This window comes from Streptomyces sp. NPDC031274, assembly GCF_055570235.1.
Genome location: NZ_JBVIHP010000037.1, coordinates 1 through 84,376, shown reverse-complemented (window position 1 = coordinate 84,376; position 84,376 = coordinate 1). Strand labels below are relative to the sequence as shown.

The 84,376-nt window shown below is 69.1% G+C and carries 81 protein-coding genes and 5 pseudogenes; 43 read left to right on the top strand and 43 right to left on the bottom strand.

Annotation, left to right across the window (positions count from 1 at the left end; translation table 11 throughout):
• From ACZ5CR_RS39865 to ACZ5CR_RS39850, 4 genes are all read left to right on the top strand, one after another.
• The coding region (locus ACZ5CR_RS39865; RefSeq protein ID WP_468867077.1) for a DNA-directed RNA polymerase subunit alpha C-terminal domain-containing protein at positions 1 to 486 on the top strand (486 nt) is incomplete at its 5' end.
• Positions 487 to 814: 328 nt separating this feature from the next.
• The gene (locus ACZ5CR_RS39860) at positions 815 to 1,618 is read left to right on the top strand and encodes an alpha/beta fold hydrolase (RefSeq protein ID WP_468867075.1); all 804 of its coding nucleotides are present in this window, start codon (positions 815 to 817) and stop codon (positions 1,616 to 1,618) included.
• Positions 1,618 to 2,910, top strand: coding sequence for a PP2C family protein-serine/threonine phosphatase (locus tag ACZ5CR_RS39855; protein WP_468867074.1), 1,293 nt, complete (start codon positions 1,618 to 1,620; stop codon positions 2,908 to 2,910). The genes ACZ5CR_RS39860 and ACZ5CR_RS39855 overlap by 1 nt, the downstream gene beginning before the upstream one ends.
• Positions 2,907 to 3,245, top strand: a complete 339-nt coding sequence (locus tag ACZ5CR_RS39850) for an STAS domain-containing protein (RefSeq protein WP_468867073.1) — start codon at positions 2,907 to 2,909, stop codon at positions 3,243 to 3,245. The genes ACZ5CR_RS39855 and ACZ5CR_RS39850 overlap by 4 nt, the downstream gene beginning before the upstream one ends.
• Before the next feature lie 195 nt (positions 3,246 to 3,440).
• Here the strand turns inward: ACZ5CR_RS39850 and ACZ5CR_RS39845 are convergent, their stop codons facing one another.
• A complete protein-coding gene (locus ACZ5CR_RS39845) occupies positions 3,441 to 4,298 on the bottom strand; it encodes an RNA polymerase sigma factor SigF (protein WP_468867071.1) in 858 nt (285 codons plus the stop codon).
• A gap of 330 nt (positions 4,299 to 4,628) precedes the next feature.
• Here ACZ5CR_RS39845 and ACZ5CR_RS39840 point away from each other — a divergent pair.
• Positions 4,629 to 4,748: pseudogene (locus ACZ5CR_RS39840) on the top strand (DNA-binding response regulator); the annotation flags it as partial.
• 214 nt (positions 4,749 to 4,962) lie between these two features.
• Here the strand turns inward: ACZ5CR_RS39840 and ACZ5CR_RS39835 are convergent.
• Together ACZ5CR_RS39835 and ACZ5CR_RS39830 are read right to left on the bottom strand one after the other, a co-directional pair.
• Positions 4,963 to 5,397 (bottom strand): DUF2267 domain-containing protein, encoded by a 435-nt coding sequence (locus tag ACZ5CR_RS39835; RefSeq protein WP_468867069.1) that lies wholly within the window; start codon positions 5,395 to 5,397, stop codon positions 4,963 to 4,965.
• A gap of 255 nt (positions 5,398 to 5,652) precedes the next feature.
• Positions 5,653 to 6,087 carry an Hsp20/alpha crystallin family protein gene (locus ACZ5CR_RS39830; RefSeq protein ID WP_468867067.1) on the bottom strand — a complete coding sequence of 145 codons (435 nt, stop codon included), beginning with the start codon at positions 6,085 to 6,087 and terminating at the stop codon, positions 5,653 to 5,655.
• Between the two features lie 129 nt (positions 6,088 to 6,216).
• Here ACZ5CR_RS39830 and ACZ5CR_RS39825 point away from each other — a divergent pair, with 129 nt between their 5' ends.
• Positions 6,217 to 6,867, top strand: coding sequence for a type III effector protein (locus ACZ5CR_RS39825; RefSeq protein WP_468867065.1), 651 nt, complete (start codon positions 6,217 to 6,219; stop codon positions 6,865 to 6,867).
• Positions 6,868 to 7,012: 145 nt separating this feature from the next.
• Complete coding sequence (locus ACZ5CR_RS39820; protein WP_468867063.1) at positions 7,013 to 8,254, top strand: aromatic acid exporter family protein; 1,242 nt, start codon at positions 7,013 to 7,015, stop codon at positions 8,252 to 8,254.
• 146 nt (positions 8,255 to 8,400) lie between these two features.
• On the opposite strand, the gene ACZ5CR_RS39815 is transcribed toward ACZ5CR_RS39820, so the two are convergent.
• Entirely contained in the window at positions 8,401 to 10,251 is a 1,851-nt protein-coding gene (locus tag ACZ5CR_RS39815) for a serine hydrolase domain-containing protein (RefSeq protein ID WP_468867062.1), read from the bottom strand.
• Between the two features lie 207 nt (positions 10,252 to 10,458).
• A complete protein-coding gene (locus ACZ5CR_RS39810; protein WP_468867060.1) occupies positions 10,459 to 11,355 on the bottom strand; it encodes a LysR family transcriptional regulator in 897 nt (298 codons plus the stop codon).
• Positions 11,356 to 11,549: 194 nt separating this feature from the next.
• On the opposite strand from ACZ5CR_RS39810, the gene ACZ5CR_RS39805 reads away from it, so the two are divergent.
• From ACZ5CR_RS39805 to ACZ5CR_RS39790, 4 genes are all read left to right on the top strand, one after another.
• Positions 11,550 to 12,428 carry a carbon-nitrogen hydrolase family protein gene (locus tag ACZ5CR_RS39805; RefSeq protein ID WP_468867057.1) on the top strand — a complete coding sequence of 293 codons (879 nt, stop codon included), beginning with the start codon at positions 11,550 to 11,552 and terminating at the stop codon, positions 12,426 to 12,428.
• A complete protein-coding gene (locus ACZ5CR_RS39800; protein WP_468867055.1) occupies positions 12,425 to 13,795 on the top strand; it encodes an APC family permease in 1,371 nt (456 codons plus the stop codon). Before ACZ5CR_RS39805 ends, ACZ5CR_RS39800 begins: the two co-directional genes overlap by 4 nt.
• Before the next feature lie 77 nt (positions 13,796 to 13,872).
• Positions 13,873 to 14,082 (top strand): hypothetical protein, encoded by a 210-nt coding sequence (locus tag ACZ5CR_RS39795; RefSeq protein WP_468867053.1) that lies wholly within the window; start codon positions 13,873 to 13,875, stop codon positions 14,080 to 14,082.
• A gap of 414 nt (positions 14,083 to 14,496) precedes the next feature.
• The gene (locus tag ACZ5CR_RS39790) at positions 14,497 to 15,765 is read left to right on the top strand and encodes an APC family permease (RefSeq protein WP_468867051.1); all 1,269 of its coding nucleotides are present in this window, start codon (positions 14,497 to 14,499) and stop codon (positions 15,763 to 15,765) included.
• A 10-nt stretch (positions 15,766 to 15,775) separates the two neighbouring features.
• Here ACZ5CR_RS39790 and ACZ5CR_RS39785 read toward each other — a convergent pair whose 3' ends face one another.
• Both ACZ5CR_RS39785 and ACZ5CR_RS39780 read right to left on the bottom strand, forming a co-directional pair.
• Positions 15,776 to 16,438: a response regulator gene (locus ACZ5CR_RS39785; RefSeq protein ID WP_468867049.1), complete on the bottom strand. Its 663-nt coding sequence runs from the start codon at positions 16,436 to 16,438 to the stop codon at positions 15,776 to 15,778.
• Positions 16,435 to 17,559: a sensor histidine kinase gene (locus ACZ5CR_RS39780; RefSeq protein ID WP_468867048.1), complete on the bottom strand. Its 1,125-nt coding sequence runs from the start codon at positions 17,557 to 17,559 to the stop codon at positions 16,435 to 16,437. Before ACZ5CR_RS39780 ends, ACZ5CR_RS39785 begins: the two co-directional genes overlap by 4 nt.
• A gap of 231 nt (positions 17,560 to 17,790) precedes the next feature.
• Here ACZ5CR_RS39780 and ACZ5CR_RS39775 point away from each other — a divergent pair, with 231 nt between their 5' ends.
• Positions 17,791 to 18,255 (top strand): DUF6223 family protein, encoded by a 465-nt coding sequence (locus ACZ5CR_RS39775; protein ID WP_468867046.1) that lies wholly within the window; start codon positions 17,791 to 17,793, stop codon positions 18,253 to 18,255.
• 834 nt (positions 18,256 to 19,089) lie between these two features.
• Here ACZ5CR_RS39775 and ACZ5CR_RS39770 read toward each other — a convergent pair.
• Positions 19,090 to 19,650, bottom strand: a complete 561-nt coding sequence (locus ACZ5CR_RS39770) for a TetR/AcrR family transcriptional regulator (RefSeq protein ID WP_468867044.1) — start codon at positions 19,648 to 19,650, stop codon at positions 19,090 to 19,092.
• A 115-nt stretch (positions 19,651 to 19,765) separates the two neighbouring features.
• On the opposite strand from ACZ5CR_RS39770, the gene ACZ5CR_RS39765 reads away from it, so the two are divergent.
• The 4 genes from ACZ5CR_RS39765 (at position 19,766) to ACZ5CR_RS39750 (ending at position 22,869) form a co-directional block, all read left to right on the top strand.
• On the top strand, positions 19,766 to 20,458 hold the full coding sequence (locus tag ACZ5CR_RS39765; RefSeq protein WP_468867041.1) for an SDR family oxidoreductase: 693 nt from the start codon (positions 19,766 to 19,768) through the stop codon (positions 20,456 to 20,458).
• Positions 20,459 to 20,482: 24 nt separating this feature from the next.
• The gene (locus ACZ5CR_RS39760; RefSeq protein ID WP_468867039.1) at positions 20,483 to 20,836 is read left to right on the top strand and encodes an aldo/keto reductase; all 354 of its coding nucleotides are present in this window, start codon (positions 20,483 to 20,485) and stop codon (positions 20,834 to 20,836) included.
• Between the two features lie 142 nt (positions 20,837 to 20,978).
• Positions 20,979 to 22,004 carry an NADP-dependent oxidoreductase gene (locus ACZ5CR_RS39755; protein WP_468867036.1) on the top strand — a complete coding sequence of 342 codons (1,026 nt, stop codon included), beginning with the start codon at positions 20,979 to 20,981 and terminating at the stop codon, positions 22,002 to 22,004.
• Positions 21,997 to 22,869 carry an alpha/beta fold hydrolase gene (locus tag ACZ5CR_RS39750; RefSeq protein ID WP_468867034.1) on the top strand — a complete coding sequence of 291 codons (873 nt, stop codon included), beginning with the start codon at positions 21,997 to 21,999 and terminating at the stop codon, positions 22,867 to 22,869. Before ACZ5CR_RS39755 ends, ACZ5CR_RS39750 begins: the two co-directional genes overlap by 8 nt.
• A 311-nt stretch (positions 22,870 to 23,180) precedes the next feature.
• Here ACZ5CR_RS39750 and ACZ5CR_RS39745 read toward each other — a convergent pair whose 3' ends face one another.
• Positions 23,181 to 23,783, bottom strand: coding sequence for a TetR/AcrR family transcriptional regulator (locus ACZ5CR_RS39745; protein ID WP_468867032.1), 603 nt, complete (start codon positions 23,781 to 23,783; stop codon positions 23,181 to 23,183).
• A gap of 123 nt (positions 23,784 to 23,906) precedes the next feature.
• Between ACZ5CR_RS39745 and ACZ5CR_RS39740 the strand changes: the two genes are divergently transcribed.
• The 3 genes from ACZ5CR_RS39740 (at position 23,907) to ACZ5CR_RS39730 (ending at position 25,545) form a co-directional block, all read left to right on the top strand.
• Positions 23,907 to 24,311: a Dabb family protein gene (locus ACZ5CR_RS39740; protein ID WP_468867029.1), complete on the top strand. Its 405-nt coding sequence runs from the start codon at positions 23,907 to 23,909 to the stop codon at positions 24,309 to 24,311.
• 79 nt (positions 24,312 to 24,390) lie between these two features.
• Positions 24,391 to 25,305 (top strand): NAD-dependent epimerase/dehydratase family protein, encoded by a 915-nt coding sequence (locus ACZ5CR_RS39735; protein ID WP_468867026.1) that lies wholly within the window; start codon positions 24,391 to 24,393, stop codon positions 25,303 to 25,305.
• Positions 25,306 to 25,362: 57 nt separating this feature from the next.
• On the top strand, positions 25,363 to 25,545 hold the full coding sequence (locus ACZ5CR_RS39730; RefSeq protein ID WP_468867084.1) for a hypothetical protein: 183 nt from the start codon (positions 25,363 to 25,365) through the stop codon (positions 25,543 to 25,545).
• Between the two features lie 145 nt (positions 25,546 to 25,690).
• Here ACZ5CR_RS39730 and ACZ5CR_RS39725 read toward each other — a convergent pair whose 3' ends face one another.
• Complete coding sequence (locus ACZ5CR_RS39725) at positions 25,691 to 26,539, bottom strand: helix-turn-helix transcriptional regulator (protein WP_468867023.1); 849 nt, start codon at positions 26,537 to 26,539, stop codon at positions 25,691 to 25,693.
• 139 nt (positions 26,540 to 26,678) lie between these two features.
• Between ACZ5CR_RS39725 and ACZ5CR_RS39720 the strand changes: the two genes are divergently transcribed.
• The 3 genes from ACZ5CR_RS39720 to ACZ5CR_RS39710 all read left to right on the top strand — a co-directional run bounded on the left by ACZ5CR_RS39720 (position 26,679) and on the right by ACZ5CR_RS39710 (position 28,759).
• Entirely contained in the window at positions 26,679 to 26,945 is a 267-nt protein-coding gene (locus ACZ5CR_RS39720; protein WP_468867022.1) for an Atu4866 domain-containing protein, read from the top strand.
• A gap of 125 nt (positions 26,946 to 27,070) precedes the next feature.
• Positions 27,071 to 27,829: an SDR family NAD(P)-dependent oxidoreductase gene (locus ACZ5CR_RS39715; RefSeq protein WP_468867020.1), complete on the top strand. Its 759-nt coding sequence runs from the start codon at positions 27,071 to 27,073 to the stop codon at positions 27,827 to 27,829.
• A 147-nt stretch (positions 27,830 to 27,976) separates the two neighbouring features.
• Positions 27,977 to 28,759: an SDR family NAD(P)-dependent oxidoreductase gene (locus ACZ5CR_RS39710; protein WP_468867018.1), complete on the top strand. Its 783-nt coding sequence runs from the start codon at positions 27,977 to 27,979 to the stop codon at positions 28,757 to 28,759.
• Here ACZ5CR_RS39710 and ACZ5CR_RS39705 read toward each other — a convergent pair.
• The 3 genes from ACZ5CR_RS39705 to ACZ5CR_RS39695 all read right to left on the bottom strand — a co-directional run bounded on the left by ACZ5CR_RS39705 (position 28,756) and on the right by ACZ5CR_RS39695 (position 31,103).
• Positions 28,756 to 29,322: a Tn3 family transposase gene (locus ACZ5CR_RS39705; RefSeq protein ID WP_468867082.1), complete on the bottom strand. Its 567-nt coding sequence runs from the start codon at positions 29,320 to 29,322 to the stop codon at positions 28,756 to 28,758. The two genes, ACZ5CR_RS39710 and ACZ5CR_RS39705, sit on opposite strands and share 4 nt — an antisense overlap.
• A gap of 150 nt (positions 29,323 to 29,472) precedes the next feature.
• A complete protein-coding gene (locus ACZ5CR_RS39700) occupies positions 29,473 to 30,462 on the bottom strand; it encodes an aldo/keto reductase (RefSeq protein WP_468867016.1) in 990 nt (329 codons plus the stop codon).
• 53 nt (positions 30,463 to 30,515) lie between these two features.
• Positions 30,516 to 31,103 carry a flavodoxin family protein gene (locus tag ACZ5CR_RS39695; protein ID WP_468867014.1) on the bottom strand — a complete coding sequence of 196 codons (588 nt, stop codon included), beginning with the start codon at positions 31,101 to 31,103 and terminating at the stop codon, positions 30,516 to 30,518.
• Positions 31,104 to 31,374: 271 nt separating this feature from the next.
• Between ACZ5CR_RS39695 and ACZ5CR_RS39690 the strand changes: the two genes are divergently transcribed.
• Positions 31,375 to 32,103, top strand: coding sequence for a TetR family transcriptional regulator (locus ACZ5CR_RS39690; protein ID WP_468867012.1), 729 nt, complete (start codon positions 31,375 to 31,377; stop codon positions 32,101 to 32,103).
• 753 nt (positions 32,104 to 32,856) lie between these two features.
• Here ACZ5CR_RS39690 and ACZ5CR_RS39685 read toward each other — a convergent pair.
• The 4 genes from ACZ5CR_RS39685 to ACZ5CR_RS39670 form a co-directional block, all read right to left on the bottom strand.
• Positions 32,857 to 33,960, bottom strand: coding sequence for a Gfo/Idh/MocA family protein (locus ACZ5CR_RS39685; RefSeq protein WP_468867009.1), 1,104 nt, complete (start codon positions 33,958 to 33,960; stop codon positions 32,857 to 32,859).
• 141 nt (positions 33,961 to 34,101) lie between these two features.
• Positions 34,102 to 34,983 carry an aldo/keto reductase gene (locus ACZ5CR_RS39680; protein ID WP_468867008.1) on the bottom strand — a complete coding sequence of 294 codons (882 nt, stop codon included), beginning with the start codon at positions 34,981 to 34,983 and terminating at the stop codon, positions 34,102 to 34,104.
• A gap of 123 nt (positions 34,984 to 35,106) precedes the next feature.
• Positions 35,107 to 35,559 carry a MerR family transcriptional regulator gene (locus ACZ5CR_RS39675; RefSeq protein ID WP_468867006.1) on the bottom strand — a complete coding sequence of 151 codons (453 nt, stop codon included), beginning with the start codon at positions 35,557 to 35,559 and terminating at the stop codon, positions 35,107 to 35,109.
• Between the two features lie 69 nt (positions 35,560 to 35,628).
• Positions 35,629 to 36,519, bottom strand: coding sequence for an MBL fold metallo-hydrolase (locus ACZ5CR_RS39670; RefSeq protein ID WP_468867004.1), 891 nt, complete (start codon positions 36,517 to 36,519; stop codon positions 35,629 to 35,631).
• Between the two features lie 262 nt (positions 36,520 to 36,781).
• Here ACZ5CR_RS39670 and ACZ5CR_RS39665 point away from each other — a divergent pair, with 262 nt between their 5' ends.
• Positions 36,782 to 37,177 (top strand): MerR family transcriptional regulator, encoded by a 396-nt coding sequence (locus ACZ5CR_RS39665; protein ID WP_468867002.1) that lies wholly within the window; start codon positions 36,782 to 36,784, stop codon positions 37,175 to 37,177.
• Positions 37,178 to 37,443: 266 nt separating this feature from the next.
• On the opposite strand, the gene ACZ5CR_RS39660 is transcribed toward ACZ5CR_RS39665, so the two are convergent.
• Together ACZ5CR_RS39660 and ACZ5CR_RS39655 are read right to left on the bottom strand one after the other, a co-directional pair.
• A complete protein-coding gene (locus tag ACZ5CR_RS39660; protein ID WP_468867000.1) occupies positions 37,444 to 38,265 on the bottom strand; it encodes an enoyl-CoA hydratase/isomerase family protein in 822 nt (273 codons plus the stop codon).
• Positions 38,266 to 38,782: 517 nt separating this feature from the next.
• Positions 38,783 to 39,673, bottom strand: a complete 891-nt coding sequence (locus ACZ5CR_RS39655; RefSeq protein WP_468866999.1) for a helix-turn-helix transcriptional regulator — start codon at positions 39,671 to 39,673, stop codon at positions 38,783 to 38,785.
• Between the two features lie 259 nt (positions 39,674 to 39,932).
• Here ACZ5CR_RS39655 and ACZ5CR_RS39650 point away from each other — a divergent pair, with 259 nt between their 5' ends.
• From ACZ5CR_RS39650 to ACZ5CR_RS39625, 6 genes and pseudogenes are all read left to right on the top strand, one after another.
• Positions 39,933 to 40,949, top strand: coding sequence for a zinc-dependent alcohol dehydrogenase family protein (locus ACZ5CR_RS39650; RefSeq protein WP_468866997.1), 1,017 nt, complete (start codon positions 39,933 to 39,935; stop codon positions 40,947 to 40,949).
• A 41-nt stretch (positions 40,950 to 40,990) separates the two neighbouring features.
• Positions 40,991 to 41,656, top strand: coding sequence for an SDR family oxidoreductase (locus tag ACZ5CR_RS39645; protein ID WP_468866995.1), 666 nt, complete (start codon positions 40,991 to 40,993; stop codon positions 41,654 to 41,656).
• Between the two features lie 17 nt (positions 41,657 to 41,673).
• Entirely contained in the window at positions 41,674 to 42,201 is a 528-nt protein-coding gene (locus ACZ5CR_RS39640; protein ID WP_468866993.1) for a cyclophilin-like fold protein, read from the top strand.
• 35 nt (positions 42,202 to 42,236) lie between these two features.
• Positions 42,237 to 43,493 carry an MFS transporter gene (locus ACZ5CR_RS39635; RefSeq protein ID WP_468866991.1) on the top strand — a complete coding sequence of 419 codons (1,257 nt, stop codon included), beginning with the start codon at positions 42,237 to 42,239 and terminating at the stop codon, positions 43,491 to 43,493.
• Between the two features lie 47 nt (positions 43,494 to 43,540).
• On the top strand, positions 43,541 to 44,308 hold the full coding sequence (locus ACZ5CR_RS39630; protein ID WP_468866989.1) for an SDR family oxidoreductase: 768 nt from the start codon (positions 43,541 to 43,543) through the stop codon (positions 44,306 to 44,308).
• A gap of 33 nt (positions 44,309 to 44,341) precedes the next feature.
• A pseudogene (locus tag ACZ5CR_RS39625) lies at positions 44,342 to 44,440 on the top strand (oxidoreductase); the annotation flags it as partial.
• A gap of 244 nt (positions 44,441 to 44,684) precedes the next feature.
• On the opposite strand, the gene ACZ5CR_RS39620 reads toward ACZ5CR_RS39625, so the two are convergent.
• The 3 genes from ACZ5CR_RS39620 to ACZ5CR_RS39610 form a co-directional block, all read right to left on the bottom strand.
• Entirely contained in the window at positions 44,685 to 44,996 is a 312-nt protein-coding gene (locus ACZ5CR_RS39620) for a WHG domain-containing protein (protein ID WP_468866987.1), read from the bottom strand.
• Between the two features lie 109 nt (positions 44,997 to 45,105).
• On the bottom strand, positions 45,106 to 47,793 hold the full coding sequence (gene ppdK, locus ACZ5CR_RS39615; protein ID WP_468866986.1) for a pyruvate, phosphate dikinase: 2,688 nt from the start codon (positions 47,791 to 47,793) through the stop codon (positions 45,106 to 45,108).
• Positions 47,794 to 47,805: 12 nt separating this feature from the next.
• A complete protein-coding gene (locus ACZ5CR_RS39610; protein WP_468866984.1) occupies positions 47,806 to 48,714 on the bottom strand; it encodes a universal stress protein in 909 nt (302 codons plus the stop codon).
• A gap of 179 nt (positions 48,715 to 48,893) precedes the next feature.
• On the opposite strand from ACZ5CR_RS39610, the gene ACZ5CR_RS39605 reads away from it, so the two are divergent.
• Entirely contained in the window at positions 48,894 to 49,745 is an 852-nt protein-coding gene (locus tag ACZ5CR_RS39605; RefSeq protein ID WP_468866982.1) for a universal stress protein, read from the top strand.
• A 124-nt stretch (positions 49,746 to 49,869) separates the two neighbouring features.
• On the opposite strand, the gene ACZ5CR_RS39600 is transcribed toward ACZ5CR_RS39605, so the two are convergent.
• The 8 genes from ACZ5CR_RS39600 to ACZ5CR_RS39565 all read right to left on the bottom strand — a co-directional run bounded on the left by ACZ5CR_RS39600 (position 49,870) and on the right by ACZ5CR_RS39565 (position 61,673).
• A complete protein-coding gene (locus ACZ5CR_RS39600; RefSeq protein WP_468866980.1) occupies positions 49,870 to 50,910 on the bottom strand; it encodes a zinc-dependent alcohol dehydrogenase family protein in 1,041 nt (346 codons plus the stop codon).
• Positions 50,911 to 51,002: 92 nt separating this feature from the next.
• On the bottom strand, positions 51,003 to 51,512 hold the full coding sequence (locus ACZ5CR_RS39595) for a flavodoxin domain-containing protein (protein WP_468866978.1): 510 nt from the start codon (positions 51,510 to 51,512) through the stop codon (positions 51,003 to 51,005).
• 16 nt (positions 51,513 to 51,528) lie between these two features.
• Positions 51,529 to 52,260: a CBS domain-containing protein gene (locus ACZ5CR_RS39590; RefSeq protein WP_468866976.1), complete on the bottom strand. Its 732-nt coding sequence runs from the start codon at positions 52,258 to 52,260 to the stop codon at positions 51,529 to 51,531.
• Between the two features lie 13 nt (positions 52,261 to 52,273).
• Positions 52,274 to 54,967 (bottom strand): bifunctional acetate--CoA ligase family protein/GNAT family N-acetyltransferase, encoded by a 2,694-nt coding sequence (locus ACZ5CR_RS39585; protein ID WP_468866974.1) that lies wholly within the window; start codon positions 54,965 to 54,967, stop codon positions 52,274 to 52,276.
• A 158-nt stretch (positions 54,968 to 55,125) separates the two neighbouring features.
• On the bottom strand, positions 55,126 to 57,501 hold the full coding sequence (locus ACZ5CR_RS39580; RefSeq protein ID WP_468866971.1) for a glycoside hydrolase family 65 protein: 2,376 nt from the start codon (positions 57,499 to 57,501) through the stop codon (positions 55,126 to 55,128).
• A gap of 2 nt (positions 57,502 to 57,503) precedes the next feature.
• Positions 57,504 to 58,244, bottom strand: a complete 741-nt coding sequence (locus ACZ5CR_RS39575) for an HAD family hydrolase (RefSeq protein ID WP_468866969.1) — start codon at positions 58,242 to 58,244, stop codon at positions 57,504 to 57,506.
• Positions 58,244 to 59,257 (bottom strand): type I glyceraldehyde-3-phosphate dehydrogenase, encoded by a 1,014-nt coding sequence (gap, locus tag ACZ5CR_RS39570; protein WP_468866966.1) that lies wholly within the window; start codon positions 59,255 to 59,257, stop codon positions 58,244 to 58,246. The genes ACZ5CR_RS39575 and gap overlap by 1 nt, the downstream gene beginning before the upstream one ends.
• A gap of 31 nt (positions 59,258 to 59,288) precedes the next feature.
• Positions 59,289 to 61,673: a phosphoketolase family protein gene (locus ACZ5CR_RS39565; protein ID WP_468866964.1), complete on the bottom strand. Its 2,385-nt coding sequence runs from the start codon at positions 61,671 to 61,673 to the stop codon at positions 59,289 to 59,291.
• A 48-nt stretch (positions 61,674 to 61,721) separates the two neighbouring features.
• Between ACZ5CR_RS39565 and ppk2 the strand changes: the two genes are divergently transcribed.
• Positions 61,722 to 62,525 (top strand): polyphosphate kinase 2, encoded by an 804-nt coding sequence (gene ppk2 / locus ACZ5CR_RS39560; RefSeq protein WP_468866961.1) that lies wholly within the window; start codon positions 61,722 to 61,724, stop codon positions 62,523 to 62,525.
• A gap of 14 nt (positions 62,526 to 62,539) precedes the next feature.
• Here ppk2 and ACZ5CR_RS39555 read toward each other — a convergent pair whose 3' ends face one another.
• The 3 genes from ACZ5CR_RS39555 to ACZ5CR_RS39545 form a co-directional block, all read right to left on the bottom strand.
• Complete coding sequence (locus tag ACZ5CR_RS39555) at positions 62,540 to 63,424, bottom strand: universal stress protein (RefSeq protein ID WP_468866960.1); 885 nt, start codon at positions 63,422 to 63,424, stop codon at positions 62,540 to 62,542.
• Positions 63,425 to 63,446: 22 nt separating this feature from the next.
• Positions 63,447 to 64,352, bottom strand: coding sequence for a universal stress protein (locus tag ACZ5CR_RS39550; RefSeq protein ID WP_468866958.1), 906 nt, complete (start codon positions 64,350 to 64,352; stop codon positions 63,447 to 63,449).
• 160 nt (positions 64,353 to 64,512) lie between these two features.
• The gene (locus tag ACZ5CR_RS39545) at positions 64,513 to 65,142 is read right to left on the bottom strand and encodes a hypothetical protein (protein ID WP_468866956.1); all 630 of its coding nucleotides are present in this window, start codon (positions 65,140 to 65,142) and stop codon (positions 64,513 to 64,515) included.
• A 262-nt stretch (positions 65,143 to 65,404) separates the two neighbouring features.
• On the opposite strand from ACZ5CR_RS39545, the gene ACZ5CR_RS39540 reads away from it, so the two are divergent.
• Entirely contained in the window at positions 65,405 to 67,117 is a 1,713-nt protein-coding gene (locus tag ACZ5CR_RS39540; protein WP_468866954.1) for a SulP family inorganic anion transporter, read from the top strand.
• A gap of 181 nt (positions 67,118 to 67,298) precedes the next feature.
• Here ACZ5CR_RS39540 and ACZ5CR_RS39535 read toward each other — a convergent pair whose 3' ends face one another.
• Together ACZ5CR_RS39535 and ACZ5CR_RS39530 are read right to left on the bottom strand one after the other, a co-directional pair.
• A complete protein-coding gene (locus tag ACZ5CR_RS39535) occupies positions 67,299 to 67,526 on the bottom strand; it encodes a hypothetical protein (protein ID WP_468866952.1) in 228 nt (75 codons plus the stop codon).
• Positions 67,523 to 67,831, bottom strand: coding sequence for an SHOCT domain-containing protein (locus ACZ5CR_RS39530; RefSeq protein WP_468866950.1), 309 nt, complete (start codon positions 67,829 to 67,831; stop codon positions 67,523 to 67,525). The genes ACZ5CR_RS39535 and ACZ5CR_RS39530 overlap by 4 nt, the downstream gene beginning before the upstream one ends.
• Before the next feature lie 293 nt (positions 67,832 to 68,124).
• Here ACZ5CR_RS39530 and ACZ5CR_RS39525 point away from each other — a divergent pair, with 293 nt between their 5' ends.
• From ACZ5CR_RS39525 to ACZ5CR_RS39510, 4 genes are all read left to right on the top strand, one after another.
• Positions 68,125 to 68,589, top strand: coding sequence for a cyclic nucleotide-binding domain-containing protein (locus ACZ5CR_RS39525; protein ID WP_468866948.1), 465 nt, complete (start codon positions 68,125 to 68,127; stop codon positions 68,587 to 68,589).
• 35 nt (positions 68,590 to 68,624) lie between these two features.
• On the top strand, positions 68,625 to 69,299 hold the full coding sequence (locus ACZ5CR_RS39520) for a CBS domain-containing protein (protein WP_468866946.1): 675 nt from the start codon (positions 68,625 to 68,627) through the stop codon (positions 69,297 to 69,299).
• Between the two features lie 283 nt (positions 69,300 to 69,582).
• Positions 69,583 to 70,287, top strand: a complete 705-nt coding sequence (locus ACZ5CR_RS39515; RefSeq protein WP_468866944.1) for a response regulator — start codon at positions 69,583 to 69,585, stop codon at positions 70,285 to 70,287.
• Positions 70,288 to 70,418: 131 nt separating this feature from the next.
• Complete coding sequence (locus tag ACZ5CR_RS39510) at positions 70,419 to 71,411, top strand: Acg family FMN-binding oxidoreductase (protein WP_468866941.1); 993 nt, start codon at positions 70,419 to 70,421, stop codon at positions 71,409 to 71,411.
• Here ACZ5CR_RS39510 and ACZ5CR_RS39505 read toward each other — a convergent pair.
• The 3 genes from ACZ5CR_RS39505 to ACZ5CR_RS39495 form a co-directional block, all read right to left on the bottom strand.
• On the bottom strand, positions 71,400 to 73,130 hold the full coding sequence (locus ACZ5CR_RS39505; protein ID WP_468866938.1) for a sensor histidine kinase: 1,731 nt from the start codon (positions 73,128 to 73,130) through the stop codon (positions 71,400 to 71,402). The two genes, ACZ5CR_RS39510 and ACZ5CR_RS39505, sit on opposite strands and share 12 nt — an antisense overlap.
• A 210-nt stretch (positions 73,131 to 73,340) precedes the next feature.
• Positions 73,341 to 74,711, bottom strand: a complete 1,371-nt coding sequence (locus ACZ5CR_RS39500; protein WP_468867080.1) for a sensor histidine kinase — start codon at positions 74,709 to 74,711, stop codon at positions 73,341 to 73,343.
• Entirely contained in the window at positions 74,648 to 75,055 is a 408-nt protein-coding gene (locus ACZ5CR_RS39495) for a hydrogenase maturation protease (RefSeq protein WP_468866936.1), read from the bottom strand. Before ACZ5CR_RS39495 ends, ACZ5CR_RS39500 begins: the two co-directional genes overlap by 64 nt.
• 173 nt (positions 75,056 to 75,228) lie before the next feature.
• On the opposite strand from ACZ5CR_RS39495, the gene ACZ5CR_RS39490 reads away from it, so the two are divergent.
• From ACZ5CR_RS39490 to ACZ5CR_RS39470, 5 genes and pseudogenes are all read left to right on the top strand, one after another.
• Entirely contained in the window at positions 75,229 to 76,092 is an 864-nt protein-coding gene (locus ACZ5CR_RS39490) for a universal stress protein (RefSeq protein ID WP_468866934.1), read from the top strand.
• A 245-nt stretch (positions 76,093 to 76,337) separates the two neighbouring features.
• A complete protein-coding gene (locus tag ACZ5CR_RS39485; protein WP_468866931.1) occupies positions 76,338 to 77,360 on the top strand; it encodes a universal stress protein in 1,023 nt (340 codons plus the stop codon).
• Between the two features lie 242 nt (positions 77,361 to 77,602).
• A complete protein-coding gene (locus ACZ5CR_RS39480; protein WP_468866930.1) occupies positions 77,603 to 78,121 on the top strand; it encodes a hypothetical protein in 519 nt (172 codons plus the stop codon).
• A 606-nt stretch (positions 78,122 to 78,727) separates the two neighbouring features.
• A pseudogene (locus ACZ5CR_RS39475) lies at positions 78,728 to 78,775 on the top strand (hypothetical protein); the annotation flags it as partial.
• Between the two features lie 167 nt (positions 78,776 to 78,942).
• Positions 78,943 to 79,008: pseudogene (locus ACZ5CR_RS39470) on the top strand (hypothetical protein); the annotation flags it as partial.
• 276 nt (positions 79,009 to 79,284) lie between these two features.
• On the opposite strand, the gene ACZ5CR_RS39465 reads toward ACZ5CR_RS39470, so the two are convergent.
• Both ACZ5CR_RS39465 and ACZ5CR_RS39460 read right to left on the bottom strand, forming a co-directional pair.
• Positions 79,285 to 79,491 carry a DUF2180 family protein gene (locus ACZ5CR_RS39465; protein WP_468866928.1) on the bottom strand — a complete coding sequence of 69 codons (207 nt, stop codon included), beginning with the start codon at positions 79,489 to 79,491 and terminating at the stop codon, positions 79,285 to 79,287.
• Between the two features lie 270 nt (positions 79,492 to 79,761).
• Positions 79,762 to 80,724: a helix-turn-helix domain-containing protein gene (locus ACZ5CR_RS39460; protein WP_468866925.1), complete on the bottom strand. Its 963-nt coding sequence runs from the start codon at positions 80,722 to 80,724 to the stop codon at positions 79,762 to 79,764.
• A 72-nt stretch (positions 80,725 to 80,796) separates the two neighbouring features.
• Here ACZ5CR_RS39460 and ACZ5CR_RS39455 point away from each other — a divergent pair, with 72 nt between their 5' ends.
• On the top strand, positions 80,797 to 81,213 hold the full coding sequence (locus ACZ5CR_RS39455; protein WP_468866923.1) for a nuclear transport factor 2 family protein: 417 nt from the start codon (positions 80,797 to 80,799) through the stop codon (positions 81,211 to 81,213).
• A gap of 400 nt (positions 81,214 to 81,613) precedes the next feature.
• On the opposite strand, the gene ACZ5CR_RS39450 is transcribed toward ACZ5CR_RS39455, so the two are convergent.
• From ACZ5CR_RS39450 to ACZ5CR_RS39440, 3 genes and pseudogenes are all read right to left on the bottom strand, one after another.
• Complete coding sequence (locus ACZ5CR_RS39450; RefSeq protein WP_468866921.1) at positions 81,614 to 82,867, bottom strand: ISL3 family transposase; 1,254 nt, start codon at positions 82,865 to 82,867, stop codon at positions 81,614 to 81,616.
• A 196-nt stretch (positions 82,868 to 83,063) separates the two neighbouring features.
• Positions 83,064 to 83,255: pseudogene (locus ACZ5CR_RS39445) on the bottom strand (MFS transporter); the annotation flags it as partial.
• Positions 83,256 to 83,285: 30 nt separating this feature from the next.
• Positions 83,286 to 83,678 carry an ATP-binding protein gene (locus ACZ5CR_RS39440; protein ID WP_468866919.1) on the bottom strand — a complete coding sequence of 131 codons (393 nt, stop codon included), beginning with the start codon at positions 83,676 to 83,678 and terminating at the stop codon, positions 83,286 to 83,288.
• Positions 83,679 to 84,376 lie beyond the last annotated feature (698 nt).

Here is an 84,376-nt window from a genome sequence, read left to right as displayed (position 1 = left end):
ACGCGTGTCGAGCAGCGCACCGACTTCGACAAGCTGATCGTCGACGTCGAGACCAAGCAGGCCATGCGCCCGCGTGACGCCATGGCGTCCGCCGGCAAGACCCTGGTCGAGCTGTTCGGTCTGGCCCGCGAGCTCAACATCGAAGCCGAGGGCATCGACATGGGCCCCTCCCCCACCGATGCCGCACTCGCCGCCGACCTGGTGCTGCCGATCGAGGACCTGGACCTCACTGTCCGCTCGTACAACTGCCTCAAGCGCGAGGGCATCCACTCCGTGGGTGAGCTCGTGGCCCGCTCCGAGGCCGACCTCCTCGACATCCGCAACTTCGGTGCGAAGTCGATCGACGAGATCAAGGCGAAGCTGACCGGCATGGGCCTCGCGCTGAAGGACTCGCCTCCCGGCTTCGACCCCATCGCCGCTGTCGACACCTTCTCCCCCGCCGCAGACGACGCGGACGCCGGCTTCGTCGAGACCGAACAGTACTAAAACCGTCATTCTGCGGGCCGGGCGCGGCCGGCCCGCAGAATGCGCCTGCCGCGGCGTATGCCGGACAGGTGACCCTGGCAGCGGTGAACCCGCCGCGCCGCGCGTGGCGGATCTGCAACCGCCCGAACCGCATGCCGTGGTTCCGGAGATCCGGGTCTTGGTCCCGCCGGGACAAAAGCGCCGCGCCGCCGGTCCCCACAGGGCGAGTCCTTCCCTCCGGTGCGCCCTCCCGGTGCCGAGCTGCAACTCGGCGTCGAGCGTCGAATGCTCGATGACCGCGCCACGGCCGGTTCCAGGTGGGCGATGGGCCAGTGGAAGGATGAGCGGCATGGATATCGTGCGCAGGAACAACGTGGTGGTCACCGGTCGCGCCGATGGGCCGGTGGTGCTGCTGGCGCACGGGTTCGGCTGTGACCAGAACATGTGGCGACTGGTCGTGCCGATGCTGGCGAAGGAGTACCGGGTGGTGCTCTTCGACTATGTCGGGTCAGGCCGCGCGGACGCGTTGGCGTGGGACGAGCAGCGCTACAACGTGCTTGACGGGTACGCCCAGGATGTCGTGGAGGTCTGTGAGGCGCTGGACCTGCGGGACGTTGCGATGGTGGGGCACTCGGTCAGTGCCATGGTCGGGGTGCTCGCGGCGGCGGCCGCCCCGGAGCGGATCTCCCGTCTGGTGATGGTCGCCCCCTCCCCCCGCTACATCGACGATGAGGGGTATCGGGGCGGGTTCAGCGCCGAGGACATCGATGAGCTCCTGGAGTCCCTGGAGTCGAACTATCTGGGCTGGTCTGCGGCGATGGCTCCGGTGATCATGGGGAACGCGGACCGGCCGGAGCTCGGTGAGGAACTGACCGCGTCGTTCTGCGCGACCGACCCGGACATGGCCCGGGTCTTCGCCCGCACCACGTTCCTGTCCGACAGCCGCGAGGATCTGCAGGACGTTGCGGTGCCGACGCTTGTCCTGGAGTGTGTGCAGGATGTGATCGCTCCCCGTGAGGTGGGCGCCTACGTTCACGCCGCGATCCCCGGCAGTCGGCTGATTACGCTGGAGGCGACCGGGCACTGCCCGCAGCTGAGTGCACCGCAGGCCACGGCAGAGGCGATCGTCACCTTCCTGGGAGCGCGCCGGTGATGAGCCGCACCGGCGAGCTGCCCCATGAGCCGGATGGTGAGGAGGGCGCGGACACCACCGACGCGGTCTTCTCCGCCCTGCTGGAGGACAGCGCCGAGGAGCTGTACGAGCAGGCGCCCTGCGGGTATCTGTCGACACTCATGGATGGCACCATCGCCAAGATCAACACCACTCTGCTGGAGTGGCTGGGGCTGACTCGGCGCGAGGTGGTGGGCCGGATGCGCTTCCCTGACCTGCTCACCGTGGGCGGCAAGCTCTACCACGAGACACACTTCGCGCCGCTGCTGCAGATGCAGGGTGAGATCAGCGGCATCGCCCTGGACATCAAAGCAGCCAAGGGGCAGAGGCTTCCCGTGCTGGTCACCTCCAAGGTGAAGACCAGTGACGACGGCGAACCGATACTGATCCGCACCACCGTCTTCGACGCCCGGGACCGGCGCGCCTACGAAGCCGAACTGCTGCGCGGTCGTCAGGCTGCCGAGAAGGCGCACCGCCAGGCCGAGGCCGACCGCGCACGGCTCCAGGAAGCCCTGCAGGTACTGCAACAGAGCCTGCTTCCTTCCGTGCTGCCCGCGGTACCGGGTCTGGAGGCCGCCTCGTACTACCACACCGCCTCCCCGGACCTGCTGGGCGGCGACTTCTACGATCTGTTCCCTTTGGACGGCAACGGCACCCGGTGGGGGTTCTTCCTCGGCGATGTGTGCGGCAAGGGCCCCAAAGCGGCTGCGGTGACCTCGCTGGCCCGCTACACCCTGCGCGCCGCCGCCCTGCACGACCCGGACCCTGTCAGCGTGCTGACCACACTCAATGCCGTGCTGAACGAGCGATACAGCAGCGGTGACGCCCGTTACTGCACCGCCGTACTCGGCATCCTGGAACCAGGCGAGGCCAGTTGCACGGTGCACCTGGCCTCGGGTGGTCACCCATCGGCCCTGATCCAGCGCGCCAACGGCACCGCCGACTACCTCGCCACCCCGGGTGGGATGCTCGTCGGTGCCCTGCCACAGGCGCAGTTCACAGCCGCCCGCACCGTGCTCCTTCCTGGCGACACCCTGCTCCTCTACACGGACGGTCTGACCGAAGCACGGGTCGGCCCGACACGTGCCCTGTACGGCGAGGAGGCGCTGCACGCCTTCGTGACCGCGAGAGTCCCGACCGGACCCCGTTCCCTGGTCACTGCCCTGACCGAGCTGCTCGCAGGCTTCGGTGAAGGCCTGGACGACGACACCGCCCTGCTCGCCCTCGGCATACCCGTTCCCCCGACCAACGATGGGAGTAGAACCTCGACATGAGGCCGCTGACGATCACCACCCGAGACGCTGCCACCGGTCCCGTACTGGAGATCACCGGCGAACTCGACCACGTATCCGCCCCTGAACTCCGTCAGGCGCTCGGCAACCTCACCCTCACCAGCGGCCAGTTGCTGGTTCTGGACATGGCCCGGCTGGACTTCTGCGACTCCAGCGGCATCAGCGCCCTGCTGGCTGCCCGCGACATCGCAGGCCGACATGGTGCCGCTGTCGCCCTGGCCGCGGTTCCCGCCAACACCGCCCGCATTCTGCGCATCATCGGCTTGGACCAGATCTTCACGACCTACCCCGATGCCCTCACCACCACCCCGCAGTAGCCCTCCCGGGACAGGCGGGTGTGGCTCCGCACGGGCGGGCGGGCGGATCGGGCAGTGTCACGACTGACCGGTCCGCCCCTGTACGCCGGTCGCCGGCGCGGTGCGCGCGTGGCCAGGGCGACTCGGGTGCTCAGTCGCCAACGCCACGCCCGGGGGCCATGCGGGCCCCCGGGCGTCGGAAATTTCCGGGGGTGGCTAGTCGGTGGCCAGCAGGCTGGCGCGAAGCTTGGTCACGACACGGCTGATCAAGCGGGAGACGTGCATCTGCGAGCAGCCCAACTCTTCACCGATCTGGGTCTGCGTCATCTCCTGGACGAAGCGGAGGTGGATGAGGGTGCGTTCCCGCTCGTCGAGTTCTGCGACCAGTGGCGCCAGGGAGTGAAAGTTGTCGATGAGCTCGTAGGAGTTCTCTTCGAAGCCGATGAAATCGGCGAGCGCGGTGTCGGACCCGTCGTCCTGGCTCGTCACGGCAGCGTCCAGCGAGGCGGCGTTGTAGCCGTTGGAGGCCATCTGCGCCTGAGCCACCTCGGAGGGCTCCAGCTGCATCAGCTCCGCGAGCTCCGCCGTCGAGGGGGAACGTCCCAGACGGGTACGCAACTCCTCAGTCGCCTTGGACAGTTCCAGACGCGCCTCTTGCAGACGGCGCGGCACATGCACCGCCCAGGAGGTGTCACGGAAGAACCTCTTGATCTCACCCGTGATGTAGGGAACAGCGAAGGAGGCGAACTCCACCTCACGGGACAGGTCGAACCGGTCGATCGCCTTGATCAGGCCGATCGTGCCAACCTGGACGATGTCCTCCATCTCCTGCGCGCCACGGTGCTTGAACCGCGAGGCGGCGTACTGCACGAGGGAAAGGTTCATCTCGATCAGGCAGTTGCGCACGTACTGATACTCGTGCGTCCCCTCCTCGAACTCGCCGAGCCGGTCGAAGAAAGGCTTGGAGATCGCCCGCGCGTCCTGCGGTGTCACCGACGACGGATCCGCGTACACAAGCTCTGCGAGTTCTTCCTCCACCTGCGTTCGCGTCTGCTCACCGGCCACCACGGTCATGATGCTTCCCGCTCCTTGTCGTCAGTTGATTGGCGCCCCTCCGCGCCAGTGTGTGCCCCGCGATCGCGATCCATGCGCTCGCGCCTCTGAGGTGCGCACCAAAGGGTCTTGGTACTTGAGCCGACTCGGCCACGGCAGGGGCGGAGGCAGACGTGGCCCCTCCCGTTGGCCCCCATCGGGGAGCTCACCCACTTTCCTCCGTAACCGATCGATGCCGATTACCTCTCCGCCAGACGCACAGAAATCTAACACGGCCGATGTAGACATTGGGTGGCGGTGTGGTTATCCACTCGGCCCACTCGGCGCCCAGAGTGAGGATCCGCTGGAGGTAGGTCGCGGCGGCGTACCAGCACCGTCAGAGCCCACGTCAGCCGCATCCTCGCCACACTCGACGTCACCAACCGCGTCCAAGCCGCCCTCCTGGCCCGCGACGCCGGCCTCTCCCCCTGACCAGCCGAAGACCGTCCAGCACAGCGAGCTTCGCGAGGGAACCCACCCGCGCACGGCCGAGCCCCGACGGAACGCAAAGGTGACCGCTCTCGGGAGATCACTGCGCGCCAACGAGGCCACGACCGTGCCGGGGTCGCGCTTGCTCACCACTCACTACCTGTTGCCGGTCGCGGCCCACGTCCATCCTGGTCCGTCGACGGCCCGGGGCAGCCAGTTACGCGGCCTGGATCAGTTCGGCGCGGCCGAAGAGTAGCGCCCACCCGGTAGGAAGCTGGGCGAGGATGCGGTCCATGAGGCCGGGGCCCGCGAGGTGGCTGACTGCGGCGAGGACGGCTCCGGTGTCCCAGCGGGTGGTCGCGGGGCTGGCGCCGGTGCGGGCGGCCAGTTCCTTGACGAAGCCCCAGCCCGTGGACGGTCGGCGGTCGGGGACCTCACTGGTGAAAACGAGGGCGGCTTCGAGGGGAAGACGGGCGGCGAGATCGACGCGTTCCTCGCCGGTCAGCTGCCGGCCCAGGGCCGCCAGCACGGCACGCGTGACCTCCGCGGCCCTCTCCCGGGTGGGGTAAGCGCCTTCGTACCGGATTTTCTCCAGCATCTCGTCGTACGCCATGCGGGGCGGGTGGGCGGACGATGCACGCAGCGTAGACATCGTGGGCAGTTGCCTTTCTCGTCCCACGGCGTGGTCGCCGGCAGGGACGGTCGGCCGGTTCGGGTACCGGCAATCCTGCTGAAGTGGGGTGAGCGGGTCGCTTGCTGGTGGAACGTGATGCCCCGGGCCGGCCGGAGAGTTCCGGCCCGGGAAAGGCGGGCAGGGGGCGGCGGGTCGATGCTCGCCCGCCGCAACCCTGCCGACGCGCGCGGGATGACGCCGGCCCGAGAGCGGCTGGTATGCAGGCGGCCTTCCTCAGCTGCTGATCTGCTGGGGTTCGGACTGGCTGCCGATCGCGATCTTGCGAGGCTTGGCGCGCTCGGCGATCGGGATGCGCAGGGTCAGTACACCTGCGTCGTAGTCGGCCGTGATGCGCTCGGTGTCCAGTGTGTCGGCCAGCACCAGCTGGCGGGAGAAGACGCCCAGCGGCCGCTCGGAGAGCTCCATCTGCACGTCGTCCGCACTCACCGCCGGGCGGCGCTCGGCCTTGACGGTGAGCATGTTCCGCTCGACATCAATGTCGATCGCGTCCTTGGTGACACCGGGCAGGTCCAGGGCGATCACATACGCCTCGCCCTGCCGGTAGGCATCCATCGGCATCGCCGAGGGCCTGGACCAAGTACCGCTCGCGCCCGTCCACTGCTGGGCGATCCGGTCGAGCTCGCGGAAGGGGTCAGTGCGCATCAACATCGCGAATACACCTCCAAAGGTCTGGCAGAAACTGCCAATGCGCTTCGTCTGGCACTGTTGTAACATGTCATCCAGACGATGACAAGTTGCAGAGTCATCGGAACAGTGACACCGGAGAAAGAGTTGGCCGTGAACGCATCCCCTACCGTCGGCGACCCCACCTCGGTCCGCGCCGCCGCCATAGCGCTGGACGCCATCGGCGCAGCCGTCCGCACCGCGCAGAGCACCCCGCCACCACACGAGCCGAGCAACCGCCCGGCAACGTCCGAAGAGGTCATGGCCGTCCTGCTGGCGCTGCGCGAACTGCGTGAACAGCTCGCCGGATGGGAGCCCGGACTGATCGAGGCAGCCCGCGCAGCGGGCACCAGCTGGGCCGATCTGGCCCAGCCCCTGGGCGTCGCCAGCCGCCAGGCCGCGGAACGGCGCTACCTGCGCGTACGCCCCGGAGCCCCCGGCAGCACCGGCGAACAACGCGTGACGGCCACCCGCAACCGCCGGGCCGGTGACCGCACCCTCACCACCTGGGCCCGGGCCAACGCCGCCGACCTGCGACAGCTCGCAGGCCAGATCACAGCCCTCTCGGACCTTCCCGCTCCGGCCCGCACGTCTCAGGCGAACCTCGTCGCCGCTCTCGCCGACAACGACGCCGCCAACCTCATCACCGCCCTCGCCGACACCCACACCCACCTCACGGCCGACCACCCCGATCTCGCGGACCGCGTCGACACCCTCACCCACCACGCCGACCGACTCCGCCACGGCGGCAGCGCCGACCGCTAAAAACACAGGACGCCAGAAGTCCTCGCCCCGTCATCCGGAGGGACGGCCCCGTGGGGCTGTTGGGTGGTTGTTCACGTGTGGCTGGGAGAGAAGAGCGGGGCAGTCGCAGAACAGCACCGAAAGCAGCACTGGTCAGGAGATGGGCATGGCACAGTCAGCGGCACCGTCGGCAAGGTGCCGGGCGGCGGCACAGGGCCGGTACGCCCGGATGAGGCAGTGGCTGCGGCGGGCAGCCGGTTCGGACGGACACGAGCGGCACACCCTGGAACTGATCGGGAAAAGCACCCTCGCGGCCACCCTCTCCTGGGTGGTCGCCTACAACCTGATGCAGGCGACCTCCCCGGCCTTCGCCCCGTTCTCCGCAGTTCTGATCATGCAGGTCACCGTCTACCAGTCCGTGACACAGGCACTGCGCTACGTCGGTGCGGTCTCGGCCGGGGTGGCCCTGCAGGCGGCGCTCGGCCTGCTGGCCGGTCCCGACCTGCTGACCTTCGTTCTGGTGGCGCTGGTCGCCCTCAGCATCGGCCGATGGCGCCCGCTGGGCTCCCAGGGCTCCCAGGTGGCCACAGCAGCCCTCTTCGCCTTCTCCACCTACGTGTCCGCGACCAGCTCAGCACAGGCGCTCACCCAGCTCGGCCAGATCATCCTGCTCGTCTTCATCGGCTGCGGCGTGGGCGTGCTGGTCAACCTCCTCGTACTGCCGCCGCTGCGCTACCGCAGCGCCGAATACGGCATCCGCACCCTCGCCCAGTCACTGTGCGACCTGATCAGCGACATCTACCCCTCCCTGCGGGAGGAGGAGCAGCTGCACAAGGAACGCACCGCACACTGGCGCCAGCGCGCCGCCTCCCTGGGATCCATCGTCACCCAGGCCCAGTCCTCCATGAGCACCGCGCGCGAAAGCATCTACTACAACCCCCGCCACCTGCTCCGGCGCAGACACGGCCACCCCGTCACCTTCGCCGGCTACCAGGCCGTCCTCGACGCACTGGAACGGGTCTCCCACCAGACCGCGTCGATGACCCGCAGCCTGGACCAGGAACAGGACCACGACGAGCGCACCGATCACGAACAACGCCGCTTCTTCCACGCCTACGGAGACTTCCTGGCCTCCCTCGCCCAGATCACCGGCCTGTTCAGCGAGATCGACCAAGACCGCCTCAAAGACCAGGCCCAGCAGCTGTGCCAGGCGGCCAGCGACGCCCAAGACGTCCACCACCAGCTCACCAACGACGCACAGAACAGCCCCCTGCGCATCAGCGACCCGTCCTACCCCTACGGAATCCTGCTGGCTGAGGCAGCCCGGCTGATGGACGAATTCCAGCACACCTGCGACATCCTGCAGCACGGCGTCGACCACGCCACACAACAGCAACCCTCACCCTGAGAGGGCGTTTGATCGATTCGGCTGGGACGTGACAGCCCTCTGCGTCAGCGGGATGCCGCCTGTGTGCGACGACGTGTTGAAACTGTTGCCGCAGCTCAACGCTGTGGATGTCGGTTCAGTCGAGGAGTTCGGGGATGTGGTGGGGTCTATCTCGCAGTAGCCGCCGCGCCGGGCATGGGCGCCAGCTTGCTGGCTTCGGCGACGGCGGCGTTCCAGCTGAACTCGTTGTTGTCGCTGAAGTAGTAGTAGGTGGCGCCGTTCGGCATCATCGCGACGGTGATGCCACCGTATCCCGACATGAATGGTACGTAGAAGGGGCTGGTGTAGGCGGGGTTGTCGGCGGAGGTGAACTTACGGCCCCAGACGCCGTTCTGGTACTTCATGGGCTTGGCGCCGGTGGTGGTCATGCCCCGGTCCTCCGGTGTGCGTTGCATGGTGGCCGCGAGCAGTGCCGGGTCGAGTATCTGCTTGCCGTTGACGGTGCCGTGGTCGTTGTTGAGGAACTTCGCGAACTTGGCGATGGAGTCCTGCGTCCAGAACATGCCGTAGCCGCCGAAGGGTGCTCCGCCGGGGCTGTTGTCGGTGCGGGAGGAGACGAGGGAGTCGGGCCCGATGCCGATGGGTTCGAGCACGTCGTCGCGGAGCATGGCGAAGATGTCGGCGTCCGAACCGCCTTTCTCCTGCAGGTAGTTGTTCATCGTTTGGGTGGCGAGGAAAGTGTCGGAGGTGTGGTAAACCCACTTGCTGCCGGGACTGGCCCGACGCGGGAAGGACAGAGCGAGTCGCATCTTGTCTGCGTAGGGCTCGGCTGCGAAGAAGTCCGCCATGGTGCTGCCCGCTTCGTCTCTCTCGTAGCCGGGCGAGGTGTAGTTCCCGGTGGCCATGTCGAGGGTGTGGTCGAGGGTGACGCCGCTCCAGGCAGTGTTGCCGGCGGTCTCGGGGATTCGGTCGGAGAGCTTCTCCTGGGCCACGGCCGGACCGTAGCGCTGCGCCAGACGCAGCATGGCTGTTCCCGCGAACGCCGACTTCGCGGTCGAGTACGAAGGCAGAAGCATCTGGCCGCAGAACGGGTACTCCCCTTGCCGGGTACGGCAGTTGCCCACGTAGTGGACTCCGTGGAAGTTGACGCCGAAGGTGCTCAGCGCGGACGGCGTGATGCCGGAGCTGAACTTCGTCACGTCCACGCCACTGTCCGGGTAGTCGGTGGCCAGCGCCGAGACGGGCTTGGTCGGGAGCCGGTCCTTGACCTCGGAGGCGTATGCGTCGCGCAGGTTCTCGGCGCCGTCGACGGGGCCGGGCCGGTAGTCGGCCGGTACCTGGCCCCACATGTCGAACTGGAAGTACTCGCAGGTCTCCGTGGTGATCTGGTAGCGGACTTCGGAGACCGATGTGTCGTCGAAGAGGAATGTCAGGGTGCCGTTGTGCACGCAGTTGGCGTTGCGCTCGACGAGCGCGAACGGCAGGGAGGCGCGGGTGCGTTGGCCGTCGCCGTCCTCGTTCCACGCGCGGCCGGGTCCCACTGACAGGTTCCACGCCTGGTTCCCCGTGTACTGCAACCCGCGCTTCGCCGGGACGAGGTGGCTGCCGTTCTGCACGAGCGCGATGTCGATCGGTGGCAGGTGCCGGGTCGCTGCTGTGTCCGCGTATCCGTTCGGGTCTTTCAGTGCGCGGAATCCGCCCGCGGTGGAGAGGCCGTTGAGGGTGAGGGTGCCTTCGAAGCTGTGGGTGGGTGGCGCCGCCCCCGTCGGTAGGGCGAAGGCGCTGTCGGGCACGGTGTCCTCGGCGCTGCTCCCGGTGAGTTGGCCGGCGGTGAGTTCGGTCCGGTTCACCGCGCCGCTTCCGGTGAGCGGATCACCCGGTACGGGTGCGGTTGCGGCGGTGGTGGCGTTCGCGGCGGGTGCCGCCGTCGTCGGTGGCGGGACGGCGAACAGCCCCGCGAGCACGGCGGCGACGGCAGCGGCACGGCGTAGCCGTCGGGTGTGGAACGGTCTCGGCATGGTCCGATGTCCTCTCGGGCTGGCAGCTGATGGCGGGATATCGCTGCATGGTGGGGCGCACCGGGGCCGCCGTCCAATGCCTGCCCGGTCTGCTCGGGCTGCCTGCCAGGCATACCTCCAGCTCTCCTTGGCTGTCGGCCGTCGGGGCGGCGTGCACTCACGCCTCGCGTCGCGGCCAGGGCCGTGGTCTGTAGTCGTCGCTGTAGTTCACAGGCGGGCGGAGACCTGTGGCCCGTACCGCTCGACACAAAAACGTGACAACCCGGCCGCGAATGCCTCGATGCTGCGCAGCGCATAGTGGTCGGCGCCCCACGCCGCGTGCAGGTGGATCTGCAGCGGTTCGCCCGTGCTGTCGAGGATCAGCAGCGGGTGCAGGTCGAAGCGGGGATCGTCGGAGACCACCGCGACGCCGTGGCCCGAAGCCGCCATGGCCTGCGCGACGTGCGGGGTGTCGCATTCGAGCACGATGTCGCACGAGGCGTCCGCATCCTGCACGGCGTGATCCAGGATGCGGCGGGTGCCGTGCGCCGGGGTGAGGACGATGAGGGGCTGCGTGGCAAGTTCCCTGATGGTGACGCGGTCCCGGTCCGCCCAGGCGTGGTCGGTAGGGACGTAGGCCCACAGCGGCAGGTGGGCCACCGGGAGCCCGGCGAAACGGCGCCTCGAAGGTGCCGAGGAGATGGCCACATCGGCGCCCCTCGCAAGGGCCTGGTACGCATGTGCCGGACTCTCCGCCTGCACGGTGACGAGCGGATCCTCCGGCCCCCAGGTGGCCAGGAACGGCGCGATCACGTCGGTGATGGTCGTGGGCGGGGCCGCCACGGTGATCCGCATGGCACGACCGGCAGCCAGCGCACCGACTGCGGCCTCGGCGGTGTCCGCGCGGGCGACCAGGTCGCGGGCCAGGGGAAGGAAGCGCCGGCCGGCCGCCGTCAGGACCATCCGCTTGCCGCCGCGGTCGAAGAGCGTCATCCCCAAGGTCCCTTCCAGGCCGCGCAGTTGGCGCGACAGCGAGGGCTGGGCGACGCGGACCACCTCGGCAGCCTTGGTGACCGAACCGGTCTCCACGATGGTCAGGAAGTAGCGCAGCACTCGGAGCTCCATGGCGGTAGCCCTTCGGGAGACGGAGGAGGCAGGACACCTTCATGCCTCAAAGGCATGCTAATCAACCCTCACAAGTATTTGAAGCTATGACTGACTGGCTGCATTCTTGCCCCACCGGAATTTTCGGTTATCGGCTCCCGAATCTCCGTCGACTTCTCCAAGTACAACAACCCTTTCGATTGGCTGGTTTCCGCATGGCCCGCCCCCTGCCCCTGATCCTCGCCCAGGCGCCCGGCCGCCCGGCCGACGACCTCACAGGCTTTGCCGCCGACGTGGAGCGGCGCGTGAAACTGCGCGCACCCGGCGCCCTCGTCGTCTACCCCGAACTGCACCTCGGCGAGAGCGCCCCCGGCGTCCCGGCCACCCCGGAGAAGGCCGCCGAGCCGCTCGACGGCAAACGCGATGCGGCCTTCGCCGAGCTCGCGGGGGATCTGGGCATCTGGCTGGTACCCGGCAGCGTCTACGAGCGAGGCACCGGCGACCGTGTCCACAACACGACACCGGTCTATTCACCACGGGGTGAGCGCCTCGCCGCGTACCGCAAGATCTGCCCGTGGCGTCCGTACGAGACGACCACACCCGGCAACCGGTTCGAGGTCGTCGACCTCGCCGGGGTCGGCCGCATCGGACTGTCCATCTGCTACGACACCTGGTTCCCGGAGATCTCCCGCCATCTGGCCTGGATGGGCGCCGAGCTGATCGTCAACGTGGTTCGCACATCGACGAGCGATCGCGCGCAGGAAGTCGTTCTCAGCCGCGCCAACGCCATCACCAATCAGGTCTTCGTCGCCAGCGTCAATTCCGCTGCCCCCTCCGGGATCGGCCGCAGTCTCGTCATCGATCCGCAGGGCACGGTGCGCGCCGAAACCGTCGATGCCGGCGACTCCACCCTCACCGACGTGATCGACCTCGACGAGGTCAGCAACGTCCGCCGCTACGGCACCGCCGGCCTCAACCGAATCTGGAGCCAGTTCCGCCCCGGCGACCCGGCCCTCGAACTCCCGCTGTACGGGGGCCGCATCGACCCCGCCACCTGGAACCCCGCCCACACCACCGAGGAGCCACCACGATGAACAGCGAGACCACTGGGAGCACCATGAGGCTGAAGGGCGACCTGAGCCTCCTCTCCGTCGTCCTGTTCGGCCTGGCCTACATCTCCCCTGGCATCGTCGTCACGGTCTTCGGCGTGGTCGCCGCCACCAGCGGCGGCGTTGCCCCGACCGCGTTCGCCATCGCCACCCTCGCGATGCTGCTCACCGGGCTGAGTTACGCGAAGATGGCGCGCGCCGTGCCCGGCGCGGGGTCGGTCTACACCTACGCCCGCAAGATGCTCGACAGCCGCATCGGTTTCCTGTCCGGCTGGGCGATGCTGCTCGACTACTTCTTCATCCCGATGGTCGGCTGGCTGATCACGGCGATCTACTTCAACGCCCAGTTCCCTGAGGTACCCAAGTGGGTCTGGCTGATCGTCTCGGTGGGCCTCACCACCGCCATCAACGTCTTCGGCATGAAGCTCGCGGACCGCGTCAACAAGGTCCTGATGTTCATCGCTCTGGGGTCGCTGGTCCTCTTCGCCACCCTGTGTGTCGTCTTCCTCGGCAAGCACGGCTCCTCTGCCCCCGCCACGGACGCCCTGTGGAACTCCGGCACTTCGATCGGTGCGGTCACGGCGGCCGCCGCCATCGCCGCGTACTCCTTCCTCGGCTTCGACGCCGTCTCCACGCTGGGCGAGGAGGCCAGGGACGGGGCGAGGACGATCGGCCGCGGCATCATCGGCTGCGTCATCGCCGCCGGAGCGATCTTCATCGTGCTGTCCTTCGTGATGCAACTGGTCCACCCCGGCGCGAAGTTCGCTGACGTCGACGCGGCGGCATACCACCTGAAGGTCCAGGTCGGCGGCGAGACGTACGCCGAGATCATCAACTTCGTCACCATCGCCGGATCCATAGCCTCCTGCATCGCCCTGCAAGCCTCCGCCGCCCGCCTTATGTACGTCATGGGACGCGACGGCGCACTGCCCAAGGCAGTCTTCGGCAACCTGTCGAAGAAGACCGGCACGCCTGTGCCGAACCTGCTGCTGACCGCGGCCGCCGGTGTCATCGCCATGAGACTCGACCTCACCACAGCCACCTCATTCATCAACTTCGGCGCCTTCCTCGGCTTCACCCTGGTGAACGTCTGCGTGATCGCCCACCTGGTCCGCGAACGCGGAAACGGCCGCACCCCCAGCCTCTTCTCGTACCTGGTGATGCCGGCCATCGGCGCCGCCGTTTCTGTCTACCTGCTCACGAGGCTCGGTGACGTCGCACTCCAGATCGGCGGCTTCTGGCTGGCGATCGGCGTCGTCTACCTGGCCGTCCTGACCAAGGGCTTCCGCCGGCCCGCACCGGAGATGACCTTCGACGACGACACCGCGGCCACGGACAGGGTCGCCGCGTAGCTCCCCTCCCGACGCGAGGAGACGAGGGTGCCCCCGACAACTGCTGAACTGGTGCTGACCGTAGCCTCGGGGACCTGTTGATCCACGGTGATGTGGTGCTCGACGGACTCGATGCTCCGCAGCGCGCCGTACGCACCGCCCTGGCCGACGTCCTGGACGGCAAGGCGCAGGATCAGCTCTTCGACGCCATGCTGGTGGCCGGCAAGCTCATCGCCAACGCCATCCAGCACAGCAGCGGCGCGGTCCTCACTGAGCGTTTGGCACTGTTTCATATTGGTTCGGAATGATTTTGAGGTCCTTTGGCTGTGGGGCGGGAGGCGCAGTTGAGCTGCGAGGCTGCGCCGTGACAGCAGGGGACTGTTTCGTTCCAACGCCTCCTGCCTCCTCTCGATGTGTTCCTATCCGCTTCCCTCTGCCCCCTGGCCTCGTCGTCCGCCGCGCGGTACATCGGAAACCTGACCCCGCGCGACGGGTATCCCAGCGACCCTGGGGCGAGCGCTCCCGCCGCCAGCTGATGACGGCCGCACGCACCGCGCTGGTCGTGGAAGGGTTCTCTGTCAAGTCGAGCGTGTCGAATATCGAAGCCGCGCCACGAACTCCTCTTCTGCCAAGGTCATTGACGTGTGGGCGACAGCGCCAGCCCGACATGTTGTCGGGCTACGGTGCGCCACGTCGAAGACCGGCGCGAGAAAGGGTTCGGAATGAGCACGGTTGGAGCCCCGACGGGCGCGGGCGCCATGAAGCGTCGTCTGGGCATGTCCGACGCGGTGGTGATCGGCCTGGGCTCGATGATCGGGGCTGGGATCTTCGCGGCGCTCGGCCCAGCGGCCGGTGCCGCCGGTTCCGGGCTGCTGCTCGCCCTGGCTCTGGCCGCGGTCGTGGCCTACTGCAACGCGACGTCCTCGGCCCGGCTGGCTGCCCTCTATCCCCAGTCCGGCGGCACCTATGTCTACGGTCGCGAACGCCTGGGCGACTTCTGGGGCTACCTGGCCGGCTGGGCGTTCGTCGTCGGCAAGACCGCCTCCTGCGCGGCCATGGCCCTGACCGTCGGCGCATACGTGTGGCCCGGCCAGACGCACGCCGTGGCGGTGGCCGCAGTGGTGGCCCTGACAGCGGTCAACTACGCCGGGGTACAGAAGTCCGCACTCCTCACCCGCGTCCTCGTCGCGGTCGTCCTGGCCGTGCTCATCGCTGTGGTCGTCGCCGCTCTGGTCTCCGCCGAAGCTGACACCGCACGGCTGCAGATCGGCTCGGACGCCACGATCGGCGGAGTGCTCCAGGCGGCGGGCCTGCTGTTCTTCGCCTTCGCCGGGTACGCCCGTATCGCCACCCTGGGCGAGGAAGTCCGCGACCCCGCCCGCACCATCCCGCGCGCCATCCCTGTCGCACTCGGTATCACCCTCGCCGTCTACGCCCTCGTCGCCACCGCCGTCCTGGCCGTGCTGGGCTCCGGCGGGCTGGCGGACGCCTCCGCCCCGCTCTCGGACGCCGTACGGGCCGCGGGCACCGACTGGCTGGTGCCCGCTGTCCGCGTGGGTGGTGCTGTCGCCGCTCTGGGCTCACTGCTCGCGCTGATCCTCGGGGTCTCCCGCACCACCCTGGCCATGGCCCGCGACCGGCACCTGCCTCACGCCCTGGCTGTCGTCCACCCCCGCTTCGGTGTCCCGCACCGGGCTGAACTGGCCGTCGGCGCCATCGTTTCCCTGCTCGCCGCGACCACCGACGTACGCGGCGCGATCGGTTTCTCCTCCTTCGGCGTCCTCGTCTACTACGCCATCGCCAACGCCTCCGCCTTCACCCTGCAGGGAGGTCGATCCAGCCGCTTCGTCCCTGTCATCGGCCTGGCCGGCTGTGCGGCCCTGGCTATTGCCCTGCCTTGGAGCACTGTCATCTCCGGCACCGCAGTCCTCGTTCTCGGAGCTTTCCTCTACGGCGTGCGCAAGGCCAGGGCCACCGGCGCCCGTCAGTGAGCCGTCGGGGTCAGCGGTTGCGTGGGGTGACCAGGCCGGATTCATAGGCGAGGACGACGAGTTGGGCTCGGTCGCGGGCCCGGAGTTTGGCCATGGCCCGGTTGATGTGAGTCTTCGCGGTCAGTGGGCTGATGACCATGTGCTGGGCGATCTGCTCGTTGGACAGACCGTGCGCGACCAGGGTGACGGCCTGTCGTTCCCGGCTCGTCAGCCCTTCGAGTTCCGCGGCTGCCCCGGTGTGGAGCGGCTGGGTGACATACCGGTTGATCAGTTTGCGGGTGATCGACGGGGCGAGCAGGGCGTCGCCGCGCGCGGCGACTCGTACGGCGTGGAGGAAATCTTCCGGCACGATGTCCTTGACGAGGAATCCGGCGGCACCGGCGCGCAGCGCGTCAAAGACGTATTCGTCCAGGCCATAGTTGGTGAGGATGACGACGTGCACCCCGGCCAAGGCCGGGTCCGCAGCGATGAGCCGGGTCGCCTCGATGCCGTCGACGACCGGCATCTGGATGTCGATGAGCGCGATGTCGGGCAAGTGTTCCCTGACCAGAGCCAGCCCCTCCTTCCCGTCGGCGGCTTCGGCCACCACCTCGATGTCGTCTTCGAGGTCGAGCAGCGCGCGGAATCCGCTGCGCAGGAGTGGCTGGTCGTCCACCAGCAAGACGCGGATCATGAGGTTCCGTCCGCAGGGAGTTCCGCATGGACGGCGAAGCCGCCCTCACTGCGCGGCTGCGCGTGCAGGCGACCGCCGAGGGCGGTGACCCGCTCGCGCATGCCGAGCAGCCCGATACCGGGCGCCGGAACGCTGTCCGGGGTGGCCTTGCCGTCGTCATCGATTCGTACGGTCAGGGCGTGGGGAAGGTAGCCGATGTGGACCGACGCGGTTGTGGCGCCGGCGTGCCGTGCGATGTTGGTGAGCGACTCCTGCACGATCCGGTACACCGTCCGGCTCACCGCCGCCGGCACCTCGTGCCGTTGCCCTTGGATCGTCAGCGTCGCGTCCAGGCCGGTCAACCGGGATCGTTCCACCAGGTCCGGAAGGTGGTCGAGTCCCTGCGGCGGGATTGTGTCGTCGTCGCGCAGTACCTCCAGGGTCGCCCGCAACTCGCGGGACGCCTCACGTCCGGCCTCCCGAATCGCCAGCAATGCCTCCGGTACTTCCTCGCCCCGCTTGCGGGCCACGTGCACGGCGGCTTCGGACTGCACCTTGATGACCGAGATCTGGTGGGTGAGCGAATCGTGCAGCTCGCGTGCGATGTGCAGCCGCTCCTCGTCCGCGCGGCGTAGCGCGGTCTCCTCCCGGGTGCGCTCGGCTTCGTCCGCCCGCCGCTCCGCCTGGCGCAGGGCTTCCCCCGCAGCACCGGCCGCGATCAGCCAGGCGATCTCCAGGGCGCCCCGGGCCTGCGCGAGGGCTTCGCTCGTGTCGTGCAGGGAGGCCAGGGCCGCGAGCGGCAGAGTGACCAACAAGGCCACGGAGGCGGCCACCGTGATGATGTGGTGTCCAGCCCGCATCGCGGCGTACACCGCGAACAGGAACGCGACGGCCGGCACTTCGAAACCGGCCGCCTGGTAGCCCAGTGCGCACAGCCCGGTGACGGCCAGGACGGGAACCGGGGCGCGGCTGCGTGCGGCCAGTGCCAGGCCGCCGACCGCCAGCAGTGCGTAGCCGAGCAGGTCGGGCCCCGTGGCGGCGTGTTCCCCGGAGACGCCTGTGACCAGCAGCGCCGCTGCCATGCCGACGGCGATCGCACAGTCTCTGACATCGGCCCGCATGCTGAACCGCCCTGTGGTCATACGCGGACCCTAGCTGGATGCTTCTGCGGGCGAGTCCCGCTCGCGGACGAGCGGCCGACTACCGCGCCTGCAGTACCTTCCCAGCGCCTGCGGCATGGGCAGCAGTTGGACGCGCCACCTGCGGCAGTGCGAAATGCCTCCGTCTGCAGGACGACTGGCGTGGGGTCCGGCGGCCAGGATCAGACGACATCCGCACCTGGGAATCGAGACGTACGAAATGAGGAGAGGGACATGAGCTCGTCAGGATCCCCGAGGTCAGTCCGACTGCTGCTCGCCGCGGCCGGAATCGCCCTGGTCGGGGTGTTCGCGCTGGCTGCACCGGCTGTCGCACACGTCTCCGCCCAGCCATCCGACGCCAGTGTTTACACCGTGAGCGCCGGACGGCTCGGGGCCACCACGGCCGCCGTGCTGGGGCTGATCGGTGTGGTCGTCGGCGCTCTGGCTCTGGCCCGCCCCACCGGTCGTTTCGGCACGGACAACGGGCGACTCGGAGCTGACGTGGCCCTGGCGGCGGGGTTGGCCGCCATGGCCCTTGGCGGGCTGGTGGCAGCAACGTCCGACGGCTCTCTCGGCACCGGCAACGGGCTGGGTGGAGCCTTCGTGGCCTTGATCGTGGGGGTGATCGCCATGACCCTTGGCGGGCGGGCTCTGGCCCACTCCCGCCACACGGCGCCGAGCCACAACGATCCGCGGTAGAGCACGCTGTCTCGGCTCCGCCAGAGACCATGTCGAGGGCATGATCGGCCCTTTCCACCGCGCGCGAGCGGCGGGCGGTGCCGCCCGGTCCGGGTCCGCCTACCTCAGGAGTCGGATGTCGGGGCTCGCGGACTGGGTGCGCAGCCTGCTGTTTTCCAGCTGGGACAGATGGAGTCCTCCGACCAGTGCTTCGACGTCTGCTGTCAATTGCCGGATCTGAACTGCGTCTGCGGCTCGGAGTTCCTTGAGTTCCGTGATCTGCCTTCGAAGCCGCTTCTCGTGGTCCGGGGTCTGACCGCGTGCGCGGACTTGGTCGTAGAACTCGCTTCGGAGCACGGGGTGTCGCTGGATGAGGGCGTTGCGCGGGACGCCGCTTCGGCGGCCAGGGCGACGATCCTCCACGCTCCATCGGAGTGTTCGGGGCGTCGCCGAGGATCCGGTCCATAGCTGCGCGCATACGCGCGCGTTCGTCGGTGGCCGGGCTCATGAGGTGCACTCGCAGTTGGTGGCGCGATCACGGGTGTGGGCGTCGGCCCGCGAACGCAGGCGTGCGGAACTTCTGTACAGCCGCTCGGCAAGGGGGCCAGGTACCGCCTCGGAGTCCGCTTGGCGCTCCAACACGGCTGCGCGGTGCCGAAGTTGCTGTGCGTGCTGGTCGGTGCGGGCGATGTTCGCACAGGACGGCTGGCAGCGGTGAAGGCTCGGGCTGTCGGCGGTAGCCGCGCGGTGGCACAGTGCACGGTCGCGGTTGTAGACACACATCCGGCGTTGGCAGGGGGCAAGGACCTGGATGGCCCAGGACGTAGTCCCCCAGCACCCGCACCACGCTCTTGATCAGCCTGCTTCCGTCAAAGCCGCGTGCGCGGCGGCGAGGATCTCCTCGGAGAGCGGGGAGCCCTTGGTGGCCCGGGACAGGACCAGCGCACCGAACAGGGTGCAGAGACGGACAACGCCATCCTCGTCGTCGGTGGCGAGAAAATCGGCGAAGTCGACCACCCCCTCGGCGTAGACGCGACGGGCCTCGCGCCCCCCACTGTCGTGCGCGATGTCTGTGGCGAGCGCGGCGACCGGGCAGCCGTCCGCCGGGTCGTCGCGGTGCTCGACGGAGAGGTAGGTGTCGATCAGGGCCTGCTGGGCGGCTTCGCGCTGCCCGTCGTACCGCTCGAGCCCGGCGCTGTAGCGCTGGGTGAGCTCGGCGAAGGCGTGGGCGGTGGCCTCATCGACGAGCGCCTCCTTGGAGTCGAACTGCTTATAGAAGGCACCGTGGGTCAGACCGGCCGCCTTCATCAGGTCGGCGACGCTGACCTGCGTCCCCTGTTCCCGGAACAGCCTGGATGCGGTCTCCACCACCCGCCTGCGATTTTCCTCCGCCTGTGCCTGCGATACGCGACCCATGACCATCTCCCACTTGGATGTCGACTGGCATCTATCGTAGACCCATGTTTAGATTGAATGCATAATCTAATTCGTCGCGGGCTGCCGACGGCACCCGCCAGGACCAGGAGCAGGCATGGAACTCAAGAACGCGGTCGCGGTCGTCACCGGCGCAAACCGGGGCTTCGGGCGGCACCTGGCCGTCCAGCTCGTCGAGCGGGGCGCGAAGGTGTACGGCGCGGCCCGGCGCCCCGAGACGGTCGACGTGCCGGGCGTCATCCCGTTGCGGCTGGACGTCACGGACGAGGCGTCGATACAGGAGGCCGCCCGCGTGGCGTCCGACGCGACACTGCTGATCAACAACGCGGGCATCTCCACCGGTGCGACGCTGATCGGAGGCGACGTGGCCGAGGTGCGCCGGGAGATGGACACCAACTTCTTCGGCCCACTCGCCGCGACCCGATCTTTCGCCCCCGTCATCGAGGGCAACGGCGGCGGCGCCGTACTCAACGTCCTGTCCGCCCTGTCCTGGTTCCACCCGGCCGGCCTCGGCTCCTACGCGGCCTCCAAGGCCGCAGCTTGGGCGCTGAGCGACGCGACCCGTGAGGAGCTGGCACCGCGCGGGATCACTGTCTCGGCGCTGCATGTCGGCTACATGGACACCGACATGGCCGCCGGCGTGCCCGCCGATCAGAAGGTCGCCGCCGCCGACGTCGCGGCCCAGGCCCTGTACGGCATCGAGACCGGTCTGCCCGAGATCCTCGCCGACGAGACCAGCCGGTACGTCAAGCAGAACCTGTCCGCGGCGCCCCAGCCGAGCGCGGGCTGACGCTCCCTCCTGAGCGACCTTGGCATGGTCATCCACACCGAAAGCACCGGCCAGAAGACCGCCGTCGTCGACACCGTCCTGGCGATCGCCGAGGAGACCGGCGTGACGCCTGCGCAGGTGGCGGTGGCCTGGGTGCGCGAGCGCGCCGCACGCTCCGTGGCCACGCTCGTCCCGATCATCGGCCCGCGCAACCTCTCCCAGCTCGACAGCTACCTCGGCGCCCTCGACACCCAGCTGACCGACGAGCGGTACACCGGGCTGGCCGAGGTCAGCGCGGTGCCGCTCGGCGTGCCCCACGAGGAGATATCCGCCTCCCTGGACCACCTCCAGGGAGCCGCCGCCGACCGCGTCACCGCCCCAGTCATGCCGGTGGCCTGATGGGTGAACGCGGCTGAGGACGCGGTGCGCCCGCCCCGCAGCCAGAAGAACAACACAGACCAATTCAATTAGTACGGCGGCCATTTGGGATGCGCGCCGCCGAGATATCCGACCCCCAGAAACGCTTTGCCAGGAGTGCTCCGTGAAGGCCTTCGTCCTCGAGAGGTACGGCTCCCCCTTGCGGGAGGTCGAGATGCCCGCACCGGCCCCCGCCCCCCATGAGGTGCTCGTGCGTATGGTCGCGTCGGGCGTCAACCATGCCGACGAGCGGGTCCGCTCCGGCGAGTTCAAGGCAATCTTCCCGTTCCGGCTGCCCAAAGTCATGGGCGGTGAGCTCTCCGGAGAGGTCGTTGAGGCCGGCTCCGCGGTACGCGACGTCGCCGTGGGTGACCACGTGTACGGCTATGTCGACCTGGCGGCCACGGGCACCTTCTCCGAATTCGTCGCGGTCGACGCCGCCACGATGGCACCCGTGCCCCGGTCGGTGAGCCCGGTCGAGGCCGCGGGACTTCCAGTCACCGCGCTCACGGCCTGGCAAGCCCTCGTCGACATGGGCAAGGTGAAGAAGGGCCAGACCGTCCTCGTCCATGGCGGGACCGGTGGCGTCGGATCGGTCGCGATCCAGCTCGCCAGGCACCTGGGCTGCACCGTCGCCACCACCGTCTCGACGGCGAACATCGCAGCCGCCCGAGAGCTGGGTGCCGACATTGTCATCGACTACCGCCACGACGACCTCGCGCAGAGCCTCGCCAGCACGCCCGTCGACCTCGTCCTCGACACCCAGGGCGGAGCCACGCTGCAGGCTTCCCTCAGTGTGTTGCGCCCCGGCGGCACCGTCATCGGCATCACGGGCCCGCCCGACCCGGCCTTCGCGCGGCGCGTCGGCGTCAACCCCGTCGTCCGACTCGCCATCCGGGCCCTGAGTGCCCGTACCCGCCGCCGGGCACGTGCCCTCGGGGTCACCTACCGGTTCCTGTTCATCACACCCGATAGCGCCGCGCTGCGCCACGTGGCCGGGCTGGTCGATGACGGGGTGCTGCGCCCGGTCATCGACCGGGTGCTCCCATTCGACCAGACCCCGCGGGCTCTCGACGAGGCGCTCGCCGGCGGCACACGCGGCAAGGTCCTGGTCACCACCGACCCGAAGGCGGTGACCAACCGTGGCTGAGTCCACCGTCCGTCCCCGACCGACCACGTGGGCCACGGCGCCCAACCGCCGCCTCGTCGTAGGGTCGGACACGCTCGTCTACCGCAACCTCGGCCCCGAGAACGGCGTCCCGCTGGTCCTGCTCGCTCACCTGGGCGCCACGCTCGACGAGTGGGACCCCCGATTTGTCGACGCGCTCGCCCGCGACCGCCGTGTCGTCGCGCTCGACCTCCCCGGGGTCGGTGGATCCACCGGCCGCGTCCCAGGCACCATCGCCACGATGGCGCGTGCGACGGAGGGGTTCGTGGCCGCCCTCGGCCTGACCCAGATGGACCTGCTCGGATTCTCGCTCGGCGGCTTCGTCGCCCAGCAGGTGGCCCTCGATGCGCCGGGACTCGTGCGCCGCCTCGTCCTGGCCGGAACCGGCCCTGCCGGGGGCACCGGCATCGACCGTCCAACCGGTGGAGCCTACGTCTACTGGGACATGGCTCGTGCCGCGTTGGCCCGCACCGATGCCAAGGAGTTCCTGTTCTTTCCCCGCACCCCAGCGGGCAAGGCGGCAGCCAAGGCCTACCTCGCGCGCTTGCACGAGCGCGTTATGGACCGTGATGCCCCCATCACACTGTCGTCCTTTCACCGCCAGCTCACCACCATCCGGAGCTGGGGCCGGGCTGAGCCGCAGGACCTCTCCCGCATCGGCGCCCCGACGCTCATCGCCAACGGCGACCACGACCGCATGGTCCCCACCGCGCTGTCCCACGACATGCACGCCCGCATTCCCGGCAGCACGCTGATCATCTACCCAGGGTCCGGGCACGGCGGCGTCTTCCAACACGGCGACGAGTTCACCGACGCCGTCCGAGCCCACCTCGGCACCGACGGCTGACATCCTGAGGGGCACGCTCGCACTCGGCGCAGCCCAGCACACCCCTGAGGATCGGCCGACTCGCTGTCTGAGGGACCATGCGGTGAGCCCGGAAATGGCTCACCAGGACGGACTTTCAACCGGTCCAGATCACGTGCCGCGTTGCGGCTCCGCGGTGTGGTGCAACAGGTGCGAGGACGGCCGGTCAACCAAGAGAAAGGGTCGACAGACGTCCCAGCTCGCCGCGGCAGCTCGCGTACGACTTCGGGCCGCTCAGCGCAGGGCGTGCTGACGCGTCCAACCACAGGCCGCGATACCGAGCCCGCGCCGCACTAGCCGTTCCCCGGGGCCTCGGCCCGCCAGCCGAGAAGGATCGCGCGGAGCGCCTGCTCAGCGAGCTGCCGGGCGCGCTCGCTGCCGATGGTGCTGAGGTAGCCGAGCGATGCGATGCCGTGCAGGGTGCCCCAGATGATCTCGCACGCCTGGTCGGGGTCGGCGAGGACCACTTCGTGGGTGTCGGACCAGATGGTGAGCAGTTCCTCGAGGACGCCGATGGCTGGTTCCGCGACGCGGCGGCGGTCGTCCGCGTCGACCGTCGTGCCGTTCATGACTCCGTAGAGGTGCGGGTGCTCGCCGGCGAACCGGACGTACTCGGACGCGATCCGCATCATGCGCCGGTCGATATCGGGCTCTTCGGCGGCCCGCTGGAACTCGGCCAGTATCAGGCGATGGCCGTAGGCGACCAGCTCCAGTACGAGCGCATCCTTGTTGGCGAAGTGCTGATAGACGACAGGCGCGGAGTATTCGACGTCGGTCGCGATGCGCCGGATCGTGAGCGCTGCGGCGCCGTCGGCCTCAAGGACATGCAGCGCGGCCTCGATGATCCGTTCGCGGGTGCTCGCCCGTTCACGGGCTCGTCTTGTGCTGGTGGACATGTCCCGTCTCTTCGCTCCGTTGGCGTCCTCGAACACTATCTGCCGCCCTTGACGACGCCGTCACGGCCTAGTTAACCTAACGGCGTTAGAAAAGTTAACAACGTTAGACATGAGGTGCGCGGCATGATTCACCACATCAACCGGGCCACGATGAAGGCCACCGCGACACCCGAGCAGATCGAGGCGGCGCTGGAGGGCTGGCGCGTGCAGGGCCGTTCGAACCCCGCGGTCAAGTCCTTCATCGTCGGCCGCGACCACGGCGGCGACTACGAGTACAGCGCGGTGTTTGTCGTCGAGGACCTCGACGGACTCTTCGCGTTTCTCACTCACCCGACCACCTACCAGACCGACCGTCTCGGTCTGAACCTGGTGGAGCGACTCGAAATCTTCGACGTCAGTGACGACGACGATCCCGAACTGAACGCGAAGATCCAGCAACTGCATCGGCGACGCAACGAGTTCAACCCTGAGGTCGCGGGATTGCTTGCCGACGTGCCCGCCTACTCCGGCTCCGGCGTGGATGACTGACCGAGACCCCTCCCCCGTCCTGGGTGCGGCAGTGCACCCAGGACGTTCGCCAAGAATCCAATCCAGGGAAGTGCCTGTCATGACCGATCATGTTGTCATCGGCGCCGGCTCGATCGGCTCGAACGTCGCCCGCCTGCTCGCCGAGCGCGGCGAGGGCGTTCGGATCGTCACACGCAGCGGCTCAGGCCCTGTGCATCCGCTGATCGAGCGGGTCGCCGCGGACGCCTCCGACCCGTCCCGCCTGACCGAGCTGTCCGGGGGCGCAAAGGTGATCTACCACTGTGCCAACCCGCCCTCGTACACCATGTGGGAACGCCAGTTGCCGCCGTTGCAGACGGCGGTGATCGCCGCCGCGGAGGCGCACGACGCCGTCCTGGCGCTCACCGGCAGCCTCTACGCCTACGGTCGACAGCCCGGCGGCCGGATGAATGAGCACACCCCCATGGCCGCCACCGGGCGCAAGGGCCGCTTGCGCAAACGAATGTGGGAACAGGCTCTCGCCGCCGGTATCCGTACGGTCGAGGTCCGCGGCGCCGACTACATCGGCAAGGACGCGGTAGGCATCTACTCCGTGTTCCTCGAGCAGGCCCTGAAGAAGGGCCGCGCCGCCTGGATTGCCGGCCACCTGGACATGCCGCACACCTTCACCGTCAACGGCGACATGGCACAGGCCCTGGTCACCCTCGCTCAGGACGAACGCGCCTGGGGTCGGGCCTGGCACGTTCCGTCCCCGCCCGCTGTCACCATCCGCGAGCTGGCGCGGCGCTGCTCCGACGCCGCGGGCCTGCCACCGGTCAAGTTGATCCAGATACCGCGCTTCGTGATGCGTAGTGCCGGGGTGATCGCACCGATCGCCCGGGAGGTGGCCGAGATGGACTACCAGTGGTACGCGCCGTTCCACATGGACGCGACGGAGACGGCTGACACCTTCGGCCTGACCGCCACCGACCTTGACATCGCCATCCGCGACCAGGTCGGCGCGATCAGGGTCTGAGGATGCCGCTTCGACGAAAGGCTGACCGTCGGTATCGTCGTCCTGGCGCTGGAATGCTTGATCGCCCCCCTCCGCCGCCCGTCCCGCGACAGCAGCCGGATCGCGTCGTGCGCGCGGACGGCGCCGGTGTGGATGGAGCCGGTGTGGATGGAGCCGGTGTGGATGGAGCCGATGCTCCGCACGATGTCCTGCCACTGGCACGATCCGGGCGAGGTCGCCGCCGACAGCGAATCCAAGTGACGCCGAACGCGCTACTGACCTGGCATTCCGCCTGTGACCACGCCAGACATCGACACTGACGATGAAGCCTGCGGGAGCTGTCCATCGCACGCAAGGCGATCGACCGGGCACTATTGCCGACCTATCTCCCTGCTCCGTCAACTGATCAGCGGTGAGACCGAGGGGCGGGCCGACGGCGGGTGGCGTGGATGGAACCGAGCAGATTGAGGGACTGGGCACTGGAGCTGCCTGGTTCGGCGTGGTAGATGACGAGCTGCTGGCCGGGGGCATCGCGTACGTCGAAAGCCTGGTAGGTGAGGCTGAGGGGGCCGACATCCGGGTGGAGGAAGTGTTTGGCGTCCTGGGTCTTGCCACGCACGGTGTGGGCGTTCCATAGACGGTTGAAGTCCGCGTTGTCCTCGGTGAGGGTGCGGACGAGTTCGCGCAGCCGTGGGTTGTCCGGGTCGAATCCGGTTGCCTCACGGAGGTTGGCGACGGTGGCCTGTGCTGCCCGGTCCCAGTCCATGTAGAAGTTGCGGCCTGCGGGGTCGAGGAAGGTCATGCGGGCCAAGTTGTCCGCCGGATCGAACGGGGCATAGAGGGCATCGGCCTGGGCGTTGGCGGCGAGGAGGTCCAGGGTCCGGTTCATGACGAACGCTGGAGTGTTCGGGTAGCCGTCCATCAGCTGTCGCAGCGCTGGGCTCACCTGCTCGGTGGCACGGGCGGAGGGCCGGTCGTTCGGCGTGGCCCCGGCCAGCCGGTACAAGTGCACGCGGGCGTCCGTGTCGAGGTGCAGTGCGCGGCTGAGTGCGTCGATCACCTGGGGTGAGGGGTTGCGCTCGCGGCCTTGTTCCAGGCGGGTGTAGTAGTCGGCGTTGACTCCGGCCAGGACGGCGACCTCCTCGCGGCGCAGTCCGGCGACTCTGCGGGGCCCGTAACTCGCCATGCCGACGTCTTCCGGCCGCAGGTCGGCGCGGCGTGCTCGCAGGAAGTCTCCCAGGTGGTTGTCGTCCATGTGGTCAGGCTAGGCGAGTGCTCGGTGCGCTGCCTGGGTGTGCCATGCCCAGGCAGCACGCGTCCTGGTTGATGGCCGGTGACCTGCCCAGACTCGGTGGAGCGGAAAGGACCGCATCGTTCGAGGAGAGGAGTCCGCCATGGCCGGGACCGTTGAGGGCGACCAGGTCGACGTGGTCGGGATGTGGGTGACCGCGGATGGTCACATCCGGCAGGAGCTGCTGCCGGACGGCCGGTACGACGAAGCCCGCGGTGAGCGGGCCAGCGCGTACACCGGCCGGTACACGGTGGCCGGCAGCCACCTGGACTACGTCGACGACACCGGCTTTACCGCCACGGGCGACATCCGGGACGGAGTGCTCTATCACGAGCACCTCGTGCTCTACCGGGAGCAGAAGCAGCCGTAGCGAGGGCCGGGCCCGTGACCGCCCTGGTGTCGGGGGGCGACTCCGCCGCCGGCGGACCAGGAAGTCCCGACACGACACTCACTCAGTCACTCAGTAAACGCCAACGAGAATCAAGGACCACATCCATGACAGGACAACGACTTGACGGCAAGGTCGCGCTGATCACGGGCGCGACTGGCGGCCTCGGCGCAGCGACCGCCGAGCTCTTCGCCGGCGAAGGCGCCCGACTGGTGATCACCGATATCGCCGAAGGCCCCCTGCGGGAGCTGTCCCACCAGATCGAGGCACGCGGTGCGGAGGTCGTCGCTGCCCGCCTCGATGTCTCCTCCGCGCGGGAGTGGGACGAAGTGATCAGCGTCGTACGCGACCGGTTCGGAACGCTGGACGTGCTCGTGAACCTCGCCGGCATCGTGGACTGGCCGGGTATCGAGGACACGCGGGAAGAGGCGTGGGACCGCGTCATTGACGTGAACCAGAAAGGCACATGGCTCGGCATGAAGGCGGCGATGCCGCTCCTGCGTGCGAGCGGCAACGCGTCGGTGATCAATACGTCGTCAGTACTCGGCCTGGTGGGAAGCGGTGCGGCTGCGGCCTATCAGGCGTCCAAGGGGGCCGTGCGCCTGTTGAGCAAGACCGCCGCGGTCGAGTACGCCCGGCAGGGAGTACGGATCAACTCGGTGCATCCTGGGGTGATCGCCACGCCGATGATCCAGGACCTCCTGGACGACCAGGGCGACCAGCAGCCGGACATCCAACGCACCCCCATGCGCCGAGCCGGCCGCGCCGACGAGGTCGCCCCCGCGATTCTCTTCCTGGCCTGCGACGACTCCTCGTTCGTCACCGGCGCGGAGCTGGTGGTCGACGGCGGGCTCACCGCGCACTGAACAACCCAGCCGTACGACGTCCACGTGGGCCTGCCGTGAATGCGTCAACGGCGCGGCTCACCCGGCCCGCGCACCGCACCACTGCACAACTTCAGGCGCCCTGCACCGGCGCCTGCGCTCACGCTCACCTTCTCCAGGGACCGCACCATGACACCTGCAACCGCATCCGCATCCGCCGCAACATCCGAATCCACCGAGTTCGCTGGGAAGATCGCCCTCGTCACTGGAGCCGCGCGAGGGGTGGGCCGGGAGACCGTGGCGCTCCTCCACGCCCGCGGCGCCCGGGTCGTCGCCCTCGACCTCCGCCCCGACGTCACGAACCTGGCGGAGGAGTTTCCCGGCGTCGTCACGACAAACGGTGACACCACCCAGGAGGAGTCCGCCCACCGCGCGGTGGCAACGGCCCTGGACGCCTTCGGCGGACTGGACATCCTCGTGAACAATGCCGGGCGCACCCAGAACAAGCCCGTCACCGAAACCACGGCCGAGGACTGGGACACCGTGATGGCGGTCAACGCCCGCGGCTCCTTCTTCTGCGCCCGCGAGGCATTCCGGGCCATGAAGAGCAGCGGCGGCGGCGCCATCGTCAGTACCGGCTCGTACGCCTCCACCGTCGCCCTGCCCGAAGGCGCCGCCTACAGTGCGTCGAAGGGCGCTCTGGCCCAACTGACCAAGGTGCTCGCCGTCGAGGGCGGCCCGCTGGGCATCCGCGCCAACCTCGTGGCCGCGGGCGTCATCGAGACGGACTTCCTCGACACGATCCGCCCCGACAGCCGCGCCTACCTGGCGTCCTTCGCCGCCGCGCAGCCACTGGGACGTGTGGCGCAGCCCGATGAGATCGCCGAGGTCCTGTGCTTCCTCGTCTCGCCCCGCTCCAGTTTCGTCACGGGAGCCGTGGTCGCCGCTGACGGCGGTTTCACCGCGGTCTAGCGACGCATCAGACAGCACATACACCTGGCGACCACGGCCCACGGGCCCTGGTCGTCGGCACGTCCACCGGATGATGTAACCGGGAGGTGCCCGAGTCGCGCAGCGGCATAGTCAGGCGCCGTGACCTTAGCCTCCGACTCCAGCACTCCACGACGGGGACCACTACCGGCGGTACCGCGGACAGTCTTCCGCTGTCGCGTCTGCGCAGCCGACCGATCGGCCGCATCCGCCGCATCCGCCGCTGTGCGGGGGCGGGGCACGGCTGCGGCGGCTGATGCCAGGTCGAAGCGCTTGTTCATGTCAAGGCGGAAGGTTCCGTACAAGGCAAGCACCGACGTCTCGGCGTGCTCCTTGTCGGGGCCCGTCAGAGCACCGTCCTTGCCGTAGTGGAGCACGGTGTTCACGCTGTTCCAGTTCTCCACAACCTGGAGCCCGCCGTAGATCTCGCGGCGGAGGCCGGGACTGGCCAGGTAGTCACGCGCGAAGATCGTGCGCACGGCCCGGCCGAGTTCTTCGACTGCCCGGTAGGTGGGGTGCTTGGTGCCACCCCAGGTGAAGCCGATGAATCCCGACGTTGCGTCACTTCTCGGGAGAGCACACGAAGGAGGACGAACCCACTGGCCACGGGGCTGGGAAATCAGCAGGGCTCAGGGGAACTCACGGGGTGTCGCACACCGGAGCCGGCCTGAGTGGCATCTGTCCCGGGGTGGGTCTCAGATCCAGGTGGGCACGTGCCCCTCGGTGTAGCGGGCGCCGAAGCCGCCCTGAGGCAGAATCCCGTCGATGGCCTCGAGGTCGGCGTCGGTGAGGGTGAGTTCGGCGGCGCCGACGTTTTCCTCTATGCGCTGCGGGCTGCGGGTGCCGGGGATGGGCACGATGTGCTCGCCCTGGGTCAGGAGCCAGGCCAGGGCGAGTTGGGAGACGGTGGCCCCCTTGGCCGCCGCGAGCTCGGCGAGCTTGCCCACGGCTTCGACGTTCCTCTCGAAGTTGCCTGGCTGCCAGCGCGGGTCGACGTTGCGCATGTCGGTGGCTTCGTACTGGCCGGCGGGCTTGGCGGTGCCGGTGATGAACCCGCGCCCGAGGGGAGAGTAGGCGACGAAGCCGATGCCGAGTTCGTCCAGGACGGGAAAGATTTGCTCGACGTCCCGTTCGAACAGGGAGTACTCGGTCTGCAGGACGGAGACCGGCTGCACGGAGTGCGCCCTGCGGATCGTCTCGGGTCCGGCCTCGCTGAGGCCGAAGTACTTCACCTTGCCCGCGTCGATCAGCTCCTTGACGGTGCCCGCGACCTCCTCGATGGGCACCTCGGGGTCGACGCGGTGCTGGTAGAAGACGTCAATGTGATCCACGCCGAGGTAGCGCAGGCTGTTGTCGGCGACCTTGCGGATGTTGTCGGGCCGACTGTTGAGGGCGCCGCCGATCTGCTCCGGAGGCACGGACATGTCGACACCGAACTTGGTGGCCAGAACCACGTCGTCGCGGAAGTCCCTGACCGACTTGCCGACCAGGATCTCGTTGGATCCGGTGCCCCAGCCGTACATCTCGGCGGTGTCGAAGAAGGTGACGCCCAGGTCGTGGGCGCGGCGGAGGGCGGCGGCGCCGGCCTCCTCGTCGGTGGGTCCGTAGGCCATCGTCAGGCCCATCGCGCCGTAGCCGATCGCCGAGACCTCAAGGCCCTGGCTTCCGAGCGTTCGGTTCTGCATGGTGCACTCCTCTGAAAGAAGTTAAGTGGTCGCTGGGTTCGCGGTCCGTTGTGTCAGTGCGCTGCGGCGGTCAGTCCAGCGCGGTGGATCCGGGTGTGCTCGGCGACGCGCCGACCGAGGTGGCGGGCGGTGTTCAGGTCGGCGTCGTGGACCGCGGGGGTGTCGTTGAAGCTCTGTGCGCCGGCGCCGAGGTAGAAGCCGAGGCGGTTGTCGTCCTGGGGGCCGGACGTCGTGGTGTTCCAGCCCGGCAGGAGGTTCAGGCTCACCCAGAGCATTCCGTGCTGGGCCGCCAGGAGCGAGAGGTACTGCAGGGTGTGCAGCTTGTCGCCGCTCATGGAGCCGGAGTTGGTGAATCCCGCCGCGAGCTTGTCGCTCCAGGCGCGGGTCATCCACCGCTTGCTGCTCGCCTCGGCGAAGGCGTGGAAGGCGCCGGACGCGGTGCCCATGTAGGTGGGGGTGCCGAAGATGATGGCGTCCGCGGCGTCCATCAGTTCCCAGTCGGCGTCGCTGAGGGAGGCGACGTCCACACGGTGGACCTGTGTCTCGGCGACGGAGCGTGCGCCGTCCGCGACGGCCACGGCGATCTGGGCGGTGTGGCCGTAGCCGGAGTGTGACGCGATGACGATCGAGATGCCGGACATGGGTGTTCCTCTCCTGCCGCGATGGCGGCGTGTTCGGTGGCGGTGTGGGCGGACGGCGAGCTGCCCGCTGCGGCGGTCAGCCGCACTGCTCCTGCTCCTGCTCCCGCTCCTGCTCCTGCTCCGTGAGCGGGGGCCGACGGCCCCGGCCGGGGCGCCGTGCATGCCCGGGACTCGCACACCGGCACAGGCCACCAGCAGCGTGGATCGCCGTTCCGCTTTAAACCGTAGCACCGATAAGGCGGCGATACGCAAAATGAGATATCGTTGTTCCATGAACGAGGGACGACGCGCCGTGCGGCGCCAGGTGCTGCAGGTGGCCGCCAAGCTCTTGGAGGAGGGCGGCAGCGAAGCGGTCTCCACGCGCGCTGTCGCCGCAGCCGCGGGCGTCACGGCCCCCGCGCTCTACCGGATGTTCGACGACAAGGACGGACTCCTGGCCGAGCTGGCGGCCTACGGATTCGAGATGTACCTGGCCGAGAAGCGGGAGGCGCTGGCTCTGACCCCCGACGACCCGGTGGCCGACCTCTACCGCGGCTGGGACCTGCACGTCGACTTCGGCGTGCAGCACCCCGCGTTCTACATGCTCATGTACGGCACCGTGCAGCCCGGACGGCGCCCCCCGGCCGCGGACGAGGCGCACGCCCTGCTGGTACGACTGCTGAGCCGGGCGGCCGACGCCGGGCGCCTACGGGTTCCGGTGGAGCAGGCGACCCGCGTCATCCACGCGGCGACAACGGGCGCCACGCTGGCGCTGATCGGCGAAGAGTCCTCGGAGCGGGACCTGACCACTTCGGCACGGCTGCGGGACACCGTCATCGCTTCGATCACCGCGGACTCGCCCGCCCCCTCCGGGTCGGACCTGGCCTCACGCGCACTCGCCCTCGATGCCGCACTTCAAACCGCGCTCACCACCGGTCCCCCGACTGCGGGCGCCGGGGTGCCCCTGAGCGCCGCGGAGACGACTCTGCTGCGCGAATGGCTGCAGCAGCTGGCAGGCTGAACCGGCGACTGCTCCGAGGGAGGTGGGCGCAGTCGGTTACGCCGGCCGTGGCCTGCGCATATAGCCACGTCCGTCGATGGGCCACCTGCCTCTCCGTCCGCTACGGGACGTCACAGATCACCGGTTCTGACACAGCTAATCCGTTGTTGAGGGCCTTCTGAGACAGCGGGTGTTCCCGGGATGTTCGAGTACGGGATCGTGACGTCTAGGGCAGCCGGGCGGGTAACGCCTCGGGCTGCGATGAGGGCACCTCCGCCAGCGGCGATCAGGAGGCCGGCGCCGATGTGCTCGAAGCGGTCTCGTCGGCGGTCGGTGCACCCGAGGCGGACAGCACCGAGACGTCCTCGTACTTGCCGGGCTTGTCCGGGGTCGGCCGATCGCTCGGCTTATCGCTGGGCCCCGTCGGCGAGCTTGTCGGTCGGCTTCTCCGTAGGCGGCGGGGTCGTGGCGGTCTTGGCGTTGATGGTGGTCACCGTCATCGGATCGCCCGACCATCGGATCGCCCGACTTGGCCTTGAACGTCTTCGAGGGCTTGTAGATCTCGTACCCCTCTGGCGCCTTTACCTGCTTGCCCCAGAAGCCGCTGCCGGTACGAGAGTTGACGGGCAGCTTGCCGCTGACCGTACCGTCGGAGCCGGTGGTCATGGTCAATGGGCCTGCGACCTCCTGCGTGGTGCGTGACGGCCAGGAAGTGAGTGTCTCGGCGGAAGCAGCCGCGGGCAACGCCGCACTGCGAAGTGCAAGGACAGACTGTCAGCTCGCCTGCGTCGGGAAGGCCGCGGATGACTGCTGGATACGGTCGATCAGGCGGTGCTGGTTGACGGCGTCAGTGAAGGTCGTCGCATCGGTAGTGCCGTTGGCCTTGTCACGTGCGAACGCGGCGTAGAGGTGGGCGAGGTCCTGGACGCTCTCGTCGAGCGAGGTGTCCGGGAGGGACCGGTACTTCTCGGGAACGGGCAGCACGGTGGGAGCGGATCCGGGCGCGCTCTCGGCGTTGACGCCGTGAAGGGTGTTGTCTTCGGCGTTTTCGAAGGCGCGGTCGTTGGTGATGCGCAGGACACCTTCGGTACCGGTGATGTCGATCTGCAGGCCGGTCGGAAACGCCTGGCCACCCTCCAGCTGGACGGAGAACAGGCCGCCGCTGCCCAGAGTGCCGGTGATCATCGCCTCGTCGGGCTTGGCGGAGGGGATCGTTCTGCCGGTTTCCGCGATGGCGATCTCGGGGAACTGGGTGGCGATGACCGCGGTGAGCTCCTTGGGAGGTCCGACGAGCTGGAACAGGACGTCGAGGAAGTGCCCGCCGTAGATGGAGAGCACGTGGGTGTAGTTGTCGACGTCGATGGTCCAGTCGACCTTGCCCGGCATGACCGGCCCGAACGCGTCCACCCCGACGGACATGCGGGCGGCCCGCACGTTGCCGACGTAGCCCTGAGCGAGGAGGTCCCGGGCGTAGCGGGCGGCGGGGCCGAGGCGGCGCTGGAGGCCGACGAGGTGGCGCACGCCCTTGGCCTCGGCCAGGGCCAGCAGTTCTTCCGAGTCCGAGGTCCGGGTGGTGAGCGGCCACTCGCTGTAGACGTCCTTGCCGGCCTCGATGGCGGCCTTCACGAGCGGCGCGTGCTCCGGTGAAGGCGTCACCACCGCCACCAGGTCGACGTCGGGGTCGGCGATCAGGGCGTGGGGGTCGTCGTAGGCGCGGGGGATGCCGAACGTCCCGGCCGCTTTCTCCGCGGATTCTTTCCGGCGCGCCGACACGGCCACTACCTCGAACTCGGGCAGCGACCGCAAGGCGGGGATGTGGCCGTATGTGGCCCAGCCGCCCGCGCCGATGAGGCCGACCCGGATTACCTGCTCGCTCATGCTCTGCTCCTTCATCTGTACGGGCTTGGCTTCAAGCCCCGCTTCGTCTGAGGACCCGGATCCGTCACCTCGGTGACGGATCCGGTGGCCGGCTCACGTCCGGGGTGTACCAGACAGTCGTGAGCGGGCGGAGAGGCGGCGTTACGCGGCGCCGGTCTTGGCCAACACGTCGAACTCCTCGGTGGTCAGCTCGATCGTCGCCCCGGCCACGTTGTCCTCCAGGTGCGCCACGCTGGACGTTCCCGGGATGGGGAGCAGGACGGGGGAACGCTTGAGGAGCCAGGCCAGGGCGAGCTGTGCGGGGGTGGCGTCGTACTGGTTCGCCAGCTCGGAGAGGGGGCTTCCCTGGCCGGAGAGCTTGCCGGTGGCCAGCGGGAACCAGGGGATGAAGCCGATGCCCTGCTCGGCTGCCCAGTCCAGCAGTTCCTCCGAGGAGCGGTCACTGAGGTTGTACAGGTTCTGCACGGAGACGATCGGCGCGATCTGCCGGGCTGCTTCGGCCTGGGCGACGGTGACCTCGCTGAGGCCGATGTGGCGGATCTTTCCTTCGCCCTGGAGCTTCTTCAGCTCGCCGATCTGGTCTTCCAGCGGAGTGTCGGGGTCGATGCGGTGGAGCTGGAAGAGGTCGATGCGCTCCACTCCGAGGCGGCGCAGGCTCATCTCGGCCTGCTGGCGCAGGTAGGCGGGGCGGCCGACGGGGGTCCAGAGGTCGGGGCCCTGGCGGGTGAGGCCGGCCTTGGTGGCGATGACGATGTCGTCGCTGTAAGGGCGCAGGGCCTCGCGCAGGAGAGGCTCGGCGACATCAGGTCCGTAACTGTCGGCGGTGTCGAAGAAGTTCACACCGAGCTCGACGGCGCGCCGCAGGACGCGGACGGCTTCGTCGCGGTTCTTCGGCTCGCCCCAGACACCGGGGCCGGTGAGCTGCATCGTGCCGTAGCCGAGGCGATTGATCTCGAGGTCGCCGCCGAGGCTGAAGGTGCCGGAAGCGTCGGCGTGGCGGGAGGCGGGGGCTGAAGCGGTCATGCGGGGTGTGTCCCTTCGGATCGGGCGTGCGGACGGGGCGGACGGGGCGCGGTGCCGCGTCAGCGGGGCTCGGGATCCCGTCCGCAAAAACCCTACTGTTCATGGTTGACATCGGTGTCAAGGTCAAATGGGAGAGGACCTGCCGGTCATGGTCTGCTCGGAACGCCGGGGCGGGTTCGGGAGCGTCTGTGCGGCTGCGCCGACCGTTCGTCCGGCAGCCGCCTCGGCGACGGCTTGTATGTAGTTGTCGATGGCGTCCCGGTTGCGGGTGAGGCATTCGATGCGCTGGTTCATCTGGTCGCGCTGGTGCGCGAGGACGTCCAGCAGTTCGGGGTCGGCGTCCTCGACCACGATGGTCTGGGGCTTGCCCAGGCACGGGAGCATCTGCTTGATGATGCGGGTGGGGATACCGCTGTCGATCAGTCCACGGATCTGGAGGACCCGGTCCACCAGGTAGTCGTCGTACTCCCGGTATCCGTTGTCCAGGCGTCGGGGGGTGATCAGCCCTTGCTTCTCGTAGTAGCGCAAGGACCGTGCAGCGGTATGCGTGAGCTTCTCCAGCTCACCGATACGCATGGCAACCCTCCTCCTCCCGGCTCCGGATCGCGCCCATCGCGATTTCTGGCTTGGGGCCCGCCCGCCGTGTCAGGCGTCGACGGGGCGCCAGGTGGGGTCGTTGCCGTCGCGGCGGGCGTGGCCGAAGACCATGTCCGCGAAGTGGATGCCGAAGCCGATGGTGCCGGGTTCCTGGAGTTCGGTGACGAGTCGGCGGCGGAAGTCGGCGGACTGCGCGGAATCGTGGTCGGGGGCGGCGGACCACTCGGGGTGGTGGATCTGGACCGGTGAGTGCATCGCGTCGCCGAAGGCGATGATCCGCCGCTCGCCCGCGGTGATGACGTAAGCCGCGTGACCGGGGGTGTGGCCGGGTGCGAGTCGGGCCCGTACGCCAGGGAAGATCTCCTGCCCATCCGTGACGGTGCGGACTTTGGGCGCCATCGCGTCGATCAGGTCCTTGCCCACGCCGTGCGCCTCCATGGTGTGACGCGCGGCCCACTCGTCTTCCGTAAGCAGGTACTCGGCCTGCGGGAAGGCAGGCAGATCGCTGCCGTGGAGGGGCTGTGCGAGCCAGCCGACGTGGTCGCCGTGCAGGTGAGTGAGAGCCACCGCCTCGATGTCCGCGGGGCGGCGACCGGCGCGGGCCAGATTGTCCAGCAGGTCGCCGCCGTGGAGGGCCCCGATGGGGCTGCCCGGCTCGGCCGCCAGCGACTGCGGCCCGAATCCGGCGTCGATCAGCAGGGCCCGCTCACCCTGCTCCACCAGCAGGGCGCCGATGGATCCGGTGAGCTGGCCCTCCTCGTCCAGGTACTCGGAATGCCTGGCCCATGCCTCGTCGGTGCTCTGCGGGAGCCATCCGCGGGGCGAGAACTTCACCGCTCCGTCCGGTACGTAGGTCACCTTCGTATCGCCGAGCGTCAGCGACCGCAGGCCCGAAGGGCGGCGCAGTCGCTCGGTCTGGTGCAACGGGCTGCTGTTCATGGTGCGTAATCCTTGTCTGCGGGAAGGCGGGCGATTCTCCGCCCGCACAGGAGCGGCGAGCGCAGCGCTCAGGGGCCATGTCGTCCGGGCCGGGAGGCGTAGCCGCTCCTGGACCGGACGAGACGCCCAGAGAGCCGCTTCCTCGGTCAGGGACCGTGCCGGGCGGGCGGGAGTGCCCTTCAGGCATCACCCCATCGTCTATGGTTGACATTAATGTCAAGGTCAAACGGGTGAGGGCTCGACCGGGAGAAGGAGGGTTGCCATGCGTATCGGCGAGCTGGAGAAGCTCACGCATACCGCTGCACGGTCCTTGCGCTACTACGAGAAGCAAGGGCTGATCACCCCCCGACGCCTGGACAACGGATACCGGGAGTACGACGACTACCTGGTGGACCGGGTCCTCCAGATCCGTGGACTGATCGACAGCGGTATCCCCACCCGCATCATCAAGCAGATGCTCCCGTGCCTGGGCAAGCCCCAGACCATCGTGGTCGAGGACGCCGACCCCGAACTGCTGGACGTCCTCGCGCACCAGCGCGACCAGATGAACCAGCGCATCGAATGCCTCACCCGCAACCGGGACGCCATCGACAACTACATACAAGCCGTCGCCGAGGCGTCGTCGGGACGGACCACAGCCGTCGTGGACGCCTCGTAGAGCATGGTGCTGCTCCGCTCGGAATTGACGGTGAGATTCAGAGCTTCAGCATGGGGTGGCGGTTCTCCTCGCGCTGCGCATGACGCTTTTGGCTGCGGCTCTCCCCTGCGGGCAGGAGCCTCGTCCTAGATCAGCGGATTCGGCACCGCTGAGTCCGCCGCGCGCTCGGCACCGCTGAGTCCGCCGCGCGCTCGGCACCGCTGAGTCCGCCGCGCATTGGACGCGCCGCACACTCTGTACGGAGAATCTGTTTCCGGTAATTCGGATCAGAGCTTGCCAAGGTTCTCGGGAAGTTTCAGTTCGAAATCGCGGCTCGTACCGAATCCGGCGCCATTCAGCTTCGTAAGCATCGCCCCTGCCTCGGGCCAGGCGTCCACTCCAGCGAGCACATGGTTGGAGACCCAGAGATCCCCCTCCGAGGGGACGCCGGCGCGGGCGTTGACCAGCTTCTTGCCGACCTCCAGCGCACGCTTCTCGAAACGGCTCACGCGCTGGGCGAATGCGTCGACGAAGGCGTCGAGCTCACTGTCGGGAAGGGACCGGTTCACCCAGCCGTACCGTTCGGCGATGTCCGCGTCGAAATCGTCCGCACCCAGGACGATTTCGAGGGCCCGCGAGCGTCCCACTAGGGCGGCGAGCCATTCGACGCCACCGCCGCCCGGCACCGTGGCACCGGCGACCTCCATCAGCGAGAACACCGCCCGTTCCCTCGATGCGAAGCGAATGTCGCAGGCAAGTGCAAATTCGAACCCCTGCGCGCGGGCACGACCGCGCACCTTTGCCACACTGAGAACGGAAGACTGCGCGAGCCGGGTCACAAAGCTCGGCCAGTGGTCGAACGAAGCAGCACCCGGCTGATCCGGCACCACACCATGGCTCGCAAGGTCGTGGTGGTTGACGAAAAAGTCCTCATCCGCGCTCTCGAAGACGATGACCTTAAGGTCGGCATCACCCTCGATCTTGCCCATCAGCACGTTCAGTTCCGCGAACATCTCCGGGTCGAAAAGGTTCAACGGGGGGTTATCGATGACGACGCGCCAATAGGAAGGCGATTCGTGAATGACACTGAGACGATTCGCGACGGTCATGATGTGCACTCCGTTTCAGGGAGCCATTGCGGACGGACACCTGGCCACAGTCACCGACTGTCATACACGGCGTCAGAAAGAATGGGAGGAACAGCGACTCGACGCGCTCTCTTTCGCGCGTCATGACCTCATGGTGAAACACTGACACCTGTGTCAATGTCAAATGCGGGGTCACAACGCCACTGCTTTGCAGGCCCGCTCTTCCTTCTTGCCGATCAGGTCGGCCGTCGTAGGTACGGCAGCGACCGGGCCTGGGCCCCAGGGGTGGCCTCGAACCGCCTGTGCGGGCCGGCAAGTTCGTCCGGGCCGATACCCAACTCGGCGGCGGCCTCGGCCCTGGCCCGCTGCGGATAAAGCCCGCTCTCTCGCGTGTCCGGGCCCCGTTGTGGGGCCCGGGTGCCTGCCTCCGCGGCCGAGCAGCTTCCGCGGCCCGGCCGCGGTTCGTCGCCCTAACCGGATCGGTCTCTGTGAGCCGCAGCTGTCACAGTTGCAGCCGTATCTGGGCCAAACACGTCTGTCAGGTGCGGCTGGAATCGTCGATGCGGTTTTCGGCTGAGTGTGTGGCGGCCCAGGAGGCGAGTAGACGCAGGCCCTCTTCGGAGGCGGAACCGGGTTCGGCAGCGTAGATGGTGAGGGTGAGGCCGGGTTCGGCGGCCATCTCCAGTCCTTCGTAGGCGAGAGTGAGGTCGCCGACGGCGTGGTGGTGGAAGCGTTTGGTGCCGGTGCCGTGATGGCGGACGTTGTGGGCGCCCCAGCGGGTGCGGAATTCGTCGCTGCGCGTGCACAGTTCCCCGACGAGGTCGTGCAATCCCTTGTCATGGGGGCTGCGGCCCGCCTCGGTGCGCAGGATGGCGACGGCGACATCGGCCGCCTGGTCCCAGTCGGGGTAAAAGCGTCGGGAGGCGGGGTCGAGGAAGTTGAAGCGGGCGAGATTCGCCTGGTTCCCACGGGTGGCGTAGACGTCGTCGTAGAAGGCGTGGGCGAGCTGGTTGGCGGCGAGCAGGTCCATGCGGCCGTTGCGGACGAAGGCCGGGCCGGCGGTGATGGCGTCCAGGGTCCATTGCAGGCTGCGGTGCGGCGTCCACTGCCGGGTGGCGCGGCGGCGGGGGCGGGTGAGGGCGTCGGAGCCGTCGGCGGCCTGCGCCAGATGGACCAGGTGGGCGCGTTCGGCGTCGTCGAGCTGCAGGGCGCGGGCGACCGCTTCGAGGACGGCCGGGGAGACTCCGCCGAGGTTGCCGCGCTCCAGCCGGGCGTAGTACTCCACGCTCATGTCGGCGAGTGCGGCGACCTCGCTCCTGCGCAGGCCGGGGACGCGCCGACGGCTGCCGGAGGGCAGACCCGCCTGCTCAGGGGAGATCTTCGCTCGCCGCGAGGTGAGGAACTCGCGGGCCTCTGCTTGTTTGTCCACGACTTCGACGGTACGTCCTGCACACGGCCGGAGGGATGTACTGCCAGTACACACCTCACTGGTGACTCGCTACGCGCACCAGAAGCGGGTTACCTGGATGACGTGGTGCTTTCCGCCCAGCCATGAAGGTCGGTCCGGACGGACAGCACACGCCCGGCCCCGGGCGGCGGCTCGCCGTCTGCGGCCGGTCCGTCCCTGCACTCGGCGACTGCCGGTATACCCCCTACGGCACGCCTCAGCTCGCAAAGGAACCCCTCTCATGCGCGGCGCAGTGATCCACGCCCCCGGCGACATCCGCTTCGAGACCCTCGACGACCCGAAGATCCTCAAGCCGACCGACGCGATCATCCGCACGGCCGTCACCTGCGTGTGCGGCTCCGACCTGTGGCCCTACCGCGGCGCCGAGCCGACCACCGAGGCACACCCAATGGGCCACGAGTACGTCGGCTTCGTCGAGGAGGTCGGCAGCGCGGTCACCTCGGTCAAGCCCGGCCAGTTCGTCGTCGGCTCGTTCGCCACCTCGGACAACACCTGCGCGAACTGCCGTAACGGTTTCCAGTCCAACTGCCTGCACCGCGAGTTCATGAGCACCTGCCAGGCCGATTACGTCCGCATCCCCAACGCGCAGGGAACCCTGGTCGCCACCGACGAGGTCCCGGACGAAGGGTTCTGGCCTGGTCTGCTCGCCGTCTCCGACGTCCTGGGCACCGGCTGGTGGGCCGCCGACGCCGCCGAGGTCAAGCCCGGCTCCACCGCCGTTGTCGTCGGCGACGGCGCGGTCGGCCTGTGCGGCGTCATCGCCGCGAAGGAGATGGGCGCGGAGCGGATCATCGCCATGTCCCGCCATGAGTCCCGGCAGAAGCTCGCCCTGGAGTTCGGTGCCACCGACATCGTCACCGAGCGCGGTGATGAAGGCGTCGCCCGCGTCAAGGAGCTGACCGGCGGCATCGGCGCCGACAGTGTCCTGGAGTGCGTCGGCACCGCCCAGGCCATGCAGCAGGCCCTGCACTCCACACGGCCCGGCGGCAACGTCGGCTTCGTCGGTGTCCCCCACGACGTAGCCATCGACGGCCAAGAACTGTTCTTCTCCCACGTCGGCTTGCGCGGCGGCCCCGCCCCCGTACGCCGCTACCTGCCCGACCTCATCGACCTCGTCCTGAACCGCCGGATCAACCCGGGCAAGGTCTTCGACCTCACCCTGCCCCTCGACCAGGTCGCCGAGGGCTACAGGGCCATGGACGAACGCCGCGCCATCAAGACCCTCCTCAAGCCCTGACCCGTCGCACCGCAGGACACCACCCTCGTGAAGGACTCACCGTGACCACGTTCGCTCTCATCGGGGCAGGCCCCGGCCTGGGGCTTGCCACCGCCCGCCGCTTCGGCGCCGCCGGACACAGCGTTGCGCTCGTCTCCCGCAACGCCGAGCACCTGGAGAACCTGACGGCCGAACTGAACCGTGACGGCATCCAGGCCAGCGGCTTCACCGCCGACGTCCTCGACCCCGCTGCCCTCACCACTGCCCTGCGGACTGCCGCGGAAGACCTCGGGCTGATCGAGATCCTCCAGTACAGCCCGGTACCGCGTGCCGACTTCATGAAGCCGGTCCTCGACACGAGCGCCGACGACCTCGACGCCCCATTGGCCTTCTCCGTCAAGGGCCCTCTCACCTGCGTCAACGCTGTTCTGCCCGGCATGCGGGCACTCGGACGCGGCACTCTGCTCTTCGTCAACGGGGGCAGCGCCGTACGGCCCAATCCGAACGTCGCCGGAACCTCCATCGCATTCGCCGCCGAGAGCGCCTACGCGGCCATGCTCCACGACACTCTTGCCCCGGAGAGCATCCACGCCGCCCAGCTGATCACCCCCGGGGCCATCAGGCCGGATGCCGAGCACAGCAGCCCCGAAGGCCTCGCTGAGCGCCTGTACGCCCTCCACACCGAGCGCGACGGGTTCCGTCACTACGCCGAGCCCCTGCCCGAATGAGGACCCGCTGGGTCCTCATGAATCCCGAAGCCCGTCGCGGTCCGGTCCGCGTCGCTCCGGCAGCTGCCCTGCTGCTGGCCGTGGCCGCCTGCTCCAACGAATCACAAGAAGCCACCCCGCCCTCCACGTCTGCCGCCTCCACGTCCTCGGGACAGGAGACGGCGGCATCCACCACACCGCCCATCTCCGAGAGGAGCACTTCGATGGACATCCGGGTCACCCTCGACGGCCGCCCCGTGGATGCCACCTTGAACGGCAGCCCTGCCGCACGCGACTTCGCCGAGCTGCTCCCGCTCGCCCTGGATCTCAAGGACTTCCACGGCACGGAACGGGTCGCGGACCTGCCGCGCAAGCTAAGCACCGACGGGGCCCCCGAACCGGCCGCAGCCAAGGTCGGCGACATCGCCTATTACGCGCCGTGGGGCAACCTGGCCCTCTTCCACCAGGACGGTCCTTCCGCCTCGGGCGACCTGCTCATCCTCGGCCACATAGACGCCGACGGGCTGGCCGGGGCCGACCGCATCACCATCGAATCCCCCTCCTGACCCGACCAGCCACACTCACGGAAAGAAGCACACGTATGTCTTCCCCGATCGGGACCGCCCACGGCAAGCTGCCCTTCGTCGTCTGGGTGCTCGCCGCCGGTACGTTCCTGATGGGCACCACCGAGTTCGTCATCGCCGGCCTGCTGCCGGAAATGGCCGGTGACCTCGGCGTCAGCGTCTCCCAAGCGGGCCTGCTGATCACCGCTTTCGCCATCGGCATGATCGTCGGCGGGCCGACCATGGCCCTGGCCACCCTGCGCCTGCCGCAGCGCAAGACCTTGGTTCTGGCCCTGGCGGTCTTCGCCCTCGGACACGTCGTCGCGGCCCTCAGCGGCTCCTTCGTCATCGTCCTCGTCGCACGCGTGGTCACCGCGCTGGCCACCGGCGCGTTCTGGGCCGTCGGGTTCGTCATCGCCACCGCCGCCGCGGGCCCCGGCAACTCCACCCGCGCGGTCGGCGTCATGATGGGCGGCCTGACCCTGGCCAATGTCATCGGCGTGCCGATCGGCTCTCTCGCCGGCCAGGTGACCGGCTGGCGCGGCCCCTTCTGGGCCCTGGCCGTCCTCTCCGCCCTGGCCGCCGTGTTCGTCGGCAGGTTCATCCCCCGTACGGAGCAACGTGCCCAGGTATCGGTACGGGCCGAGGTCCGTGCGCTGCGGCAGGGCCGGCTGTGGCTGGCTCTGGCCGCCGCCGTACTGATCATGGGTGGTGTGCTGGCCGCCTACACCTACATCACCCCGCTGCTGACCGACCGCGCCGGCATCCCGGCCGGTGCCGTCCCGCTGGTCCTGATCGCCTTCGGTATCGGCGCTCTGGGCGGCACCGCCATCGGCGGCCGACTGGGAGACCGGCGCCCGATGGCCACGACCATCACCGCCGCCGCGGCCACCGCCGTGACCCTGCTCCTGCTGATCCCGCTGTCGAGCGGCCCGGTCACGGCCGTCGCCCTGATCTTCCTCATGGCCCTGGCCGGGTTCACCGTCAACCCGGTCGTCACCTCCATGGCCGTCCGCGCCGCCGGTGACGCCCCCACCCTCACCTCGGCGCTGACCACCTCCGCCTACAACACCGGCATCGCCGCCGGCTCGGCCATCGCCGGCATGGCCATGGACTCCTCCCTCGGCCTGACCGGACCCGCCCTGGTCGGCGCCGTCTTCGCCACACTCACCCTGCTCCCGCTCATCGCGCTCGCCCTCAGCAACACACGCCACCGCACGCGGATCGTCGCCCAGCGCGCCACCCCGGACCCCGTGCGAGAAGACGCCTCCACACCAGCACCATCACGCCACTGACATCCGCCCAGACGCGCACCACGGCCCGGCATCGCAGGAGAACTCACATGAACGTCACTTACGACTTCACCGGCAAGGCCGCATTCGTCACCGGCGCCGCCTCCGGTATCGGCCGTACCACCGCCCTGGCCTTCGCCCGCGCCGGCGCGCAGGTCGCCCTCGTCGACCGGTCCGCCGACGGCCTGCGTGACACCGCCCGCCTCATCGAGGCCGACGGCGGGAAAGCCCTCACGCTCACCTGCGACGTCACCAGCGAAGAAGACGTCCAGGCCGCCGTCGACCGGACCGTCGAGCAATTCGGACGCCTGGACGCCGCGTTCAACAACGCGGGCGTCGAGCAGCCCGTCCAGGCCACCGCCGACACCGCCAAGCAGGACTGGGACCGCATCCTCGGCGTCAGCCTCACCGGAGCGTTCCTGTGCACCCGGGCCCAGATCCGGCAGATGCTCCAGCAGGACGGCGGCGGCGCCATCGTCAACGTCTCCTCCGGCGCCGGCGTCAAGGGCTTCAAGGGCCAGGCCGCCTACGCCGCAGCCAAGCACGGCGTCATCGGCTTCACCCGCTCCGCGGCCCTCGACCACGCCGCTGACGGCATCCGTGTCAACGCCGTCTGCCCCGGCATCATCGACACCGAGATGATCCGCCGCTTCGGCGACACCCGCCCCGGCGGCCGTGCCGGCCTCATCGCCGACGAACCCGTCGGCCGCCTCGGCAAGCCCGAGGAAATCGCCTCCGCCGTGCTGTGGCTGTGCTCCGACGACGCCGCCTTCACCACCGGCACCGCGCTCGTCGTCGACGGCGGCCAGACCGTCTGACCTGCCCAGAGCCACGCGCAACGAGCCGTTCCCATGAACCCCACCTACGACTTCACCGGCCAGGTCGCTTTCGTCACCGGAGCCTCCTCCGGCATGGGTCTTGCCGCCGCCAGCGCCTTCGCTGAATCCGGTTGTAGGCCAGGGCGACGGTCGGCGTGATCGGTCTGGCCAAGAGCGCCGCCCTCGCATACAACGCCGATCTACGTGTCACCCTTCACCTCTACCAGCGATGGCGAATACTGCGGCCCCGCGGATGCCGAGGCCCAAGACGCTTGGAAGGAATCGCAGACAACGGCGACCGTCGAGCGCATCGATCAACAGCCGTTCCCTGCAAAGGAGATCGATCAGGCAGTCACACGATCGCCCAGGGCGGAAGCTAATCCAGGCCCAGTGACCTGACCAGGTCGAGCATTTCAGCGCGATGCAGGGCGGCCGGATTGCCCGCGACGGGGTGGATGTGGCCGTCGATCTCAAGGGCCACCAGGCCGTGCATCCGGCCCCAGACACGCAGGGCGAGCGCCGCCGCAGCGGGTGGCACGTCCGGGAGGTCCTCCTGGATCTTCGCGACGTAGTCCGGGTGGAGGTCGGACCAGGAGGCATCCTCGGGCTGGCGGTGCCGGGCGTGGGGCCATGCGGCGGCCACCAGGCGCGTGAGCTCACGGCACATGCGACGTGCCGTCTGGTCCACCGGGCCGCCCTCGCCCCGGCCATCTGGGCGGCCTGCTGGCTGCAGGGGTGCTGCTGCAGCCGGTCTTGGCGGTCCAGCCGCCACCTCCGCCGGAGAGCGCCCAGCCCCGTCACCTGCTGTCGCTCGCCCTCACGGCAGTCAGAGCCGCTCGCCCCGCCTCCAGCCGCGCGGCCGGGATCCTGAAGGGTGAGCAGGAGACGTAGTCGAGGCCCACCCGGTGGAAGAACTGGATGGACTCGGGGTCGCCGCCGTGCTCGCCGCACACGCCCGTCTCCAACCACGGCTTGACTGCGCGCCCCGCTTCCACTGCCAGTTCCACGAGCCTACCGACGCCCTCCTGGTCGAGTGACTCGAAGGGAGACACGGTGAAGATTCCCTTCCGCAGGTACAGAGGGAAGAAGGATGCTTCGGCGTCGTCCCGGGACAGGCCCCAGGTCATCTGTGTCAGGTCGTTGGTGCCGAAGGAGAAGAAGTCGGCGAATGCGGCGATGCGACCGGCGGTGAGCGCGGCGCGTGGCAGCTCGATCATCGTGCCGATCGGGCAGTTCAGCGGCAGGCCCGACTCTGCGGCGACGTCGGCGAGTACACGCTCCGCCTCGGCTCGCGCCAGGCGAAGTTCCTCGACCGTCCCCACCAGCGGGATCATGATCTCCGCTCGCGGCCGTCCGCCGTCGCGGAGTCGCTGGACGACCGCTTCGGCGACAGCCCGTACCTGCATGGCGACCAAGCCGGGCACGGCCAGGCCCAGGCGCACGCCGCGCAGGCCGAGCATCGGGTTCTGCTCATGCATGCGCTCGACAGCGGTGAGCAGCTCTCGGTCGCGCATCTCCGGCTTTGCGGCCCTCGCGAGGCGTACGGCAAGTTCCGTGCGGTCGGGCAGGAACTCGTGCAGCGGCGGGTCCAGGAGCCGGATGGTCACCGGCAGCCCGTCCATCGCCCCCAGGATGCCCGTGAAGTCCCCCCGCTGTAGCGGCAGTAGCGCGTCCAGAGCCCGTTCGCGGGTGCTGTCTTCGCGGGCCAGGATCATCGCCTCGACCAGCTTCCTGCGTTCACCGAGGAACATGTGCTCGGTTCGGCACAGGCCTATGCCCTGGGCCCCGAGCCTGCGGGCGCGTTCGGCGTCTTCAGGTGTGTCGGCGTTGGCCCGTACTTCGAGTCGGCGTGTGGAGTCGGCCTGAGCGAGGGCGCCCAGTACGGCGCGCGTCAGCGGTCCGGTGCTGACGCCCGTCTCCAGCGCACGTCCCACATCCGACGCTGTGAGCGGCAGCGCGCCCAGGTAGACGGTGCCTGCGGTGCCGTCCACCGAGATGGTGTCTCCCGCGCGCAGAACAGTTCCGGAGGCAGTGGTGAGTTGTTGCGCCGTTGTGTCGACGGTCAGCGAATCGGCACCGCACACGCAGACCTTGCCCATACCGCGGGCGACGACCGCGGCGTGGCTGGTCTTGCCGCCGCGGCTGGTCAGGACCGCCTGCGCGGCGATCATTCCGGGAAGGTCGTCGGGGGTGGTCTCCCGGCGTACGAGGACGACGGGCTCACCGCTCGCGACCCTGCGCACGGCCGTCGCCGAGTCGAAGACCACAGCGCCGACCGCCGCGCCCGGCGATGCGGGAACGCCTCGCGCGAAGGGCACGTCTGTGGGGCGCAGTTCGAAGCGGGGGAACATGAGCCTGGTCAGCTCGGTACCGTCCACGCGCGCCAACGCCTCAGCGGCCGTGATCGTGTGCTCTTCGCGCAGGTCGTGGGCGATACGGAAAGCGGCCTCCGCCGTGCGCTTGCCGACCCGGGTCTGCAGAATCCACAACCGGCCGTGTTCGACGGTGAACTCGACATCGCACAGGTCGCGGTAGTGGTTCTCCAGGGTGCTCAGGTGTTTGCCGAGCCGGGTGTACGAGCGGGGGTCGCGTGTCCGCAGCTCGTCCAGGGGAACGGCGTCGCGCACGCCAGCGACGACGTCCTCACCCTGTGCGTCGGACAGATAGTCGCCGTACAGGCCGGGCGCTCCTGTGGCCGGGTCGCGGGTGAAGGCGACTCCGGTACCGGAGTCGGGGCCGAGGTTGCCGAAGACCATCGCCTGGACGTTGACGGCGGTGCCGAGGTCACCGGGGATGTGCTCGCGTCGGCGGTAGATCCGGGCCCGTTCGCCGTTCCAGGAGCCGAAGACCGCTCGAGTCGCGCGGTACAGCTGCTCGACGGGGTCCTGCGGGAAGTCCTCGCCCGTCTCGCGGCGAATGATGGACTTGAACTCAGTAGTGAGCAGGGCGAGTTCGGACGCGTCCAGGTCGTGGTCATCGGTAACCGCCCGCTGTTCCTTGTGCTCGGCGATGGCCTGCTCGAACAGGTCGCCGGTCACGCCCATCACGGTGCGCCCGAACATCTGGACCAGGCGCCGGTAGGAATCCCACGCGAACCGTTCCTGCCCCGACGTCTTGGCGAGTCCGGTCACCGAGTTGTCGTTGAGGCCGATGTCGAGGATCGTCTCCATCATCCCGGGCATCGAGAAGCGGGCGCCCGATCGGACCGACACGAGCAACGGGTTGTCGCTCTGCCCGAGCGTGCGGCCCATGGTGCGCTCCAGGGCGGCCAGGGCCCGGGCCATCTCGACGCCCAGTTCGGGCGGTTCCTCACCGGTCGCGAGATAGGCCTTGCACGCTTCGGTCGTGATCGTGAATCCCGGTGGAACGGGCAGCCCGAGCCGCGTCATCTCTGCCAGGCCGGCGCCCTTCCCGCCGAGCAGGACGGCCATCTCGCGGCTGCCCTCGTCGAATCCGTACACGTACTTCGTCGGCGCGCTCGTCATGGCCAGGTCCTCTCACTCATGGGGGACGACGGCCACGGGGCAGCCGACGTGGTGGATGGCGGCGTGGGTGACCGGACCGGTGCGCGGGCCCACCGGCTGCTTGACCGGACGGTGACCGACGATCAGCAGGCCTGCCCCGGACGCTGCGCGGACCAGCGCGGTCGATGCTTTCTCCGCCACCACCGATTCCAGGACCTCGACGTCCGGGTACTTGTCGCGCCACTCCTGGATCACGGCAGTCAGGAATCCCTGCCACTCCTCCCCTTGGTCCCCTTCGTCCACCAGTGCGATGTCTCCGGGACCAAGGCTCAGGGCGGAAGGCGGCTGCCATGCGTACATGACCCGGAGGCGAGCGCCGCGCGACCGGGCGGCCCGGAAGGCGAACTCGATCACCTCGTCGCACGGATCACCGAGGTCGAGACCGAACACCACGTCCCTTGACCGGGGCCGTGTGGACGCGCCGGCGGCGTCGGCACGGGCGCCGTCGTCCTCGTGCGCGGTCCCACGCGCACGCACGAGGACGACGGGACGGGTCGCCCTGGCCACCACCCCCAAGGCGACGGAACCCAGAAGGAAGCCGGTGAGACCGCTCAACCCGCGTGAGCCCAGGACAAGGAGTTCGGCGCGCTCGGCCGCCCGCAGCAAGGCCTCGGTCGCCGGGCCCTCGACCTGTCTGTCGTAGAGGCGCACACCGTCGAGGCGCACCCCGTCACAGGCGCTGCGGGCCCGGTCCTCCGCCCGCCGCAGGACACAGCGGGCCACATGCCTCTGAGCGGCACCCGCCGGTTCGCTTCCCGCTGGGCGGGCGTGCACGAGATGTAGCGGACGCCCACGCCGCACGGCCTCGCGCGCCGCCCACTCGGCGGCGGCCACACCCTCGATGGATCCATCGACTCCGGCTACGACGGGCGCGAGCGTCATGGGGCGCACCTCCTGCGGTAGATCTGCTCCACACCGCCAGCGTCCGTCCGTGGCCGCGCGGGTTGGAGAGGCCACACGGCACTCGCCCGGGTCCATCCGGCCCCTGCACGCCTCTGGGGGTCCGCGGTCAGGATGGAGATTCGGGGAGGGCTTCCCCCCTCCTGGGGAGGCGGACTGTCATGGAGCGAGTGATCGTTGCCGGAGTCGACAGGTCGGCGCGCAGTCGTGCCGCGGCCGACTGGGCCGCACATGAGGCGCTGCTGCTCGGGCGCACGCTGCGCGTGGTCCATGTCTCGTCCCTGGGCGGACTGGATACGGCGGAGCAGTGGCCGCCGTACCGGCCGGAGACCGTGGCGGAGCAGGTGCGGGAACAACTCACAGCCTGGCACCCGGCCCTGCACGCCGAGAGCCTCTTGCTCACCGGTGGGGCCCCGCGGGCTCTGTGCTCGCAGAGCGGGGGTGCGGAGATGATCGTGCTCGGCCTGCGCGGGGAGGGCGGCCACGCCGGGCTCCTCCTGGGGTCGACCGCCTCGGGAGTGGTCGAGGCAGCCGCCTGCCCGGTGGTGCTGGTGCCCAGCGGGCTCGTGTGTGAGGGCCCGGTGCGCCGGCCGGACAAGGTCACCGTCGGTGTCGACGCGCGGGACCCCGCGGCCGGGGCCATCGACTTCGCCTTCGAAACGGCGAGCCGCCGCGGCGTGCTGCTGCACGCGCTGCATGCATGGGCCTTTCCCCCGAGTGCGGCCGAGTGGCCTTTCGGTGTGCCTGAGGCGGAGCGTGCCGCCTGGGAGGACCACGAGGTGCAACTGCTGGCCGACGTGCTGCGGCCATGGCACGAGAAGTACCCGGACGTGCGCGTTCTTGAGGATGTCGTTCTGTTCGCACCTGCCGCGGGCCTGATCCGAACCTCCGTCCATGCCGAACTGATCGTGGTCGGACGGCGGGCGGGCGGGACCGACAGTTCCGCTCCGGGGTCCGTCACGCGTGCTCTCCTGCGCCACAGCAGGTGCCCTGTGGCCGTTGTGCCCTCGTGATCGACCGGCACGGTGCCCGAGCAGACCTGTCGTTCTGTGCAGCCAGGCCCGTCTGTACGTCCAGGCTCGTCTGTACATCCAGGCTCGTCTGCGCATCCAGGTTCGCTCGGGCAGCGGGCTGACGTCACGAGGAGAACAGCGCCACCTTGAGCGCGCCGCTCTCATCCGGCCGGGCGAAGACGTCGTACGCCTCCTGCATCTCCTGCAGGCCGAAGCGGTGCGTGACGAACCTGCTGACGTCCAGCTGCTTGGCTGCCACCATGCGCAGCAGCGTCGGTGTGGAGTAGGTGTCCACAAGGCCGGTGGTGATCGTGACGTTGCGGATCCAGAGGTCCTCCAGGTGGAGCGTGGCCGGGCGCCCGTGCACGCCGACGTTGGCGACGCGTCCGCCGGGGCGGATCAACCGGGTGCAGAGTTCGAAGGTGTCGGGGACACCCACCGCTTCGATCGCCACGTCCGCGCCGAGCCCGCCGGTGAGTTCGGCGATACGGTCGGCTATGCCGGAGTCCGGTTCCAGCGTCAGCTGCGCGCCGTGGAGTGCGGCCATCTCGCGCCGCTGCGGAGCGGGATCGACAGCGATCACACGGCTGGGGCTGAAGAGCCGGGCCGTCAGGATCGCGGCCAGGCCGATCGGGCCTGCTCCCACGACGACGACCACATCGCCCGGCGTCACCTTGCCGTTGAGGACGCCCACTTCGTACGAGGTGGGCAGGATGTCGGCGAGCATCAGCGCCGTCTCGTCGGTCACCTCCTCGGGCAGCACGTGCGTGGAGGTGTCGGCGAAGGGAACGCGGGCGTATTCGGCCTGGACGCCGTCGATCCGGTGTCCCAGGATCCAGCCCCCTCCGCCCCGACATTGGCCGTACTGGGATTCGCGGCAGAAGCGGCAGCGGCCGCAGGCGCTGATGCAGGAGATCAGTACCCGGTCACCGGGTCGCACCGTGCTGACGGACGCTCCCACCTCGTGCACGGTGCCGACGGCCTCGTGGCCGAGAACCCGGCCCGACTCGACGGCCGGGACATCTCCCTTCAGGATGTGCAGATCGGTGCCGCAGATCGTGACCGCGTCGATGCGCACGATCGCGTCGCCGGGGTCCTGGATCGCCGGGTCGGGAACGTCGTCCCAGGATCGCTTGCCGGGGCCGTGGAAGATCAGAGCCTTCATGGCTGCCTCCTTGAGCTGTTGCCTGGCATCTGGACCGCGCAAGGTGGCGGACGGTTCCTACGTCTCCTACGTCCGCCACGCGATGCGGATGGTCAGCTGGATGTCCGCTCGTCCGTGAGGCGGGTCGCGATCCGGCCCGCCCAGGCCTCGATGTCTGCGAAGTCGCGGAAGTCCCCGCCCTTCCCGGCAGAGATGATCTTCCGGGCGATGAAGCCCTTCGCCCCTTCTTCCAGGCAGCCGCCGAAGGTGGCGTGTTCCTCGGCGTCGAGCCGGACGACGGCCCGTTTCACGCCGGGTACCGGCGGGATGTCCCGCTCCGAGGCGGACGCGTCGAGGGGGCCGCTGCTGAAGAGCCACAGAGGACGCCCGGCCAGTTCGCGGTGGTGGCGACGGATGAAGCGTCGGGTGTCCTTGTGCCAGCGACCGGCGTAGAGCCCGCCGCCGACCACCACGGCGTCGTAGGAGCCCAGATCCGTCACGGATCGGGCGGGCATCGCTTTCGCTGTCATGCCTTCCTTGCGCAGGACCTCGGCGATGGTCTCCGCGATTCGTGCGGTTGACCCGTTCGTCGATCCGTAGGCGACCAACACGTTGCTCGGCATGGCGGTCCGCCTCCTCTCACAGCTTTCGCAGCCAGTCGTCGGTGACGCCGTGCAGTGCCTGCTCGTCCGGCCTGAGGTGTGAGTCGTCAAGTCCGTAGGTGAGTTTGGCGACCACCGCGACGACGCCGTCGATCTGGCGTGTCATGGAGACGGCGATCTCCGTCTCGCTCTTGCGTTCCATCCGGCCGGCGAGTGTGACCACGCCCTCGGTCACGGAAACCGCGATGGTCTGAGGTGCCATCCACAGAGTGCGCACCAGGACCTCCTTGATCACCTCGTCACGGATGTCGGCGTCGGGCCGCAGGAAGACCTGGAGCAGGTCGTGCCGCGTGACGATGCCGACGAGCCGCTCCTCCTCGTCCAGGACGGGCAGCCGCTCCACATGCCGCTGGGCCATGGTGCGGGCGGCTTCGACGATGGTGTCGTCGGCGTGCACGGTCACGGGCGGTTCGGTCATCAGCTGGCCCGCGGTGCGGGCCTTCGCCTTCGCGGCCTGTTCCTTGGTGCTGCGGGTCAGCGCGGGAAGCCGGAAGCGGCGCTTCGGCCCGGAGGGGTCGGAGTCCGCGGCTTGACGGGCCATCAGGTCGGTTTCGGAGAGCACCCCGATGACCTTCTCGTCGTCGTCGACCACCGGCAGCCCGCTGATGTGGTGGTCGGCGAGCAGTCGCGCCACTTCCTTGAACGGGGTGCCGTACTTGGCGCGCATGACCTCCGTGGTCATCACGGAGCCGACCTTGTTGTGCTTCATGAGTGTTCCTTTCTCAGCGAAGTCGGCGCAGATAGGGGTCCTTGGGCCTGCGGGGCAGCAGGCGTACGCGCGCATCCAGTACGGAGACTCCGCCGGGTGTCGCGAGAACCGGGTTGAAGTCGGCCTCGGCGAGCTGCGGCAGGTCATCTGCCATGCGGGACAGTCGCAGCAGGAGTTGCTCCAGTCCCTGGAGATCGACGGGTCCGCTGCCGTGCGCGCCGAACAGGAGCGGTGCGCAGCGCGGTGAGGTGATCAGGTCGTGGACGTCGTGGTCGGTCAGTGGTGCGAGTCGGGCGGCATGGTCGGCCAGGACCTCCGTCGCCGTACCGCCGAGTCCGAACAGGACGAGAGGGCCGAAGACCTCGTCCTGGACCACGCCGGCGAACAGTTCCGTACCCCGCGCGGCGAGCGGCTGTACGACCACGCCGGTGAGCAGCCCGGCGAATCGGGTCGCGAAGTCCCGGAACGCGGCGCGAACCTGGGAGTCACCCTCCAGGTCGAGGAGGACGGCGTGCTGCTGGCTCTTGTGGAGCAGTCCGGGCCAGTGCGCCTTCATGACCACCCGGCCGTCGGCGCCGCGCAACCGTTCGGCGGCGAGGACGGCGTCTTCCTCGGTCTCCGCCCAGGCCCACGGGATCTGGGGAACGCCGTAACAGGCCAGGAGGTCGGCGCAGGCGCGCGGGTCGAGCCAGCCGCCGTCCGGATGGGCGGCGAGGTAGGACTCGGCTGTCGCACAGGCGCGCGGGGTGTCGATTCCGGTGAGGTCCGGGATGGTGCCGGACGGGCGCCGCAGCCAGGACGCGCGCCGGGCCGCGTGGGCCAAGGCCCGCGCCGCCGCCTGGGGTTCGGCGTAGGAGGGGATGGTGCCGCCGTCAGCGGCGGGCAGCAGTCGGACCGGCAGGTCCTGTTCGAGGCGTACCGCGGCGACCGGCCGTTTCCGGCTTTCGAAAGGATGGGTGAGGGCCCTGATCAGGTCATCGCCCGTGGCCGAGGCGACAGCGGTGGGGACGAGGGCGAGCAGCACGGCGTCGATCCCCGGGTACCGCAGGATCCGGTCCACGCAGCGGCTGAGCTGTTCCTCGGAGACAGCGGCGGTGGCGTCGACCGGATTGCCGACGGCGGCCCCGTCGGGCAACACGGCCAGCAGGTCGTCGACCGCCGTCGGGGGCAGCGGCGGCAGGGACAGTCCGGCCTCCGCGCAGGCGTCGGCGGTCAGGACACCGGCGCCGCCCGCGTTGGTGACGATCGCCACGCGGGTGCCCGCCGGGAGCGGCTGGGAGTGCAACAGCGCGGCGGTCTCCAGGAGTTCACCCACCGACCGGGTCGCGGTGATCCCCGCCTGCGTGAACAGGGCCTGGCGGGTCATGGTGCGTGTGGCGGCGGCAGCCGTGTGCGAGGCCGCGGCGCGGCGGCCCATGTCGGTGCGGCCCGCGTCGACCGTGAGTACCGGCATGCGACGTGTCACGCGTCGAGCCGTACGGGAGAATGCCTGCGGGTTGCCGAACGACTCCAGGTGCAGCACGGCGAGGTCGGTGCGGTCGTCGCTCTCCCACCACTGGAGCATGTCGTTCCCGCTCACGTCGTACTTGTCGCCGAGGGACGCGAAGGTCGAGACGCCGATGCCCAGGCGGGAGAGTCCATCGAGGAACGCGATGCCGACGCCTCCCGACTGCACCGCGACACCTGCTGTACCGGGGCGCGGATGGTCGGTGGCGAAGGTGGCGTCGAGTGAGAGTTCCGGGTCGGTGTTGGAGATGCCGAGGCAGTTGGGTCCGACGAGGCGCATGCCGTAGGTACGGCACGCTGCCACCAGCGCCCGTGCCTGGGCGCCGTCGAGTCCGGCGGAGACGACGATGAGCGCCCGTACGCCGGCTTTGCCGCATTCCTCGGCCGTTGCGGGGACCGCGGCGGCGGGCACGGCCACGACCGCGAGGTCGGGGGTCTTGGGCAGGGCACTGACCGACGGATGGGAGGGGATACCGAGAATCGAGGTGACGCTTGGATTCACCGCGACAAGGCTCCGGGTGAAGCCGCCTGCGCGCAGATGGTGCAGGATCGCCCGTCCCACCGACCCGGGCCTGCGTCCGGCTCCGATCACGACGATGCCGTCCGGTCGCATCAGCGGCTCCAGACTGGCCACGTCGGCGGCCCGCCCGCGTGCCTCGACCGCTGAGAGATAGGCGTAGTCCTCACCGAGAGCGATGGTGCAGCGCACCTCCGGGCCATCGAAGCGACGCACCGTACGCAGGCCCAGGTCGGTGAAGAGCCGCAGCACCTCATGGTTCTCGCTGAGGGCGTCAGCCGTGAACTCGCTGATGTCCTCCGCGCGGGCGGCCGAGACCAGGTGCTCGACCAGGAGCGTGCCGACGCCGCGGTGGTGCAGCCCGTCGGCCACCGCGATGGAGATCTCGGCCGACTGCGGGTCCTTTCCGGTCGCGTACTCGGCCACGCCCATCACCAGCCCCTGAGCCTCGGCCAGCAGAGCCCGATAGCCGGGGCGCGGTGACTCACATGCCCGGTCGGCCGCCAGCGCGCCGGAACGCCGGCTCGCCGCGAAGAACCGCAGCCTGAGGTTGTCCGGAGACATCTCCTCGTAGAGCCCCTGCAGCTGATCGTGATCGGCCGGCGCCACCGGACGGATGCACACGGTGGTGCCGTCCGAGAGCAGGGCGTGGACTGTGGGTCGCCTGAGCCTGTCGTCCGTCATAGCGGATCTCCTCCATGCCTCGACACTTCGAGCATCCAGCGGACGGGAGGGGGATCCCATGGGCTGTCCGGGGGTGACATCGGGCCGGTCGGCCCTATGGGCGGTGCTCGGCGCTCGATGCCGACCGGCCTGCTCCGGCAGCCCCAGTCGTGGGGCGGTCAGCTCGGCAGGGTGAGTGCGCAGGACTCCCCGGGAGCCACCGACACCGTGCGGTCCGCGAAGGCGACAGAGATCGGATCGCGATCGGAGTCCGGCACGGTGATGTGCAACGCTCCTGACCGCAGCCGCAGCCGCACGCCCCAGTGGCCCTGATACCGGATCGAGAACCCGTACTCGGACAGCTCCGGCAGCGGGACGGGGTCGAACCGCAGGGCGCCGCCTCTGGTCTCCAGGCCGGTCAGGCCCCGCTGTACGAGATCGAGCGTGCCCGCCATGGCACCCAGGTGGATGCCCTCGCCCGTGGTGCCGCCCTGGATGTCGGCGATGTCCCCTGCCAGCGCCTCCTGTACGAATGCCCAGGCCTGGGTGCGCCGGGCCCGGGCAAGCACCCAACCGTGGACGAGGCTGCTGAGGGTCGAACCGTGACTGGTGCGGGCCAAGTAGTAGTCGACGGTGCGTTGCCAGGTGGCGTCGTCGAGGGTGTATCCCAACCGCCGGAACATGCCCTGGAGTTCGGCGGGCGCGAAGAGATACCCCAGCATCAGAACGTCGGCCTGCTTGGACGCCTGGTAGCCGTTGACGGTGTCGCCCTCGGCCTCCAGGATCCGGTCCAGGCGCCGGATGTCGCCGTATCGCTCCCGGTACACCTGCCAGTCGAGCTCGGCGAGGTCGCCGTATCCATGGAACTGGCTGATGACACCGGCGTGGAAGGGCACGTACAGCTTCCGGGAGATGTCCTCCCACCTGTCGAGCTCAGCTGATGCGAGCCCGGCCCGCTCGAAGAGGTCCCGGCGGCGGGGTCCGGGCAGATCGTGCAGTACGTCGAGGGCGCGGGCAAGGACCCAGGCGGCTGTGACGTTGGTGTAGGTGTTGTCGTCGAGGCCGGGAGCGGAGGCGTCGGGGTAGCTCTCGTGGTACTCGTCGGGGCCGACGACCCCGCGAATGCGGTAGCGGCCCAGCGTCTTGTCGTAGGTCGACATGCCGGCCCAGAAGCGGGCGATCTGCGCCAGCATCTCGGCACCCTTGGTGTGCAGGAACTCCGTGTCGCCGGTGGCCTGGCAGTACTGCCACACGTTGTACGCGATGGCCGAGCCGACATGGTGCTGGAGCCGGGAGTGGTCGGGCAGCCAACGTCCTGAGCGCGGGTTCAGGTGGAGCTGCTGGGTCTCCTCGCGGCCGTCGCTGCCGCTCTGCCAGGGATACATCGCACCGCTGTGCCCGGCGTCGCGGGCTGCGAGGCACGCCTGCTCAAGGCGTCGGTGGCGGTAGGTGAGCAGGGCTCGGGAGACCTCCGGGAAGTGCAGGTTGAGGTACGGAAGGACGAACAGCTCGTCCCAGAAGACGTGGCCGCGGTAGGCCTCTCCGTGCAGACCCCGGGCCGGGACGCCGACGTCGAGCCCGGCGGAGTGCGGGGACAGGGTCTGCAGCAGGTGGAAGAGGTGGAGCCGCAGCACCGGCCCCGCACTGTTCGGCACGTCCAGTTCGGCGTTGCGCCAGAGCTCCTGCCACGCGGCGCGGTGAGAGACGAGCAGGGCCCCGACGTCAGCGGCGCGGCCGACTCGGTCGATGGCCGCGTACAGCGGGTCGCTGATCGCCGGATCGCGGGACGTGTGCAGGGCGACGATCTTGTCGACGGTCACGGTCAGACCGTCGGACAGTGAAAGGCGAAGTAGTTGAGAGGCCCGCCCGCCCTCGTGCTCTGTGGTGATGCGTGCGGGGGCGTCGGTGACCGTTCGAGCGGCCAGGCTCACCCTGATGTCCGACGTGCTGGTGCGGCAGCGCAGCCACACGGTGTCCGGCGCGGAAGTACCGGTGTGCACATGCGTGAGGTGCTGGGAGGCCAGTGAGCGATAGCGTTCGACTCCCTCGTTGGCGACCGTTCCATCGAGAGCGGACTCGACCTCCACCTCCCCGGACCAGCCCTCGGCAGTCAACTCGGTGCGCAGAACGGCCAGATGAGGGTCGGCCATGTGCGTCAGGCTCAGCTGCCGCACGGCAAGGCGCCGGCCGTTCTCGTCCTCGTAGCGCACGGTGCGTTCCAGAGTGCCGGTGCGCAGGTCGAGAGCCAGGTGGTGGTCGAGCACCTTGTGGGTGTCCGGTGTGAGCCAGGCTCCTGTGTCCGTGCGGACCCGCAGTGGCAGCCAGTTGGGCAGGTTGACCATGTCCTCGTTCTCGACCTGGCGCCCGGCGACCTCCGAGGTGAGCCGGTTGTAGCAGCCCGCCACGTACGTGCCCGGGTAGTGGACGGAGTCGGCGGCGCACTCGGGGGCCGCGCCGCGGGTCGCGAAGTAGCCGTTGCCGAGGGTGCACAGGGACTCGCGCAGACGCACCTCCGCCGGGTCGTATCCCTCGTACTCCCAGGTCCAGTCGCGCATCCTCAGCCCTCCGAGTCCAGTAGCTCCGCGAGATCGTCGACCACCAGGTCCGCTCCGTGCTTCAGCAGCGCGGCACGGGTACCTGCCGTGCGGGTTCGGTCCACGCCGATCACCACACCGAAGCCACCGCGGCGCCCGGCCTCGACTCCGGCCAGAGCGTCCTCGACGACAGCGGCGCGGGCCGCGGGAACTCCGAGGCGCCGGGCTGCCTCCAGGAAGAGGGCCGGGTCAGGTTTGCCTGACAGCTGTAGCCGGGAGGCTTCGGAGCCGTCCACGAGTGTGTCGAAGAGGTCGCGTACTCCGGCGTGTTCGAGAAGTTCGCGAGCGTGCCGGGAGGCCGAGACAGCGGCTGTCGCCAGGCCGGCGGAGCGCAGGACACCCAGCAACCGGACGGTGCCGGGATAGGCGTCGATGCCGTGCTCGCGCAGCCGGTCGGTGTACAGCCGCTCCTTGTCGGCGGCGACGGCCTTGACGTCGGCCTCTGTCGGGGCCGGTCCCTGGGACTCCAGGTAGGCCCGTGCTCCGTCGAGACGCGACTTGCCGTCGACGTATCGAAGGTAGTCGTCCTGTACGTCGAAGGGACGCCTGCCTTCCATGAGCGGGGAGGCGTCGAAGGCCGTCTTCCACGCGGCGGCGTGCACCCGTGCGGAGTCCGTGATCACACCGTCGGTGTCGAAGACAACGGCTGCCGTACCGCGCAGTGCGCGGGGTACGGCAGCCGTGCCGTCCTGTTGGGTGCGCATCAGCGGTCGGCCACCAGCGCGGTGAGGTCCAGGAGCCGGTTGGTGTAGCCCCACTCGTTGTCGTACCAGCCGAAGACCTTCACCAGGGTGCCGTGCGCCTGCGTCAGGGCAGGGTCGAAGACGCAGGACGCCGGGTCCCCGATGACGTCGCGGGAGACGATGGGCGCCTTCGACACCCGCAGGATGCCGTTCAACGCGCCGTTCGCCGCCTCGGCGAAGGCGGAGTTGACCTCGTCGGCCGTCGCTTCGCGGCGCAGCACCACGGCGAGGTCGGTGAGCGAGCCGTCCTCCACCGGCACACGGACGGCGATGCCGTCCAGGACGCCCGCCATCTCCGGCAGGACCAGACCGACGGCGCGGGCGGCTCCCGTGCTGGTCGGGATGATGCTCAGGGCCGCCGAACGGGCCCGGCGCAGATCCTTGTGCGGGCCGTCGAGGAGGGCCTGGTCGTTGGTGTAGCCGTGGATGGTGGTCATCACGCCCCGGTCGACGCCGAACGCCTCGTGCAGGACCTTCACCATCGGTGCCACACAGTTGGTGGTGCAGGAGGCCGCCGACACGATGCGGTCGCTGTCCCGGTCGTACGTGTCGTCATTGACGCCCATCACGATGGTCGCATCCGCGTTCTTGCCGGGCGCGGAGAGCAGCACCGTGTGGGCGCCGCTCTTGAGGTGCAGGGCAGCTGAGTCGCGGTCACGGAACCGGCCGGTGGACTCGATGATGATGTCGGCACCTTGATCGGCCCAGCGAAGGGCCGACGGGTCGCGTTCGGCGGTGACGTTGATACGCCGACCGTCCACGGTGATGGAACTGTCGTCGTGAGTGACCTCGCGGCCGATCCGGCCGAACGTCGAGTCGAATTCCAGCAGGTGGGCCAGGGTGGCGGGCGGCGCGATGTCGTTGATGGCGACGACCTCGACATCCTGGGTGACCGCCTCCGCCCGGTTCAGTGCCGCGCGCAGGTAGGTGCGGCCGATGCGGCCGAAGCCGTTGATACCGACACGTGTGGTCATGGCGGTGAACTCCTTTGTGATGTACGAGGTTTCAGGCAGTCCAGGTCCAGTCGGCGACCTCGGGCAGGTCCGTGCCGTGTTCCCTGATCCAGGCGTGGTGCCGGGTCCGGACGTCGGCCATGAGCTGGCGCACGGCGGCGGCGCGCACGGAGAGGCCGGGAACCCGGTCGATGACGTCCATGACCAGTCGGTAGCGGTCCATGTCGTTGCGGACGACCATGTCGAACGGCGTGGTCGTGGTGCCCATCTCCTTGTAGCCGCGGACATGGAGGTGGGCGTGTCCGGCGCGACGGTAGGCGAGTCGATGGATCAGCCAGGGGTAGCCGTGGTACGCGAAGATCACCGGCTTGTCGGTGGTGAAGAGTCCGTCGTACTCGAAGTCGCTCATGCCGTGCGGATGTTCCTCACGCGGCAGCAGCCGGGTCATGTCGACGACGTTCACGACCCGCACGGCCAGGTCCGGCAGATGACGGCGGAGCAGATCGGAGGCCGCCAGAATCTCCAGGGTGGGGACATCGCCCGCGCAGGCGAGGACGACATCCGGTTCGCGGTCCCCGTGCTCGGAGCCCGCCCAGTCCCATATTCCGGCGCCGCGGGCGCAGTGGGCGCGGGCCTGGTCCATGGAGAGCCAGTCGAAGCACGGCTGCTTGCCGGCGACGATCACATTGACGTAGTCGCGGCTGCGCAGGGCGTGGTCCGCCACGGACAGCAGTGTGTTGGCATCCGGCGGCAGATAGACCCTGACGACCTCGGGGCTCTTGTTCAGGACGTGGTCGACGAAGCCGGGGTCCTGGTGGGAGAAGCCGTTGTGGTCCTGGCGCCAGACGTGCGAGGTGAGCAGGTAGTTGAGGGACGCGATGGGTGCCCGCCACGGCAACTCCCGTGATGTCTTGAGCCACTTGATGTGCTGATTGACCATCGAGTCGACGATGTGGACGAACGCCTCGTAGCAGGAGAACAGGCCATGCCTGCCGGTGAGCAGGTAGCCCTCCAGCCAGCCCTGACAGGTGTGTTCGGAGAGGATCTCCAGCACCCGGCCGTGCCGGTCCAGGTGCTCGTCCACCTGGAGGGTCTGGGCCTGCCACGCCTTCCCGCTGACGTTGAAGACGGCTCCCAGCCGGTTGGAGGCCGTTTCGTCGGGCCCTACGAGACGGAAGTCGCGGCGTTCCGATGTGTCCTTCATGACCTGCTCGATGAGGTCGCCCAGAACCCGGGTGGGTTCGTGCTGGGTGGCGCCGGGCTTGTCCACGGGGACGGCGAAGCGGTCGAGGGGCGGGACGGGCAGTTTGCGTACGAGCAGGCCGCCGTTGGCGTGCGGGGTGGCTCCGAGCCGGCGGGCGCCCTCGGGGATGCAGGCCAGGACATCGGCGGTAGGCCGTCCTTCGGCGTCGAAGAGCTCCTCGGGGCGGTACGAGCGCAGCCATGTCTCCAACTGCCGCAGGTGCTCCGGGTTTTCGCGTACGCCTGACAGGGGGACCTGGTGGGCGCGCCAGGTGCCCTCGACCTGGACTCCGTCGACCTCGGCGGGCCCGGTCCAGCCCTTGGGGGTGCGCAGCACGATGACGGGCCAGTGCACCCGTTCGGCCACGCCTTCTTCGCGGGCTGTGGACTGCATCAACGTGATGCGGTCCAGGGCCTGGTCGAAGGCTTCGGCCATGGCGCGGTGGATTTCGTGCGGGTCGTCGCTGGTGACGTGGATGGGCTCGTGGCCGTAGCCGCGCAGCAGCGCGTCTAGTTCGGGCTCCGGGAGCCGGGAGAGCACCGTCGGGTTGGCGATCTTGTAGCCGTTGAGGTGGAGGATCGGCAGGACCGCACCGTCGTGCACCGGGTCGAGGAACTTGTTGGAGTGCCAGGACGCGGCGAGTGGTCCGGTCTCCGCCTCTCCGTCGCCGATCACACAGGTGACGAGCAAGTTCGGGTTGTCGAAGGCGGCACCGTAGGCATGAGCGAGCGAGTATCCCAGTTCGCCGCCCTCGTGGATCGAGCCCGGTGTCTCCGGCGCGACGTGGCTGGGCACTCCACCCGGGAACGAGAACTGCCGGAAGAGTTGATCCATACCGCCGGCGTCGCGCGGGATATCGGGGTAGGTCTCGCTGTAGCTGCCCTCCAGCCAGGAGTTGGCGAGCACGGCCGGCCCGCCGTGGCCCGGCCCCCACACGCACAGAGCGTCCAGACCCCGCGCTTTGATCACCCGGTTGAGGTGGGTGTACACGAGGTTGAGGCCGGGCGAGGTGCCCCAGTGGCCGAGCAGTCGCGGCTTGATGTGCTCGGGCGTCAGGCGTTCGGTCAGCAAAGGGTTGGCCAGGAGGTAGATCTGGCCCACGGCAAGGTAGTTGGCGGCTCGCCAGTGGGCGTCCAGGGCGCGCAGTTCCTTATCCGTCAGTACCGTGCTGTCCTGGTGTTCGTGCTTGGTCATGGTGACTCCGTAGGTCATCGAGGCGCGTCATCGAGCGGAGGGGGCGGCATGGCCGGGAAGAAGTCGGCGAGGTTGCCGCGTGCGGCGTACGAGCGGGAGTTGCTGCGTCTGCAGACGGAACTGGTGAAGGTCCAGGAGTGGGCGCGGGCCGAGGGCGCCCGGCTTGTCGTGGTGTTCGAGGGGCGGGACGCGGCGGGCAAGGGCGGCACGATCAAGCGGGTCTCGGAGCATCTGAACCCGCGCGTCGCGCGCACCGTGGCGCTGCCCACACCGACGGAGCGTGAGCGTACGCAGTGGTACTTCCAGCGGTACGTCGAGCATCTGCCGGCAGCCGGGGAGATCGTGCTGTTCGACCGGTCCTGGTACAACCGGGCCGGTGTGGAACACGTCATGGGCTTCTGCAGCAAAGAGGAGTACCAACTGTTCCTGCGCCAGTGCCCGATCTTCGAACGGATGCTGGTGGAGGAGGGCATTCTGCTGCGCAAGTACTGGTTCTCGGTGAGTGACGCGGTGCAGCAGGAACGGTTCCGGCGGCGGCTGAAGGATCCGACCCGACGCTGGAAGCTGTCGCCGATGGACCTGGAGTCGATCACACGCTGGGAGGCGTACTCCCGGGCGAAGGACGAGATGCTGGTGCACACCGACATCTCGCAGGCACCGTGGTTCGTCGTCGAGAGCGACGACAAGCGCCGGGCCCGCTTGAACATGATCGCTCACCTGCTCGACTCCCTTCCGTACCGTGAGGTGCTCCCGCCGGTGCTGAAGCTTCCGCCCCGGCCGCCGTCGACCGGCTACGTACGCCCGCCACGTGATCTGCAGACGTTCGTCCCCGACCACGCGGCGAGCCTCTGAGCCGGTCACTGCCCTCATGCCAAGTGCGGTACGACGGCGACCGGACAGGCGGAGTGGTTCAGGACCGCATGCGCGACCCGGCCCAGCTGGAGTCCGTGGCGCCCGTGCCGTCGTCGGGCGCCGACGACGAGCAGATCGGCGTCGGCCGAGGCGGCCAGGAGCGCCTTGTGGGCGGGGCCTTCGACGGTGCGCCGGTGCAGTTCCACCTCTGCCGGGACGTCCAGCAGCGCCGCCTCCAGGGTCGACGCGGCTCGCTCCTCGTGCAGCCGGGCAGGATCGCCCACCAGGAGGGGATGGTCGATGGTCTCGTGAGCGGGCCAGCGCCAGGCACGTACCGCCTCCAGGGGCACCCCGCGGTGCGCCGCCTCCTGGATGGCGAAGCGCACGGAGGCCGCGCTCTCCGGCTCTTCGCCGACTCCCACCACCACGCGTCCGCGCGCCGCGGGCTTCGCCTGATTGTCGTGACTGCCGCGCAGCACGATCACCGGGCAGTCGGCACGGGCGGCGGCTGCGAGGCACACCGAGCCCAGTACCAGCTCGGCGATGCCGCTGCGGCCGCGGGACCCCAGGACCAGCGCGCACGCGTTACGTCCTTCGCTGAGCAGCGCGGTCACCGGTTCTTCGCACAGCACCGCGGTGGAGATCTTCACGTCCGCCTCACGGCGGTGTGCACGTTCCGCCGCGGCATCGACGATGGTGTCGGCCTGCACCTGTTCCGAGGTCACGCCGAACGCGTCGGCGAGAGCGGCCCCCTCATAGCGTTCCCACAGCGAGGCGTACACGAGCCGGAGAGGCACCCCGCGCAGCGCGGCTTCACCGACAGCCCAGTCGACGGCGCGCAGACTGGTCTCTGATCCATCGACGCCCACTACCAGGGGCAGTTCCATCGCTGACTTCATCTCGTCTTCCCCTCGGGGCACGTCAGCCATGCGCGACGACGGCGACGGGGGCGGTGGCGTGGTGCAGGACAGCGTGCGTGATCGGACCGATGTGGACGCCGAGAGGACTGCGCCGGATGCGACGGCCCACCACGACCAGGCAGGCCCCGCGGGAGGCGGCGACCAGGTGGTTGGCGGCTGATCCGTAACGGCAGTCCTCGATGACCTCGACGGAGGGGAACTTCTGCCGCCACGGGCGCACGATGTCCCTCAGCACGATGGTCTCCAGCCGGGACAGCTCACTGTGGAAGTCCGCGTCGGCGGCGACGCCGTAGGCGTAGTAGGGCGGCGGATTCCAGCCGTGGACGACCCTGAGAGTGGTGGCGCGGCGTTCGGCCGCCTCGAAGGCGAACTCGACGAGAGAGGGGTCCGGGTCATCGGTGTCCAGGCCCAGAACCACGGGCCGGTACGGGGTCGCGGCCGACGGAACACCCGCCGGGTCCATCAGGTGTTCGTCCGCGGCCTGTTCCTCGGCGCGGACCAACACCACCGGCCGCTCAGCGCGCGCGACGACGGCCTGGCCGACCGATCCCACCAGAAACCCGCCGACCCCGCTCATTCCGCGTCGGCCCAGGGCGAGCACCGCGGCGTCTTTCGCCACTCCGGACAGCAGATCTGCGGGCCGCCCGGAGAGCTGCTCGGCGGTGATCTCGACACCGGGGTGCCGCAGCCGCATTCCCTCGGCGGACTCGCGCGGAATCCGCTCGCTCCAGTGCTGCTGCGTCTCGGCGCCGAGGAGCGGTGCCTGCGCCATCGGATCGGGCAGGGGCTCCCAGACGTGCACCAGCTTCAGCGGCAGTCCGCGCAGTTTGGCCTCACGGGCCGCCCATTCGGCTGCCGCCCGGCTCTCGGGTGACCCGTCGAGGCCCACGATGATGGTGCGGGGCATGGTCTCCACCTCCTGGAATCGTCTGTCCGACTCCAGCGTCATGTCCTACGGAGTTGTCGTGCAGGGGCCACGTGTACTTGGCTGGGGCCGTTCGGCCCTAAGACGGGCGGACGCCGCGGGCCTGGTGGACGGGCCCGCCGCGCCCTCCTCCCCCACCAGGTCAGCGAAGCCACCTGTTGGTGCGGACGAACGGAAGCCTGGCCCAGAGCTTCCCGCCGCCCAGGGTGTCGCCCGCGGAGGCCAGCGCGAGGGCGATCAGGACGACCGCGTAGATCAGGTGGTAGTCGACGAACGGGTTGGGCGACATACTCGGCGACCCGTCGGAGAGATGCTTGGCGGGCGGCCACTCGGCGAGCCACATCAGCGCCATCATCGCGGTGCCCGCGACGGCCGCGAGCCGGAGAGCGAACCCGCCGACGAGGGCCAGTCCGACCCCGAGCAATCCGGCCATGAACAGCCAGTCCGCCCAGGTGTCACCGGCCCAGGAGTGGAAGGTCGACTCCATCGGTCCGGCAGCCACACCGCTGAGGAATCCCATGGTCGGCGAACCGCCGTCGATCCAGCCCTTGCCGGACGGGGTTGCGTAACCGAACCCGAAGGTCTTGTCGAGGAAGGCCCACAAGAAGACGAACCCGGTGAGCAGACGCAGGGATGCGAAGGCGTGATCCCGCGCGGTGTGCGTGTCGGTGCGGGCCGATGCGGCGGACTCCGAGGCGGAGTCAGTCCGGTTCGCGCGGAACGACAGCAGGTGGAGCCCCGGGCTCCGGTGAGCGTGCTCGTGTGTGGCCATGGTGGTGGTCCCTTCGGGAACGGTCTGAACGGTGTCCGACACCGGTCACTCTGGTCGCACGAGACGTTGACAGGCGGGTGCCGATGGTCCGTGACGGTGGGGCTGAACGGCCCTTTCGGACAGGCCTGTTGGCCTTTCGGACAGGCCTGTCGGCTCCGGCGGAACATCGTCGCGACGACCTCGGGCCATCTTCGGTCAGGCCAACGTCTCGCGGTCGTCCTCCCGCCGGGGGAACCTGAGCTGACGCGGCAGAAGGAGACTCATGTCCCCCAGCTCGGGCGAGCGCATTCCGAGGTGGCGCCGTGCGGCGCCCGGGCTCGGCCTCCTCTGCCGCTACCGGCGCTCGTGGCTGAAGGGCGACCTGTTGGCGGGGGTGACGGTGGCCGCGTACCTCGTCCCCCAGGTCATGGCGTACGCGGACGTGGCCGGACTGCCGCCGGTCGCAGGGCTGTGGGCGATCCTGCCCGCGCTCGCCCTGTACGCCGTGCTCGGCTCTTCACGCCTGCTGTCGGTGGGCCCCGAGTCGACGACCGCGCTCATGACGGCCACCGTCGTTGGTCCACTCGCCGCCGGGGACCCCGCCCGCTACGCCGCGCTGTCGGCCGCCCTCGCCATGACCGTCGGGGTGCTGTGCCTCGTCGCGTGGGCGGTGCGGCTGGGGTTCGTCGCGGACTTGTTCTCCCGGCCGGTGCTGATCGGCTATCTGGCGGGCGTGGCACTGATCATGATGGCGGATCAGCTGCCCAAGCTCACCGGGGTGCGCACGACGGCCTCCGCCTTCTTCCCTCAGCTCTGGTCCTTCTCAACGCATCTGACACAAACCCATGTGGCCACGCTGGTGTTGGGCTCCTCCGTACTCGCGTTCCTGCTCGCGGTGGCGCGATGCGCCCCCGCGGTGCCCGGTCCGCTGCTGGCCATGGTGCTCGGCACGGCGGCCGTGGTCGTTCTCGACCTCGACGACCGGCACGGCATCAAGGTGATCGGTGAGGTCCCGTCGGGGCTGCCCGGCTTGGCCGTGCCGGACTTCACCGAGCTGCCGCACCTGTTGCTGCCCGCCCTCGGTGTGCTCCTGGTCGGCTACACCGACGTCATCCTCACCGCGCGGGCCTTCCACGGCCGTGCCGAGCAGGGCCCAGGCCTGGACGCCAATCAGGAGTTCCTGGCCCTGGGCGCGGCCAACCTCGGCGCGAGCGTCGTGCACGGCTTCCCCGTGAGCAGCAGTGCCAGCCGCACGGCGCTCGCGTTCTCCACGGGCGCCCGCACCCAGGCGTACTCGCTGATCGCCGGCGCGGCGGTCCTCTCCGTCCTGCTCTTCCTCAGCCCGCTTCTGTCCCGCACTCCGGCAGCCGCCCTGGGGGCTCTCGTCGTGTACGCCGCCCTTCGCATGATCGACCTTGCGGGCTTCCGGCGCCTGGCGGGATTCCGCCGCCGGGAGCTCCTGCTGGCAGTCGGCTGTCTGACCGGCGTGCTTGCTCTGGACATCCTGTACGGCGTGCTGGTCGCCATCGGCCTGTCCGTCGCGGAGCTGCTGACCCGGGTCTCCCGTCCGCACGACGCGATCGAGGGTCTCGTCCCGGGTATGGCCGGCATGCACGATGTCGACGACTACCCCCAAGCCCGTACGGTCCCGGGCCTGTTGGTCTACCGCTACGACTCACCGCTCTTCTTCGCCAACGCGGAGGACTTCCACCGCCGTGCCCTGGCCGCCGTCGACGAACGTACCGGCCCGGTCCGTTGGTTCGTCCTCAACACCGAGGCCAACGTCGAGGTGGACATCACCGCCCTGGACGCGGTCGATGCCCTGCGCCGCGAACTGACCCGGCGAGGGGTGGTCTTCGCCCTCGCCCGGGTCAAGCAGGATCTCTTGGACGACCTGGAGGCGTACGGCCTCAAGGAGACCGTGGGCCCCGACCTGATCTTCCCCACCCTGCCGACGGCTCTGGCCGCGTACCGGGAGTGGAGCCGTACTCAGTAGGCCGTCAGCGCGTGCGCGCGGATCACCGAGTGCGCGGGGGAAGCGGACGCCGCGGTTTGGACACGTCGGCTTCAGCCCCCTGCGCGGCGATGACCCGCACGCCTCGGACGGTTACGGACAAGCCGCCTGACTGCCGCTCACAGGAAGGCTCCGTGATGCCTGCCGGACAGGCGCACCGTGGTCAGCGTGTGACGTCCAACTCCGTGTACATGCCTGCCATGTAGTGGCCGCGCACGTTGCAGACCAGTTCGTAGCGGCCGGGCTGCAGCGTCAGCGTGGTCCAGGCCATCGCGCCGGGCGTGATGCCGTTCCCGGTCCCGGCACCGCAGCTGCGCGACGCCTCACCCAGGCTGAGTGCGGCGGCTGCCCCTGCAACCAGCCAGATCCCGCGCGGGCGGTTCGCGCTCACCGGAGCTCCCGCAGCAGTACGAGGCGCCGTTTGTACTCGTCCTCGTCGATCTCCCCGCGGGCGAACCGTTCGGCGAGCAGGTCCTCCGCTCGCCTGCTTTCCCACCCGGGCTCACCGGAAGGGGCAGGCGTGCCGCCTTGGTGGCCGTGATGACCGCCCACGATGTAGCGGACCAGCGCGCCGATCCCGGCGATCACCAGCGCCCAGAACATCACCATGAAGAGGGCCATGAAGAACCAGCCGCCCCAGCCCAAGCCGCCGTCATCCCACATCATGCCGATCACCTGCTCTTGGTTGAGGCGCAAAGCCCGCACCTCCGGAATGCGTCGCCGGAGGCTGCCACGCCTTGCCTGCTCACCACCCTTCCGCAGGGCGGAGGGTCAGCGAAGGGGCCGTTCGGGCCGCACCCGCCAACGACCGGCCCACGACGGCCTTGGGCGCTCCTCGTCGTTTCGGCAGGCGATGCCACAGGCTGCTGAACGGCTCTCGCGCGGGACCGGGTGGCACAGCCGACGGGCCGGGTGGCCCATGGCCTGCGCCCGCAGCACGGGCACATGCTGAACGTGGCAGGTCAGTACGCCCGCTCTGGAGGGCCGTCATGAACTCTTCGACCACTCACAACATGCTGCGGGCACTGCCCGCCGAGCACCAGCAGCGGCTGATGCGCATCGCCCGCGAGGTGTCATTGCCGCAAGGGATCCGTCTCTTCGAGGAAGGCGGACGCGCCGACCGGTTCTGGATCATCCGCACCGGCACGGTCAGCCTCGACATCCACGTGCCCGGCCGCCGGCCGGCCGTCATCGAGACCCTCGGCCACAACGAACTCGTCGGCTGGTCCTGGCTGTTCGCACCGCACACCTGGCATCTGGGGGCCGAGACCACGGCGCCTGTCCGGGCGTACGAATTCGACGCCGTGGCTGTTCGGGCCATGTGCCAGGAGGACCCCGCCCTGGGCCACGCCGTCACCCAGTGGGTGGGCGACATCCTCGCCCGTCGGCTGCGCTCGTCCCGTACCCGGCTGCTCGATCTCTACGCCCCATACGGCAGCGGAAGCGCCCTGTGACCACACCTGCAATCCGACGCGATCAAGGAGTGACCATGCACGGCACACCGCACATCGTGAGTGATGTCATGAGCCACACGGTCGCCGCCATCGGCCGCGAGGCGCGCTTCAAGGAGATCGTTCAGCTGATGCAGGAGTGGAAGGTCAGCGCCCTGCCGGTGCTGGAGGGCGAGGGCCGCGTCGTCGGTGTCGTCTCCGAGGCCGATCTCCTGCCCAAGGAAGAGTTCCGCGACGGCGACCCCGACCGCTCCACGCAACTGCGGCGCCTGAGCGACCTCGCCAAGGCCGGCGCCTTGACCGCGGAAGAGCTGATGACCTCCCCCGCTCTCACCGTCCATCCGAACGCGACGCTCGCCCAGGCCGCACGGACGCTGGCACACGCCAAGGTCAAACGCCTTCCGGTCGTCAACGGCCTGGGCATGCTGGAGGGCATCGTCAGCCGCGCAGATCTGCTGAAGGTGTTCCTCCGAAAAGACGAGGAGATCGCCGAGGAGGTACGCAGGGAAGTCGTGTCGTATCTCTTCCCTCAGCCGGCCTCGAGTGTCCGGGTGACGGTCGAGGAGGGAGTCGTGACGCTCGGAGGGCATGTCCGGGACACGTCCTTGGTCCCCGTGGGCGCGCGCCTGGTCCGAGCCGTCGAGGGCGTTGTGGACGTGGAGTTCGAGTTGGAGGGGAACGGCAGCTCTTCGGAGGAAACGGCTGTCACGTAGGAGGCGAAGCTTGTTCGTCGAGACGTGCCGCCGCCTCCGTCCGGCTGACGGGCACGACGAGCACGAGCACCGCAAGCACCGTGAACAGTCGACCCGTACAAGGGCGGTGCCACCGAGGGCCCGGTTCCGGGATGGGCCACTGGCCCGTGGCCAGTGGGCCGGACAGGGCGCATTGTGGGTACGAGTGGGGCCAGTCGGCCCTAGTGCATCCAGGCCAGGTGATTGATGGTCGTCCTCACGGACAGCCCGCAACCTGTCAACCAACGGGGAACAAGAGGTCGTCATGACCGAGGCACGCACTTTCACGGAGCAGAACCCGATCCGCGTCTTCCTCCTGGACGACCACGAGGTCGTACGGCGCGGCCTGGCCGACCTCCTGGACTCCGAACTGGACATCTCGGTGGTCGGCGATGCCGAGAACGTCGAGCACGCGCTGGTACGCGGCCCCGCCCTCCGCCCGGACGTCGCCATTCTCGACGTACGTCTGCCCGACGGAGACGGGATCACCGTCTGCCGCGAGCTGCGGAGCCAAATGCCAGAGCTGGCCGTGTTGATGCTGACGTCCTTCGACGACGAGGACGCCCTGCTCGACGCGATCATGGCAGGAGCCGCGGGTTACGTCCTCAAGCAGATCAAGGGAACCGACCTGGTCTCGGCCGTACGTACCGTCGCCTCGGGCCAGTCCATGCTCGACCCCGCCACGACCGCGCGGCTGATGCGCTCTCTGCGTGCGGTTCCGGCCGAGACCCCGGCGATCGCCCCCGAGCTGGCAAGCCTTTCGCCGCGTGAGCGGGACATCCTCGAGCTCATCGGAGAGGGGCTCACCAACCGCGAGATCGGCAAGAAGCTCTACCTGTCCGAGAAGACCGTCAAGAACCACATCTCTCGGCTGCTGGCCAAACTGGGCGTCCACCGTCGGGTCCAGGCGGCGGTTCTCGCGTCCCAACTCGACCATCCAGGGTCCGGTGAACGGCCGCCCGCACGGTGACGTACATCCGGGCCGTCCGGCGCCGGAGGAGGCCGTCCGGCCCCTCCTTCCATCGCCCTCGCCAACCGCACGATGGGAGCGGTTACCGAAAAGCCCGCGCCCCCTCGGCGCCGGGCGGGGAGGGGTTCGCGATGAAGTCTCCGACTCTCGATGTTCCGACCCTGGAGACGCTCGTCTCCGCCGCTGTGGCCGCCCCCTCGATCCACAACACCCAGCCCTGGCGCTTCCGGCTCGACCCGGACACCCTCACGCTGGAGATCCGCGCCGCCGCGGACCGCGGCCTGCGGCACACCGACCCGACCGGGCGCGCCCTGCACCTCTCCGCCGGTTGCGCACTCTTCAACCTGCGGGTGGCGGTGGCGCGATTCGGCTGGGAACCGGTGCCTCGCGTGCTGCCCAAGCCCGATGAGCCCGACCTGCTGGCGACCGTACGGCTCGGCGGCGGAGCCAGGAATTCCCTGAACACGCGCCTGTACGAAGCCCTGTGGCGTCGGCACAGCAGCCGGTTCCCCTTCTCGGGCCGACCGCTGCCCGAGAGCGTGCGCGCCGAACTCTCGGAGGCCGCCCACGTCGAAGGCGCGCTTCTGAGCCGCCCCGCGACAGGCGAAACCGACCGTCTGCTGCAGATCACAGGCGAGGCCGAGCACCGCAACAGCGCCGATCCCGACAGGGCATCGGAAAGTCGCCGCTGGGTGCGTGAACCGGGCCTCACGGACCTTGGGATGCCGCCGGAGGCATGGGGACATCAGGACGTCCGAGAACTGCTCCCGATGCGGGACTTCGGCGCCCACCGGCATACGTCCGTCCTGTCTGCCCGGCCCTTCGAGAAACGGCCGACGATCGCTGTACTGTCCACCGGCCACGACCGCCGGGCCGACTGGCTGCGGGCCGGCCAGGCTCTCGAGCGCGTACTGCTCGTAGCCACCGCCCACGGCCTGCGGGCGTCGCTCCTTCATCAGGCATTGGAATGGCCCGACCTGCGGGAACAGATCATGCCGCTGCCCAGCGACTGGCACGGACACGCTCAGATGGTGGTCCGCCTGGGGTACGGCCCGCAGGGGCCTCCCTCCCCGCGTCGCGCGGCTCGACAGGTACTCGCTGACGGCGCGCCTTCAGTTCCCTGAACCTGTTGGCACGCGCCACACGAGACAGGTTCCGCCGCCCCCCGGCCGCTCACCGAGCCTCATCACACCCCCCAGTGCGCGGGCCCGGTCCTCCAGGTTCTTCAGCCCGCTGCGTTCCACCCCATCAGGCAGCCCGCACCCGTCGTCCGCCACACTCAGCGTCAACTCCCCTTCAGCACACCGCAGATGGATGTCCACAGACCGTGCCCTCGAGTGCCGGGCCGCGTTGCTGAGCGCCTCGCCGAGCACCGCGAGCGCATGATCCGCGACTTCGCCGGGGACGTCCGTGTCGACAAGGCCCTCGATCCGCAGCGCGGGAGCGAAGCCGAACGAGGAGGCGGAGGCCTGCACCAGTGCGGACACCCTGCCTCGCAGGCCGCTGTCCTCCTTGCCCCCTCCCCCATGCGAGCGCAGCCCGAAAATGGTGGACCGAATGATCTTGATGGTGTCGTCGAGGTCGTCGACGGTCCGCGACAGCCGTTCGGTGGCCTCGGGGTGGTCCACGAAGCGCTGGGTGCTCTGCAGGGTCATACCGGCCGCGAAGAGCCGCTGGATCGCCAGATCGTGCAGATCGCGTGCGATCCGGTCGCGGTCCTGGAGCAGCGTGATCTGCTCCGCGTCCCGGCGCCGCTCAGCCAGCTCCAGTGCCAGCGCCGCCTGGCCCGCGAAACCGAGCAGCGGCCCGGTGGCGGCGTCGGTGAACGGCGTACGGCCCGCCAGACGCCCCAACAGCAACACCCCACGGGCCTTGCCTCCCGCCCCCAGCGGCACTGCGACGACCGGCCCGAGCCCAGCCCACTTCGAATCCCGCTCTCCGGTGCGGGCGTCGTGCTCTATGTCGGTGCTCACCACCGGCTCCGCCGTGGTGAGCACCGCGCCGACGAACCCCTCCTGAGCGGAGAGAACCAGCCCGCTGCGCCGCTCCGCGTCCTCCCCGACCGCGACCAGCGGCCGTAGCTCGTCCGCCCCCAACACGTACTCCGCGATCATCCCCACATCGGCCGAGCCGATCTCTCTGGCCTGCTCGACGATCAGCTCCAGAACCTCGGCACTGGGAGCGCCTGACAGCAACGTGCTCGTGACCTGCGCACTGGCCCGCATCCACCGCTCCCGCAGCCGGGTCTCCTCGTACAGCCGCGCGTTCTCAATGGCTACCCCGGCAGCAACGGCGAGCGTGGACAGTACTGCCTCGTCCTCGGCGCCGAACTCCGCGGCGCCGCGCTTCTCGGTGAGGTAGATATTGCCGAACACCCGGTCCCGCACCCGGATGGGCACTCCCAGGAAGGAGTGCATCGGCGGATGGCGGGCCGGAAAACCGTACGAGGAGGGGTGCTCCGACAGTTCCGGCACCCGCAGCGGCTCGGGGTGCCGGATCAGCTCGCCGAGGATGCCGTGGCCACTCGGCAGGTCGCCGATCTCCGCGCTGCGCTCCTCATCGATCCCCACCGTCAGGAACTCCGACAGCCGACTGTCGTCCCCGATCACGCCCAACGCCCCGTACTCGGCGTCCACCAGCACCACGGCAGCTTCGACGATGCGCCGCAGCACGTGCGGCAGATCCAGCTCCCGCCCGACTGACAGCACCGCCTCCAGCAGGTTGTGCACCCGGTCCTGCGTGCCGCGCGCCGCATCGATCCGCGACTGCAGCTCATCGAGCAACTCGTCAAGGCGTAGCTTGGGCAGATGCGGCTCGGAGCCGTTGCGTCCTTCTCCGCTCATAGCTACCTCCAGCTGATGCAGACAAGGTGCAGCGCATCGCGCTCCTCAGTCCCACCGTAGTAGCTGAGCGGCCGGACGGGGCCTCGCTCGTACGGACAGTGGATCCATGGCCAATATTCGTACACGTCGGGTGGCGGGTCGGACCGACCACGCACTCGGTGATCCAGCACGCCAAGGGCCCGGTCGCGATCGTTCCGCACAACTGACGGATCACCCGGGGAGCATGAGACGGAAGGTGGTGCGTCCGGGGCGGCTGGTCACCGCAGCGGTTCCGCCGTGGGCGGTGATGACGGCGTGGACGATGGCGAGGCCCAGCCCGGTGCTTCCGGTGCTGCGAGAGCGGGCGTGGTCGGCGCGGACGAACCGGCCGAAGACTTCGGGTTGGAGTTCCTCGGGGATGCCGGGACCGTTGTCACTCACGTCCACGCGGACGGTGGTGTGTTCCGTGGTGAGGGTGACGGCCACATCGGTGCCCGGCGGGGTGTGGGTACGAGCGTTGGCGAGGAGGTTCCCGATGGCCTGCTGGAGGCGGTGGGCGTCGCCGGTGACGGTGACCGGTTCTTCGGGGAGGTCGAGGAGCCAGTGGTGGCCGGCTCCGGCGGCGCGGGCGTCGTCCGTCGCGTTCAGGATCAGCAGGGTCAGGTCGACCCGTTCGTGTTCGAGGGGCCGTCCGGCGTCCAGGCGGGCGAGAAGGAGCAGGTCGTCGACGAGGCGGGTCATGCGCCGGGATTCGCTGCCGATGCGTTCCAGGGCGTGGCGGACTTCGGTGGGCACGGGTCCGCGGTGGCGCAGGGCGAGTTCGGCGTGGCCGCGGATGTTGGCCACGGGGGTACGCAGTTCGTGGCTTGCGTCGGCGGCAAAGTGCCGAAGGCGCTCCTCGCTGTCCTGGCGCCGGGTGAGGGCGTCTTCGACGTGGCCGAGCATGTGGTTGAGGGCGGTACCGACCCGGCCGACCTCGGTGCGCGGGTCGGTGTCGGAGAGGGGGCCGGGCATGGTGATCTCGCCGCTGGCGAGCGGCAGCCGGGCGACCTCCGCCGCACGGGCGGTGACCTTCTGGAGCGGGCGCAGGGAGATCCGCACCCACAGGGCCCCCGCGATGCCGGTGGCCACGAGGGCCGCACCGAACAGCACCGCTTCGACCGCTTCGAGGCGGTGGACGGTCTCTTCCACCGGGTGCAGGGGCAGGCCCGTGATCAGGGTGTCCTGGTCGTCGCCCGGGACAGCCATGACTCGATACCTGCCCGCGGATGTGGAGAGGCGGATGCTGTGCCCGTTTCCGTCCACGGGGATCCCCGCCAGGGTGTGACGGTCTTCGGGGGTGAGTTGGAGGGGGCGGTCGGTGGCGTCGTCGACGACGGCGGCCTGGGTGACGGTGTCGTCCAGGAGGCGGGCGCCGAAGGTCGATTCGGCCTGGCCTCGGGTGTCCGGGCGGTTGTCGGCGTCGGGGGTGGTCTCGTGTTCCAGGCTGGCCGCGAACCGGCCGCCGGACGCGGTGAGCTGCTCGTCCAGGCGCCCGATCAGGAAGCCTCGCAGGGCGAGGGCGGTGGTGATCCCGACGACGAGGCAGGCGAGGGCCAGCAGGGTGACGAGCCCGACGGTGAGACGGCTTCGCCGAGCCCGAGCCCGTGCGAGCTGGTGGTCCGAGGCCGCTCGAGGCCGTCGGCGTCGAGGGCCATCCGGTGGACGGTTCCGGGGTGTGCGGGATGCGCGTGTGCGGCGTCGACGACCACCGCGAGATCCGCTTCCTCCCACAGGCCGATCAGGCGAGCGGGGTCACCGTCGCAGGTGGCCAGCGTCGTGCCCGTGGGCAGGGGCCGGTCGCCGGTCCGCTCACGGAGCCGGGCGATCACGGCCCAGCCCACGCCGTCGTCACGCCGGAACTCGTTGCCGACGCCGATCACCGCGATGTGCGTCCGCGCGGGCATCGCGCCTCCTTCCGCAGGGTCGTGCGTGCTGCCACTGTGCGAATGCCGCGGCTGGCTCGCCAGGGGCCGAATGTCCCCTACTGGGGCCGGTTCGCCCCTCCCGGGCCCTCTCGCTCGGTGGAACCGTCCGAAGCAGAGTCCCCGCCGGGGGCACGCTGGAGGGTGGTGGCACCGTGGACAAGCCCCTGATCGTCGGGGTCGACGGCTCGGATCAGAGCCTGGGTGCACTGGACTGGGCGGTGGACGAGGCCGCGGCTCACGGTGTGCCGCTGCGTGTCGTCCATGCGTCGAGGTGGGAGTGGTACGAGGGGCACGAACCATCCTTCGATATCAACCAGCCCTCCGTGAAAGTCCTTTCGGACCACATCGCGGCATCCGCGATCGAGCGCGCCCTGCGGCGCCGGGCCTCGGTGAAGGTGACCAGTGAGATCCTCCCCGAGGATCCGGCCCTCGCGCTCGTACGACTCAGTTCCGACGCGGGCGCGGTCGTCGTCGGCAGCCGGGGACGCGGCGAACTCGCCGAGGTGCTGCTCGGTTCCGTCAGTCTGTCCGTCGCCGCGCACGCCACGTCGCCGGTGATCGTCGTGCGCGGCCACGGAGAGAGGCCCAAGAGCGGCCTTCGCACCATCGTCCTCGGCATCGACGACCCCCAAGAGGCAGGCGCCGCAGCGGACTTCGCCTTCCGCGAAGCACAAGCACTCAACGCGTCCCTCACCGTCGTCCACGCCTGGCGCTGCCCGGCCAGGGAGGCCCCCGACATCCCCGTGATGGTGCACGACGAACATCAGCAGCGCGCCCAGGCACAGGTCGACGATGCCTTGCGGACCGTAGCGGGTACCCATCCCGAGATCACGGTGCGCCGCGAGATCGGCGAAGGCCGTGCGCGCACGGCGCTCCTGGCCGCCTCCCGCACGGCGGATCTCCTGGTGGTCGGCGCCCGGCGCAGGAAGGGGCACGTCGGCATGCAGCTCGGACCGGTCAACCACGCGGTGCTGCACCACGCGGCCTGCCCGGTGGCCGTAGTCCCCCACGCCTGATCTCCCGGGCGTACGTCCCCGCCCACCGAGAGGCGGGAGACACCTGTGTCTGCGTCCGACCGAGGTTGTGCGGCGCGGGGCATCATCGGTGCCGCCGACCCGCACCATCGTCGCCCTCGTCCTGGCGGTTCTCGCCACCGTCGTGGTGGTACACCGAACGGCCACTCGGCAGCAAGGGCCCGCGTCCCTGCGCGGACACAGACGCAGTGGTCGGATCCGGTGTCGAGGCGACCACGGAGGAGCCGATGACAGCTCCGGTACACCCATTCATCGTGGTCGGCATCGATGCCGATCCGACCTGCCGGGTGGCTTTGGCGTGGGCAGCCGACGACGCACAGCGGCGCCACCTTCCTCTGCGCCTGGTCTCCGCCAAGAGGGAACCTGCTCACCGACGCACGCCCGGGCCCACGCGTCTTCCTGGAATCCAGCAGACCGATGACCCGCTCAGTGCTGCGGAGCGGACCCTCCGTGAGGCTGTCGCCTTCGTGCGGCATCGTCACTCTCAGGTGGAGGTCTCCACGCTGCTCACCGCAGGGGCGCCTGTGCCGGTTCTGCGTCAACAGGCCCGCACGGCTGCGGCCATAGTGCTCGGTTCGCGGCGGCTGCGCAGGCGAGAGGGACCGTTCGGCGCGGGCTCAGTCGCACTGCCGGTCGTAGCGCACGCCAGCTGTCCGGTGGTGGTGGTGCGCGATCGCGAGTTCATCGGTCGACGGCCACCGTTCTTCGTCGTGGGGGTGAACGTCGGTTGGGACGGCCGTCGTCATTCTGCGGCCGCCGTCATCCACGCCTTCGAGGAAGCCGCCCGGCGCGGTGCGGCGCTGCGGCTGCTGTACGTATGGCGTCCTCCGCTCCTCGGCGTCCTGGACGAAGGGGCTGCCGTCCGCGAATGCCGCCGACTGCTCTCGGACATGGTGGCGGGCTGGCGCATCACATACCCGGATGTGGAAGTGCACCACGCGGTGCTGCGCGGTCACCCGGTGGCGGTACTGGCCGAGGAGTCCGTACACGCGCTCGCCCTCATCGTGGGCTCCCATGGTCACGGTATGACCGGCTTGCTGCGCGGCTCAGTCGTCTCCCGCGCGGTTCGTCACGCCCAGTGCTCGGTCATCGCCGTTCCCCGGCTGGGCATGCACCGCCAGACACACGGGGGGCCGGGCATCAGTCGGCTGTCCCACGGGGTACGTGCGGCCGTCGGGCGTTATGCCCGCCCGCTCGCCTCTTTCACGGCTCGGCGACCAGGTCGGCGCGGACCTGACGACGACGGCTGAGCACCAGAGCACCAGAGCACCAGAGCACCAGCGTCTGCACAACGCGTGGGGCGACACCTGTCGACGTCGTCTCGCCAGTTCGCTGCTTGCCGACTCGCGTAGACAGGGACTCGACGTCCCTGAGCGCCGGAGGTCGGTGCTGACGGCGGGCCGGGGCCGAACAGCCCCGGCCGCAGCCCCGCTTGGCCCCTGTGGGAAGTGCCCGGGCAGCGGTGCAATGGCAGTGATGAGGGAGGGACACCATGACCACATATCCGAGGGCACGACGCGTCACGTCGGCCGCATCGGTTCTCCTGCTCGCCCTGGCCGTACCGGTGGCGAGCGCGAGTTCCGGAGTGACGGACACCCGGTCGGCCAGTCTGGGAACTGCCAGTCCGGGAACTGTTCCTGCACGCAGCGGAAGTCCCGCGTCGACCGTCGATCACGTCGCGAACTTCTACGGCACGTACATCGATGTACTGCACGACTCCGGCCGTGGCCCCCTGGCGAACAGCCTGCGCCACCACTACCTCACCGCCGGTCTGCGCAAGAGCCTGGCCCGCTGGGAGTCAACGCACCACCGAGACGGGGTCCTTCAGGCCAAGGGCGTACCGAGCGCGTGGAAGGTGACCTATCAGGACAGCGGCATGGGCCACTGCTGGACGCGCGTCACGCTGACGTGGCACGACCGACAGCACCGGGTCCATCACAGCTACCTGAGCGTTCAGTCGGACATCGCGACCATGAACATCTCGGGCATCCGGACGGATTCGGCGAAGTAGCGGACCGCGCCGCTGGCGAGAGGTACGTGACGGTGGCGGATTCGGGATCAATCTGGGGGCGAGACGGGAGTGATCCTCGCCAAGGAAACCGTTGAAGTTCACTTCACGGTGAGGGCCCAAGGGGCGCCCACGCCCACGCCCGCGCTCACGCTCACGCTCACGCCTGCCGAATCTCCGTGTTTCTCCGGTGCTGATGTGCTGCTCCTGGAATCGACATACGGAAACCGCAGCCACGAAGACGCCGCCGGGCGGGAGAGCCTGGCCGACGTACTGACCCGCACATTCGCCCACGGGGGTACCGCAGTCATCCCGGCGTTCGCGCTCGACCGGACCGAGGTCCTCCTCCACGAACTGGCCGAGCTGCGCCGCAGGCGCGCCTGCTCCCGGAGAACGTGCCGGTCTACGGCGACAGCCCCATGGCGCTGCCTGCGTAGGACGTCAACCGGGACGGAATCGCGGCCAAGTCGTCCGAGCTGCGTCCCGAGGTACGCGCGGCCGGGGCGTCGGCGATCTCCCCCGATCCCTTCCTCACGGTCCGGTCCGGGCAGGAGTCGATCGACTTCAGCCGCTCCGCGGCGCCATCGGTGATCGGTCTCGGCCTCAAGCATGGCCACCGGCGGTCGTGTCCTGCACCCTCTGGACCGCCTGCTGCCCGACCCCCGCAACACCGTGATCGTGGTCGAATTCGCGGCGCAGGGCACCCGGGCCCCGGGACCTCGTCGACGGCGCCAAGGTCCTGAAGATGTTCGGCGAATACGTACCTGTCCGCGCCGAGGAGGCGAACCTCCCCCACCTTCTCGGCCCATGCCGACGCCGGACAGATGGTCGACTGGCTGCGCGAAGCGCCACCCCCACACACCACCTATCTGGTGCACGGAGAACCGGAGGCCGCCGAAGCGCTGGGCGACCGCATCGACCACAAGCTCGGATGGACCACGGTCGTACCTCGCTACGGAGGGCACGTCAGGGCACGTCCTGGTCCGCTGAGGCAACCGGAGGCCAGGCATGACCACCAAAACCGCGCATTGAACGCGCTGGCGGCCTTCAACGAGGCACGTGCAACAGACCGATCATCTTCATCTGCTGGTCACCGCCCTCGAAGGCGTACACGCGCTGGTTCACGACGGATACGGCGCAACGTACGGCCGCCAGTCCCTCAAGTCCTAGTTGGGCGACTCCGCCTCGTGGCAGACGACACAGGTCATGTGACGCGCGCTTCTCGAACCGTGGCTGACCCCCATGCCCGCCGAACGGCGTGCTTCCTCACCGGTGACGCGCACATGTTCCATGCACGACCCGCACCCGCAGCGACGGCAGACAGCGACAGACTGGACCGTCTCGCCCGTCTTTGCGCAGTCGTAGCACCTCATGACAATCCACCTCAACCCATGATGCTCTTGCGTTCGTTTCATCCTGCCGGTGCGCACCCGGGGGCGCTGTGGGCCACCCGGGCCCTTCCGAGGGACATCCGGCCCCTGTGCGGGTACGGGAAACGCGGTACGGCCGAGCTCGGCTTCGTGGGTAACGGTTGGGGTCAGGCACATACCCCGTGAGGACGATCACCGGCCCTCTGATAGGTCACTGTGCGTGGTGGCTGTCAGCGGCCAGAGTGAATTCCCCACGTACGGCCAGTTCCGATCTCACGGACGGTAGTCAGTGCGGGAACTCAGGTTGTGCTCCTCGGAGTTGATGCCACCCTTGCGCGCGTGCCGAGCGGTGCGTGTGTGGGTCGGGGTGTCGGTCGGTCTCGCTGATGCCGTGTCCGCCCACGCGATGTTGTCTACTGCCAGCCCTGGCTCGCGGGCTACGGTCGCTGGAGTCACCCCGGTGAACTCCAGGACGTCGCGATGCAGGTGAGACTGGTCGACGTAGCCGCTGTCCGCTGCGATCCGGGCCGCGTCCTCGCCCGCCGCCAGGCGGTGAGCGGCATGGTCGAAGCGGACCAGCTTCGCGGCGCGCTTGGGCGGGAGACCGGTCTGCGCCCGGAACCTGGACCACAGGCGCTTGCGGCTCCACCCGACCTCGGCCGCCAGCTCGTCGATCCGGACCCGGCCGCGGCTGCCGACGATCCGGTCCCAGGACCAGGCCACCTGGGGATCCACGGATGGCCCCTCCTCTCCCCGGCAGGCGAGCAGGGTGTCCGTCAGGGTGAAACGGCCCTGCCACGAGCGGGTTTCGCTGAGTTGCTCCCGGATCTGTGACGCGTCCCGGCCCCACAGGTCATCGAGGCTCACCACCCCATGTTCCAGCTCCACCGGGGAGGTGCCCAGCACCGCGTACGCAACCATCGGGGACAGGCGCACCTCCACGCACGCCGTGTTCTCGCCCCGCACGCGAAGAGCGCCGTGCGTGAACCCGGCGACAAGGCTTGTCAGCTGCTGCTGGCCCGTAGCGGTATCCACGACGAGCAGACCATCACCGAAATCCACGACCAGCGTGACGGCCGGGTGCGGGACCACCCGCATATCGACCGGGCCGCCGGTGCGATCGCGGAATCCGGCCAGGCTGACGCCGACTGTTCGGCTGGGCAGCGACGGTATCGCAACGTCCCATCTGGCTACCGCCTCACGCTCGCGCACGGGGGATCGCGTAGATCGCACCATTCCATTCTAAGCGGGTACTGAAGGGAACATTTATCCAATACGCCACCAGGCACGGAAGGTGACCGTGGGTTCATGAGCCACCACATCATCCAGACCGCCTTCCAGGCGCTCGCCAGTAACGACCCGGACCGGATCTCCGCGGTCCTCACCGAGAACGCCGAATGGCTGTCGCCCCCTGGGAACGCCACTGCCGTCGCGCTCGGGAGGACCCACCACATGGTGGGCAGGGAGGCGATCGTGCACTTCTGGGCCCAGGACTTCCCCCGCTTGTACGCGCGTGACGTCGCGGTCACCTTCCACGGGATTTACGTCGACGGCGAGCGGGCCGCCGTGGAGGCGGCCATGACGGCGACGCTCTCCAACGGCAAGCCGTACAGCAACGAGTACTGCTTCGTCATCGAACTCCAGGGTGAACTGATCCACCGGGTCCGCGAGTACGTGGACACAGCCCGCGGTCTGCGCATGGTCTTCGACCAAGTACCACGTTAATTGTCCCCGATCCGACCCGCGGACGTGCCTGGGCTAACGGCCAGGAGGCCGCCCATCTTCGACAGCCACAACACTGAGTGATCACTGACGGCCAGATCCCTCCCCGCCAACCAGCCTCCTGCGGGGAGATCCGACTGGCCGCTGACAGGTGGCCGATGGAGGGCTGTGAGGGGAACACGCTTGCGGAGCAGGGGGGTTGGCGCGTCCGAGCATCTGACGCTTGATCATTTTGATGTGGTTGACCCGGCCTTCGACGGGCCCGGAGTTCCGGTGCGTGGTCAGGGCGGCGCCTCAGCCAGCCGGTGACCTGACGGGCGCCCGGCGGTGCCGGGTCGACGACCTTGATACGTCGTCGCTGTCGGGGCCGGAGGTAGTCGCTCAGGATCGCGTAACTGCCCTGCTAGCCGAGCTTCTGGAGTTCGGCGTGCAGGTGGATGGCGTTCGTGCAGCCCTTCGCCCAGAGCTTGTCGACGTGGGACTTGAACGGGTGGAGCTGGCTGGGCCGTGGCCTTTCCCACCCGTTGAGCATCTGCTCGGGAGTCTCCGCGCGGGCGGCCCGGCGGACGGTGTTACCACCCATGTGCAGTTCGCGGCCGATCTCCCGGATGCCGTGGCCCTGGTCGAGCAGGGCGTGGACGGTGGCGTGCCGTAGGCGGAAACGGGCTTCGATCGGGGGCATCTCCTTCACCGGAGCAAGTGTGTCGGCGAAGGAGATGTCCCCGACGCCGACCGCATCGATGTCCTCCTGGAAACACGCTTGGTGGCGGCGCACGCAGCGTTCCACCGCGGTGCCGAGGTTCTGCCCCAGGTGAAAGCGGTCTGCGACCTGGACCGCGTCCGGTGCTCCGGTGCGGGCGCCGTCGGCGTAGGCGCCGGTCCGGCAGATGATCTCGGCCCCGGGATGGGCTCGCAGCCAGGAGGCCGGCGTCTCCGCGTCCCGGCCGGGCAGCAGGTCGAGGGGCTGGCCGGTTTCGCAGTCGATGAGCACTGTGCCGTTGTGCTGGCCGCGGCGGGTGGCGAAATCGTCCACTCCCAAGACCCTGGGCACCGTCCAGTCGGGGTCGGGCAAGTCCATCACCAGCCGCAGCAGCGCGGTGTGGCTGACGAGTCCGTACAAGACCCTCGCGAAGCGGGACCCAGAACGGCCCGCGAGAGCTACAGCCACAGCTTCAAGGGCCCTCCGAGAGGGAGGAGTTCGCCGCCCGTACCGCACCGTCAGCCCCTTGACCTGCCCGACGAACGTACGACGCAGGCGCAGCGCCGCCGGACGACTGCTGATGTCGAAGGCGTGCTCGGCCACTCCGGAGACGCTGCGGTCGGCGGCGTGGCTGCCGAGCGCGTAGAGGAGCGTGTCGTAGCCGAGTTCGCCGCGGCCCTCGGCGTCGGTCACGGCGACGACCTGGCGCTCGGGGTCGACGGCGGTCACACGGGCCAAGCGCAGCCGTATGCCCGTGCCCACAAAGACGTCGGCGAGCTGCGGAGCCTCGACCTCCTGGCCGGCCGCGAGCTGGTGCAGCCGCAGCCGCTGGACGAAGTCCGGCTCGGCGTTGACCACGGTGATCTCGGTGTCCTCCGGGGACAGCCGACGGGCCAGGGTTCCGGCCACGTAGGCCGCGGCATAGCCGGCGCCGAGGACGACGATGCGGTGCTTCATGTGCTGCTCCTGTCGGTTCGCTTGGCTCTCCGTGACTTGAGCGGAACAGCGCCCCGATTACTGACAGGAATCACATGTGGCGTGGATCACACCGCGGCAGTGGCTACTTTGCACCGTGAGCCACGGATAGGGGTCCGGCCCCCACAGCGGAACGGCGCCGTCTTCGTCAGCTCGCAGCGACCGCCGGGGCCTACTGTGCGGCCGGGGTGTCACTGCGGCGCGAAGCCAGAGCGACAAGCACCGCCACCCCCACGGCGCCGCCGACTTGTTGAACGGAGTTCAGGACGGCTGAGCCGAGTCCGGTGCTCCCCTCGATGGCGCCCCCGGGCGCGGCGACGGTCAGGGCGGGCAGACTCATCCCGCATCCGAGGCTCGGGGCGAGCACCCCGCCGCGACCACCTGCGGACGGCAGGCCGAGCTACCGGGCGAGAAGGGCACTAACGGTCTTGCCGCCGACCTTTTGACGGGTCACCGCCGTGGCCCGGGCCAAGTGGTTGATCATGGCCCAGCCAAACCCTCCGGTACCGCCGTTCATATCGGGGGTCCGCATACGTGGCGCCTGCGGACTGCCGTCATGCACAGCCACCGCGATGCTGTCCGGGTGCGCGGCCAGATCCAGGGTGCAAGAACCCCCACCGTGGCGCAGGGCATTGGTGACGAGCTCCGAGACGACCAGGACCACGGTCTCCGCAGTCTCGGCCGCGATCGCAGGCTGTACGAGACCTGCGAGGAAAGCCCGAGTGTTCTCGCGTGCGCCGGCAACGGATGCCGCGGAGCGGACGGTTGCGACGTCGACGCTCATCGTGTCCATCAGGTCACCCTCGTCTCTGTGTCGTCAGCGGCCGGTCCTTCCTGACCGGTCCTCCTGCCCCGGCCTGCCGCGCGTCAACCGCTCGAAGCTCCATCCGCGGTCGCCGTCGACTATCTCTTCGACCAGCGCACAGAAATCTATGTCGGCCGGGGTAGACATTGGGTGCTGGTGTGGCTATGGTTTCTCTCGTAGCCGAGATCAGCAGAGCCCGGCAGAGACGAACTGCCGGGCAGCAGTACACGCAAGTGCAGTACGCAGGACGGTGCGGTGGTGGAGTTCCGAAGCCAGAGCGGTAGCAGGACGGCGACGGGACTGACGACCGGACCGGGCGGCCCGCAGTGATCAGGGGCCGCCGCTCAGTAGGACCGCAGTTGACGCAGGAGCAGTACCCGCAAGTGCAGTACGCAGGACCCAGCAGTGAAGTCCAGTGAGCAGCACCTTGGTGAAGGCGTCGGCTGCGGGCGCGCGCACCGGGAAGTTCGGCAGTGGGGTTCTAAGCCAGAGCAGATGCAGGAGAGGCGACGGGGCTGGCTGCCGAAGAGTGACGCTTACCCAGGTCACCAGCAGTATCAAGCAGTACGCGACACCAGCAGTACGCAGTAGGGCAGTACCAGTAGTACGCAGTTCCCGTAGTAGGCAGTTTCGTCAGGTAAGTGATTGATCCCAGAGGGAAGAACGGAGGAGCGAGCGCCATCAGG

Bases quoted from the DNA above. Each gene is read 5' to 3' on its own strand.
- ACZ5CR_RS39860 (WP_468867075.1), top strand. From the start codon at position 815: ATGGATATCGTGCGCAGGAACAACGTGGTGGTCACCGGTCGCGCCGAT.
- ACZ5CR_RS39855 (WP_468867074.1), top strand. From the start codon at position 1,618: ATGAGCCGCACCGGCGAGCTGCCCCATGAGCCGGATGGTGAGGAGGGC.
- ACZ5CR_RS39850 (WP_468867073.1), top strand. From the start codon at position 2,907: ATGAGGCCGCTGACGATCACCACCCGAGACGCTGCCACCGGTCCCGTA.
- ACZ5CR_RS39845 (WP_468867071.1), bottom strand. From the start codon at position 4,298: ATGACCGTGGTGGCCGGTGAGCAGACGCGAACGCAGGTGGAGGAAGAA.
- ACZ5CR_RS39835 (WP_468867069.1), bottom strand. From the start codon at position 5,397: ATGTCTACGCTGCGTGCATCGTCCGCCCACCCGCCCCGCATGGCGTAC.
- ACZ5CR_RS39830 (WP_468867067.1), bottom strand. From the start codon at position 6,087: ATGTTGATGCGCACTGACCCCTTCCGCGAGCTCGACCGGATCGCCCAG.
- ACZ5CR_RS39820 (WP_468867063.1), top strand. From the start codon at position 7,013: ATGGCACAGTCAGCGGCACCGTCGGCAAGGTGCCGGGCGGCGGCACAG.
- ACZ5CR_RS39815 (WP_468867062.1), bottom strand. From the start codon at position 10,251: ATGCCGAGACCGTTCCACACCCGACGGCTACGCCGTGCCGCTGCCGTC.
- ACZ5CR_RS39810 (WP_468867060.1), bottom strand. From the start codon at position 11,355: ATGGAGCTCCGAGTGCTGCGCTACTTCCTGACCATCGTGGAGACCGGT.
- ACZ5CR_RS39805 (WP_468867057.1), top strand. From the start codon at position 11,550: ATGGCCCGCCCCCTGCCCCTGATCCTCGCCCAGGCGCCCGGCCGCCCG.
- ACZ5CR_RS39800 (WP_468867055.1), top strand. From the start codon at position 12,425: ATGAACAGCGAGACCACTGGGAGCACCATGAGGCTGAAGGGCGACCTG.
- ACZ5CR_RS39790 (WP_468867051.1), top strand. From the start codon at position 14,497: ATGAGCACGGTTGGAGCCCCGACGGGCGCGGGCGCCATGAAGCGTCGT.
- ACZ5CR_RS39785 (WP_468867049.1), bottom strand. From the start codon at position 16,438: ATGATCCGCGTCTTGCTGGTGGACGACCAGCCACTCCTGCGCAGCGGA.
- ACZ5CR_RS39780 (WP_468867048.1), bottom strand. From the start codon at position 17,559: ATGACCACAGGGCGGTTCAGCATGCGGGCCGATGTCAGAGACTGTGCG.
- ACZ5CR_RS39775 (WP_468867046.1), top strand. From the start codon at position 17,791: ATGAGCTCGTCAGGATCCCCGAGGTCAGTCCGACTGCTGCTCGCCGCG.
- ACZ5CR_RS39770 (WP_468867044.1), bottom strand. From the start codon at position 19,650: ATGGGTCGCGTATCGCAGGCACAGGCGGAGGAAAATCGCAGGCGGGTG.
- ACZ5CR_RS39765 (WP_468867041.1), top strand. From the start codon at position 19,766: ATGGAACTCAAGAACGCGGTCGCGGTCGTCACCGGCGCAAACCGGGGC.
- ACZ5CR_RS39760 (WP_468867039.1), top strand. From the start codon at position 20,483: ATGGTCATCCACACCGAAAGCACCGGCCAGAAGACCGCCGTCGTCGAC.
- ACZ5CR_RS39745 (WP_468867032.1), bottom strand. From the start codon at position 23,783: ATGTCCACCAGCACAAGACGAGCCCGTGAACGGGCGAGCACCCGCGAA.
- ACZ5CR_RS39740 (WP_468867029.1), top strand. From the start codon at position 23,907: ATGATTCACCACATCAACCGGGCCACGATGAAGGCCACCGCGACACCC.
- ACZ5CR_RS39735 (WP_468867026.1), top strand. From the start codon at position 24,391: ATGACCGATCATGTTGTCATCGGCGCCGGCTCGATCGGCTCGAACGTC.
- ACZ5CR_RS39725 (WP_468867023.1), bottom strand. From the start codon at position 26,539: ATGGACGACAACCACCTGGGAGACTTCCTGCGAGCACGCCGCGCCGAC.
- ACZ5CR_RS39720 (WP_468867022.1), top strand. From the start codon at position 26,679: ATGGCCGGGACCGTTGAGGGCGACCAGGTCGACGTGGTCGGGATGTGG.
- ACZ5CR_RS39715 (WP_468867020.1), top strand. From the start codon at position 27,071: ATGACAGGACAACGACTTGACGGCAAGGTCGCGCTGATCACGGGCGCG.
- ACZ5CR_RS39710 (WP_468867018.1), top strand. From the start codon at position 27,977: ATGACACCTGCAACCGCATCCGCATCCGCCGCAACATCCGAATCCACC.
- ACZ5CR_RS39700 (WP_468867016.1), bottom strand. From the start codon at position 30,462: ATGCAGAACCGAACGCTCGGAAGCCAGGGCCTTGAGGTCTCGGCGATC.
- ACZ5CR_RS39695 (WP_468867014.1), bottom strand. From the start codon at position 31,103: ATGTCCGGCATCTCGATCGTCATCGCGTCACACTCCGGCTACGGCCAC.
- ACZ5CR_RS39690 (WP_468867012.1), top strand. From the start codon at position 31,375: ATGAACGAGGGACGACGCGCCGTGCGGCGCCAGGTGCTGCAGGTGGCC.
- ACZ5CR_RS39685 (WP_468867009.1), bottom strand. From the start codon at position 33,960: ATGAGCGAGCAGGTAATCCGGGTCGGCCTCATCGGCGCGGGCGGCTGG.
- ACZ5CR_RS39680 (WP_468867008.1), bottom strand. From the start codon at position 34,983: ATGACCGCTTCAGCCCCCGCCTCCCGCCACGCCGACGCTTCCGGCACC.
- ACZ5CR_RS39675 (WP_468867006.1), bottom strand. From the start codon at position 35,559: ATGCGTATCGGTGAGCTGGAGAAGCTCACGCATACCGCTGCACGGTCC.
- ACZ5CR_RS39670 (WP_468867004.1), bottom strand. From the start codon at position 36,519: ATGAACAGCAGCCCGTTGCACCAGACCGAGCGACTGCGCCGCCCTTCG.
- ACZ5CR_RS39665 (WP_468867002.1), top strand. From the start codon at position 36,782: ATGCGTATCGGCGAGCTGGAGAAGCTCACGCATACCGCTGCACGGTCC.
- ACZ5CR_RS39660 (WP_468867000.1), bottom strand. From the start codon at position 38,265: ATGACCGTCGCGAATCGTCTCAGTGTCATTCACGAATCGCCTTCCTAT.
- ACZ5CR_RS39650 (WP_468866997.1), top strand. From the start codon at position 39,933: ATGCGCGGCGCAGTGATCCACGCCCCCGGCGACATCCGCTTCGAGACC.
- ACZ5CR_RS39640 (WP_468866993.1), top strand. From the start codon at position 41,674: ATGAATCCCGAAGCCCGTCGCGGTCCGGTCCGCGTCGCTCCGGCAGCT.
- ACZ5CR_RS39635 (WP_468866991.1), top strand. From the start codon at position 42,237: ATGTCTTCCCCGATCGGGACCGCCCACGGCAAGCTGCCCTTCGTCGTC.
- ACZ5CR_RS39630 (WP_468866989.1), top strand. From the start codon at position 43,541: ATGAACGTCACTTACGACTTCACCGGCAAGGCCGCATTCGTCACCGGC.
- ppdK (WP_468866986.1), bottom strand. From the start codon at position 47,793: ATGACGAGCGCGCCGACGAAGTACGTGTACGGATTCGACGAGGGCAGC.
- ACZ5CR_RS39610 (WP_468866984.1), bottom strand. From the start codon at position 48,714: ATGACGCTCGCGCCCGTCGTAGCCGGAGTCGATGGATCCATCGAGGGT.
- ACZ5CR_RS39605 (WP_468866982.1), top strand. From the start codon at position 48,894: ATGGAGCGAGTGATCGTTGCCGGAGTCGACAGGTCGGCGCGCAGTCGT.
- ACZ5CR_RS39600 (WP_468866980.1), bottom strand. From the start codon at position 50,910: ATGAAGGCTCTGATCTTCCACGGCCCCGGCAAGCGATCCTGGGACGAC.
- ACZ5CR_RS39595 (WP_468866978.1), bottom strand. From the start codon at position 51,512: ATGCCGAGCAACGTGTTGGTCGCCTACGGATCGACGAACGGGTCAACC.
- ACZ5CR_RS39590 (WP_468866976.1), bottom strand. From the start codon at position 52,260: ATGAAGCACAACAAGGTCGGCTCCGTGATGACCACGGAGGTCATGCGC.
- ACZ5CR_RS39585 (WP_468866974.1), bottom strand. From the start codon at position 54,967: ATGACGGACGACAGGCTCAGGCGACCCACAGTCCACGCCCTGCTCTCG.
- ACZ5CR_RS39580 (WP_468866971.1), bottom strand. From the start codon at position 57,501: ATGCGCGACTGGACCTGGGAGTACGAGGGATACGACCCGGCGGAGGTG.
- ACZ5CR_RS39575 (WP_468866969.1), bottom strand. From the start codon at position 58,244: ATGCGCACCCAACAGGACGGCACGGCTGCCGTACCCCGCGCACTGCGC.
- gap (WP_468866966.1), bottom strand. From the start codon at position 59,257: ATGACCACACGTGTCGGTATCAACGGCTTCGGCCGCATCGGCCGCACC.
- ACZ5CR_RS39565 (WP_468866964.1), bottom strand. From the start codon at position 61,673: ATGACCAAGCACGAACACCAGGACAGCACGGTACTGACGGATAAGGAA.
- ppk2 (WP_468866961.1), top strand. From the start codon at position 61,722: ATGGCCGGGAAGAAGTCGGCGAGGTTGCCGCGTGCGGCGTACGAGCGG.
- ACZ5CR_RS39555 (WP_468866960.1), bottom strand. From the start codon at position 63,424: ATGAAGTCAGCGATGGAACTGCCCCTGGTAGTGGGCGTCGATGGATCA.
- ACZ5CR_RS39550 (WP_468866958.1), bottom strand. From the start codon at position 64,352: ATGCCCCGCACCATCATCGTGGGCCTCGACGGGTCACCCGAGAGCCGG.
- ACZ5CR_RS39545 (WP_468866956.1), bottom strand. From the start codon at position 65,142: ATGGCCACACACGAGCACGCTCACCGGAGCCCGGGGCTCCACCTGCTG.
- ACZ5CR_RS39540 (WP_468866954.1), top strand. From the start codon at position 65,405: ATGTCCCCCAGCTCGGGCGAGCGCATTCCGAGGTGGCGCCGTGCGGCG.
- ACZ5CR_RS39525 (WP_468866948.1), top strand. From the start codon at position 68,125: ATGAACTCTTCGACCACTCACAACATGCTGCGGGCACTGCCCGCCGAG.
- ACZ5CR_RS39520 (WP_468866946.1), top strand. From the start codon at position 68,625: ATGCACGGCACACCGCACATCGTGAGTGATGTCATGAGCCACACGGTC.
- ACZ5CR_RS39515 (WP_468866944.1), top strand. From the start codon at position 69,583: ATGACCGAGGCACGCACTTTCACGGAGCAGAACCCGATCCGCGTCTTC.
- ACZ5CR_RS39510 (WP_468866941.1), top strand. From the start codon at position 70,419: ATGAAGTCTCCGACTCTCGATGTTCCGACCCTGGAGACGCTCGTCTCC.
- ACZ5CR_RS39505 (WP_468866938.1), bottom strand. From the start codon at position 73,130: ATGAGCGGAGAAGGACGCAACGGCTCCGAGCCGCATCTGCCCAAGCTA.
- ACZ5CR_RS39495 (WP_468866936.1), bottom strand. From the start codon at position 75,055: ATGCCCGCGCGGACGCACATCGCGGTGATCGGCGTCGGCAACGAGTTC.
- ACZ5CR_RS39485 (WP_468866931.1), top strand. From the start codon at position 76,338: ATGACAGCTCCGGTACACCCATTCATCGTGGTCGGCATCGATGCCGAT.
- ACZ5CR_RS39480 (WP_468866930.1), top strand. From the start codon at position 77,603: ATGACCACATATCCGAGGGCACGACGCGTCACGTCGGCCGCATCGGTT.
- ACZ5CR_RS39465 (WP_468866928.1), bottom strand. From the start codon at position 79,491: ATGAGGTGCTACGACTGCGCAAAGACGGGCGAGACGGTCCAGTCTGTC.
- ACZ5CR_RS39460 (WP_468866925.1), bottom strand. From the start codon at position 80,724: ATGGTGCGATCTACGCGATCCCCCGTGCGCGAGCGTGAGGCGGTAGCC.
- ACZ5CR_RS39455 (WP_468866923.1), top strand. From the start codon at position 80,797: ATGAGCCACCACATCATCCAGACCGCCTTCCAGGCGCTCGCCAGTAAC.
- ACZ5CR_RS39450 (WP_468866921.1), bottom strand. From the start codon at position 82,867: ATGAAGCACCGCATCGTCGTCCTCGGCGCCGGCTATGCCGCGGCCTAC.
- ACZ5CR_RS39440 (WP_468866919.1), bottom strand. From the start codon at position 83,678: ATGGACACGATGAGCGTCGACGTCGCAACCGTCCGCTCCGCGGCATCC.